The sequence below is a fragment of the Streptomyces sp. NWU339 genome, from assembly GCF_003143855.1.
Lineage (GTDB): Bacteria > Actinomycetota > Actinomycetes > Streptomycetales > Streptomycetaceae > Streptomyces.
On record NZ_QFRK01000035.1, the window covers coordinates 1 to 83,611 of the forward strand.

At 69.1% G+C, this 83,611-nt stretch carries 71 protein-coding genes and 5 pseudogenes; 58 read left to right on the forward strand and 18 right to left on the reverse strand.

Going from position 1 to position 83,611, the window contains the following annotated elements; all coding sequences use genetic code 11:
• The 3 genes from DIZ27_RS30925 to DIZ27_RS30935 all read right to left on the reverse strand — a co-directional run.
• On the reverse strand, positions 1 to 742 hold a 742-nt coding region (locus tag DIZ27_RS30925; RefSeq protein ID WP_109381792.1), incomplete at its 3' end, for an IS630 family transposase.
• 45 nt (positions 743 to 787) lie between these two features.
• Positions 788 to 1,294: a DUF3515 domain-containing protein gene (locus DIZ27_RS30930; RefSeq protein ID WP_109381731.1), complete on the reverse strand. Its 507-nt coding sequence runs from the start codon at positions 1,292 to 1,294 to the stop codon at positions 788 to 790.
• Positions 1,295 to 1,314: 20 nt separating this feature from the next.
• Positions 1,315 to 1,548: an Lrp/AsnC family transcriptional regulator gene (locus DIZ27_RS30935; RefSeq protein ID WP_109381732.1), complete on the reverse strand. Its 234-nt coding sequence runs from the start codon at positions 1,546 to 1,548 to the stop codon at positions 1,315 to 1,317.
• Positions 1,549 to 1,772: 224 nt separating this feature from the next.
• Here DIZ27_RS30935 and DIZ27_RS30940 point away from each other — a divergent pair, with 224 nt between their 5' ends.
• The gene (locus tag DIZ27_RS30940; RefSeq protein WP_109381733.1) at positions 1,773 to 2,738 is read left to right on the forward strand and encodes a thiamine-phosphate kinase; all 966 of its coding nucleotides are present in this window, start codon (positions 1,773 to 1,775) and stop codon (positions 2,736 to 2,738) included.
• Entirely contained in the window at positions 2,735 to 3,556 is an 822-nt protein-coding gene (gene thiD, locus DIZ27_RS30945) for a bifunctional hydroxymethylpyrimidine kinase/phosphomethylpyrimidine kinase (RefSeq protein ID WP_109381734.1), read from the forward strand. The genes DIZ27_RS30940 and thiD overlap by 4 nt, the downstream gene beginning before the upstream one ends.
• A 140-nt stretch (positions 3,557 to 3,696) precedes the next feature.
• Here the strand turns inward: thiD and rpmB are convergent, their stop codons facing one another.
• Positions 3,697 to 3,882, reverse strand: a complete 186-nt coding sequence (gene rpmB, locus DIZ27_RS30950) for a 50S ribosomal protein L28 (protein ID WP_004924906.1) — start codon at positions 3,880 to 3,882, stop codon at positions 3,697 to 3,699.
• Between the two features lie 268 nt (positions 3,883 to 4,150).
• Between rpmB and DIZ27_RS30955 the strand changes: the two genes are divergently transcribed.
• The 9 genes from DIZ27_RS30955 (at position 4,151) to mutM (ending at position 13,534) form a co-directional block, all read left to right on the forward strand.
• A complete protein-coding gene (locus DIZ27_RS30955; RefSeq protein ID WP_109381735.1) occupies positions 4,151 to 5,872 on the forward strand; it encodes a DAK2 domain-containing protein in 1,722 nt (573 codons plus the stop codon).
• 173 nt (positions 5,873 to 6,045) lie between these two features.
• Complete coding sequence (recG, locus tag DIZ27_RS30960) at positions 6,046 to 8,274, forward strand: ATP-dependent DNA helicase RecG (protein ID WP_109381736.1); 2,229 nt, start codon at positions 6,046 to 6,048, stop codon at positions 8,272 to 8,274.
• Between the two features lie 120 nt (positions 8,275 to 8,394).
• Positions 8,395 to 8,985, forward strand: coding sequence for a 16S rRNA (guanine(966)-N(2))-methyltransferase RsmD (gene rsmD, locus DIZ27_RS30965; protein WP_109381737.1), 591 nt, complete (start codon positions 8,395 to 8,397; stop codon positions 8,983 to 8,985).
• 26 nt (positions 8,986 to 9,011) lie between these two features.
• Positions 9,012 to 9,491, forward strand: a complete 480-nt coding sequence (gene coaD / locus DIZ27_RS30970; protein ID WP_109381738.1) for a pantetheine-phosphate adenylyltransferase — start codon at positions 9,012 to 9,014, stop codon at positions 9,489 to 9,491.
• A 132-nt stretch (positions 9,492 to 9,623) separates the two neighbouring features.
• A complete protein-coding gene (locus tag DIZ27_RS30975) occupies positions 9,624 to 10,736 on the forward strand; it encodes an ATP synthase F0 subunit B (protein WP_109381739.1) in 1,113 nt (370 codons plus the stop codon).
• Positions 10,737 to 10,887: 151 nt separating this feature from the next.
• A complete protein-coding gene (locus tag DIZ27_RS30980) occupies positions 10,888 to 11,541 on the forward strand; it encodes a DUF177 domain-containing protein (RefSeq protein WP_109381740.1) in 654 nt (217 codons plus the stop codon).
• Positions 11,542 to 11,543: 2 nt separating this feature from the next.
• Positions 11,544 to 11,717, forward strand: coding sequence for a 50S ribosomal protein L32 (gene rpmF / locus DIZ27_RS30985; protein ID WP_003951102.1), 174 nt, complete (start codon positions 11,544 to 11,546; stop codon positions 11,715 to 11,717).
• Positions 11,718 to 11,724: 7 nt separating this feature from the next.
• Positions 11,725 to 12,585, forward strand: coding sequence for a ribonuclease III (rnc, locus tag DIZ27_RS30990; protein ID WP_375232020.1), 861 nt, complete (start codon positions 11,725 to 11,727; stop codon positions 12,583 to 12,585).
• Positions 12,586 to 12,676: 91 nt separating this feature from the next.
• Positions 12,677 to 13,534 carry a bifunctional DNA-formamidopyrimidine glycosylase/DNA-(apurinic or apyrimidinic site) lyase gene (gene mutM, locus DIZ27_RS30995; protein WP_109381741.1) on the forward strand — a complete coding sequence of 286 codons (858 nt, stop codon included), beginning with the start codon at positions 12,677 to 12,679 and terminating at the stop codon, positions 13,532 to 13,534.
• On the opposite strand, the gene DIZ27_RS31000 is transcribed toward mutM, so the two are convergent.
• Together DIZ27_RS31000 and DIZ27_RS31005 are read right to left on the reverse strand one after the other, a co-directional pair.
• Positions 13,510 to 13,908, reverse strand: a complete 399-nt coding sequence (locus DIZ27_RS31000) for a helix-turn-helix domain-containing protein (RefSeq protein WP_109381742.1) — start codon at positions 13,906 to 13,908, stop codon at positions 13,510 to 13,512. The two genes, mutM and DIZ27_RS31000, sit on opposite strands and share 25 nt — an antisense overlap.
• Positions 13,909 to 14,050: 142 nt before the next feature.
• Positions 14,051 to 15,388, reverse strand: a complete 1,338-nt coding sequence (locus tag DIZ27_RS31005; RefSeq protein WP_109381743.1) for a CAP domain-containing protein — start codon at positions 15,386 to 15,388, stop codon at positions 14,051 to 14,053.
• A gap of 161 nt (positions 15,389 to 15,549) precedes the next feature.
• Between DIZ27_RS31005 and DIZ27_RS31010 the strand changes: the two genes are divergently transcribed.
• The 5 genes from DIZ27_RS31010 (at position 15,550) to ftsY (ending at position 23,409) form a co-directional block, all read left to right on the forward strand.
• Positions 15,550 to 15,831 carry an acylphosphatase gene (locus tag DIZ27_RS31010; RefSeq protein ID WP_109381744.1) on the forward strand — a complete coding sequence of 94 codons (282 nt, stop codon included), beginning with the start codon at positions 15,550 to 15,552 and terminating at the stop codon, positions 15,829 to 15,831.
• A gap of 379 nt (positions 15,832 to 16,210) precedes the next feature.
• A complete protein-coding gene (locus DIZ27_RS31020; RefSeq protein WP_109381746.1) occupies positions 16,211 to 16,414 on the forward strand; it encodes a hypothetical protein in 204 nt (67 codons plus the stop codon).
• 270 nt (positions 16,415 to 16,684) lie between these two features.
• The gene (smc, locus tag DIZ27_RS31030; protein ID WP_109381747.1) at positions 16,685 to 20,281 is read left to right on the forward strand and encodes a chromosome segregation protein SMC; all 3,597 of its coding nucleotides are present in this window, start codon (positions 16,685 to 16,687) and stop codon (positions 20,279 to 20,281) included.
• Between the two features lie 235 nt (positions 20,282 to 20,516).
• The gene (locus DIZ27_RS31035; protein WP_109381748.1) at positions 20,517 to 21,935 is read left to right on the forward strand and encodes a sugar porter family MFS transporter; all 1,419 of its coding nucleotides are present in this window, start codon (positions 20,517 to 20,519) and stop codon (positions 21,933 to 21,935) included.
• A 274-nt stretch (positions 21,936 to 22,209) separates the two neighbouring features.
• Complete coding sequence (gene ftsY / locus DIZ27_RS31040; protein ID WP_181383763.1) at positions 22,210 to 23,409, forward strand: signal recognition particle-docking protein FtsY; 1,200 nt, start codon at positions 22,210 to 22,212, stop codon at positions 23,407 to 23,409.
• Positions 23,410 to 23,546: 137 nt separating this feature from the next.
• On the opposite strand, the gene DIZ27_RS31045 is transcribed toward ftsY, so the two are convergent.
• Positions 23,547 to 24,212 (reverse strand): bifunctional DNA primase/polymerase, encoded by a 666-nt coding sequence (locus DIZ27_RS31045; protein ID WP_109381749.1) that lies wholly within the window; start codon positions 24,210 to 24,212, stop codon positions 23,547 to 23,549.
• A 443-nt stretch (positions 24,213 to 24,655) separates the two neighbouring features.
• On the opposite strand from DIZ27_RS31045, the gene DIZ27_RS31050 reads away from it, so the two are divergent.
• The 5 genes from DIZ27_RS31050 to ffh all read left to right on the forward strand — a co-directional run bounded on the left by DIZ27_RS31050 (position 24,656) and on the right by ffh (position 32,516).
• On the forward strand, positions 24,656 to 26,149 hold the full coding sequence (locus tag DIZ27_RS31050; protein WP_109381750.1) for a hypothetical protein: 1,494 nt from the start codon (positions 24,656 to 24,658) through the stop codon (positions 26,147 to 26,149).
• Between the two features lie 428 nt (positions 26,150 to 26,577).
• Complete coding sequence (locus DIZ27_RS31055; protein WP_109381751.1) at positions 26,578 to 27,918, forward strand: ammonium transporter; 1,341 nt, start codon at positions 26,578 to 26,580, stop codon at positions 27,916 to 27,918.
• A complete protein-coding gene (locus tag DIZ27_RS31060; RefSeq protein WP_109381752.1) occupies positions 27,915 to 28,253 on the forward strand; it encodes a P-II family nitrogen regulator in 339 nt (112 codons plus the stop codon). Before DIZ27_RS31055 ends, DIZ27_RS31060 begins: the two co-directional genes overlap by 4 nt.
• A gap of 28 nt (positions 28,254 to 28,281) precedes the next feature.
• Positions 28,282 to 30,744: a [protein-PII] uridylyltransferase gene (locus tag DIZ27_RS31065; protein WP_109381753.1), complete on the forward strand. Its 2,463-nt coding sequence runs from the start codon at positions 28,282 to 28,284 to the stop codon at positions 30,742 to 30,744.
• A 221-nt stretch (positions 30,745 to 30,965) separates the two neighbouring features.
• Entirely contained in the window at positions 30,966 to 32,516 is a 1,551-nt protein-coding gene (gene ffh, locus DIZ27_RS31070) for a signal recognition particle protein (RefSeq protein ID WP_109381754.1), read from the forward strand.
• Positions 32,517 to 32,608: 92 nt separating this feature from the next.
• Here the strand turns inward: ffh and DIZ27_RS31075 are convergent, their stop codons facing one another.
• On the reverse strand, positions 32,609 to 33,484 hold the full coding sequence (locus DIZ27_RS31075) for a methyltransferase domain-containing protein (protein WP_109381755.1): 876 nt from the start codon (positions 33,482 to 33,484) through the stop codon (positions 32,609 to 32,611).
• A 629-nt stretch (positions 33,485 to 34,113) separates the two neighbouring features.
• On the opposite strand from DIZ27_RS31075, the gene DIZ27_RS31080 reads away from it, so the two are divergent.
• The 19 genes and pseudogenes from DIZ27_RS31080 (at position 34,114) to DIZ27_RS45265 (ending at position 49,165) form a co-directional block, all read left to right on the forward strand.
• Positions 34,114 to 34,716: a hypothetical protein gene (locus DIZ27_RS31080; RefSeq protein ID WP_109381756.1), complete on the forward strand. Its 603-nt coding sequence runs from the start codon at positions 34,114 to 34,116 to the stop codon at positions 34,714 to 34,716.
• A 337-nt stretch (positions 34,717 to 35,053) separates the two neighbouring features.
• Positions 35,054 to 35,482 carry a 30S ribosomal protein S16 gene (rpsP, locus tag DIZ27_RS31085; RefSeq protein WP_109381757.1) on the forward strand — a complete coding sequence of 143 codons (429 nt, stop codon included), beginning with the start codon at positions 35,054 to 35,056 and terminating at the stop codon, positions 35,480 to 35,482.
• Between the two features lie 2 nt (positions 35,483 to 35,484).
• The gene (locus DIZ27_RS31090; RefSeq protein ID WP_109381758.1) at positions 35,485 to 35,724 is read left to right on the forward strand and encodes an RNA-binding protein; all 240 of its coding nucleotides are present in this window, start codon (positions 35,485 to 35,487) and stop codon (positions 35,722 to 35,724) included.
• 81 nt (positions 35,725 to 35,805) lie between these two features.
• On the forward strand, positions 35,806 to 36,372 hold the full coding sequence (rimM, locus tag DIZ27_RS31095) for a ribosome maturation factor RimM (protein WP_109381759.1): 567 nt from the start codon (positions 35,806 to 35,808) through the stop codon (positions 36,370 to 36,372).
• Complete coding sequence (trmD, locus tag DIZ27_RS31100) at positions 36,372 to 37,205, forward strand: tRNA (guanosine(37)-N1)-methyltransferase TrmD (RefSeq protein ID WP_109381760.1); 834 nt, start codon at positions 36,372 to 36,374, stop codon at positions 37,203 to 37,205. Before rimM ends, trmD begins: the two co-directional genes overlap by 1 nt.
• Before the next feature lie 133 nt (positions 37,206 to 37,338).
• Positions 37,339 to 37,689, forward strand: a complete 351-nt coding sequence (gene rplS / locus DIZ27_RS31105) for a 50S ribosomal protein L19 (RefSeq protein ID WP_109381761.1) — start codon at positions 37,339 to 37,341, stop codon at positions 37,687 to 37,689.
• A gap of 45 nt (positions 37,690 to 37,734) precedes the next feature.
• Positions 37,735 to 38,475 carry a signal peptidase I gene (lepB, locus tag DIZ27_RS31110; protein WP_109381762.1) on the forward strand — a complete coding sequence of 247 codons (741 nt, stop codon included), beginning with the start codon at positions 37,735 to 37,737 and terminating at the stop codon, positions 38,473 to 38,475.
• Positions 38,468 to 39,562: a signal peptidase I gene (gene lepB, locus DIZ27_RS31115; RefSeq protein WP_109381763.1), complete on the forward strand. Its 1,095-nt coding sequence runs from the start codon at positions 38,468 to 38,470 to the stop codon at positions 39,560 to 39,562. The genes lepB (DIZ27_RS31110) and lepB (DIZ27_RS31115) overlap by 8 nt, the downstream gene beginning before the upstream one ends.
• The gene (gene lepB, locus DIZ27_RS31120) at positions 39,450 to 40,430 is read left to right on the forward strand and encodes a signal peptidase I (protein WP_109381764.1); all 981 of its coding nucleotides are present in this window, start codon (positions 39,450 to 39,452) and stop codon (positions 40,428 to 40,430) included. The genes lepB (DIZ27_RS31115) and lepB (DIZ27_RS31120) overlap by 113 nt, the downstream gene beginning before the upstream one ends.
• Positions 40,431 to 40,484: 54 nt before the next feature.
• Positions 40,485 to 41,264, forward strand: a complete 780-nt coding sequence (gene lepB, locus DIZ27_RS31125; protein ID WP_109381795.1) for a signal peptidase I — start codon at positions 40,485 to 40,487, stop codon at positions 41,262 to 41,264.
• Positions 41,254 to 41,778, forward strand: a complete 525-nt coding sequence (locus tag DIZ27_RS31130; protein WP_109381765.1) for an NUDIX hydrolase — start codon at positions 41,254 to 41,256, stop codon at positions 41,776 to 41,778. Before lepB (DIZ27_RS31125) ends, DIZ27_RS31130 begins: the two co-directional genes overlap by 11 nt.
• Before the next feature lie 105 nt (positions 41,779 to 41,883).
• Positions 41,884 to 42,192, forward strand: coding sequence for a DUF2469 domain-containing protein (locus DIZ27_RS31135; protein ID WP_109381766.1), 309 nt, complete (start codon positions 41,884 to 41,886; stop codon positions 42,190 to 42,192).
• A 78-nt stretch (positions 42,193 to 42,270) separates the two neighbouring features.
• The gene (locus DIZ27_RS31140; RefSeq protein WP_109381767.1) at positions 42,271 to 42,672 is read left to right on the forward strand and encodes a YraN family protein; all 402 of its coding nucleotides are present in this window, start codon (positions 42,271 to 42,273) and stop codon (positions 42,670 to 42,672) included.
• Between the two features lies 1 nt (position 42,673).
• Positions 42,674 to 42,835 (forward strand): annotated as a pseudogene (locus DIZ27_RS31145) (magnesium chelatase domain-containing protein); the annotation flags it as partial.
• A gap of 456 nt (positions 42,836 to 43,291) precedes the next feature.
• Positions 43,292 to 44,362 (forward strand): ABC-three component system protein, encoded by a 1,071-nt coding sequence (locus DIZ27_RS31150; protein ID WP_109381768.1) that lies wholly within the window; start codon positions 43,292 to 43,294, stop codon positions 44,360 to 44,362.
• Complete coding sequence (locus DIZ27_RS31155; RefSeq protein WP_067004979.1) at positions 44,359 to 44,832, forward strand: ABC-three component system middle component 2; 474 nt, start codon at positions 44,359 to 44,361, stop codon at positions 44,830 to 44,832. The genes DIZ27_RS31150 and DIZ27_RS31155 overlap by 4 nt, the downstream gene beginning before the upstream one ends.
• Positions 44,825 to 46,684: a hypothetical protein gene (locus DIZ27_RS31160; RefSeq protein ID WP_181383764.1), complete on the forward strand. Its 1,860-nt coding sequence runs from the start codon at positions 44,825 to 44,827 to the stop codon at positions 46,682 to 46,684. Before DIZ27_RS31155 ends, DIZ27_RS31160 begins: the two co-directional genes overlap by 8 nt.
• A 736-nt stretch (positions 46,685 to 47,420) precedes the next feature.
• Positions 47,421 to 47,960 (forward strand): DUF4365 domain-containing protein, encoded by a 540-nt coding sequence (locus tag DIZ27_RS31165; protein WP_146229019.1) that lies wholly within the window; start codon positions 47,421 to 47,423, stop codon positions 47,958 to 47,960.
• Positions 47,957 to 49,165 (forward strand): hypothetical protein, encoded by a 1,209-nt coding sequence (locus DIZ27_RS45265; protein ID WP_146229020.1) that lies wholly within the window; start codon positions 47,957 to 47,959, stop codon positions 49,163 to 49,165. The genes DIZ27_RS31165 and DIZ27_RS45265 overlap by 4 nt, the downstream gene beginning before the upstream one ends.
• Before the next feature lie 329 nt (positions 49,166 to 49,494).
• Here the strand turns inward: DIZ27_RS45265 and DIZ27_RS31170 are convergent, their stop codons facing one another.
• From DIZ27_RS31170 to DIZ27_RS31215, 8 genes are all read right to left on the reverse strand, one after another.
• Positions 49,495 to 50,337, reverse strand: coding sequence for an ImmA/IrrE family metallo-endopeptidase (locus DIZ27_RS31170; RefSeq protein ID WP_109381770.1), 843 nt, complete (start codon positions 50,335 to 50,337; stop codon positions 49,495 to 49,497).
• A 391-nt stretch (positions 50,338 to 50,728) separates the two neighbouring features.
• Entirely contained in the window at positions 50,729 to 54,358 is a 3,630-nt protein-coding gene (locus DIZ27_RS31175) for an NACHT domain-containing NTPase (protein ID WP_109381771.1), read from the reverse strand.
• Positions 54,359 to 54,703: 345 nt separating this feature from the next.
• Complete coding sequence (locus DIZ27_RS31180) at positions 54,704 to 56,173, reverse strand: UvrD-helicase domain-containing protein (protein WP_109381772.1); 1,470 nt, start codon at positions 56,171 to 56,173, stop codon at positions 54,704 to 54,706.
• 230 nt (positions 56,174 to 56,403) lie between these two features.
• The gene (locus DIZ27_RS31185; RefSeq protein WP_109381773.1) at positions 56,404 to 56,667 is read right to left on the reverse strand and encodes a helix-turn-helix transcriptional regulator; all 264 of its coding nucleotides are present in this window, start codon (positions 56,665 to 56,667) and stop codon (positions 56,404 to 56,406) included.
• A gap of 1,264 nt (positions 56,668 to 57,931) precedes the next feature.
• Positions 57,932 to 58,348, reverse strand: coding sequence for a hypothetical protein (locus DIZ27_RS31200; protein ID WP_109381776.1), 417 nt, complete (start codon positions 58,346 to 58,348; stop codon positions 57,932 to 57,934).
• Positions 58,345 to 60,483, reverse strand: a complete 2,139-nt coding sequence (locus tag DIZ27_RS31205) for an integrase (protein WP_109381777.1) — start codon at positions 60,481 to 60,483, stop codon at positions 58,345 to 58,347. Before DIZ27_RS31205 ends, DIZ27_RS31200 begins: the two co-directional genes overlap by 4 nt.
• Positions 60,480 to 62,132, reverse strand: a complete 1,653-nt coding sequence (locus DIZ27_RS31210; protein ID WP_258308621.1) for a hypothetical protein — start codon at positions 62,130 to 62,132, stop codon at positions 60,480 to 60,482. Before DIZ27_RS31210 ends, DIZ27_RS31205 begins: the two co-directional genes overlap by 4 nt.
• Before the next feature lie 77 nt (positions 62,133 to 62,209).
• The gene (locus DIZ27_RS31215; protein ID WP_109381796.1) at positions 62,210 to 63,739 is read right to left on the reverse strand and encodes a site-specific integrase; all 1,530 of its coding nucleotides are present in this window, start codon (positions 63,737 to 63,739) and stop codon (positions 62,210 to 62,212) included.
• 46 nt (positions 63,740 to 63,785) lie between these two features.
• Here DIZ27_RS31215 and DIZ27_RS31220 point away from each other — a divergent pair.
• From DIZ27_RS31220 to DIZ27_RS31270, 11 genes and pseudogenes are all read left to right on the forward strand, one after another.
• A pseudogene (locus DIZ27_RS31220) lies at positions 63,786 to 65,264 on the forward strand (YifB family Mg chelatase-like AAA ATPase); the annotation flags it as partial.
• Positions 65,261 to 65,545: pseudogene (locus tag DIZ27_RS31225) on the forward strand (DNA-protecting protein DprA); the annotation flags it as partial. The pseudogenes DIZ27_RS31220 and DIZ27_RS31225, both read left to right, overlap by 4 nt.
• Positions 65,546 to 65,690: 145 nt before the next feature.
• Positions 65,691 to 67,046, forward strand: a complete 1,356-nt coding sequence (locus DIZ27_RS31230) for a site-specific integrase (RefSeq protein ID WP_181383765.1) — start codon at positions 65,691 to 65,693, stop codon at positions 67,044 to 67,046.
• Positions 67,043 to 68,854: a hypothetical protein gene (locus DIZ27_RS31235; RefSeq protein WP_146229021.1), complete on the forward strand. Its 1,812-nt coding sequence runs from the start codon at positions 67,043 to 67,045 to the stop codon at positions 68,852 to 68,854. Before DIZ27_RS31230 ends, DIZ27_RS31235 begins: the two co-directional genes overlap by 4 nt.
• Positions 68,851 to 71,058: a hypothetical protein gene (locus DIZ27_RS31240; protein WP_109381782.1), complete on the forward strand. Its 2,208-nt coding sequence runs from the start codon at positions 68,851 to 68,853 to the stop codon at positions 71,056 to 71,058. The genes DIZ27_RS31235 and DIZ27_RS31240 overlap by 4 nt, the downstream gene beginning before the upstream one ends.
• Positions 71,055 to 71,597: a hypothetical protein gene (locus DIZ27_RS31245; RefSeq protein ID WP_219933668.1), complete on the forward strand. Its 543-nt coding sequence runs from the start codon at positions 71,055 to 71,057 to the stop codon at positions 71,595 to 71,597. The genes DIZ27_RS31240 and DIZ27_RS31245 overlap by 4 nt, the downstream gene beginning before the upstream one ends.
• Before the next feature lie 257 nt (positions 71,598 to 71,854).
• Positions 71,855 to 72,994 (forward strand): NUDIX domain-containing protein, encoded by a 1,140-nt coding sequence (locus DIZ27_RS48520; RefSeq protein WP_309074930.1) that lies wholly within the window; start codon positions 71,855 to 71,857, stop codon positions 72,992 to 72,994.
• A 139-nt stretch (positions 72,995 to 73,133) separates the two neighbouring features.
• A complete protein-coding gene (locus DIZ27_RS31255; RefSeq protein WP_146229022.1) occupies positions 73,134 to 73,637 on the forward strand; it encodes a hypothetical protein in 504 nt (167 codons plus the stop codon).
• A gap of 210 nt (positions 73,638 to 73,847) precedes the next feature.
• A pseudogene (gene dprA, locus DIZ27_RS31260) lies at positions 73,848 to 74,738 on the forward strand (DNA-processing protein DprA); the annotation flags it as partial.
• Positions 74,739 to 75,058: 320 nt separating this feature from the next.
• Positions 75,059 to 75,901, forward strand: coding sequence for an RNA polymerase sigma factor WhiG (gene whiG, locus DIZ27_RS31265; RefSeq protein ID WP_109381784.1), 843 nt, complete (start codon positions 75,059 to 75,061; stop codon positions 75,899 to 75,901).
• Between the two features lie 119 nt (positions 75,902 to 76,020).
• A complete protein-coding gene (locus DIZ27_RS31270) occupies positions 76,021 to 76,578 on the forward strand; it encodes a TetR/AcrR family transcriptional regulator (protein ID WP_109381785.1) in 558 nt (185 codons plus the stop codon).
• A 53-nt stretch (positions 76,579 to 76,631) separates the two neighbouring features.
• Here DIZ27_RS31270 and DIZ27_RS31275 read toward each other — a convergent pair whose 3' ends face one another.
• Positions 76,632 to 77,270, reverse strand: a complete 639-nt coding sequence (locus DIZ27_RS31275; protein ID WP_109381786.1) for a murein hydrolase activator EnvC — start codon at positions 77,268 to 77,270, stop codon at positions 76,632 to 76,634.
• A gap of 329 nt (positions 77,271 to 77,599) precedes the next feature.
• Here DIZ27_RS31275 and rpsB point away from each other — a divergent pair, with 329 nt between their 5' ends.
• The 6 genes from rpsB (at position 77,600) to DIZ27_RS46000 (ending at position 82,639) form a co-directional block, all read left to right on the forward strand.
• A complete protein-coding gene (rpsB, locus tag DIZ27_RS31280) occupies positions 77,600 to 78,511 on the forward strand; it encodes a 30S ribosomal protein S2 (RefSeq protein ID WP_109381787.1) in 912 nt (303 codons plus the stop codon).
• A 158-nt stretch (positions 78,512 to 78,669) separates the two neighbouring features.
• Positions 78,670 to 79,506 (forward strand): translation elongation factor Ts, encoded by an 837-nt coding sequence (gene tsf, locus DIZ27_RS31285; RefSeq protein ID WP_109381788.1) that lies wholly within the window; start codon positions 78,670 to 78,672, stop codon positions 79,504 to 79,506.
• A gap of 189 nt (positions 79,507 to 79,695) precedes the next feature.
• The gene (gene pyrH / locus DIZ27_RS31290) at positions 79,696 to 80,454 is read left to right on the forward strand and encodes a UMP kinase (protein WP_109381789.1); all 759 of its coding nucleotides are present in this window, start codon (positions 79,696 to 79,698) and stop codon (positions 80,452 to 80,454) included.
• A gap of 180 nt (positions 80,455 to 80,634) precedes the next feature.
• Complete coding sequence (frr, locus tag DIZ27_RS31295) at positions 80,635 to 81,192, forward strand: ribosome recycling factor (protein WP_109381790.1); 558 nt, start codon at positions 80,635 to 80,637, stop codon at positions 81,190 to 81,192.
• The gene (locus tag DIZ27_RS31300) at positions 81,192 to 82,316 is read left to right on the forward strand and encodes a phosphatidate cytidylyltransferase (RefSeq protein ID WP_109381791.1); all 1,125 of its coding nucleotides are present in this window, start codon (positions 81,192 to 81,194) and stop codon (positions 82,314 to 82,316) included. Before frr ends, DIZ27_RS31300 begins: the two co-directional genes overlap by 1 nt.
• 146 nt (positions 82,317 to 82,462) lie before the next feature.
• The gene (locus tag DIZ27_RS46000) at positions 82,463 to 82,639 is read left to right on the forward strand and encodes a hypothetical protein (protein ID WP_181383766.1); all 177 of its coding nucleotides are present in this window, start codon (positions 82,463 to 82,465) and stop codon (positions 82,637 to 82,639) included.
• An 83-nt stretch (positions 82,640 to 82,722) separates the two neighbouring features.
• Here the strand turns inward: DIZ27_RS46000 and DIZ27_RS48860 are convergent.
• Positions 82,723 to 82,887: pseudogene (locus DIZ27_RS48860) on the reverse strand (transposase); the annotation flags it as partial.
• 76 nt (positions 82,888 to 82,963) lie between these two features.
• On the opposite strand from DIZ27_RS48860, the gene DIZ27_RS31305 reads away from it, so the two are divergent.
• Positions 82,964 to 83,611: transposase (locus DIZ27_RS31305; protein ID WP_146229023.1), on the forward strand; the 648-nt coding region annotated here is incomplete at its 3' end.

Here is an 83,611-nt window from a genome sequence, read left to right on the forward strand (position 1 = left end):
GGTTGTGGTACAGGCCGACCACGTCCACGACCTTGTCGACGAACTGCGGGTCGGTGGAGAGCTTGAAGGAGTCCTGCAGGTGCGGCTTGAGGTCGAACCTCTTCCAGATCCGCCCGATGGTGGACTTCGACAGCCCGGTGCGGGCGGCCATCGAGGCCCGCGACCAGTGCGTGTCCCGGCCCGGGGTGGATTCCAGGGTCGCGACAATGACGTCTTCGACCTGGTCGAGCAGGATCGAGGGCGGCCGGCCGGTTCGCGGTTCGTCCTGCAGGCCATCGAGGCGATCGGCTACGAAGCGGGCCCGCCAGCGGTCCACGGTCGACTGGTCGACCCCGAGATCGGCGGCAGCCTGCTTGTTCGTCCCGCCCTCGGCGCACCGCAGCACGATCTTCGCCCGCAGCGCGAGGTACTGGGCGGTCTTCGCCCGCCTCGCCCAGCGCACCAGCTGGGCCCGCTCGTCCTCGGTCAGGACCAGCTCGGACTTCGGCCGGCCGATGGGTGCCTCGTCCGCAAGCCCCGCCAGTCGCTCGGCGGCGAACTTCCCACGCCACTTGCGGACCGTCTTCACGCCGGCACCCACCGCCTGCGCGGCACCCGCATTCGACATGCCATCGGCGCAGGCCAGGATGATCCGGGCCCGCTCAGCCACACGCCGGTCCGGCAGCCCCGCCCGGCGCACCAGCTCGATGCGCTCGTCGTCGGAAAGAACGATCTCTACAGCAGCGGGGCCTCGATGCGTCATGAAAAGAAGGTAGCAACTAACCCTCAGAATTTCTGGCGCAGCACACTAGGAGGCGATCCCCTCGGGGATCGCCTTCTTGACGGCCGGGGCGAGATCGATCAGTACGCCCGTGCTGTCCCGCCCGTCGGTCACCCGCACCTCGACATAGGCTTCACGGTTGGCGGTCGTGAAGCGGTACGTCTCGTCGTCCTGCTGTTCCATCAGCCAGTCGACGCCGTTCACGCCCCCCGCCATCGCGTCCGGGTCGTTGCCGTTCGCCACCTTGGGATCGATCATCTTCGGCGGCTGCCCGACACCGCACCGCAGTATGATCGCCACGCCGCCCCAGCCCGCGGTCAGTTCGGACGCGGGTTCGGGATCGTCGCGATTCTCACCGTCCACCGTCGCCGGCAGGGCCTTGTCCAGGTTCCGGCACAGCTCGGTGACCTTCGCGTCCGGGCTGGGAACCGCCGCCGACGCGCTGTCGTCTGCCGAGGAACAGCCCGCGGTGGTGATCAGCACGACGGCGGCGAGTGCGGGCAGGACTGCGTGCCGGTGACGGAAGGAACTCACCGGCACAGGGTAGACGGGGGCTACAGATGGACGACCGGGCAGGTCAGGGTACGGGTGATGCCGTCCACCTGCTGGACTTTCGCGACCACCATGCGCCCCAGGTCGTCGACGGTGTCGGCTTGGGCGCGCACGATGACGTCATAGGGTCCGGTCACGTCCTCGGCCTGGATGACTCCAGGGATCTCGCCGATCAGATCGGCGACGGTCGACGCCTTGCCGACCTCCGTCTGGATCAGGATGTACGCCTGTACCACGAAACCTCCAGAGCGGACACGAGGATCATGTGGGGAAAAGGAACGCCACGGTATCGCGTCGCCGCTCTTCGCGGGGAGACCTGCGGGACCCAAACCCCGCGCGCCGGGGTCCGGACTGGACAGAAGGTGACGGTCACTTCGACCGTAGCGAGGACACAGACGACTCGCGACCGGGAACGGGAACGGGACCGGGAACGGACAGGGAAAGAAGGGGAGCTGGGGAAATGAAGGGCACTGTTGGTGAGCTCGGGGAGTTCGGGCTCATCAGGGAGCTCACCTCCCGTCTCACCACCACGCCGGCGGTCCGGGTCGGCCCCGGCGACGACGCCGCGGTGGTCGCCGCACCCGACCGCAGGGTCGTGGCCAGCACCGACATCCTGTTGGAGGGCCGTCACTTCCGCCGCGACTGGTCCACGGCCTACGACGTCGGCCGCAAGGCCGCCGCCCAGAACCTCGCCGACATCGCCGCCATGGGCGCCGTACCGACCGCGCTGCTGCTCGGCCTGGTCGTCCCCGCGGAACTGCCGGTGACCTGGCCCTCGGAGCTGATGGACGGCCTGCGCGACGAGTGCCAGGTCGCGGGCGCCGCGGTGGTCGGCGGAGACGTCGTCCGCGGCGACACGATCATGGTCTCGATCACCGCGCTCGGTGACCTGCGCAACCAGGAGGCGGTGACCCGGAGCGGCGCACAGCCCGGCGACCTCGTCGCGGTGACCGGCTGGCTCGGCTGGTCCGCGGCCGGGCACGCGGTGCTCTCGCGCGGCTTCCGCTCGCCGCGCGCCTTCGTCGAGGCGCACCGCCGCCCCGAACCGCCGTACCACGCGGGCCCCGCAGCCGCGGGGCTGGGCGCGACGGCGATGTGCGACGTGAGCGACGGACTGATCGCCGACCTCGGTCACATCGCCGAGGCCAGCAAGGTATGCATCGACATCCGTTCCGGAGCGATCGACATCCCCTCCCAGATGAACGACATCGGACAGGCCGTCGGTGTCGACCCCATGCAGTGGGTGCTGACCGGGGGAGAGGACCACGCGATCGTGGCCACCTTCCCGCCGGACGTGAAACTGCCCGCCCGCTGGAAGGTGATAGGCGAGGTGCTCAACCCCTCGGCGCTGCCCCAGGTGACGGTCGACGGAGCCCCCTGGACCGTTCAGGCCGGCTGGGACCACTTCGGGGACATCGAGTCATGAGCGCCGGGGTCGCTCCACCGAGGGTGCTGACCGTGGCCGGCTCGGACTCCGGCGGGGGCGCGGGAATCCAGGCCGACCTGAAGACGATGCTCGCGCTGGGCACGCACGGCATGAGCGTGGTCACCGCGGTGACCGCGCAGAACTCCCTGGGTGTGCAGGGCGCCTGGCCGCTGCCGGTGGAGGCGGTACGGGCCCAGTACCGCAGCGTCGTCGACGACATCGGCGTCCAGGCGGTCAAGACCGGCATGCTGGCCTCCGCCGAACTCGTCGAGGCGGTGGCCGATCTGATCTCCGGGACCCGGGCGCCGGTGGTCGTCGACCCGGTCGGAGTCTCCAAGCACGGGGACGCGCTGCTGGCGTCCTCCGCGCTGGACTCCGTACGGACGAAGCTGCTGCCGGTCGCGACCGTGGCCACGCCGAACCTGGACGAAGTGGCGCAACTCACCGGTGTGCGGGTGGAGTCGGAGAAGGACTTCCGCCGGGCCGCGGAGGCGCTGCTGGAGTTCGGGCCGCGGTGGGTCGTGATCAAGGGCGGTCACCTCGCCGGGGGTACGGGCGAGGCCGTCGACCTGCTGACGGACGGTTCACAGGAGCACTGGCTGCGCGCTCCGAGGTACGACAACCGGCACACCCACGGCACGGGCTGCACCCTCGCCTCGGCGATCGCCGCGCACCTGGCGAAGGGCCGGCCGGTGCCGGCGGCGGTGACGGCCGCCAAGGAGTACGTCACGGGGGCGATCGCGGCCGGATTCGCGCTGGGCGGCGGAATCGGGCCGGTGGATCACGGATGGGCGCTGAGGGGGGCCGACGCGGGCTGAGAGCGTCCGCCCGGCAGACGTACGTGTGGCAGATGTACGTACGGGAGCCGGTCCGTGCGGGCACGGCAAAAAGCCGGTCCACTTCGGGTGGACCGGCTCAGTGCGGTGGACCAGCTGTGGCCGCGCGCTCAGTGAGAGCGTCAGCGCGAGACCTTGCCGGCCTTGATGCACGAGGTGCAAGCGTTCACGCGCTTCGGCGTCCCGCCCACCACGGTACGCACGCGCTGGATGTTCGGGTTCCAGCGACGGGGCGTACGGCGGTGCGAGTGCGAGATGTTGTTGCCGAAGCCCGGCCCCTTGCCGCAGACGTCGCAGTTGGCAGCCACGGGTCACTCCAAAGACTTCAGATGCACTTACGGTTGATCCCGGCACGGCCGGGATCAGGATGCCGGAGCTCCAGGAGCCCTTGGGAATCTGAGTGGCTTTGCCAGGGAGAGGCCCGATTCGGATCGGGCAACCGGAGCAGCATACAACGGCTGCACCAGCAGAACGAAACTACCATGGCAGCTCAGGGGCCCGTCCCGGCCCGCTTCCGCCGCCCGGCACCCCAAGGTCTACGCTGCGAGCCACGGCCGGCAGCTCAGGGAGGCGCAGGTGGCGCAGGTGCCGCAGACATTCTTCGATGCTCTCGCGGTGCGTGCCTGGTGCGGACTTGCGCTCGACGCCCTCGGCCGGGCGCGTGAGGAGATCGACGCGATCAATGTCTACCCCGTGGCGGACGGCGACACCGGTACGAATCTCTACCTGACGGTCGAGTCCGCCGCCACTGCGGTCGAGGCGGTGTTCGCGGGGCACGAGGCCGAGCGGACCGACCGGGCTCACGACCCCGACGGGCCCGACGGAACCAAGGGGCCCACGCTGGCCGAGGCGGCGCGGGCGATGGCACACGGGGCGCTGATCGGTGCCCGCGGGAACTCCGGGACGATCCTGGCCCAGTTGCTGCGGGGGATGGCACAGGTGCTGGCCGGGTACGAGACGGAGACCCGCGCCGACGGGCAGGGGCTGCGGCAGGCCCTGCGCAACGCGGCCGACTCCGCGCGTCAGGCCGTGGCCCACCCCGTCGAGGGCACCGTGCTCACCGTCGCCTCGGCCGCCGCCGACGCGGCCGGCGGAGCGGAGGGCGACTGCGGGGCGGTCGCGCGGGCGGCCTACGAGGGGGCCGGCGCGGCCCTCGCCGCGACACCGGGCCAGCTGGCCGTGCTCCAGCGGGCGGGAGTGGTGGACGCGGGCGGCAGGGGACTGGTGGCGGTGCTCGGGGCGCTGGTGGAGACGTTCACGGGGGAGACGCCGAGGAGCCCGGCGCCCGATTCCGTGCGCCACGCGCGCGTGGCGCATGGCGCGTCCGCCGGGTCCGCGCAGTGCGCCGACGGTGAGGGTGCGACGGGGCTCACCGGGCCCGCCTTCGAGGTGATCTACCTCCTGGAGGCCTCGGACGCGGCCGTGGAGCGGCTGCGGCAGCGGCTCGACGGTCTCGGGGACTCGCTCGTCGTGGTCGGCGGCGACGGACTGTGGAACGTCCACGTCCACGTCGACGACGCCGGCGCCGCCGTGGAGGCGGGGGTCGAGGCCGGACGCCCGCACCGTATCCGGATCACGCACTTCGGCGCCGGTGACGCACACACCTCCGGTGCCGGGCGTCCGCTCCAGGAACGTGTCCAGCGGGCCGTGGTGGCCGTGGTGCCCGGAGAGGGGCTGGCCGGCCTGTACACCGAGGCCGGTGCGACCACGGTGCTCGCCCGGCCCGGTGAGCCGCCGGCGAGCGGTGAGCTCGTCGAGGCCGTGCGGCGGGCGCACGCGCGTGAGGTGGTGCTGCTGCCCAACGACGAGGAGCTGCGTCACACCGCCGCCGCGGCGGCCGAACAGGCCCGCGCCGAAGGGCTCCGGGTGGCGCTCATCCCGACCCGTTCCGCGGTCCAGGGCATCGCGGCGCTCGCGGTGCACGAGCCGGAGCGCCGCTTCGACGAGGACGTGGTGGCGATGACCTCGGCGGCCGGCGCGACCCGGTACGCCGAGGTCACCGTCGCCGAACGGCAGTCCTGGACCATGGCCGGCATCTGCCAGGCCGGCGACGTCCTCGGCCTCATCGACGGTGATGTGGCCGTGATCGGCGACGATGTCACGGCCACCGCCGCGGCCGTCCTGGACCGGATGCTCGCCGCGGGCGGAGAGATGGTCACCCTGGTCCTCGGTGACGAGACCCCGCACACCCTCGCCGCCCACCTGGAGGCCCGGGTCCGTGAGGGCTACCTGGCCGTCGACACGGTGCTCTACCACGGCGGCAGACAGGGCGCCCTGCTCCTCATCGGCGTGGAGTGAACACCGGGGCCCTCCCGTCGTCAGCGCGGTCGCTCCGGACCGGCCCGTAGGACCGGCGCGTGCCGGAGCGCGTCGTCCTGAAACCCCGTTGACTCGCCTGACCAGGGATTTCCCGAGACGTTCAGGGGCGTTCCGGCTCCCGCGTTCCCGCTTTGTCAGTGCCTTGGTGTGCAATGGATCTCGTGCCCGCACTGCGAGAACCACTGGAACAGCCACTGAAGTCGGTGCTCGGCCCTCCCACCGCGAAGGTGATGGCCGAGCACCTCGGCCTGCACACGGTCGGCGACCTCCTCCACCACTACCCCCGCAGGTACGAGGAGCGCGGTCAGCTCACGCACCTCGTCGACCTCCCCATGGACGAGCACGTCACCGTGGTCGCCCAGGTCGCCGACGCCCGCCTGCACACCTTCGCCTCCTCCAGGGCCCCGCGCGGCAAGGGCCAGCGCCTGGAGGTCACCATCACGGACGGCAGCGGCCGGCTCCAACTGGTCTTCTTCGGCAACGGCGTCCACAAACCGCACAAGGAACTCCTGCCGGGCACCCGCGCGATGTTCGCCGGCAAGGTCTCCGTCTTCAATCGCCGACTCCAACTCGCCCACCCCGCTTACGAGTTGTTGCACGGTGACTCGGAGGAGAGCGTGGAGACCTGGGCCGGCGCGCTGATCCCGATCTATCCCGCCACCGCCAAGCTGGAGTCCTGGAAGATCGGCAAGGCGCTCCAGACCGTCCTGCCCAGTGCCCGGGACGCCGTGGACCCTCTCCCCGGCGCACTGCGCGAGGGGCGCGGCATGGTCCCGCTGCCCGAGGCCCTGCTGAAGATCCACCGCCCGCAGACCAGGGCCGACATCGAGGATGCCCGCGCCCGCCTCAAATGGGACGAGGCCTTCGTCCTCCAGGTCGCCCTCGCCCGCCGCCGCCATGCCGACGCCCTGCTTCCCGCCGTCGCCCGCAGACCGAGGCCGGACGGCCTGCTCGCGGCCTTCGACGACCGCCTCCCCTTCACGCTCACCGAGGGCCAGCAGAAGGTCTCGAAGGAGATCTTCGACGACCTGGCGACGGAGCACCCGATGCACCGGCTGCTCCAGGGCGAGGTGGGCAGCGGAAAGACCCTGGTCGCCCTGCGCGCCATGCTCGCCGTCGTCGACGCAGGGGGACAGGCGGCCATGCTCGCGCCCACCGAGGTGCTCGCCCAGCAGCACCACCGGTCGGTCACCGAGATGATGGGCGAGCTGGCCGAGGGAGGAATGCTGGGCGGGGTGGAGAACGCCACCAAAGTGGTGCTGCTCACCGGCTCCATGGGCGCGGCGGCCCGCCGCCAGGCCCTGCTCGACCTGGCCACCGGCGAGGCCGGCGTCGTGATCGGCACCCACGCGCTGATCGAGGACAAGGTCCAGTTCCACGACCTGGGCCTGGTCGTCGTCGACGAGCAGCACCGGTTCGGCGTGGAACAGCGCGACGCCCTGCGCGGCAAGGGCAAGCAGCCCCCGCACCTGCTCGTCATGACCGCCACCCCCATTCCGCGCACGGTCGCGATGACCGTCTTCGGTGATCTGGAGACCTCCGTCCTCGACCAGCTCCCGGCCGGCCGCTCGCCCATCGCCAGCCATGTCGTCCCCGCCGCCGACAAGCCCCACTTCCTGGCCCGCGCCTGGGAACGGGTGCGCGAGGAGGTCGAGGGCGGCCATCAGGCGTACGTGGTCTGCCCGCGCATCGGCGACGAGGAGGACGAGCCGAAGGCAGGGAAGAGGAAACCCCCGGCGGCCGCGGGGGAGGCCGATGCCGAGAGGCGTCCGCCGCTCGCCGTCCTCGACGTCGCCGACCACCTGGCGAAGGGGCCGCTGCAGGGTCTCCGCGTGGAGGTCCTGCACGGCAGGATGCAGCCCGACGACAAGGACGCCGTCATGCGCCGCTTCGCCGCGGGCGAGACCGACGTCCTGGTCGCCACCACCGTCATCGAGGTCGGGGTCAACGTCCCCAACGCGACCGCGATGGTGATCATGGACGCGGACCGCTTCGGCGTCTCCCAGCTCCACCAGTTGCGCGGCCGGGTCGGACGGGGCTCGGCCCCTGGCCTGTGCCTGCTGGTCACCGAGATGCCCGAGGCGAGCCCGGCCCGGCAGCGGCTGGGCGCGGTCGCCGCCACCCTCGATGGCTTCGAGCTCTCCCGCATCGACCTCGAACAGCGCCGCGAGGGCGACGTCCTGGGCCAGGCCCAGTCCGGCACCCGCTCCAGCCTGCGCATGCTCGCCGTCATCGACGACGAGGAGATCATCGCCGAGGCCCGCGAGGAGGCGGCCGCGGTCGTCACCGCGGACCCCGACCTGGAGCGTCTGCCGGGGCTGCGCACGGCACTGGCCGCCCTGCTGGACGACGAGCGGGAGCAGTACCTGGAGAAGGGCTGACAGACTGGAGCCATCCTTCGGGTCCGCGGCACCCAGCCACGTACGCGAACGCATCCCGAACGCATCGACACACATCCCGAACACATTCCGAGCGCACCGACCAAGGACGAGGACCAGGACATGACCCGCGTGATCGCCGGCCGGGCCGGCGGGCGCCGCCTGGGCGTACCGCCGGGCAACGGCACCCGACCCACCTCCGACCGTGCGCGCGAAGGCCTGTTCTCCACCTGGCAGGCCCTCCTCGGCGGCCCGCTGGAGGGCGAGCGCGTCCTCGACCTGTACGCCGGCTCCGGCGCCGTGGGCCTGGAGGCCCTGTCCCGGGGAGCGGGGCACACCCTCCTCGTCGAGGCCGACGCCAGGGCCGTCCGCACGGTCCGGGACAACATCAGGGCGCTGGGACTGCCCGGCGCCGAAGTCAGACCGGGCAAAGCGGAACAGATCATCTGCACGCCCCCGCCGGCGGCCGGGCCGTACGACATCGTCTTCCTCGACCCCCCGTACAGCGTCTCCGACGACGATCTTCGCGAGATCCTGCTCACACTCCGCTCCGGGGGGTGGCTCGCAGAGGAAGCCGTCGTCACCGTGGAGCGCAGCACCAGAGGCGGAGAGTTCGGGTGGCCGCCCGGTTTCGACGCGATCCGGGCCCGTCGCTACGGCGAGGGAACGTTTTGGTACGGTCGCGCCGCCTCTACGTGCGAAGACGCACGATGACCGGACCGGAGAGCGAGGGATCACAAGTGCGCCGCGCCGTATGCCCCGGGTCGTTCGACCCGATCACCAACGGACATCTCGACATCATCGGCCGCGCCTCCAGCCTCTACGACGAGGTCTACGTCGCGGTGATGATCAACCAGTCCAAGAAGGGCCTGTTCGAGGTCGAGGAACGGATAGACCTGATCAGCCGGGTCACCGCCGAGTACGGAAACGTACGGGTCGAAGCCTTCCACGGTCTCCTCGTCGACTTCTGCAAGCAGCGCGACATCCCCGCGATCGTCAAGGGCCTGCGCGCGGTCAGCGACTTCGACTACGAGCTGCAGATGGCCCAGATGAACAACGGCCTCTCGGGTGTGGAGACCCTCTTCATCCCCACCAATCCCACCTACAGCTTCCTGTCGTCCTCCCTGGTCAAAGAGGTCGCCACCTGGGGCGGCGACGTCTCGCACCTGGTGCCCCCGGAAGTCCTCTCCGCTCTCTCCGAGCGGCTGCGCAGGGACTGAGCGCCGCCGGGGCGGCCGCCCCGGGGCGGTGGGGGCCCCGGCAATCCGACGGCCGGTGTTCCCCGCCCGGCCCGGGGCCGTACAGTCGTTGCGTCCGTCTCCAACACAGCTGTAGGGAGTGGCGAGCACACGGTGGACGTGCAGAAGAAGCTGGACGAGATCGTCGCCGCGGTCTCCGGTGCCCGGTCGATGCCCATGTCGGCCTCGTGCGTGGTCAACCGCGCAGAGCTGCTCTCGATGCTCGAAGAGGTGCGCGCGGCGCTGCCCGACTCCCTCGCCCAGGCCCAGGAACTCATCGGCGACCGCGAGCAGATGGTCGAGCAAGCCCGCCAGGAGGCCGAGCGGATCATCGAGGGCGCGCACGCCGAGCGTGGCTCCCTGATCTCCGGCACGGAGGTCGCCCGCCGCTCCCAGTCCGAGGCCGACCGGATCCTCGCCGAGGCCCGCAGGGAGGCCGAAGAGGTCCGCGCGGAGGCCGACGACTACGTCGACTCCAAGCTCGCCAACTTCGAGGTCGTCCTCACCAAGACACTCGGCTCCGTCGGCCGCGGCCGCGAGAAGCTGCTCGGCACCGGACCCGGACTCGACGAGCAGGGCTATGTGGACCCCGAGGAGGACGACGCCCCCGAGCGCAGTCACGACCCGGAGACCCTGCGCCGCAGCGCCGACGAGTACGTCGACGTCAAGCTCGGTGCCTTCGAGGCGGTCCTCGCCAAGACCCTGGAGGCGGTGGGCCGGGGCCGTCAGACCCTGCACGGCCGGATCGCCAGCGACGACCTCGGCGCCCTCGCCGAGGACCCCACCACGATCCAGCACTCCAGCGACGCCGACTACCTCGCCGACCTCGCGGCCATGCCGGACATCCCGGCCCAGCGGGCCCCGCAGCAGCCGCAGGAGGCGCCGCAGGTCCCCCAGCAGGACCCGCAGCAGCAGGACTACGCCCAGCAGCAGGCGGCGTACGGCTACCAGCAGCCCGACCCGTACGGCGGCTACCAGCAGCAGTACGGCGGCGGGCAGGATCCGTACGGCTACCAGCAGCAGGCCGCCCAGCAGGACCCGTACGCCGCCTACCAGGGCTACGAGACCCCGCAGCAGCCGGCGTACGACCCCGGCCAGGCTCAGCAGGGCTACGTCCCGCAGCAGCAACAGACCCCGGCCGTCCTCGACGAGACCAGTCTCTTCGACACCAGCATGATCAGTGCCGAACAGTTGCGGGCCTACGAACAGGGCCGCGGCAACGGCTGACCGGCCCGTCGCCGGTCGCCACGGGGCCGGATTGGGCGGAGAGCCGAAGGTCCAGTATCCTGGCTCCTCGGTCGTGTGCACATCCGCGATCCACGCTGCCCGGGAACTCCACGGGTCGGCGTTCCCTCAAGCTCGAAGATCGAAAGCAGGAATGGCTCTGAACGCCCGCCTCGACCACCGTAATCCCCTCGTGTTCGACACGCACGAGCTGGGACGGAGGCCGGGCGCGCTGCAGCGGCTGACCCGCTCGGTCGAGGCGCCCAGGGACTTCGGTATCCAGGGAGTCGTCGGAGTGCCGGAAGGCGCCCCGGTGGAGCTTGAACTCCGGCTCGAGTCGGTCATGGAAGGGGTGCTCGTCACGGGCACCGCCCGTGCGACGGCCGAGGGGGAGTGCGTAAGGTGTCTGGAGCCGCTCGAGCTGGAGCTCGTGGCGGATTTCCAGGAGATGTTCTCGTACCCTGACGCCGACGACCGGGGCCGTGCGATCGCGGAGCCGGGCGACGACGCCGAGGACGACGAGGACAGGCTCTTCCTCGAGGACGGCATGCTCGACCTCGAGACCGTGCTGCGTGACGCGGTGGTGCTCGCACTGCCGATGCAGCCGGTGTGCCAGGACGACTGCCCCGGCCTGTGCTCCGAATGCGGAGCCCGGCTCGCGGACGACCCGGACCACCACCACGACGCCGTCGACATCCGTTGGGCGGCACTGCAGGGACTCGCCGGTTCACTCGAAGATGGCGAGAAGGACGAGATGAGCGGCGACGGGCCAGGATCCGCGGACGCCGCCGAGAAGCAGGAGAAGTAGCCGTGGCTGTTCCGAAGCGGAAGATGTCGCGCAGCAACACGCGCCACCGCCGGTCGCAGTGGAAGGCTGCGGTCCCCACCCTGGTTGCGTGCGAGCGCTGCCACGAGCCCAAGCAGCAGCACATCGCGTGCCCGTCTTGCGGCACCTACAACAAGCGCCAGGTCCTCGAGGTCTGAGCGGCTGGTGAGAGGCACTGTGTCCACGCCCAAGAAGCAGTCGTCCCGCGTGAGCGGGAGCGGATCGGCGGACGACAACCAGGCCTCGTCCCACACGCTTCTGGAAGGGCGGCTCGGCTACCGGCTCGAGTCCGCCCTTCTGGTGCGTGCGCTGACCCACCGCTCCTACGCGTACGAGAACGGCGGCCTGCCGACGAACGAGCGGCTGGAGTTCCTCGGGGACTCCGTGCTCGGCCTCGTCGTCACGGACACGCTGTACCGCACCCACCCCGACCTGCCCGAGGGCCAGCTGGCCAAGTTGCGGGCCGCGGTGGTCAACTCGCGTGCGCTGGCGGAGGTGGGCCGCGGGCTCGATCTCGGTTCCTTCATCCGGCTCGGCCGCGGTGAAGAGGGCACAGGTGGCCGGGACAAGGCGTCCATCCTCGCCGACACCCTCGAAGCGGTGATCGGCGCGGTCTATCTCGACCAGGGCCTCGAGGCGGCCTCCGAACTGGTGCACCGCCTGTTCGACCCGCTGATCGAGAAGTCCTCGAACCTCGGTGCCGGCCTGGACTGGAAGACCAGCCTCCAGGAGCTCACCGCGACCGAAGGGCTCGGCGTGCCCGAGTACCTGGTCACGGAGACCGGCCCCGACCATGAGAAGACCTTCACTGCTGCCGCCCGCGTCGGAGGCGTCTCGTACGGCACCGGCACCGGCCGCAGCAAGAAGGAAGCGGAGCAGCAGGCCGCCGAGTCCGCCTGGCGGTCCATCCGGACCGCGGCCGACGAGCGTGCCGCGGCGGCGGCCAGGGCCGAGACGGACGAGCCGGCCGCCGACGTCGACGCGGGTGCCGAACCGGCCGCCGGCGCACCGTCGGCCTCCGCCTGACACCACACACGCCGAGCGCGACCCGAGCGCCCGCCCCCGACGGGGTGGGCGCTCGGGGCACGCTCGTGGACCGATCCTCGGAGGGGGAACGATGCCCGAGTTGCCCGAGGTCGAGGTCGTACGGCGGGGACTGGAGCGGTGGGTCGCCCACCGGACCGTCGCCGAGGCCGAGGTGCTGCACCCGCGTGCGGTACGCCGCCACGTCGCCGGCGCCGAGGACTTCACGCACCGTCTGAAGGGTCGTCGTGTCGGTGTCCCCAGCCGCCGCGGCAAGTACCTGTGGCTGCCCCTGGAGGGCACGGGCCAGTCCGTCCTGGCCCACCTCGGCATGAGCGGCCAGCTGCTGGTCCAGCCGCACACGGCGGTGGACGAGAAGCATCTGCGGGTCCGGGTCCGCTTCACGGACGCGCTGGACACCGAACTCCGCTTCGTCGACCAACGCACCTTCGGCGGGCTGTCGTTGCACGAGAACACTCCCGAGGGCCTGCCCGACGTCATCGCGCACATCGCCCGCGACCCGCTCGACCCGCTCTTCGACGACGACGCCTTCCACCGGGCACTGCGCCGCAAGCGCACCACCATCAAACGGGCCCTGCTGGACCAGTCGCTGATCAGCGGCGTCGGCAACATCTACGCGGACGAGGCGCTGTGGCGGGCCCGCATCCACTACGAGCGCCCGACGGAGACCTTCACCCGCCCGCGCTCCCAGCTCCTCCTGGACCATGTGCGGGACGTGATGAACGCCGCCCTCGCGGTGGGCGGCACCAGCTTCGACAGCCTCTACGTCGACGTCAACGGCGAGTCGGGCTACTTCGACCGGTCCCTCGACGCCTACGGGCGGGAGGACCTGCCCTGCCGTCGCTGCGGCACGCCGATACGCCGACGGCCCTGGATGAACCGGTCCAGCTACTTCTGCCCGAGGTGTCAGCGGGTTCCGCGCGCGTCGTAACTCTCCCGCGCCAGGAGCACGTCGTCCATGCTGTCCTCCAGGAAGTGGATGAGGGACAGCACGCGCCGCGCGGCCTCGTGGCCCAGCGGGGTGAGTTCGTAGTCCACCCGGGGCGGGTTGGTCGGCTGTGCCTCGCGGTGCACCAGACCGTCGCGTTCCAGCGCGTGCAGCGTCTGGGACAGCATCTTCTCGCTCACACCGTCGACGCGGCGGCGCAGCTCGTTGAAGCGCAGCGAGCCCTCGGACAGCGCCCCGAGCGTCAGCGCGCCCCAGCGCCCCGTCACATGTTCCAGCGTGCCGCGTGAGGGGCACTCCCTGGCGAACGCGTTGTAGGGGAGCCCCGGATCCCCCGGGTACCGCCGCGTGGTCGTCATCCGATCAGCGTACTTCAGCGCAGCGCTTACCAGCAGAATGCACTAACTGGAAGTCAGTGCCGAGGAACGCCGAGGAACGCTGACGGCGGCCCGGGAAGTCCCGAACCGCCGTCCACGCACCACGCGTACCGCTGATGTCCGGCTAGTAGCCGAAGTTCTGGGTCCACCACGGGCCGCCCGACCCGAAGTGCACGCCCACGCCCAGCGTCTTGAAGTCGCAGTTCAGTATGTTCGCCTTGTGGCCGGGGCTGTCCATCCAGGCTTCCATCACAGCCGCGGCGGTCGCCTGGCCGCGGGCTATGTTCTCCCCGCCGAGGTCGGCTATCCCGGACGCCTTCGCCCTGTCCCACGGGGTGTCGCCGTCGGGGTCGGTGTGGTCGAAGAAGCCGCGCTCGGCCATGTCCTGGCTGAACGCCGTGGCCAGGCCCGTCAGCGCGCTGTTCGCGGCGACCGGGCTGCAGCCCACCTTGGCCCGCTCCTGGTTGACCAACTGGAGCACCTGGGCTCCGGCGGCGGCCTCCTCGGAGACGGTCACCGGACTGCTCGGCGCCTGCTTCTCCGGCTCCGGGGTGGCCTTGCGAGGCGGCGTCGTCTCGGGCTTCTCGCTCGGCGTCACCGCCGGCTTCTGCTGCTCCGGCGCCTTCTCCGGTGCCTTCGTCTCCGGCGTCTTCGACTGCTCGGCCGAGGGGGCCGACGGCGAGGGCTTCGGCGAGGTGGAGCGCTCGGAGTCGCGGCTGGCGGGGGCGCCGGCCTCCCGGCTCGGGCTCTCGAGACTGCCCGAGGTGCCGCCCTGCTCGCCGGGTGTGTTGGTCGGGGTGCCCGCGGCTTCCACCGTCTCGCCGGGGGAGCTGTCGCCGCCGAGCTTGTAGTTCTCGAGGCCCGGCACCGCGCCCGTGGCCACCGCGACCGTGCCGAGGGCCACCGCGGCGGAGACCCCGAGCAGTCCGGTGCGCACCGGCGTCGCGGCCTTCTTCTTCCGGCGCCGCCCGCCCGAGCCGCCCGAGTGCCGGTCGCCGTCGCCGGGCGTGAAGCCGTCGTCGGGGAAACCGCCCCGCGGGGCGTCCCTGGGCGGGAGGCCGTCGCTCGCGAAGACAGCCGTCTCGGCGGCGGCCGCGGAGCGGTCGGGCCTGGCGGGGAAGCCGCCCGGGTGGTCGTTCCCGTGGTCTGCCTGGAAGGAGGTTCCGGAGCGGTCGCCGTACGCGAAGCCGTCCTGGGTGAAGCCGTTCTGCGCGAAGTCGCCGGCGGCGTGACCGTCGCCGGGGCCGTCCTCCGTCGCGAAGAGGTAGGCCTCGCTCCTCGCGGACGTCTCGGCGTACGCCTCCGGATTGAGGTAGGGGGCGATGCCCATCGTCGGGGCGTCCGCCGCGTGTGCGCTCAGCGGGTCGTGGCTCCCGTCGTACCGGCCGTCGTGCTGAGTGACCTCCGTGGCGGCGCGGCCCGTGGCGGCGCGGCCGGCGGCGGAGCGTCGGTGGCGTCCCATGTCCTGGCCTTCCTGGTCCCTGCGGTCGACCCGTCCTCGCGATCAACATGAAACTCACACGATCGTGTGAGTTTCATATGAGATTCGTTCGATCGGGACGGTACCGCATGGCGCAAGGGGAGGGAGTGCCCCGAGTGACATTGTCCGGTTAGGTTGCAGTCATGAGCGAGGATGTGCGGCTGGTCGCCTGGGTGCGAGGACGGGTCCAAGGTGTGGGTTTCCGCTGGTTCACGCGGGCCAAGGCGCTGGAGATCGGCGGTCTGAGTGGCTTTGCTCTCAATTTGGGTGACGGACGGGTCCAAGTGGTCGCGGAGGGCTCCCGGGAACGCTGCGAGGACCTGCTCGACTGGCTCCAGGACGGCGACACGCCCGGACATGTGGACGGGGTCACCGAGATATGGGACACACCCCGCGGCGGCTACGAGGGCTTCGCCATCCGCTGATCCCCCCGCCCTCCCGGAGTCCCCGGGGGCCGGAGAGGGGGTCCCGGTCGGCCCGAAAGCACGGAAAGTTCCTGGTGATTGCCAAGCACGCCCCCGTCGTGGGAAGCTCGCCCGCACATCCGACCCACCGCGCCCCGGGGGCCGGCACGAGCGGCGCCGCCACCGCCCGACAGCCGTGCACGCTCGGCCATCCGCCGATACGGGGCGTGATCGTGTTGACCGTCAAACTTTTTGGTGAGACGCTGAAAGCCCCGCGCACCTTAGCTGTTTGGCATGGCTGAACGGCAGCACAACTCCAGGTCTGCCAAGCACCGCGGGTGCTCATCCCTCACGACCCACACCGCACAGGTCGGTCACGCATTGTGGAGGACCATCCATCATGGCAAAGGCGCTTCTCGGTTACGTCGGCGGCTCCGACCCTCGACTCCTCGCCGAGATGCGACGGCTCCAGCGGCGCGTCCAGGACCTGGAATCCGAACTCGTACGGATCCAGGCGGAGAACGACGAGCTTGCGGCTGCCGCTTCTCACGACAGGATCATGGAGAGCGTTGACGCACACCAGGCGGAGCCTGCGCTGACCTGATCGCTGCACCGCTCCACCCCGGCAAGGCAGCGGTCGGTTCACCCGTCACCACCGCCACGTTGTCAGAAGTGCAAGGGACGCCCCGGCGTCCCTTCTTTCCTGCCTCCGTACCCCCCAGGCACCCCCTGCGCCGCCCGGTTTCCCCAGTTCCCCGGTTCCTTGACCCGCGCATCCTTTCACCGTCTTTAACGTTTGGTGTGCCCTGCGCGTTCACCCGTGAAACCGCCGGTTCATGGAGTGGGACATCCCGGACAGGTAAAGTCCGGCCACGTGCATCTCAAGGCCCTGACCCTCCGAGGCTTCAAGTCGTTCGCCTCGGCGACCACGCTCCGGTTCGAACCGGGCATCACGTGCGTCGTCGGTCCGAACGGCTCGGGGAAGTCCAATGTCGTGGACGCGCTCAGCTGGGTCATGGGCGAGCAGGGCGCCAAGTCGCTGCGCGGCGGCAAGATGGAGGACGTCATCTTCGCCGGCACCACCGGCCGCCCGCCGCTCGGGCGAGCCGAGGTGTCGCTGACCATCGACAACGCCGACGGGGCCCTGCCCATCGAGTACGCCGAGGTCACCATCACGCGGATCATGTTCCGTAACGGCGGCAGCGAGTACCAGATCAACGGCGACACCTGCCGCCTCCTCGACATCCAGGAACTGCTCTCCGACTCCGGCATCGGCCGTGAGATGCACGTCATCGTCGGCCAGGGCCAACTGGACTCCGTGCTGCACGCCGACCCGATGGGCCGCCGCGCCTTCATCGAGGAGGCAGCCGGTGTCCTCAAACACCGCAAGCGCAAGGAGAAGGCGCTGCGCAAGCTGGACGCGATGCAGGCCAATCTCGCGCGCGTACAGGACCTCACCGACGAACTGCGCCGCCAGCTCAAGCCCCTCGGCCGCCAGGCCGCGGTCGCCAGAAGGGCCGCCGTCATCCAGGCAGACCTGCGCGACGTCCGCCTGCGTCTCCTCGCCGACGACCTCGTGCGGCTGCGCGACGCGGTCGCGGCGGAGATCGCCGACGAGGCCGCCCTCAAGGAGCGCAAGGACGCCGCCGAACAGGAACTGCGCAAGGCGCTCCAGCGGGAGGCGGTCCTCGAGGATGAGGTGCGCCGGCTCACTCCGCGCCTGCACAGCGCCCAGCAGACCTGGTACGAGCTCTCCCAGCTCGCCGAGCGGGTGCGCGGGACCATCTCGCTGGCCGAAGCGCGCGTGAAGAGCGCCACCTCCGCACCGCCCGAGGAGCGCCGCGGACGCGACCCGGAGGACATGGAGCGCGAGGCCGCCCGCATCCGCGAGCAGGAGGCCGAGCTGGAGGCCGCCCTCGAGGCCGCCGAACACGCCCTGGAGAACACGGTCGCCCACCGCACGGAGCTGGAACGCGACCTCGCCCTGGAGGAAAGGCGGCTGAAGGACGCCGCGCGCGCCCTCGCCGACCGGCGCGAGGGGCTCGTCCGGCTCACGGGCCAGGTGGGCGCGGCCCGTTCGCGTGCCGCGGCGGCCCAGGCCGAGATCGAGCGCCTGGCCGCGGCCCGCGACGAGGCTCAGCAACGGGCCGTCGCCGCCCAGGAGGAGTACGAGGCCCTGCAGGCCGAGGTCGACGGTCTCGACGCCGACGACGCGGAACTCGCCGGACGTCACACGGAGGCCAAACAGCGGCTCGCCGAGGCCGAGGCCGCCCTCACCGCCGCCCGTGAGGCGGTCACTGCCGTCGAACGTGAGCGCGCCGCGACCCGGGCCCGCCACGAGGCCCTCGCTCTCGGCCTGCGCCGCAAGGACGGCACCGGCGCGCTGCTCGCGGCGCAGGACCGGCTGGCCGGGCTGCTCGGCCCCGCCGCCGAACTGCTCACCGTGGCCCCGGGCCACGAGGTCGCCCTCGCCGCCGCCTTCGGGGCCGCCGCCGACGCCCTCGCCGTCACCGGCCCCGCCACCGCCGCCGACGCGATCCGCCTGCTGCGCAAACAGGAAGCGGGCCGCGCCACCCTGCTGCTCACCGGCGCCGTTGACGGCGGACCGCGGGAAGTACCCGCCGACGCACCGCACGAGCCGCGCGCGAATGCTCCCGACAGTCCCCCGTACGCCGCCGACCTGGTGCGCGGTCCTGCCGAACTCCTGCCCGCTGTAAGCCGGTTGCTGCACGGCATCGTCGTCGTCGGCACCCTGGAGGACGCCGAGGAGCTGGTGTACGCGCGGCCCGAGCTGACCGCCGTGACCGCCGAGGGCGACCTGCTGGGCGCGCACTTCGCGCACGGCGGCTCGGCGGGAGCCCCGAGCCTGCTCGAGGTGCGGGCGTCCGTGGACGAGGCCGCCGCCGAGCTGGAAGAGCTCGGTGTGCGGTGCGAGGAACTGACCCTGGCACAGCACACGGCGGCCGAGGAACGCGGCCGGTGCGCGGCCCTCGTCGAGGAACTGGGGGAGCGGCGCCGGGCCGCCGACCGGGAGAAGTCCTCCGTCGCCCAGCAGTTGGGCCGGCTCGCCGGGCAGGCACGTGGTGCGGCCGGGGAGGCCGAGCGCTCCGCTGCCGCGGCTGCCAGGGCGCAGGAAGCCCTCGACAACGCGCTCACCGATGTGGAGGAACTCGCCGAACGGCTCGCCGTCGCCGAGGAGAGTGCCCCTTTCGGGGAGGGAGAGGAGCCCGACTCCTCCGTGCGCGACCGGCTCGCCGCCGACGGGGCCAACGCCCGCCAGACCGAGATGGAGGCCCGGCTCCAGGTGCGTACGCACGAGGAGCGGGTCAAGGGACTCGCCGGGCGGGCCGACTCCCTCGACCGGGCCGCCCGAGCGGAACGCGAGGCACGCGCGCGTGCCGAGCAGCGGCGGGCCCGGCTGCGGCACGAGGCAGCCGTCGCCGAGGCCGTCGCGGGCGGTGCCCGTCAGTTGCTCGCGCACGTCGAGGTGTCCCTCGCGCGTGCCGAGGAGGAGCGCACCGCCGCCGAGGCCGCGAAGGCCCGCAGCGAACAGGAGCTCGCCCGGGCACGCACCGAGGGACGCGATCTCAAGGCGGAACTCGACAAGTTGACGGATTCAGTTCACCGGGGCGAGGTACTCGGCGCCGAGAAGCGGCTGCGAATGGAGCAGTTGGAGACCAAGGCGCTGGAGGAACTGGGTGTCGAACCGGCCGGACTGGTGGCGGAGTACGGACCGCACCAACTGGTGCCGCCCTCGCCCCCCGCCGACGGGGAGGGCCTCCCGGACGACCCCGAGCACCCGCGCAACACGCCTCGCCCCTTCGTGCGGGCGGAGCAGGAGAAGCGGATGAAGGCCGCCGAGCGGGCCTACCAGCAACTCGGCAAGGTGAACCCGCTCGCGCTGGAGGAGTTCGCGGCTCTGGAGGAACGCCATCAGTTCCTCGGCGAGCAACTGGAGGACCTGAAGAAGACCCGCGCGGATCTGCTCCAGGTCGTCAAGGAGGTCGACGAGCGCGTCGAGCAGGTCTTCAGCGAGGCCTACCGGGACACGGCCCGGGAGTTCGAGGGCGTCTTCTCCCGGCTGTTCCCGGGCGGTGAGGGGCGGCTGGTGCTGACCGACCCCGACGACATGCTCACCACGGGCGTGGACGTCGAGGCGCGTCCGCCGGGCAAGAAGGTCAAGCGGCTGTCGCTGCTCTCGGGCGGTGAGCGGTCACTGACCGCCGTGGCGCTGCTGGTGTCGATCTTCAAGGCGCGGCCGAGTCCGTTCTACGTCATGGACGAGGTCGAGGCCGCCCTCGACGACACCAACCTCCAGCGGCTGATCCGCATCATGCAGGAGCTGCAGGAGGCCTCGCAGCTGATCGTGATCACCCACCAGAAGCGCACGATGGAGGTCGCCGACGCGCTCTACGGCGTCTCCATGCAGGGCGACGGTGTCTCCAAGGTCATCAGCCAGCGCCTCCGCTAGGCAAGTGCAACCTGCATGCATTCATGATCACCCATCCTGCGTCCCGCACGCTTGACTTCAATTCTTGAACCCAACCTCGCGGGATCTTCGGGTATCCGTTCTATAACCCTCTATTGACTTCAAAACTTGAATGCATAGTCTTCGCCATGTTGCTTTCACCTTCAGGTACCTTCAGGTGGACCTCGAAGGGCTGACCCCCACCCGGCGATGTTGCCGGTGGCCCGAGGAGTTACACGTGACCAGCTCAGCGCAGGCACAGAAGTCAGGAGCCGGGACGGCTCAACCCGAGCATCTCGGGCACGTCATCTTCATCACGGCGGCAGCTGCCATGGGCGGCTTCCTCTTCGGCTACGACAGCTCCGTGATCAATGGCGCCGTCGAGGCCATCCGGGACCGCTACGACATCGGCTCGGCCGCGCTCGCCCAGGTCATCGCCGTCGCGCTGATCGGCTGCGCTGTCGGCGCCGCGACCGCCGGCCGCATAGCCGACCGCATCGGCCGCATCCGGGTCATGCAGATCGCCGCGCTCCTGTTCACCGTCAGCGCCATCGGTTCCGCCGTCCCCTTCTCCCTCTACGACCTCGCCTTCTGGCGGATCGTCGGCGGCGTCGCCATCGGTATGGCCTCGGTGATCGGCCCGGCCTACATCGCCGAGGTCGCCCCGCCCGCCTACCGCGGCCGGCTCGGCTCCTTCCAGCAGGCCGCGATCGTCGTCGGCATCGCCGTGTCGCAGCTGGTCAACTGGGGCATCCTGAACGCCGCCGGCGGCGAGCAGCGTGGCACGCTGCTGGGTCTGGAGGCATGGCAGTTGATGCTCGGCGTCATGGTCGTCCCGGCCGTGCTGTACGGACTGCTCTCCTTCGCCATCCCCGAGTCCCCCCGCTACCTGATCTCCGTCGGCAAGCACGAGCGCGCCCGGAAGATCCTCGAAGAGGTCGAGGGCAAGAACGTCGACCTGGACGCCCGCGTCAGCGAGATCGAGACGGCGATGCACAGCGAGGAGAAGTCCCGCTTCAAGGACCTGCTCGGCGGCAGCTTCTTCTTCAAGCCGATCGTCTGGATCGGTATCGGTCTGTCGGTCTTCCAGCAGTTCGTCGGCATCAACGTCGCGTTCTACTACTCGGCGACGCTGTGGCAGTCGGTCGGCGTCGACCCGGCGGACTCGTTCTTCTACTCCTTCACCACGTCGATCATCAACATCGTCGGCACCGTCATCGCGATGATCTTCGTCGACCGCATCGGCCGCAGGCCGCTCGCGATCATCGGCTCCGTCGGCATGGTGATCGGCCTCGCACTGGAGGCCTGGGCGTTCTCCTTCGACCTCGTCGACGGCAAGCTGCCCGCCACCCAGGGCTGGGTCGCGCTGGTCGCCGCCCACATGTTCGTCCTCTTCTTCGCCCTGTCGTGGGGTGTGGTCGTCTGGGTCATGCTCGGCGAGATGTTCCCGAACCGGATCCGCGCCGCCGCGCTGGGCGTGGCCGCCGCCGCGCAGTGGATCGCCAACTGGGCCATCACCGCGAGCTTCCCGTCGCTGGCCGAGTGGAACCTGTCGACCACCTACGTGATCTACACGTTCTTCGCGGCGCTCTCCATCCCGTTCGTCCTGAAGTTCGTCAAGGAGACGAAGGGCAAGGCCCTGGAGGAAATGGGCTGACCGAGCCCGCGGGACCGACGGCCCACGGACCCGTCCCGCACAAGCCCGAGGAGAGGGGTTCAAGTCCCCGCTGCCCCTCTCCTCGTACCCTGCCGCCCCGCTCCGGACACCGTCCGGGCCGGGGCGGCGGCGTGTCCGTGCCGTGTGCCGCAGGTCCTGACCCGTGCGTCGTCGGCCGCCGGCCACCAGGTCGCCGGCCCGGGACGGCACGGGCCGTTCCACGGGGGCCGACCTCGGCTCGACCGGGCTGCCCATGGCTGATACTGGACCCGTTATGGACATCGTCATCCTTGCTGTAGTCATCGCCGTGGTCGTGTTCGGTGTGCTCGGCGGGCTCATCGTCGGCAGCCGACGCAAGAAGCAGCCGTCCCCGCCGCCGCCCACCGCGCCCGACATCACCGCCCCTCCAGCCGAGCCGCACGTCGGCGACGAGGCCGAGACGCCGCGGGAGGAACCGCGGCGCACCATCGAGGAGGTTGATCTTCCGGACGGCTCCGCCCCGGTCGTCGTCGAGGAACCGCCTGCCGAGGTTCCCGCGATCGAGATCCCGGAGCCCACCGCCGGCCGGCTCGTCCGGCTGCGAACCCGTCTCTCCCGTTCACAGAACGCCCTGGGCAAGGGCCTGCTCATCCTGCTCTCCCGCGAGCACCTCGACGAGGACACCTGGGAGGAGGTCGAGGACACCCTGCTCACCGCCGATGTCGGTGTGCAGCCCACCCAGGAACTGGTCGAGCGGCTGCGCGAGCGCGTGAAGGTGCTCGGCACCCGCACCCCCGCCGAACTGCGCGGGCTGCTCCGCGAGGAGCTGATCACCCTGGTCGATCCCACGATGGACCGCACCGTGCGCACCGAGACCGGGACCGGTGGTCCGGGCGTCGTGATGGTCGTGGGGGTCAACGGCACCGGCAAGACCACCACCACCGGCAAGCTCGCCCGGGTCCTGGTCGCCGACGGCAACACCGTCGTCCTCGGCGCCGCCGACACGTTCCGCGCCGCCGCCGCCGACCAGCTCCAGACCTGGGGCGAGCGCGTCGGTGCCCACACCGTGCGCGGTCCGGAGGGCGGCGACCCGGCCTCCGTCGCGTTCGACGCGGTCAAGGAGGGCAAGGAGATGAGCGCGGGCGTCGTGCTCATCGACACCGCCGGCCGACTGCACACCAAGACGGGCCTGATGGACGAGCTCGGCAAGGTCAAGCGGGTCGTGGAGAAGCAGGCCCCGCTGGACGAGGTGCTGCTCGTGCTCGACGCCACCACCGGTCAGAACGGTCTGGTCCAGGCCCGGGTCTTCGCCGAGGTCGTCGACATCACCGGCATCGTGCTCACCAAGCTGGACGGCACGGCCAAGGGCGGCATCGTGATCGCCGTCCAGCGCGAACTGGGCGTCCCGGTCAAGCTGATCGGTCTCGGCGAGGGCGCGGACGACCTGGCACCGTTCGAGCCCGACGCGTTCGTGGACGCGCTCATCGGGGAGTGACCCCGGGGCGGCCCGCCGGACGGCACCCGCACCGACGCGAAGAAGCGCCCGCTTCCGGAAACCCGGAAACGGGCGCTTCGCCGTGCTGCCCCGTGTACGGCTTCGGGGCCGACACCTGCGGCCTTCGGGGTCTGTGCCTACGCCTGCGACCGGTGCACGACGTACGCCAGCGTGCCCAGGACCAGACGGGCCTCGGGCGGGCGGGGGACCGAATCGAGGGCGGGAGAGCGCAGCCAGCGCACCGGGCCGAGGCCGCCCCGGTCCGACGCCGGTGCCGTGATGTGCGTACCGGGACCGAGGCCGCGCAGGTCGAGGGCGGCCGGGTCGTCCCAGCCCATGCGGTAGAGCAGCTCGGGGAGCGCGGCGGCGGCGCCGGGGGCGACGAAGAACTGGGCCCGGCCGTCCGGGGTGGCGGTGACCGGGCCGACGGGCAGGCCCATGCGCTCCAACCGGGCCAGGGCGCGGCACCCGGCGGCTTCGGCCACCTCGATCACGTCGAACGCCCGCCCGACCGGCAGCATCATCGCGGCGCCCGGGTACCCGGCCCAGATCTCCGTCACGTCGTCCAGCGGAGCCCCGGCGGGGATCTCCGGGGCGAGGTCCAGCGGATGCGCCCCCGGCGCCCGGCATCCCGCCCGGCCGCAGGAGCAGGCGCCGGCCGCGGCGCGGGCACCCGGCACCACGTCCCAGCCCCACAGCCCGGTGTACTCCGCCACTCCGGTGCCGTCCGGCGCGCGGCCCCGACGGCGTGAGCCGGACCGGATGTCGCGGATGCCCCGGCTTATGCCGATCGTGAAGCCCATGCCCCCTCCAACGGGTCCGACGCACCGGCGGTTACGCAGCGGGCGCGACGCGTGACTCTCTGTTTTCGACTTCCCTGTACCGATCGGCTCAGTCGGCGCCCGGAAGCGCCCGGGGTGGCGCGCGGGGCGGCTTGCGCCCTCGAGCGCCTCGCCGCATCCACTGTGGCTGCTCTGTGTCAAGTGAATCGTGAGTCGGCCACCGTGAGTTCATTCGATGGGGTGGCGAATGGTGGCGATTACCGGTTCGCCATGGCTGGACGGGTGATCGTAGCGCTACGTTGTGTGCACGGCTTCTTGGGGCACATGCACGCACGGGTATGCCGGAGGCAACTCGGCTTTCCGTTCGGTGGGTGGCGTCCGCCGGACGGCGGCCCCGGCAACCGGCATTCTGGTAGGGCTTGGCGCACTCAGCGGCGAGTGGTTTCAGGGATGGGGGCGTTCCAGTGAGCGGCAACGGCGGTGGCGGGACGAGCGCTGCGGGTACGGAGAAGCGTCCGAACGAGCTGCTCGCCTCGTGGTTCATCCGCAGCGGCTGGTCCAAGGGCGAGCTCGCCCGCCAGGTCAACCGCAGAGCCCGCCAACTGGGCGCCAACCACATCTCCACCGACACCTCGCGCGTGCGCCGCTGGCTGGACGGCGAGAACCCGCGCGAGCCCATCCCGCGCATCCTGTCCGAGCTGTTCTCCGAGCGCTTCGGCGTCGTCGTGTCCGTCGAGGACCTGGGCCTGCGCACCACCCGGCCCTCGCCCTCCGCGACCGGCGTCGACCTGCCCTGGACGGGCCCGCAGACCGTGGCCCTGCTCAGCGAGTTCTCGCGCAGCGACCTCATGCTCGCGCGGCGCGGCTTCCTCGGGAGCTCGCTGGCCCTCTCCGCGGGCCCGTCCCTCATCGAGCCCATGCAGCGCTGGCTCGTCCCCACACCGTCCGCCGCCCAGTCCCGCCCGGAGTCCGAACCCGCCGTCCTGGGGCACACCCGCGGCCGGCTGTCCCAGCCGGAGCTGGACCTGCTGGAGGCCACCACCGTGATGTTCCGGCAGTGGGACGCCCAGTGCGGAGGCGGCCTGCGCCGCAAGGCCGTCGTCGGCCAGCTGCACGAGGTGACGGACCTGCTCCAGGAACCCCAGCCCGACCCGATCCGGCGGCGGCTGTTCAAGGTCGCCGCCGAGCTCGCCGAACTGGCCGGCTGGATGTCGTACGACGTGGGGCTCCAGCCCACCGCGCAGAAGTACCTCGTGCTCGCCCTGCACGCGGCCAAGGAGGCGGGGGACCGGCCACTGGGTTCGTACATCCTGTCGAACCTGAGCCGTCAGATGATCCACCTCGGCCGGCCCGAGGACGCCCTGGAACTCATCCATCTCGCGCAGTACGGCAGCCGTGACTGCGCGAGCCCGCGCACCCAGTCGATGCTGTACGCGATGGAGGCCCGCGCCTACGCCAACATGGGCCAGCCCGGCCGGTGCAAGCGCGCGGTCAGGATGGCCGAGGACACCTTCGCCGAGGTCGGCGAGTGGGAGGAACCGGACCCCGACTGGATCCGCTTCTTCTCCGAGGCCGAGCTGTACGGCGAGAACTCCCACTCCTTCCGCGACCTCGCCTACGTCGCAGGCCGCAGTCCCACGTACGCCTCCCTCGCCGAGCCGCTGATGGAGCGGGCCGTGGAGCTGTTCGCCCAGGAGCGCGCCGACTACCAGCGGTCGTACGCGCTCAACCTGATCGGCATGGCCACCGTGCATCTCCTCCAGCGTGAGCCCGAGCGGGGCGCGGTCCTCGCCACCGAGGCCATCAGGACGGCCAAGAAGGTCCGCTCCGAGCGGGTCAACACACGCATCCGAAAGACGGTCGACACGGCCGTCCGTGACTTCGGCGACCTCGCCGAGGTCGTCGACCTCACCGAGCGGCTCGCCACCGAGTTGCCGGAGACCGCCGAAGCGGTCTGACTCCCGAAGCGGTCCGATCCCCGAAACCCGACAGGAACCCCCGAAGGACTGCAGGGACCTCCGGGAAAACCCCAGGCACCGGCCGCGGCCGGCCCTCCCGAACTGCCCGACTCGGCTCCCCCATGCCAGGTCATCGGAAGGCCCGCCGCGGCCGGTTTTCTGCGTCCGAGCCGACGCCGCTTTCGCGGACCTGGTGCTCGCCGTCGTGGTTGCTCCATCGATGGCCGCGGTGCCACGGGCAGATACCGCGCGGATCCGGCAGTTCATCGACGCGTAACACACCAGGTGCCTTCGTCACGGCGGCGAAACAGCGAGGGGCTCCCACCGAAACGGCGCTGCGCGAATCTCTTGGCGCAGAACCGGCCCACCCCTCACGACCCGCTCGGGTTCCGCCCGCACGGGGCCGTACCGACGACGAGGAGATGCCGATGGCAGCGGCCATCACCCTTGCCGCGGAGACGCCCACGCTCTCTGCCGCCAACACAGGATTCATACTCATCTGTTCCGCCCTGGTGATGCTCATGACCCCGGGCCTGGCCTTCTTCTACGGAGGCATGGTCCGCGTCAAGAGCACCCTGAACATGCTGATGATGAGCTTCATCAGCCTGGGAATCGTCACCGTCCTGTGGGTGCTGTACGGCTTCTCCATGGCGTTCGGCACCGACTCCGGCGGCCTGGTCGGATGGAACTCCCACTGGGTCGGCCTCGGCGACATCGGCCTGACCGAGCTGTGGGACGGCCACACCATCCCCGTCTTCACCTTCCTGGTCTTCCAGCTGATGTTCGCCGTCCTCACCCCCGCCCTGATCAGCGGCGCGCTCGCGGACCGCGTGAAGTTCACCGCGTGGGCGCTGTTCATCACCCTGTGGGCCACCGTCGTCTACTTCCCGGTCGCCCACTGGGTCTGGGGCGCCGGTGGCTGGGCCTTCGAGCTGGGCGTCATCGACTTCGCCGGCGGGACAGCCGTCCACATCAACGCCGGTGCCGCCGCGCTCGGTGTGATCCTGGTGATCGGCAAGCGGGTCGGCTTCAAGAAGGACCCGATGCGCCCGCACAGCCTGCCGCTGGTCATGCTCGGCGCCGCGCTGCTGTGGTTCGGCTGGTTCGGCTTCAACGCCGGCTCCTGGCTCGGCAACGACGACGGCGTCGGCGCGCTGATGTTCGTCAACACCCAGGTCGCCACCGCCGCCGCCGTACTCGGCTGGCTCGCCTACGAGAAGATCCGCCACGGCGCGTTCACCACGCTGGGCGCCGCCTCCGGCGCCGTCTCGGGCCTGGTCGCCATCACACCGGCCGGCGGCGCGGTCTCCCCGCTCGGCGCGATCGCCGTCGGCGCCGTCGCCGGTGTGCTGTGTGCCATGGCCGTCGGCCTGAAGTACCAATTCGGCTACGACGACTCCCTGGACGTCGTCGGCGTCCACCTGGTCGGCGGCATCATCGGCTCCCTGCTCGTCGGCTTCTTCGCCAGCGGCAAGGGCCAGTCGAACGTCCGGGGACTCTTCTACGGCGGCGGCCTCGACCAGTTCTGGAAGCAGTGCGCCGGAGTCTTCGGCGTCCTCGCCTACTCCCTGGTCGTCTCCGCGGTCCTCGCCTTCCTCCTGGACCGGACGATCGGCATGCGCGTCTCCGAGGACGACGAGGTGGCCGGCATCGACCGGGCCGAGCACGCCGAGACCGCGTACGACTTCAGCGGCGCCGGCGGCGGTGCCGCCCGCAACGCCGCCCAGGCGCCCCTCGTCCCGGCCGAGAGCAAGAAGGTGGACGCATGAAGCTCATCACCGCCGTCGTCAAGCCGCACCGGCTCGACGAGGTCAAGGAGGCCCTGCAGACCTTCGGAGTACACGGCCTGACCGTCACCGAGGCCAGCGGTTACGGCCGCCAGCGCGGCCACACCGAGGTCTACCGCGGCGCCGAGTACACCGTCGACCTGATGCCCAAGATCCGCATCGAGGTGCTGGTGGAGGACGAGGACGCCGAACAGCTCATCGACGTGATCGTCAAGGCGGCCCGCACCGGCAAGATCGGCGACGGCAAGGTCTGGTCGATCCCGGTCGGGACCGCCGTACGGGTCCGCACCGGTGAGCGCGGCCCGGACGCGCTCTGAGCCGGACGAACGGAACAGGAGCCACCGGATGACGGGGACGGGCAGGAACGACGAGACGAAGGGCTCGGGGCCCGGCGGCTACGCGGCGGCCCGGCTGCGCCTCCTCACCGAGGAGGCGCAGCCCGGGACCGAGGAGGCGCAGCCCGGGCCGCCGCGCCGCGCCGCCCTCGCGAACCTCACGGACGGCTGGCTCGCCGGGCTCTTCGCGGCGGGTGCCGAGGGGGTGCGCGGGGTGTCCCTGGTCGCCGTGGGCGGCTACGGGCGCGCGGAGCTGTCCCCGCGCAGCGACCTCGACCTGCTCCTGCTGCACGAGGGCGGCGACCCCAAGGCGGTCGCCGCCCTCGCCGACCGCCTCTGGTACCCCGTCTGGGACCTGGGCCTCGCCCTCGACCACTCCGTCCGCACCCCGGCCGAGGCGCGCAGCACCGCGGGCGAGGACCTGAAGGTCCAGCTCGGCCTGCTGGACGCCCGGCACATCGCCGGAGACCTCGGCCTCACCGCCGCACTGCGCACGGCGGTGCTCGCCGACTGGCGCGACCAGGCACCGAAGCGGCTCCCCGAACTCCAGGAGCTGTGCGCCGAACGGGCCGAACGCCAGGGCGAGCTCCAGTACCTCCTCGAACCCGATCTCAAGGAGGCCCACGGCGGGCTCCGCGACGCCACCGCCCTGCGCGCCGTCGCCGCCTCCTGGCTCGCCGACGCCCCGCGCGAAGGCCTGGCCGACGCCCGCCGCCGACTCCTCGACGTACGGGACGCACTGCACCTGGCCACCGGGCGCGCCACCGACCGGCTCGCGCTCCAGGAGCAGGACCGGGTCGCGGCCGAGCTGGGCATGCTCGACGCGGACGTGCTGCTGCGGCAGGTCTACGAGGCGGCCCGCGTCATTGCCTACGCCGGTGACGTCACCTGGCGCGAAGTGGGACGAGTCCTGCGCTCCCGCGCGGTGCGGCCCAGACTGCGCGCCCTGCTGAGCGGCGGGAAACCGACCCCCGGGCGCTCCCCGCTGGCCGAAGGGGTCGTGGAACAGGACGGCGAAGTGGTGCTCGCCCGCGCCGCGCGCCCCGAACGCGACCCCGTGCTCCCGCTGCGCGCTGCGGCCGCCGCCGCCCAGGCCGGGCTCCCGCTTTCCCTGCACACCGTACGGCGCATGGCGGCCACCGCGCGCCCCCTGCCCACGCCGTGGCCCGCCGAGGCGCGGGAACAGCTGGTGACCCTGCTGGGCTCCGGCCGGCCCACGGTCCAGGTCTGGGCGGCGCTGGAGGCGGAGGGCCTGGTCAACAGCCTGCTTCCGGACTGGGAGCGGGTCCGCTGCCGCCCCCAGCGCAACGCCGTGCACCTGTGGACCGTGGACCGGCATCTCATCGAGACCGCCGTTCGCGCCTCCGAGTTCACCCGGCGCGTGCACCGGCCCGACCTGCTGCTGGTCGCTGCGCTGCTGCACGACATCGGCAAGGGCCGGCCCGGTGACCACTCGGTGGCCGGCGAGATCATCGCCAGGGGTGTGGCCGCCCGCATCGGCTTCGACCGGCCCGACGTCACGGTGATCGCCGCCCTCGTACGCCACCACCTTCTGCTCGTCGAGACCGCCACCCGGCGCGACCTGGACGACCCGGCCACCGTGCGCGCGGTCGCCGACGCCGTCGGCGACCGGGGCACCCTCGAACTGCTGCACGCCCTCACCGAGGCGGACGCCCTCGCCACCGGACCGGCAGCCTGGTCGTCGTGGCGCGCCTCGCTCGTCACCGACCTGGTCGAACGGGTCTCCGCCGTGCTGTCCGGGGACCTCCCGGCGGGCCCCGAGGAGACCGCGCCCACCGCGGAACAGGAACGCCTCGCCATCGAGGCGGTCGCCACGGGCGCGCCGGTGCTGTCCCTGCGGACCCGGACCGAACCGCCCACCGAGCCCTCCGGCGATCCCGAGCCGCTGGGCGTGGAACTGCGCATCGCCGTACCCGGCCAGGAGGGCGTGCTGCCAGCGGTGGCCGGGGTGCTCGCCCTGCACCGGCTGACCGTACGGACCGCGGAGCTGCGGGCGCTGGCCCTCCCGGCCGGCGTCGGCGGCTCCGTGCTGCTGCTGGACTGGCGGGTCGCCGCCGAGTACGGCTCCCTGCCCCGGACCGCCCGGCTCCGCGCCGACCTCGTACGCGCCTTGGAGGGCGGCCTCGACATCGCGGGCCGGCTCGCCGAACGGGACGCCGCGTACCCGAGGCGGCGGGGCGTGGTCGCGCCCTCACCGTGCGTGACGGTGGCCCCGGCCGCGTCCCGGCACGCCACGGTGATCGAGGTCCGGGCGCAGGACGCGCCGGGGCTGCTGTTCCGCATCGGGCGGGCGCTGGAGGACGCGGGGGTGCGGGTGCGCAGCGCGCATGTCAGCACGCTGGGTGCGAACGCTGTGGACGCCTTTTACGTGACGCAGGAGCAGGGTGTGCCTCTACCGGGTGATGAGGCGGTGGCTGTGGCCCGGAAACTGGAGGAGACGTTGCGGGCGTGACCTTCCGGGGAGGTCCTGCGTCTGCCGGATATGCTCCCCGCTGCTGCGGGGATGACCCGGAACGCGCCCTTGGCATTGGTGTGCAATGCGTGTCCCCCGCCACTGCGGGGTTCCTTCCGTCCCTGTCCGCTCTCTGCAGCGGGCAGGGACGATTTGCTTGCGCGGCCGGATACCCTGGAGTGCGACCCGAACTGCTCCCGACTCCAAGGACCGACGCCGCCGTGTTCGATACTCTCTCCGACCGCTTGTCAGCCACTTTCAAGTCTCTCCGGGGCAAGGGCAGGCTGTCCGAGGCGGACATCGACGCCACGGCGCGCGAAATCCGTATCGCGCTCCTCGAGGCCGACGTGGCCCTCCCCGTCGTCCGGGCATTCATCAAGAATGTCAAGGACAGGGCTTTGGGCGCCGAGGTCTCCAAGGCGCTCAACCCGGCGCAGCAGATCATCAAGATCGTCAATGACGAACTGATTACCATCCTCGGCGGCGAGACCCGCCGGATGCGCTTCGCCAAGCAGCCGCCGACCGTGATCATGCTGGCCGGTCTGCAGGGTGCCGGTAAGACCACGCTCGCGGGCAAGCTCGGCAAGTGGCTCAAGGACCAGGGGCACTCCCCGGTGCTGGTCGCCGCCGACCTCCAGCGCCCGAACGCGGTCAACCAGCTCAGCGTCGTCGCCGAGCGCGCGGGCGTCGCCGTCTACGCGCCCGAGCCGGGCAACGGCGTGGGTGACCCGGTGAAGGTCGCCCAGGACTCCATCGAGTTCGCGCGGACCAAGGTCCACGACATCGTGATCGTGGACACCGCCGGCCGCCTGGGCATCGACCAGGAGATGATGCAGCAGGCCGCGGACATCCGCGACGCCGTCCGGCCCGACGAGATCCTTTTCGTCGTCGACGCCATGATCGGTCAGGACGCGGTCAACACCGCCGAGGCCTTCCGCGACGGCGTCGGCTTCGACGGAGTGGTGCTCTCCAAGCTCGACGGTGACGCCCGCGGTGGTGCGGCGCTGTCGATCCGTCAGGTCACCGGCAAGCCGATCATGTTCGCCTCGAACGGTGAGAAGCTCGACGACTTCGACGCCTTCCACCCGGACCGGATGGCCTCCCGCATCCTCGACATGGGTGACCTGCTCACCCTGATCGAGCAGGCGGAGAAGACCTTCAGCCAGGAAGAGGCCGCCCAGATGGCCTCCAAGCTGGCGTCCAAGAAGGGCCAGGACTTCACCCTGGACGACTTCCTGGCCCAGATGGAGCAGGTCAGGAAAATGGGCAGCATCTCCAAGCTGCTCGGCATGCTGCCCGGCATGGGGCAGATCAAGGACCAGATCAACAACCTCGACGAGCGGGACGTGGACCGCACCGCCGCGATCATCAAGTCGATGACCCCGGCCGAGCGGCAGGACGCGACCATCATCAACGGCTCCCGCCGCGCCCGTATCGCCAAGGGTGCCGGTGTCGAGGTCAGCGCCGTGAAGTCCCTGGTGGAGCGCTTCTTCGAGGCCCGCAAGATGATGTCCCGCATGGCCCAGGGCGGCGGCATGCCGGGGATGCCCGGGATGCCGGGCATGGGTGGCGGCCCCGGCCGGCAGAAGAAGAAGCAGAAGCAGGCCAAGGGCAAGCAGCGCTCCGGCAACCCGATGAAGCGCAAGCAGCAGGAGCAGGAGGAGGCCGCGCGCCGCGCGGCGGCCGCGGAGGGCGGCAGCGCCTTCGGGCTGCCGCAGCAGGGCGGCCAGGACTTCGAGCTGCCCGACGAGTTCAAGAAGTTCATGGGCTGAGAAGTCCGGGACTGACGGCCCCGTCCGTACGGCACGGGGCCAACCACTTTTCCAAGGGGCCCAAGGGGGCCAAGGGGTGCCCCGTGACGGCGTCAGGGCGTCCGCGCGATCAGGTACCGGAACACGTTCGGCATCCACACGGTGCCGTCCTGCCGCTGGTACGGGTGCAGCGCCTCGGCCAGTTCCTTGTCCACCTGGACCTGGTCCGTCGCGACGATCGCCGGGTCGAACAGTCCCGTCGAGAGCAGTCCCCGTACGGCGCTGTCCACGTCGGCATACCCGAAGGGGCAGGCCACCCTTCCCGAGCCGTCCGGCCGGAGGCCCGTGCGCCGGGCGACCTCCTCCAGATCGTCGCGGTGCGCGGGGCGCCAGTTGCCCGTGCCGCGCACCGGTTCCGCCAGCCTGGTGGCCACCCGGAGCACGGACGCCGTGGCGCAGCGTTCCGGCGGGCCCCAGCCGGTGAGCACCACGGCCGCTCCGCGTCCGGCGAGCGGCGTCGCCTCGGCGAGCAGTCCTCCCAGTTCTTCCGCGTCGCCCGCAAGGCATCCGATCGGTTCGAAGGCGGTCACCACGGTGTACCCGGAGGTGTCCGTTCGGGCCGCCCCGGGGGAGCCGTCCACGATCCGGGTATCCGCGCGCCCCCGCGCGCGTGGGCCCCGCCCGGCGGGCAGCAACCGCTCGCGTGCGTGGGCCAGTCGGGCGGACGAGGTGTCGACACCGGTGACCGCGGCGCCCCGGGAGGCCGCCATCAGCAAGGCGAGCCCCGAACCGCAGCCGAGGCCGAGCAGCCGTGTCGCGGGCCCCACGTCCAGTCGCTCGTAGACGGCCTCGTAGAGCGGTACGAGCATCCTCTCCTGTATCTCGGACCAGTCACGCGCGCGTGCCCGCCGGTCCACGCGAGGACCGTGCCCCGTCGTAGGACCGTGCTCCGTACGAGGAAGGTGCTGCCCCACGAGCGTAGGTGTCATAGGTAAGCGCCCCAATCAGCCGAGAGTTGCCGCCGTGCCCGATCACTTGACCCCCGTGCAGTGCGCTCGCACTCCCCCCGTATGCCAGGAAACTCCGCCCTCGACCCGGCGTCCAGTGGAACGGGGCGGCGGGTTGGGAGTCGCTCGTGCCAGTGGCAAGAATTCACATTCCGGCGATCGCGGGGCGATGAGCCGGTTCCGGCCAAGGTCCGCAAACCCCTGATCGAGGTCGTGTCCGGTCGTGTCCGGCCGCGTCCCCTCATAAGGTCCGGGCCGGTGCCGGGTGCCGTCGGCGGACCCGGTAACGTCGCGGTCGTGGCACTCGTCCACCGGGCGTCGTGGCACTCGCCCACAGGGCCGGGGCGCTCCGCCGCGAGAGAGCGGCCGAAACGCCTCTTGCGTACCCGTGGATCGCAGACGCACCGGCGCACGGGCCCCGCGTACGCGCCGGGCCGGGGGACGGTGTACGTCAGCCTACGCACCACCTTGAGGTGAGCTGCGAGGCTTCTCCGCAGATCAGCGCACCCGCCCGTCGTCGGAACGCATGAGCGGGTACTGACGGGTAAGGGCAAATTATTTGGGATGCCCCGGAATCGGAACACAGAGGCACCCCGGCTCGTTGTCATTACGTGAGCACGACACAGACACCACCTGTACTCGCCGCAGAACTGGCGCAGGCGTGGGCCGACATTCAGCGGTACCACCCCGAGCTGCCCGATCTTGCCGCGCCCGAGTCTCTGATCGGGGAGTCGTCGTCCGCGTGCGGTCACGAACTCTCCTTCGAGCGACTGCTGCACGAGGCAGTCCACGGCGTCGCCGCCGCGCGCGGCGTACGCGACACCTCCCGCGCCGGCCGCTACCACAACCGCCGATTCCTCGCGATCGCCGAGGAACTGGGTCTGGACCATCCCGACGAGCCGCATCCCAGCAGCGGCTTCTCGCTGGTCGCACTCACCCCGGAGGCGAAGCGCCGCTACCGCCCGACGACGGAGCGCCTCCAGCGCGCCCTGAAGGCGCATTCCGCCGCGACCGCGGGTGACACCGCCCGCAGCTTCCGAGGCCCGGCGGCACGACATGGTTCGTCCGGCGGTGGTGTGCGCGTCAAGGCCGTCTGCGACTGCGGTCGCAATGTGCGCGTCGTCCCGTCGGTGCTGGCCCAGGCCCCCATCGTCTGCGGTGGCTGCGGCAAGCCGTTCAGGATCCCTGAGACGGTGGCCTCGGCGGCGAGCTGACCGCGACCCGGCATCTCGTGGGTGCCGGACGCGTCGGGACCGGCCCCGGAGGCGTGCGGGCGCCGTCCCGCATGCCGCTCCGGGGCCGGTCGTGCCGCAGGGCGGACCCGCCCGGCGTGATGGCGCCACCGCGCCGGGCGGGTCCGAGTCCTGCCCGCGTGCGGGCCCGCGGTCCCGGGTGCCCCGCGGTGTGTGGCACAATGACTAGCTGTACTCGACAGCCGCACAGGAACCCTCTCGCCTCCGGCTGACGCGTCCATCGGGCAATCGGGTACCGCAACCCCACGCGGCCTTCCCGCCGTGCCCAACCACGTCAAATCCAGGAGAACTCACTCCCGTGGCAGTCAAGATCAAGCTGAAGCGTCTGGGCAAGATCCGTTCGCCTCACTACCGCATCATCGTCGCCGACTCCCGTACCCGCCGTGACGGCCGGGCCATCGAGGAGATCGGCAAGTACCACCCGACGTACAACCCGTCGGTGATCGAGGTCGACGGTGAGCGCGTGGCGTACTGGCTCGGTGTCGGCGCCCAGCCGACCGAGCCCGTGCTCGCCATCCTCAAGAAGACCGGCGACTGGCAGAAGTTCAAGGGCGAGCCCGCCCCGGCCCCGCTGCTGCAGCAGGCCGAGAAGGCCGCGCGCCCGTCGTTCGACGCGCTCGGCGGCGAGGACGAGGGCAAGGGTGAGGCGATCACCCAGAAGAAGAAGACCGAGAAGAAGGACGAGGCCGCCGCTGAGTCCTCCTCGTCTGCGTCGACCGAGGCCTGAGCATGCTCGAGGAGGCTCTCGAGCACCTCGTGAAGGGCATCGTCGACAACCCTGACGATGTGCGGGTCGCCTCGCGCGACCTGCGCCGCGGGCGGGTGCTCGAGGTCCGGGTCCACCCGGACGACCTCGGCAAGGTGATCGGCCGCAACGGCCGCACCGCACGCGCTCTGCGGACCGTCGTGGGCGCCATCGGCGGCCGCGGTGTCCGTGTCGACCTCGTCGACGTGGACCACGTCCGCTGACGCTCAGCGCAACCGGCTCGGGCCGGGGAGGGCCTCAGGGCCGTCCCCGGCCCGTCGTCGTACGACAGGAGATCAAGCACAGTGCAGCTGGTAGTCGCTCGCATCGGCCGTGCCCACGGCATCAAGGGCGAGGTCACCGTGGAGGTCCGCACCGATGAGCCGGAGCTGAGGCTCGGGCCCGGCGCAGTCCTGGCCACCGATCCCGCCACCGCCGGTCCGCTCACCATCGAGACCGGCCGGGTGCACAGCGGTCGCCTCCTGCTGCGTTTCGAGGGCGTCCGCGACCGCACCGGCGCCGAGGCGCTGCGCAACACCCTGCTCATCGCCGAGGTCGACCCGAACGAGCGGCCTGAGGACGAGGACGAGTACTACGACCACCAGCTGATCGACCTGGACGTCGTCACCGAGGACGGGCAGCACGTCGGCCGGATCACCGAGATCTCCCACCTGCCGACGCAGGACCTGTTCGTGGTGGAACGCCCCGACGGCAGCGAGGTGTTCGTGCCGTTCGTGGAGCAGATCGTCACCGGGATCGATCTCGAGGAGCAGCGCGCGGTCATCGACCCGCCGCCGGGCCTGGTCGACGACCGGGGTGCCGACGACGAAGTCGCTGACGGACGCGGTGCTTCCTCGCGGGACGAGGCATGATGCGGCTCGACGTCGTCACCATCTTCCCCGAGTACCTCGAACCGCTGAACGTCTCCCTCGTGGGCAAGGCACGCGCGCGTGGACAACTGAACGTCCAGGTGCACGACCTCCGTTCGTGGACCCACGACCGGCACAACACCGTCGACGACACCCCGTACGGCGGCGGCCCCGGCATGGTCATGAAGACCGAACCGTGGGGTGAGGCACTCGACGAGGTCCTGGCGGACGGCTACGAGACCGGCTCGCACGCGCCCGTCCTGGTCGTCCCCACCCCCAGCGGCCGCCCCTTCACCCAGGAGCTCGCCGTCCAGCTCTCCGAGTGTCCCTGGCTGATCTTCACCCCGGCCCGTTACGAGGGCATCGACCGGCGCGTCGTCGACGAGTACGCGACCCGTATGCCCGTCCACGAGGTGTCCATCGGCGACTACGTGCTGGCCGGCGGCGAGGCAGCCGTCCTCGTGGTCACCGAGGCCGTGGCCCGGCTGCTGCCCGGAGTCCTGGGCAACGCCGAGTCCCACCGGGACGACTCCTTCGCCCCGGGCGCGATGGCGAGTCTCCTGGAAGGGCCCGTCCACACCAAGCCGCCCGTCTGGCGGGACCGGGGGATTCCCGAGGTGCTGCTCAGCGGGCACCACGGGAAGATCGCCCGCTGGCGGCGCGACGAGGCGCTCAAGCGCACCACCGCGAACCGGCCCGACCTCATCGAACGCTGTGAGCCGGGGGCCTTCGACAAGAAGGACCGCGAGATGCTCTCCATCCTGGGCTGGGAACCGGACCCGGAGGGGGAGCCCCACGGTCGATTTTGGCGCAGGACCGGCGGCGTGGAAGAATAGGCCGCTGTTGTGCGCCGTCCGGCGTGCGCCCCTGCCGCAGGGGGACACGACGCCCGCCCCGAAGCGCACACCCTGGATCCGAACCTCTAGTTGCCGTTGATGACCTGCGGCATCAGCGAAGAAAGCAGACGAAATGTCTCACCTGCTCGACTCCGTCGACTCCGCGTCGCTGCGCAGCGACGTCCCGGCCTTCCGTCCCGGTGACACCGTCAACGTCCACGTGCGCGTCATCGAGGGCAACCGCACTCGTGTGCAGCAGTTCAAGGGCGTGGTGATCCGCCGCCAGGGTGCCGGCGTGCGCGAGACCTTCACGGTCCGCAAGGTCTCCTTCTCCGTCGGCGTCGAGCGCACCTTCCCGGTGCACACCCCGATCGTGGAGAAGATCGAGCTCGTCACCAAGGGTGACGTCCGTCGCGCCAAGCTGTACTACCTGCGTGACCTGCGCGGCAAGGCGGCGAAGATCAAGGAGAAGCGCGAGAACTGAGCGCTTTTCCGAGGTGAGCCCGGGGCCGGATAACATCTGGCCTCGATGGACACCGAAGCACAGCCGACGGAGCGCGACCGCTCCTCCCACCCGGCCCGACCCGAGGAGACCTCGGAGGCCCCGGGTCCGGAGGAACGGTCGCGTTCCTCGTTGGTGCCGCGTCTCGTGGACGGGCTCCCCGGAGGGTGGATCACCGCGACCCTGCTGTCGGTGCTGCTGCTCCTGTTCGCGCTCAGCACGTTCGTGGCACGGCCGTTCCAGATACCCAGCGGATCGATGGAGCCCTCGTTGAGGGCCGGGGACCGCGTTCTCGTACTGAAGTCGGCATACCGTTTCGGAGCCGGGCCGCAACGTGGCGACGTGGTTGTGTTCGACGGCACCGGGTATTTCGGGGACACCGACTACATCAAGCGCGTTGTCGGTGTGGGTGGGGACCACGTGGTCTGCTGCGACAGGGAGGGGAGGATCCGGGTGAACGGCCGGTCGGTCGACGAGTCGGGCTTCCTGTTCCCCGGCGAGAGCGCCTCCACCGTCCCCTTCGACGTGGTCGTGCCCGCGGGACGCCTGTTCGTCCTCGGTGATCACCGCGGCGACTCCAGCGACTCCCGCGACCATCTCGGATCGCCCGGCGGCGGCATGATCCCGGTGAGCGCGGTGATCGGCCGCGCCGACTGGATCGTCTCGCCCTTCGACCGCGCCACCCGGCTGCACCGCCCCGACGCCTACGCGCGCGTGCCGGCACCGGGGACGAACGCGGCGCACCCCGGGGAGGGGGCCCATGGGTAACCGCGGCAAACCCCGCGGCGTCCCGGTGAGCGCCGCGGAGAACCTGCTGCCCACCGGCGCTCGCCGCGCGGTCAGCGCGGCCGACGGGCGGAGCCGGGCCGACCGGCGCAAGCTCCAGCGGAAGGTCAAACGGCGGCGCAGGCGCGGCGCGGTCAAGGAGATACCGCTCCTGATCGGGGTCGCCGTCGTGATAGCGCTGGTGCTGAAGACGTTCCTCGTCCAGGCCTTCGTCATCCCGTCCGGCTCCATGGAGCAGACGATCCAGGTCGGCGACCGCGTCCTGGTCGACAAACTCACCCCGTGGTTCGGCTCCAAGCCGCAGCGTGGGGACGTCGTCGTGTTCAAGGACCCCGGCGGCTGGCTGCAGGACGAGCAGACCACTCCCACGAGGGACGACCCGGTCGGCGTCAAGCAGGTCAAGGACGGGCTCACCTTCATCGGGCTGCTGCCGTCGGAGAACGAGAAGGACCTCATCAAGCGGGTCGTCGGAGTCGGCGGCGACCAGGTCAAGTGCTGTGACACACAGGGCCGGGTCACCGTCAACGGCGTACCCCTGGAGGAGGGCGACTACCTCTACCCGGGCAACGCCCCCTCCACGACGCCGTTCGAGGTCACCGTGCCCGAGGGGCGCCTGTGGGTGATGGGCGACCACCGGTCCAACTCCGCCGATTCCCGTTCCCACCAGGACACCGACTACGGCGGTACCGTCTCCGAGGAGGAGGTGGTGGGCCGCGCCATGGTCATCGCCTGGCCGTTCGCTCACTGGAGCACTCTGGACGAACCAGAAACCTATGCGTCCGTGGCGGACCCGACACGCGGGTCGACCGTTGCCGCCCCGCTGTCGCATAGGGTTGCCCAGAACCATTCGAACGGAATGCTTCAGCTCCCGAGCCCTGCGGAACTCCCGCTCGTTATGGGAGTGGTGGGCCTGCGCCGCGCATGGGGCAGGCGGCGGCACAGAGTGAGGAGCTGGCGTGGGGGATGTGGCGGTTGGCGCACGATCCGGAGCCGACGGCGAGGAGCACCGCGATCGGCCCGCGGAGCCGGAGGTCCCGGCCGGGGACAGCGCCGCGACCTCCGGGAATGACTCCCCGGCGGTCGAGGAGGGCAGCGTGAGGGACGACCGGACGAGGACCGGGGACCAGGGGTCGGGCGATTCGCCCCGTCAGGAGAAGAAGCCGCGCTCCTTCTGGAAGGAACTGCCCATCCTGGTCGGTATCGCGCTGGTGCTGGCGCTGCTGATCAAGACATTCCTGCTGCAGGCGTTCTCGATCCCGTCGGACTCGATGCAGAACACCCTCCAGCAGGGTGACCGCGTCCTGGTCGACAAGCTCACCCCCTGGTTCGGTTCCGAGCCCGAGCGCGGCGAGGTCGTGGTCTTCCACGACCCCGACAACTGGCTGGCGGGCGAGCCGACGCCGGAGGCCAACGCGCTGCAGAAGGTCCTCAGCTGGATCGGCCTGATGCCGTCCGTGGAGGAGAAGGACCTGATCAAGCGGGTCGTCGGGGTCGGCGGAGACGTCGTCGAGTGCAAGGGCACCGGGCCGCTGACGGTCAACGGCGTCGCCCTGAACGAGGTGTCGTACGTCTATCCCGGCAACACACCGTGCAGCCAGGACGACCAGGGCGGCCAGTTCAGGGTCGAGGTGCCCGCGGGTCACATCTGGGTCATGGGCGACCACCGGCAGAACTCCCGGGACTCCCGGTACAACCAGGCCGACAAGAACCACGGCATGGTCCCGGTGCAGGAAGTCGTCGGCCGCGCCGTCGTCATCGGCTGGCCGGTCAACCGCTGGGACTACCTCGAGGTCCCGGACACCTTCGACCAGCCCGCGCTGAACAACGAGGCGTCGGCCGGGGCGGCCCTGTCGGTGGCGCCCCAGGGGCTCGCGCTGATGGGCGCCGTGCCGCTGGTGCTGTGGCGGCGCAGGGCCGGTGGTGGCGGCGAGCGCTGAGCGCTGCCGAGGAAGGGCTGACCCGGCTCGGTACCGCCGGGTAGGGTGCCGTCCATGACTGGTCGGAGCACGACGCGTACGGCTTCGCGGGGTGGCGGCGCGGGCCGGGGCCCGGCGGCTGGCCGGGCCGGGCAGCGACTGTCCTCACTGGCCGTGGCGCTGGGCATGGTGCTCTTCCTCGGCGGGTTCGCCTGGGGAGCGCTCGTGTACCGGCCGTACACCGTGCCCACCACCTCGATGGCGCCGACGATCAGCGCCGGTGACCGGGTGCTGGCCCAGCGCATCGACAGCGGTGACGTCCGCCGCGGTGACGTCGTGGTCTTCGAGGACACGAACTGGGCGAACGTACCGGTCCTCAAGCGGGTGGTCGCCGTCGGCGGCGACACCGTCTCCTGCTGCGAGGACGGTCGGCTGAAGGTCAACGGTACGAAGATCGACGAACCGTATCTCTCCGAGGACGAGGTGACCGGGTTCAGCGGCTTCCCGGAAGTGACCGTGCCGAAGGGCCGGCTGTTCCTGCTCGGTGACGAGCGCGCCGGTTCCGTGGACTCCGCCTCCCATCTCACCGACGCCGCGAACGGCACCGTCTCCCGCAAAGCCGTCCAGGCCCGGGTCGACGCCGTGGTCTGGCCGATGGAGGGCATGCTGAGGGCCCCCACCGGCTTCGAGGAGCTCGGCGCCCTCTCTTCGCCGGGGCCGCTGCGGACGGTCGTCGCCCTGGTGATCGCCGGCGCGGTACTCATCTTCGGCGGCGCCGCGTACGGTCCCCTCGCCGAGCGGGCCGGGGCCTCCCGGGCGCGGAAGGCGGACGTGGGGGCGTCCGGTGGCCGCTGAGCCGGCCCGCCTGGCCGAGGACTCCTACGACGGCGGGCTGCGCAGGGTCGCCCGCGTGGTGCTGCTCGACCCGCGGGACCGCATCCTGCTGCTGCACGGTCATGAACCGGACGACCCGGCCGACGACTGGTGGTTCACACCCGGCGGCGGAGTGGAGGGCGACGAGACCCGGGAGCAGGCCGCGCTGCGGGAGCTCGCGGAGGAGACGGGTATCACCGAGGTGGAGCTGGGACCCGTGCTGTGGCGGAGGCAGTGCTCCTTCCCGTTCGCGGGCCGCCGCTGGGACCAGGACGAGTGGTACTACCTCGCCCGCACCACCCGGACGGCCACCAAAGCCACGGCGCTGACCGAACTGGAGCAGCGCAGTGTCGCCGGAGCGCGCTGGTGGACGTGCCCGGAACTGGCGCGGGCGCATGAGACGGTGTACCCGACCAGACTCGCCGAACTGCTGCGCACGCTGCTCGAGGAGGGCCCTCCGGCCGGACCCGTGACCCTCGACACCGAGATCGTCTAGCGAAAGGTCCCGGAGCTGTCCGGCAGGGCAGACCGGCTTCAGGGAACGGAGGCCCCTGGGACTGGCGCACAATGGTGGGATCGCACGGGTGAAGGGGAACATGCCATGAGCGCCGAGGACCTCGAGAAGTACGAGACCGAGATGGAGCTCAAGCTCTACCGGGAGTACCGCGACGTCGTCGGTCTGTTCAAATACGTGATCGAGACCGAGCGCCGCTTCTATCTGACCAATGACTACGAGATGCAGGTGCACTCGGTCCAGGGCGAGGTGTTCTTCGAGGTTTCCATGGCGGATGCCTGGGTCTGGGACATGTACCGGCCAGCCAGGTTCGTGAAAAAGGTGCGCGTCCTCACGTTCAAGGACGTGAACATCGAGGAGCTCAACAAGAGCGATCTGGAGCTCCCCGGCGGGTGACAGGAGCCCCCGGCGGGTGACGGAGTTGTCCACAACCGTCGGGTTGTCCACCAAGATCCACTTCGGGCAGCCGACTGCGTGACGGTTGGTGCCGGAGGTGGTGCCGACATGAACACCCAGCAGGCACGCAGCGCACTCGGCAGGTACGGCGAGGCGCTGGCCGCGCGGCGGCTGGCGCAGGCCGGAATGACGGTCCTGGAGCGCAACTGGCGCTGCGGCAGAACCGGCGAGATCGACATCGTGGCCAGGGACGGGGACGTCCTCGTCGTCTGCGAGGTGAAGACCCGCAGGACCGCGTCCTTCCAGCACCCCATGGCGGCCGTCGACCCGGCCAAGGCGAGCCGCCTGCGGGACCTGGCGCAGCGCTGGCTCCAGGCGCACGGGGGAGCGCCGCCCGGCGGCGTCCGCATCGACCTGATCGGCGTCCTGCTGCCGACCCGGGGCGCGCCCCGGGTCGAGCACGTCCGGGGGGTGGCCTGAGATGGGGTTCGCCCGTACCTGCTCGGTGGCGCTGGTGGGCGTCGAGGGCGTGGTCGTGGAGGTCCAGGCCGACCTGGAACCGGGAGTGGCGGCGTTCACCCTGGTGGGGCTGCCGGACAAGAGCCTGACGGAGAGCCGGGACCGGGTCAGGGCCGCCGTGGTCTTCCCTGTCAAGTCGAAGTGTTCAGAAGCCCCGCACCCCGGCTGTGGGAAGCCAGAGGTCGTGGGGTGAGTGGCTTGCTGGTGGTGGTTTGGGTCGCGCATCTTGGCTAGCCATCCCGACGCACTGAAGAGTAGACGCGAAGCGGCCTGTGCCCGCCTGGCGGCCCGTGGGGGCTCATGTGCCCCGTGTTGTGGCCTGATGAGCTTATGAGGGTGTGAGGAGGCGCGCTCGGGCGCCGTCGCGGCCGCCCTGGTGACCCGACCAACCGGCTCGCGTTATCGGTACGCCGCTGACGGCCGAATCGGAGCCGTTGCCGAGCCCCGGTGGAGGCGCCCTGTCCAACGACGATCTCCGATGGTAGAAGTGGGGAGCGGCGTGTACTTGGGGGAAACGGCGTACCGGGGGGTAGGAGTGGACGCATTACCGCAGGGCGGTGGCCAGAGGAGCGCGGACGGTGTGTCCGTGTCGCAGTATGTGCCGCCGCCGTCGGTCGTGCCGCACAACCAGTTCGACACCCGGACACCCCTGCAGCAGGTCTTCTACTGGACGCCGGAACAGTGGGAGCAGTTCACCTGCGAGTGGGTCCGCATGCGCAGGGGCGAGTTCGGCTACCTCGGCGTGGAAGTCCTGGGCGGGACTAACGACCGCGGCGCCGACGTCGTCGCTTTCATGAGCGAGCAGCGGCTGAACGGTGTCTGGCACTGCTACCAGTGCAAGCACTACACCGACGACCTCACGCTCGACGACGCGCTGCCCGAGATGATCAAACCGTTCGTGGCGACGCTGGAGACGAGCCGGACGCTCCCCGCCCGGTACATCTTCGTGGCACCTAGGATCCATCCCCGGCTCAAGGACATGGTGCTGACCCCGGCCGCGCTGAAGGACCGGTTTCTCACGTACCTGGACGGGCGGACCAAGCCGGTCGCAGCGTTGTCCCCACAGACCCGGGCGGCCGCACGGGCGTTGGCGGAGAGCACGGACTTCTCGATGTTCTGGACCGTGAACCTGGACGAGGTCCTGGAGGTCTACAGCAAGTCGCCGCTGTTCGCCTCCCGCTTCAACCTGCCGCCCACCGGCAAGCCCCGCAAACTCCTTCCCCCTCCCGAGCCCCAGGTCAACGAAGCGCGCTACCTCCAGCAACTCCTGGACGTTTACCAGGAGAGGTTCGGCGAGGACCTTGCCACCGTGCAGCACGCCTTCGAGCACCCCGATTCGGGAGAGCATCTTGGGCGGCAGCGAGTGGCGTTCTTCGACGCGGAGGCCCTACGCATGTATGCACGAGAGAGCATCGCGGGGGACACCTACGAGGAGCTACAGGACGACGTGCTGACCAACCTGATCGAGGTGGCCGCCATCGACTACCCCTCGGGGTGGGATCGCCTCCAGCAGGTCCTCAAAGCTTCCGGGCAGATGACCCTCACCGGGTCGCCCCTGCTGCACCTGTTCCGCAACAGCCAGCGTCAGGGTATGTGCCACCAGCTGGCGAACGTCGACAAGCTGCACTGGTGCAAAGGAGGTTGCCGATGAACCCGCTCAACAGTCCGGTCGAAGTGGGGATGCGTACATTGGTCCTGCTGGCCCGCAGCCATCCTCATCCACTGGACCTCTCCTGGTTGGTAGTCCTGGACCACGCCATGCTGCACAGCAGCCAGTTCGACGGTCCGCCCAGCCTCCATCCCCGCCTGCCCGCCCAGCCGGGCGAGCTCGGCATGAAGCGGCAGATGATGCAGGAAGGGCTGGAGGTGCTGCTGCGCGCCGGCCTGGCCACGGTCGAGGCGACCGAGGGCGGGATCGTCTACCAGGTGACCCCACGCGGCTCGGGGTTCGTCGGCATCCTGGAGGCCCCGTACGTCGGCGAACTGCGTCAGCGCGCGCAGTGGGCCGTGGAGCAGTTCGCCTCGACCACGGACGCGGTGGCGGCCACACGCGACATCACGACCCGCTGGCACAACGAATTCACCACCGACATGCAGCACCTGGGGGTCGGCCGTGGCTGACTTCACCCTGACCCATCTGACGTACGCCGGTGCGGGCCTGCCGACGGCCAGCGTGGAGTTCGACCCCAAGTTCACGGTGATCTACGGCTCCTCCAACACGGGCAAGACCTTCCTGGTCGACTCCATCGATTACATGCTCGGCGGTCATGTCCGTCCCTCGATCCCGCGCGCCGAAGGATACGGACAGATCCTGCTCGGCCTGCTGCTTCCCGACGGCAGGCCTCTCACCCTGGTCCGCAAGCCCGGCGGCAAGAGCATTCACGTACACCAGGACGACCTGAGGGAGCTGTCCCACGCCACCCCCGACGCGATCGTTTCGGCCCGCAGGATCCGCAGCCGCCGTGACATCTCGCACTACCTGCTCAGCAAACTGGGACTGGACGACACCTACGTTCGCACCAACGAGGGCGGCAACACCGAACTGCTCAAACTTGCCGACCTGACCCACCTCAGCGTGGTCACCGACACCCGCATGATCGATCCGAATCCGCCCTCGCAGCGCACCCGCGGCACCGCGGCCAGGACCACCGCACGCTCGGTCATGAAACTGATGCTGACCGGAGAGGACGAGCCCCCGGCGACCAAACTCCCCAATGCTGCTCAACGGCGCGTTCAGCGGGGCAAGATCAATCTGATCGATTCGCTGGCACTGGACCTGCACGCCAAACTCTCCCGCGACCAGACCCCCGACGAGCTGCGAGATCAGCTAGCCCGGTTAGAGGACAGCCTCAACGACATGGCCCGCTCGCTGGCTGGCGAGTCCGAGCAGCAGGCCCGCGCCGTCGCCGCCCGTGCACACCTGGCCGAGACGGACGCCGAGCTGGAGGCACGCCTGGGTGAGGTACTCGACCTGCTGGGGCGATTCGACACCCTGCGTCAGCAGTACGAAACAGACCTCGCTCGTCTGGAGATGGTCAGCGAGGCGGGCAATCTGCTGGGCTACTTCCAGGTCGGCCGCTGCGTCTTCTGCGGGGCGGACCCCGAACACCAGCAGGCGGCCCAGCACGGCCATCAGGAGACCACCCAGCTGCACGAGGCCGTGCTCGTCGAGTCCGCCAAGACGCACTCTCTTCTCGCCGACCTCCGGCTGACCATTGAGGGGCTGGAGGGCCAGCGCGACGAGCTGACCGAACGCCGCACCGCCCTGAGCGCGCAGGCGGCCGAGGCCGACCGGGCCCTGGCGCAGATCGAAGTCCGACTGGCCCCTCTCCGCGAGGGGCTGGAGGACACTGTCAACGAGCGACTGCGTGTCGAACGCGACCTGGAACTGCGGGCCCGGCTCGATGAACTGGAAGAGCACCGCTCCCAGCTGGTGGCCCAAGGCGCCCTGCCGTCCAAGCGGCGGGAATCCCTGATTGCGGGCAGAGTCCTGTCGTCGTTCGACGGTATCTTCCAACGCACCCTGGATTCCTGGCGGATCCCCGACGTGGAAGGCGCCAGCTACGATCCCTACAGCGGGGACGTCAGTGCCGGCGGAACAGCGCGCGCCGGCCACGGCCGGGGCATGCGCGCTCTGCTGCACGCCGCATTCTCCATTGCCCTGGCCCGCTACTGCCTGGACCGCAGACTCCCGCATCTCGGCTTCCTCGTCCTGGACTCGCCCCTGGTGACGTACAAAGAGCCGGACTTTGACGCCGACCGCATCCCCCCGAACGTGATCGACCATTTCTACCGCTCGTTCCTGGCCTTCCCCGGCCAGGCCATCGTCGTTGAGAACGCGACGCCGCCCCCAGACGTCCTCGAGCATGCACGGATCGTTACTTTCAGCGGCAGCGGAGCCCGCCCCGGCTTCTTCCCTGCGCGTCCCAGCACGCCAACCGGACCTGAGACGCACCGAACCCGCAGGGAGTGAAGCGCCGGATGGCCCGGCATGCCGATATCGTGGTAACCGGCTGGCCCCGAGGTGGAACGGCGGCATACCAGGTGCCCTCAGCGCCGCGAAGCCGTTACGGGCTTTCTGCCGACCACCACGCACGGAGAACAACGGGCAACCACCGAGCGGCACGCTCACGGTAGAGGCCCTGGGGCCGGGGCCTCTCAGGCATCGGACCTCAGGCCGTCGCCCCGCGGTTCGAACGTCCACGCCTCCGTTGCTGCGGGGATGGGCGACCTCACCAACGGCCGACGCGCCCCCTCGGCGATGCTGCATGTTCCCTCTCGCTTGCGGGGGATCCTGAGGGCATGCGGCAGGCAACAAGCAGGTGGTCTATGAAGGACAAGTAGCGACCCAGGCCTGCGGCCCCCTGTATTGGTAGAGGCGGATATCAGAAGTTGCGCAATGCCCCGCTACTGAGGCGGCAGGGCCCCAGGCAGGAGAGAGGGGTGACCCCGCAGGCCGAGGCAGTCTCTGACGGCGCCTTGGGGCCAAGTTGGGCGTGGGCCCCCTTGGCCCCAGCGACAGAGCGCACGGAATCGCGGAGCGCAGATGTCGCTATGGGCACGCCTGGCAAGCGGCGCTGCACAGGGGGCTCGAGGTTCAGTTGTTTCGCCTCTCAACGTTGGCATGCTCCGCTAGGCTACCTTCCGTTAGGTGAGCGGACCGCAGCGACGTGGGCACGCTGGGGCGATGCGGGGGCGGGTATCCGAGGGTGAGCGAAGAAGCCTTCCGCCGCGCGGGCATGACTGCTGACGCTCACAAGGAGCGAGCCAGCTATCACGCGCTCGCACTGCTCGCTAACGGCGCCGGCTGCTACCTGAGCGATCCGCAAGTCGACTACGACTGCCTTGACGTGACTGTCGTGGCATCAGGACCGCGACAAGTGCGGCGATGTAGATTCGACGTACAGCTCAAGGCCAGCAGTAGCCGTTACACCGTGCGAGAACTCCGTAACGGTGACTTCGCGATCAGTCTTCCCGCCGATCAGTACAACGAACTGCGCACCCCGGGACCCGTTCCCATGAGGCTCGTGGTGTTGATCCTCCCTCCCGATGCGCAGGTGCCCCAGTTCGAAACTGAATCGAACAGCATGCGGCTCGATGGCATCATGCTCTGGTCAGACCCCGACACGTGGCCTCCATTGGCGCCGAATCAGCGTAGCGGGACAGTGCTCCTTCCTCTGGAAGATGCGTTCACCACCGCATACATCAGCAGCCTAATGAAGACCCTGAGCGATGGAGGTGGGCGATGAAGGATATCGACACCAGCGCATTTTACGCGCTAATCCCATCGCTCGAACCGCTGAGGATTTCCGACTACCTCGCCTCTGAGGGGTGGACTCTCGTGGAGCGGCGAGAGGGGCTTCTGGAATACTGGGAGGAACCTCGCTCCCACAGCGACCCCCAGGGTGAACGGTATACATACCTTCTACCGTTGAGCTATGAAATCCGCAACTTCGAGCGACGCCTCGTTGAATTTCTAGTTGAACTTGCGGATTTCTATGGGTGCAATGCTGCCGGTATTAGAGAGCGCTTGATTAACCGCGACTGGGATGCTGTGTTGGTGCGCGTTCTGAGTCAGGAAAGAAGTGACTCCATTGGCCTATTTGAAGCTAAGGGAGTCCTCGAAGCTGGACTCAAGCTGGTCGAACTCTCTGCTCTGTACACGGCAAACCCAAAGCGATCCTTCTCCGGCCCCAAGGGGAAGGTTGTTAACTCCTTCATGCGTGATTACGTCCTCCTCGGCCATACGAAGCCGGGTAGCTTCGTATTCCCCATTTTCTCTGTAGCGAACCCCACGGATGGGGAAATCGGTTCGTTTAGTAGAGAGGTGATGGAGAATCTTGCAAGCGGCCTCCGTGGAGCACGCTCGATACTGAACGGCGAGGCGATGGATGCGGGGCAAGAGAATCGGAAGTTCGAATTGGCGCTTCTGAATACGGTAGAGAAGCTATCGAAACTTCCAGGATCCACGTCATTCGATATCTCCTTTCTCTGGGCTTCGGCGCGCCCAGCTCCGCCCGAAGTCCCACGCCGTCCAATTGGGTTCGATGCCGATATGCTCGAATCACCTCCAAGAGGCAGACATATCCGCGAAACCGCAACCGCTATGTCAGTAGAATCCGCTGCGGAGCGAAGGGAATCCGAATCTTCGAATACCATCACGGCCCGAGGGCCTATCGTCGCTCTTGGTATTGACGATAGATGGAGTGAGGGCCGTGAAAGCTCACACTTCATTGTGATTAGGGTGAGTGAGGGCGAAAGCCTTCGCGATATCCGCGTTCCGGTGAATGAGGGGCAATTCGATCGTGCTCTGGAAGCTCGTAAATCGCGAATTCCCGTTGTCGTTGAGGGGACGCTCTCTCGCAATGGTGAGGAACACTACACTCGCATCGTTTTCCCCTCAGACTCCCTGCGACTTCAGTTGCCTAGCGAGTTTGACGAAAAAAGTAACTAGGAGCTAGTGGCTACAGGCTTGTCGAGCCTCGGGATGCCTTGCAATCGAGGATGCGGACGATCCGCAGAAGTCGTCCCAGCCGGCTGCGCGGGGATCCGGCAGCGTAGTCACATGCAGGGGGACCGGTAAGCTCAGCGCGAGCCAGTCCCGGTTGCCCTCCTGCCCCCTGTCTGATCAGGGACCTACACCGTTCATCGCAAGTGACAAGCACCGACAGGACTCACCCTTCACTTGCCTCTAAAACCCAACAGCGGACTTGGCCGGAACGAGGTCGCGGAACTCCTCGCAAGTGCACGATTCGAACTTGCGGCGGCCGTTAACTGCGCCATTCAATCTCGGACGGGCGAGAATTTAGGCCGCAGGGATGCCGAGTGCTCGCCGCCGCCATCAAGTCCGAGGGGCACGAGACCGTTGACGCATTCGCTAAGCATCGTTGGGTGAACATTCAACTCGGTAGCCAAGTCCGCGGGCGACATTTCGAGGCCGTTGCGCAATTCTTTGAAAATGTAAGTGAGGAGGAGACTGCTCTCCCGCGCGAGTAGGGAGTCTGGTTCCGTTCTACGATAGCCGCGACGCGTCAATTCATTTACGGCCTGGTTGTAGCGTCTCCCCGGGAGGAGATCAAGCCTGCGGAGGCGACGGGTCAAATCTATAGCAGAAACTCCCCATCTTCGTTTCGCGCTCAAGATTCGATCGATTGGTGCATTTTTTAGACGCTGTGCCAATAGCCCAGAGTGCGGCATCAAGAAGGCAGAGGCGAAATCGTCGGCCTCGATCTCCGGATCGCGGCTGCGAGGGACGCTGTCATGTAAAATGAGGTGGCCGAGTTCGTGAGCCGCGTCGAATCTGAGGCGCTCGCCTGATTCGCGGGAAGCTAGGAAGATGAAAGGCGTTTCCCCGGCTATCGTCGAAAACGCCCCAACTTCGAGACAATCCGATGGCAGGGAAAACACTCTTACGCCGTAGGACTCTATGAGGTGAATAACGTTTGGGATCGGATCCTGTCCCAACGCCCATGCGGCACGCACCTGCTGCGCTGCTGCTTCCGCTTCAAGGTGAGAACATGACGGTAGGCATGGGTGGGGTAACTCGAACAAGGTCTCGAGCCATGAGTTCAACTCGATGGCTATTGTTGCCGCACTCAAGGCGCGCTCTCGCACGAGGGCAGTCATCTTCAAGGATCCTTAAGGACTCACTAATTCTGACTGTAGCCTGGTCAGTTGCAGTAATCATACCGGGCGACCATGCAGGCGCTGGTGGACGTTGACCCGGGGCGTCGCGTGGCCCAAAGGCGTGGCGGGGCTACCCGGTCCCGGGTTGTCCCGCAATTGATGACCAGGTGCTACGGGGTAGTCCGTGGGCTCGTATGCAAGTCGGGGCTCACCTGCTGCCCGACTTGATCCGTGGCCATCTGACGGTACAGAACACGTTGGGCGCGATGGGTGCGGCGTCCCTGGATGAGGTCGCGGGCGGCCCGTGCCAGGGCGCGCAGCGAGTCACCGCCGCCGACAACAACGGCGCCGCAGCTTCTCAGGTGCGGCGCCGTTGCCCAGACATGGGTCGTCAGACTGGAAACCAGCTTGCCTGAGTAGCCACATCAGCGAGATACATCGTGGCAGCACGTTCGCCGGACATGGCTGCTGCGTGTACGGCCGACATTGGGTAATCGAATGGAGAGCCGAGGATGACGGCAGCGGCCTCTGGAGGAAAGCGGACCGTGACAGCGGGAATTTGGCTCTTCGGGCCAAGCGCTTTGAGCGTCTTGAGCAGAGTGAAGTCGAAGGCGTGACGCGCATGGCGCATGCGTTCCATGAGCACCATGTGTACTGGCCAGGCTGCGGCGGAGAACGGAGCCATAGCTGTCAGAGTCTCAGTGGAGAGGCCAGGAATATCCCGCCCCGCGGATAGCACCCGATCGCGCTGGCACGCGTAGTGGGCTACGGCGAGTGCCATAGCCGGGGAGAGGGAGGCCGCTGCCAGCAACGTGTCATGGCTCAAGGGCCGGGCGATTGTGAGACCTATCCGACTAGAACTCATGAGTAGAGCTTGTCGCATGTTCTCGGGCAGAGCGTTGAGGGTCGCGTTCATGAGGGGCAGGTGCTGGTTGACCACGTGTTCCTCTGCGACCGCGAGCAGGCCGAGCAGCCATGTGGCACGCGAGAGCGGGTCGGGGTGGGCGTTGTGTTGTTCGCTCCACCAGGAGACGTCGGTGCGGTTGCGTCGGAGTTCGGCCAGAAGACGGCCGTGGTCGAGGGCTGGCCCCAGTGGTTGCGAGCCGGGGGTGAGATCCCCGCCCGTGATGTAGTTGGTTGCCGCTGCGCCGATCACCGTGATTTCTGCCGCCAGCCATGAGGGGCCGAGGAGAGAGGTGAGGACGCGTGCGGTATTGCTCCAGGGAGAGGTGGTGTGACTCTGGCCTTTATGGAATTTCGATGCAGTCTGCAGGTCAGCGAAGCGCGGATCGCGGTCCTTGACACGCCTGAATCCCCTTTGGCGCTGCTGGGCGTCAATGTCAGGGGCCAGATGGCCAACGATCGCAAGCATTTGGTCAACAGTACTGTCCGCCATTCTGAGGAAGTTCTGCGGCCGAAGCACCCGCATCAAGCTTGCGGCGAAGGTGGGAGCAGAACACGGCAGATCGCTTGCATGCCCGTTAAGCACGGCCTGGACCATGCGATGTTCGGGCTGGGATCCTGGAGCGGGTGTCAGGCCGGCGTTCAGGGCCGCGGCAGCCGCGTTGTCATCGGTAAGAGCAAGAGTGGTGGTCTCTTGTGGTGTGAGTCGGCTGGCGCTGTGAAAGGCAGTGCCGATTCGCAGCCATCCGGTCTCGCAGTCGCTGCCTATGGCGCGCTGCATGTGGGGATGCCACCAGTCGTAGAAGGCATCTGCGTCGTCAAGGAGATAGGTGGCGAGGTCCAACCGCTCCGAGGTGGCTTGCGAGGCGGGGACCTCGCTGACGAGGTCGAGGAGCTTGTCAGCAAGGTATTTCGCGCCGCGGTCGAGCGTGGGCACGGGGAGATCGTCGTGTTCTGCTAGGACCTCGTGGATGAAGCGGACGCTGAGGTCGTCCAGGAACATGTCCGCGGCTCGGTTCTGGGTCTTGGATCGGCCGCTGAAGACCCCGTCGGCCAGGAGTACCCAGGCAGACAGCCGTAGCTGTCTCGGTCGGGTACCTTCGTCGCGCTCTTCTTCCAGTGCTTCCACCAGACCGGCGAGCTCGTTGGGCCGGGCGAAGCCGGCGAAGAAGCGGCTGGTGTTCAGCCAGTAGCTGCGGCGAACGAGGTGGCGCAGGATCTCTGAGCGGTCGAAGGTGCGGTCATCAGCACCAGCGAACTCGTACATGTAGCGCGCCGCGAAGTACTCACGCAGAGGCTGGACGTCGAACTCGAAGGTTCCTTGCGTCTTGCTCGCCAGTGCCCACACGCGGTCGGTGATGTTGGTGAAGAGGTCGTCGACGAGGCCGACGTTCTTGTCCACGCTGTAGAGGTAGTTCAGAATCAGGCGCTGCAGCTCCCGGATGGGCAGCTGACCATTGCTGCTTTCCTTCTCCGCATCGGCCTGCAGCCGCCACCCGAGGAAAGCGGTCACTTCCTCAAGATCGGTGCGGTGCTCGTTCACCGCCGGGGTCTTTGCGGCTTCCCGGTCGAGGAACGTCTCCATGTAGGAGGTGTACAGGTCGGTTCGGTTGGCGGGGACCGAGTTGTCACGCTTGTACATCAGGGAGAGCAGGATCGTCAGCTGCATGGGGTTGTTGGCGAGCTGAGCGATGTGCGGTTCGGCCGAGCGCTGGTGGAAGATGCGTTCCAGGTTGCGGTGTTCCTTCTCCGGGACGGACCTTGCCTTCACCCATTTGTGCAGGTAGGTGGTGCGCAAGCTGTCGCTGAGCCGATCCAGGGCGATCGCTTCGAAACGGTCTGGAGTGGGCTCGGCCAGGCTCCCGACATTGGGACGGGTGGTAACGATCACCTGCGCGTCGAAGGCGGTACGGAGCCGGGCGGTGAACCGGTCGATCTCCTCAACGACACGCTCACGGGTCTGTGCCCGTGCGACTTCGTCCAGACCGTCCAGGACGATCAGTACGGGCAGACGCTCAAGGATGCCGGCGACCTCAACCGCCGTCGCCGACAGGCCACCGCTGTGAACCGTGAGCACGTGTGCGAGGAACTCCTCCAGGGACCCCTGCCGGCGCAGCGTTGCACGAGGCTTCTGGACGGCAGCGTCGAAGGGATCGACCCCCGCAAGCCAGGCTGCGTAGTCGTGCAGATCCACCCGCAGAGGCAGACGCGGGTCCCTGACTGGCTCATCGGCTGCCGGGGCATCGGCCGGGATCGGTTCTCCAAGGTAGGCGGCACGGTGAAGCTGGCACACGTACTGCCCGAGAGTGGACTTGCCCTGCCCGGGCTCACCTCTGATCAGCGTGAAAGGCCGATGGGCGCTCATCAGGTAGCTCGCGGCCCCGCCCAAGCGGACGCTCTCGGACTGCACGGACGTACGGTCCACGATGTTGTTGGGCACCGCCATACGGACGGCTTCGACATCGATGAAGAGGTCTTCCAGGCGGTGTGAGGTGAGTTCTACCTGCTTGAACTTCACCTTCGCGTCGTCATCCCACTGCGTGGCGATCACGTTCATGGCGAGCTTGCGAAGCGCATGGTCGTGCGCCTGCGCTTCCGCGCCATGGATGAGATAGCGGACCAGGTCATGGCCGGCCAGCATGTCGGAGTAAGCCCACTTGAGCGCATCAGGCGCCGCATCCACGCGCGCGTCGATGTCCGCGCGCCACCAGATGTGGATGGGAATACCGAAATCTTTTTCATGCTTGGCGAGGTGATGGTCCAGCTTGTCCATCGATCCGCGCTTCGGCACGGCCGTCCCGGTGACCGAGGTCAGTAGGTAGTAGGCCTTAGCACCTTCCCTGACGAGCCGACGAATGTTCTCGGCCTCGCCTGCAATCGCTTCGTTCAGCCAGGTCGCCGGCTTCTGCTGCGCCTTGCTGGTCCACTTCACCTGGTAGACGACCAACTGCCCGTCCACCTCACGTGTGGCATCACGCCCCCCGTCGGAGTGCCCGACCGGGTAACAGCGCGTCTCGGAGAAGCTGTGAGCCAGCAGCGCGTTGCACAACCGCTGAAACGTCTTCTCATTGAGCCGCTCGTACAGGTAGCGTCCGTCAGCCTGCACTACCCCACTCATACGCCCACCCTCGTTCCACGGCCCCGATCAGCACATCCACCCTAGGTGACGACACTGACACAGTCAGGGCCTCAGCTCTTGCGCACGGACGGCCCGCTGTCAGTCCCCCTTCGTAGGCTGGTGTGAGACACCTGACAACTTTCAGAGGGCCCACAGTGCTGGAAGTAGAAGACTCGGTATCGGTCCCGTTGGTCCTGTCAGGCCCTCGCTACGTCCCTGTGACGGTGCGGCTTGTCTTCGGCATCAGTCGTTGACCAGCACATTTCCGCAATGGGACGACTGAGCGACGCTCGGTCCTTTGGACGTTGCGCCAGGGCTCGCTGCGGCGGGCCGGGGCGTTCGGGGTCAGGCCGGGTTGTCTGGATGCTGGTTGATCCAGGCCAGGCCGATGGGGTCCAGGTGGTGGCGGGCCCGGGTGACGGCGACGTACGCCAGGCGGGCTTCTGCCTCATCGACGGGCTGGGGAACGGGGCGGCCCTGGGTGTCGACCTCGTCGGTGTCGGCGGGCGGCGTGAAGTCGGGTGCGATGCGCACCCGGGCCCATTCCCGGCCCTTGGCCTTGTGAGCGGTGGAGACGGTGACCTCGGCCGCGTCTTCGGGAACGAGTCGGTCGACGGCCTGCAGGATGGCCTCGGGCCCGTGCTCGTCGACGAGGTTGGCGAAGGGCTGCAGATCGCTGCCGGCGGGGTCGTGCTCGGCGTAGTCGCGCAGCGCCGTCCAGGTGGTGAACAGCACGAGTTCGGGGTGCTGGGCGCGGCGTCCCTGGATGAGATCGCGGGCGGCCCATGCCAGGGCGCGCAGCGAGTCACCGCCGCCTACCAGCGCCGTTGCGATGCCAGCGGCGATGAGCGCAAGGACCTCGGTCATCGCGCCGATGTTGGTACGGCACAGGACCGCATCCGAGTGCCCGGCACGGGATCCGATCGTGGTGCGAATGTCGGGTGTCCCGGTCAGCCGGATGGAGGCGTTGCTGAGTGTGAGCCAGCGGTTGGCCTCCGTGGCGAGCGCGGGACCGAAGCGGAAGGAGCGGGTAAGCGTGAGGTGATGGCCGGTGAACCGTGCCATCACATCCCGGGCGCCGCGCCAGCCGTAGATGGCCTGTGCCGAGTCACCGACCATGACGATCTGAGTGCGCTCCTGCTGGGCCAAGACGATCTGCTCGAGAACCGGGTTGGTGTCCTGGGCCTCGTCCAGCAGGAGGCAGTCGCCGTGCAGGACCGGCTCGGTCAGGGCCCACATCTTCAGGTAATGGTCGTGCTCGAAACGGACTGCGCCGCTGTAGGGGTCCTGCAGATCAGCCCACGCCTTCGTCGCGTACGGCAAGATCAGGTCGGCCAGTTCCGCATACTCCTCATCGTCCAAGCCTCGCAGGCGCGGGACGTGATGGTGGCCCAGTTGCATGTCGGCCGACTGGCAAAAGCGAGTCACCGTCCGCAGCGTGGCGTTGGACAGCGTGGCCGGCATCAGCCCCGCCCGGCCGATGTCGGCCGGGGCGTTAAGGCCGAGGTCCTGCCCGATCTGCCAGCCAGGCCGCCTAGGAGCATTCAGGCGGCCGCGGAAGCGGTGGCCGAGCGCGGCGTAGGCCAGCGAGTGGGCCGTCTTGCACTGGACCGCCGAAGGAAAGCGAGCGGCGGCGTCCAGGGCGATGGCCCGGTTGAAGGCGAGGTATTGCCCACGCCGCAGCGGCATCTGTTCCGTGAGGAAAACGAGCGTGGACGTCTTGCCTGTGCCCGCGCCTGCCTGGATGGCGAGATGGTCACCGCTGCGGAACGCCTCCAGGGCGGCGGCCTGTTCGTCGGTCGGGGAAAAGGGCATGGAACAGATCTCTCCGGAAGCTCGAAGCCTGCGCCACAGACACGTGGGCGCAGGGAAAGGGCCGCACCCTGGGCAGGTGCCGGAGTAAAAAGTGCCAACGCATCCGCCCGTGTCTTACGTACGCGCCGCCCGGTCCGCCCGATGTGGTGACAAGAAGGCGACAAGAGTGCAAATCCAAGACGCACGTACGAGAGTGCCACCACGTTTGGGTGGCCGACGGGCGGCTGTGCTCAAGCGTCGGACTTCGGAGGTTCGTGCCCCGCGCATAGTGGATCCAGGAGCTCGCCCAGCGGGATGGAGAAGGCGTGGGCGAGAGCGTGCCAAGTGGCCAGCGTGCCGATCGTGCGGCCCTGCTCGATCTCGATCAGAGTTCGGCGGGACAGACCACTGCGCGCGGCGAGTTCGTCATAGCTCCACCCGCGCTGCGCACGCAGGCGAGCGAGGGAGAGCCTGAGTGCCGTCGGGTCGGGCTCCGGCGGCGGGATGATCGTCACGCATCCATCCGACGGTGCAGACCTCTACCCTGGCAGTGCAGACCTCTGCCCTGTTTGTGTCGGTACGGACTGGCTCTGATAGGGCAGGGGTCTGCACTACGGTGTTCCGCACCCGGAGCCGCCCGGACACAGGGTCGGCGGCTGACTGCTCACGGCTTGGAGGGACCGATGTCCATGGCTCTGTCCGCATGCGCCTGGACCGTCACGATCAGCGGTTCGGCGGGGCGGCCCGTGCTGACGTGCAGTGCCTGCCCGCAGTCGTTCGTGGCCGTGGGCGCTGATGGGGTCGTGCAGGTCCGCCGGCATCTTGCGGGCCACTTCGTCGAGTCCCGGCTGCCTGCGTACCTGCGTACCTGTCAGTGTCGGGAAAGGGGCTGTGCGTGGCACGGACGCCAGGGGCCCTGTTCCGGTCCGCTGCGACTCCTGCTGATCCGGGCGGACCGCGGCCTCACCTGGCACCTTGCGGATGCCTGCACCGCGTGCGCCGCCGCGATCCCTTGCGCCGCTACCGTCCCCGAACCCCCGCAGGACGCGGCCGGCCGCCATGTGCGGGGGCCCGCGGGTGAGGCGGTTGCGGACCTTACGTGTGAGCCCGCCGAGTGGGTGGAGGCGCTGTGAGACGGAGGCGGTGTTCGCCCAGTGGATCTGCAGACACCCCGCCGCGGTGCTGGATCTGGCCCGGGCGGGGCTGGTGGCTGGGCTGTGGGGGACAGGCACACGTTCGTCGGCCCGCTGGAGTGTGATGAGGTGAGAATCGGCAGATATTTCCAGCCGCTGCCGCGCTCCCCCTAGCCATGAGGGCTGATCATCGCCGTCGCGGCCATGCCGCTGCGGCGCGCCGACCTGGATGGGACAGACGGGGGACGCGGCGCATCGCGGGGGTTTCACTACCAGTACGTGCGCACATTGGAGCGGCTGGTTACGGTGATCGACGAGCCGGAGGTGGTGTGCGTTCGGGTGGAGGGCCCGCCGCCCGGCGACACGGTGGTGGACAAGGTCGATTTCGACGTGGTGGACGCGGACGGAGCCGTACGCGAGGCGGTGCAGGTCAAGAGCCGGGTCGCTGGTGGTTACATGAGCGGCACGATGGCGCTGGCGTCCTGTTGGACATGCTCAGCGGCAGTCAGAGGGCGGGCCGTTACTGCACAACCTGCTTGGTACCGAAGCGCAGGAGGCCCCCCGGCGGGCGCGACGTAGTCGTGCACCGCGGGGGAGGGAGGGGCTGAACTGGGTCGGCGTGCCGATCCCGATCCCCCGGACCGCGTCAGGAGTCGAGCGGGCGGAACGGGATGACGTTGTCCGCAGCCAGGAGGTCCGGCGAGGGCGCTGGTGTGTGCTGCTGATGGGTGAGGACGGCGTTGGCCAGCGTCAGATTGGTCACCAGCTGACGCAGTTCTTTGAGTTCCTTCTCCTTGTTGTCGAGGGTCTTCTTGAGCTTGGCGACCGTCTCCCGCAGCCGCTGCTCCGGCTCCGGCACCTGCTGGGTCTCGGCGCGGACACGCTGGTAGAACTCATTCTTCAGGTCGACGTGGCGCTTGAGCAGGGCCATGCGGTGGACGCCGGCCTCTACCGCGAGCGCGGTGGCGGTGAGGCCGCCGTTGGAAACGGTGGCCCGTCCGGCAAGGAGCCGGTTCATTGCTTCGCGAATGCGGGTGCGTTCGTCGTGGTGCTGTGGGTTCATGCGAGGTCCTCGGCGCTCTGGGCGGTGGCGTCGTGCGCGTCGGCGGCGACGCGGAGGTTGTCGGCGTTGCGCCGAAGACGCCTGGCGATCTTCTCGGGTGCAGCGGAGGCCAACTGGTCGATCTCATCGGCCCGTTCTCGCATGCCACGGGCGTGGCCATCGGTGCGGACGGTGTTTCCGCAGCCTGTCTGACAGGCGTACTGCCTCGGTGCAGTGGCGTCCGGTTCGGGCTCGCAGAGCGCGTTGTCATGCTTGAATGCACAGATCAGGAACGCGTCCGGGTTGTCGTAGAGCACGACACCGTCACGGGCCAGGAACTTGGCCGCTTTCTTCGCGAACGTGCGAGGGACGATCCGCCCTTCGAACCGGGGGGTCGACGCAGCAGCGGTGATGGCCCGGCGGGCGGCAGGGCCGGAGATCTTCTCTCCGTCGGCGAGACGGTCGCGCAGGTGAGCGGCGGTGTCCGCGGCAGCCAGCGCAGTTTCGACGTCGAGGACGCTGTGGACGCCGCCCCGGCTACGGGAACCGTAGGCACTGGACGTGCGGGCGTCCAGCACGGTGCGCATGTGCCCGTACTGAATCGCCAGCGCGATCAACCCGCCCGGGCGGCGGGCGATGTGCCAGGCCAGAGTCCTTCTGAACCGCGCCATCCCGATGGCTCCGTGCGGATCTTCGGGGATGACCTGGTCGGGCAGGTGATGGACGTGCGCCTCGTGGTTCGCCCATGCCACGAAGTCTTCAATCCGGTCCCTCAAAGACGAACCTTTCAGCACTCCGTGAAGGCTGCGCCGGTAGATGTAGTCGTGGTGGGAGGAGCTCAGCAGCATTTCCCCCGGGGGCACCATGCGTTCGAGGACACGGATGGAGTGCACGACGGGCGTGATGGCAACCCATGGAACTTCCCGTTCCTCGCCTGCTGAGATGTGGTTGCCGTCATCGTCGGTGACGTTCTTGTAATGATGGCTGCGGATCAGGTGACGACCGGGCGTGCCGTCGGCGGCCGGCTCCGGGTCAGGGCAGCAGCCAGACCGCAGACCCTGCACTTCCTGCGGACGCATACCTGTCAGGTAGAGGCAGATGATCACTGCTGCGGTGCCGAGGTGCCGCATGAGCTCGCCGGCCTCGTCGAAGTCCATGTGCTCGCGCCAGGGATTCCCGTTGATCTGCCCGGTGACCGACACCGGCAAAGGACAGGGACCCGGCCGTGCGTTGGCCAACTCCGAGAGGCGATGCCGCTCGTTGAACCGGTCGACCTGGCTCAGGCTCGCACCGGTAAGGGCGGCCACGTATGTGCGCGCCAGACTGCGCCGGCCGTGCATCTGCACGGAGGGAAGCGGCTCGCCTGACCGGGCCGCAGGAAGCAGAAGCTGGGCGAGGGCTGCCAAGCCCTCTGGGCCGGCCCCGTTGTACGCGGCCGTGGCGAGCAGGCGCTCACGCGCCTGCCAGGACGCGAGGATGTCGTCGGCGAAGTCGTCAACAAACCGGATCGCCCAGACCAACAGGGGACCGAGGACCTTCGAGTCGAGCGGTTCCATGCTGTTCTCTACGCGCGAGCCATCAGCCGAAGGGAGGTAGTCGTCAACCCCCTCCTCCTCCCAGGGAGGCCGGGTGATGCCCGCAGGGCTGGCACTGAGCTGATCGAATGCCCAGAGATCCGTCAAGCGCGCGCAGATCCTTTCCGCGCTGCCACGGATCACGCCGTCGGCCAAGCGCTCGGATATATAGGCGCGCCACACATCCTCGGTGCAGGCGTCGAGGCTCGTGATGCGGCGTACGTGCAGCCAGCGCGCCAGCCTCAGCCACTCGTAGCAGGTGTCCCGCATATCCGCGGCGGATGTTCTGCCTCGGGCACGGGCCCCTCGGTCCTGGAGGTAGGTCGGCCTGAGCCGGCCGTTGATCATCGTCCAGGCGGCAAGTTTGACCTGATCGAGGAAGGGGGCCGGGCAGCCCCTCCAGTAAATCGTGAACAGCCTGGTGCCGGGATTGTCGATGAGCGGGGCCAGGGGCCAGATGGCTGCGCCGTAGCGGGCATTGGCGTGCACATTGCCGGGCTTGATCCACTGCGGCAGGATCGCTGGACTGTCCGGTCCGGGCAGGGACAGGACGTAGGGGTCGGCTTCGGCAAGGCTGGTCATGGCGCGAGGTCTTCCTTCAGCAGAAGCCGGACAATCGTGCGGTCGTTGTCGCTGACCCGGCCGGGGTCCGCCGTCCAGGCGGTCAGACCGATTTTGTCGCGCAGGTTCTCAAGCCGCAGCACGTGATCGCCCCAGCGCTCACGGAACCTGCGATCGTCCGTAACGGACCGCAGACTCAGGATCTGCTGGTACAGGTACGCGAGCCGCGGGTGATGGCCAGGGTGGACATGGGCGTTGGAACAGGCCAGACAGAGCAGAAAGTCTGCCCCGCAACCGCCCTCGGGAGCTGGCCAAGGGCTGGAGTCCTCGTCCTCGCAGTCCGCTGTTGCCGTCTCTTGATGGCTCGGGTCCGGCGAGTCCGCGATCTTCCCGCCGAAGACGGTGGAGCGGGCTTGATCCAGAGCCTCCAGAGCACCAGCTTCGAAGACACCACGAGAGGCCTTTTGAACCTGCGGGTCGGGCAGAACGTAGATGCTCTCGTGGGTGCCCTGCGTGTGCTGCAAAGGGCGGCCCACATGGGTCACCGTGGTCCGGCGAGCCCGCTGGAACGGCGACCCGCCCAGCCCCTGGCCGCGCGCCCACCACGACGCCAGATCGTCCGGGATCCCGAAATCCAAGGGGCCCAGCGAGGCGGGCCGGTCCAAGTTCCTATGCTTCTTCTCGGGTCGGTGGCTTCGAGCGACCATCAGCAGGTCAGTTCCCGGCACCAGCGTGTTGGCGAGGGCGCGGCCGTGAGCCGTGGCCGTCAGAGCTTGGGTAACCAGCCTCCCGGGGGAGTCGGCCCCTGAATCGGTCACGTTCTCGGTGGAGAACCACCGTCCCTTACCGGCGCGGTGCTTTTCGACCTGAATCTGGTAGGTCACCGAGGTCGTCTCACCGGCCGACGGCGCCGCAGTCGGCACTGGCATGCAGTCGTACTGGGACAGATTCCATCCGAACTGGTCGGTCAGCAGCACTGCTAGCGCCGTGAGCTCCGAGCGGTCGAGGAACAACCGGCCCCAAGTCTTCTCCGAACGGTTGCCCCCCAGCAGCTTGCGATGCGTCACGTGGACCTGCCCGCTCGGATAGGTCGTGCGCGGCACGTCCCCCGTGCGGGCGGTGTGATCGAGAATCTTCCCGATCTTCCACTCGCGGCTGCCTGCAACAAGATGGCCCGCCCGCCACTCCTCCAGCAGTCGAGTGTTCTCACTGATCCGGAGAAGGGCCGCGCGGAACTGGCGCCGAGCGGTCAGCACCACCCGCTCCCGCTCGGCCTGCTCATAGGACTGCTTACTGGGTGCCGGCGATGGAATCCGGCGGGCCAGTTCTTCCGCCGCCGGCCCGGCAGTCAGCCGCGGATCCTGCCGCAGCAGGGTGCGCACTACGCTGAGCAGGCCTCTGCCGCTGTTTGTGTCAATGTGCTTATCCCGCCAGCTCTGCAGCGCGGCGACCGTCAGACCGTCAAGGTCATCGGGCGGGCACTCCAACGAGCCGACGAACTGAGCGAACAGCCCGATCTTGCTCCAGCAGGTGTTTGCCGTCCGGTGACTGGTCCAGTTGCGCGACTGGGCGGCAAACGCTGCGGCCAGCGACCGCTGCATCGGTCCAGCCACCTCAAGGCCGCCGAAGTCGTACTCCGCCCTGTGACCGGCCTTGTTGGTGACCGTCACGACGACAGACCCCGGGACCAGCGCCGGCTCGACACGATGGTCGGGAGGCGGTGGCTGGGCCCTGTGTCCCCGCCTGCTCACGACACTGCCCCGAGGAGCAGGTCGATGTCCTGGATGCCCGCCGTCTCCCGGGCCAGCCGGGCGAACACGCCATCCAGATCCTCGACATCCTCGCCCTCATCAGTGGTCTCTGCAGCAGCGAGGATCGACTCGAGTTGCAGATGCGCGACCGGCGCGAGGTAGTGCCGCTTCGTCGTCTCCACGTCCGCATGTCCCAGCAATGTCTTGACCAGCCACCACGGGTCGCCGAACAGCAGGGCGAAGTCCCGCCGGTCCTTCTTGGTGAGCCCGTAGCGCTTCTCGAACAGCTCGTTCAACAAGATCAGCATGTAGAGCGCCATCGAGTGCCGGCAGGAATGCGGCGTCATGTACGGGGTCTTGCCCTGCACCTCCGCCAGCCTGAACTGCCGCCGGATCTTCCGCTCTTCCTCCGTCAGAAGGGTCTCCTCGCAGCGCAGATTGGCCATCCGGAACACACCGTTCCATCGGTCCGGGGTCATCGGCAGACCCTGTTCCGTCAGCCACAACCACGCCGGCTCCGGCCCTTCCGGTCCATCAACGAACAACCACTGCCGCTCACGCCAGCCCAGACGACTGAGCTCCTGGCCACCGACAACGCCGTCCGAATCCACCCACTCCACCTTCGGTTTCAGGCCATGCGTCACCCCTGTGACCAGCCGCATCGTCGGCAGACGCTTGTAGCGGCCTGACTCTTGGGCGCGTTGCACCACCCAGGCCCGCTCCGATTCGACGTATGCCTCGACCTGGCCGACGGAATCAACTGACGCGTAGTACGTCCGACTGTTCTTCGACCTGGTCACCGCGCCAGCGATGCGGCCATGCATGTAACGGCCATGGCGCAGGCGCTGAGTCGGCAGCTCGAAGACGAGCAGCGAACCGCCTTCTTGCCGCCGTAGGCCCGAGCTCAACAGCAGCTGCACGAAGCTCGTGTTCCGCAGCTCAGTCCGTGATTCCCACATCGGCGCCGCGACACCGGCGCGGGTGTGACCGCGCAACCCGATGTCAGACCACAAGCCCCAAGTCCGCGGGGTCCCCCACGACACTCGCGAACTGACCGAGTCCGCCGCCCGGTCCTCACTTCGCGAGACATCCACCGGCAAGGGATAGACCTTGCCCCACTTGAACAGTTTCGTGAACGCCGCAGCCTCGCGGTTCCACTTTGTACCGCTGATCCGGACGGGATTCTCTGGGGCATTGCACCGCCAGTCTCGGTAGTCCTCCAAAACCTGCGGCGTGGCTTCCCTCCATGACAGCCCACGCGAGGACAGATAATTCAGCAGCAGCCGGTAGTCCGTCGCATAATTCCTCTTCGTTTCCCGTTCCAGGTTTCGGAAAACCGTGGACCGTACGAGATCCATGAAATCCTGGTCCACCATGCCGTCGGGCCTGATGTACACCGGATCGCCCGGCCTCAGACCGATGCGGGCCACTGCCCCCGGCAGGTCATGCACCCCGAAGCTACCGTCCGCGGGCTGCGTCCCCCATTGTCCCGGATCTGGAACCCACACCACGTGCCACTCGCTCAACCCGAGCTCCTCCCTGTGCACTTGAACAGATCACATCATCAGGGAAGTTGAGAACTCCGGTGCGGAGTGGCCGCAGAAGAAGCTCACCGTGGGACTCAGCCCGGCATCGGTGCCGAAGGCCGGCAGTGGCTTCGACCTGGCCGTCGCCAGTGCCGTCCTGGGCGCCGCCGAGCGGATCGATCCGCGGGTGCTCGCCGACCTCGTGATGATCGGTGAGCTGGGACTGGACGGCAGAGTGCGACCGGTCCGGGGCACGCTGCCCGCGGTCATCGCGGCGGCCGACGCGGGGTACGAGCAGGTGGTGGTGCCCGAGTGCGCCGCCGCCGAGGCCTCGCTGGTGCCGGGTGTGTCGGTGCTGGGCATCCGCAGCCTGCGCCAGCTGATCGCCGTACTCACCGACGAACCCGTACCCGAGGAGGACCCCGGTGGCCAGGGGCGGCCCGATCCGCTCCTGGCCGGGCTGCGGTTCCCCGGCACCGGCGCGGCCACCGGCATGCACAGCGCCGGCGCGGCCCACTACGACCCCGGCTGCGACCTTGCCGATCTCGCCGACGTCGTCGGCCAGCTTCCGGCGCGGACCGGGGTGGAGGTGGCGGCGGCCGGCGGGCACCACCTGTTCCTCGAAGGACCGCCGGGCGCGGGCAAGACCATGCTCGCGGAGCGGCTGCCCTCGCTCCTGCCCCCGCTCGACCGGCAGGAGTCGCTGGAGGTCACGGCGGTGCACTCGGTGGCCGGCCTGCTGCCCCCGGGCAAGCCCTTGATCGACACCGCTCCCTACTGCGCCCCGCACCACTCGGCCACGATGCAGGCGCTCGTCGGCGGCGGCCCCGGAATCGCCCGGCCCGGAGCGGTGTCCCTCGCGCACCGGGGTGTGCTCTTTCTGGACGAGACGCCGGAGTTCGGCGGCCGTGCCCTGGACGCCCTGCGCCAGCCGCTGGAGGCAGGGCACGTCGTCATCGCGCGCAGTTCCGGCGTGGTGCGCTTCCCGGCGAGGTTCCTGATGGTGCTCGCCGCCAACCCCTGTCCCTGCGGCCGCTTCTCGCCGAAGGAGGCCCTGTGCGAGTGCCCGCCCTCGTTGATCCGCCGTTACCAGGCCCGGCTGTCCGGCCCGCTGCTCGACCGGGTCGACCTGCGGGTCGAGGCCGAGCGCGTCACGCGTGCCGAACTGACCGCCGACGGGGCCCGCGGTGAATCCACCGCCACGGTCGCCGACCGGGTGCGCGCGGCCCGCGAACGCGCCGCCGCGCGGCTCACCGGCACCCCGTGGCGCACCAACGGCGACATCCCCGGACGGGAGCTGCGCCGCCGCTGGCACGCGGCGCCCGGCGCGCTGGAGGACGCCGAGCGGAGCCTGGAGCGCGGTGTGCTCAGCGCCCGCGGACTCGACCGGGTGCTGCGGGTCGCCTGGACCGTCGCCGACCTGGTCGGCCACGACCGGCCCGACGCCACGGACGTCGCCCTCGCGCTGCAACTGCGCACCGGTGTCCCCCGCGGCGTGCCCATGGCCATCGGAGCGCTGACATGAGCCGCGCCGACGGCCGCGGTGACGAGTTCCTCGCCCGGATCTTCCTCACCCGTGTCCTCGAACCCGGCGACGAGACCGGTGGGCGGTGGGTGCGGGAACTGGGCGCGCGGGAAGTGGTGTCACGGCTGCGGGAGGGAGCCGAGCCGCTGCCGGGGGTGAGCGGCCGGCGGTGGGCCGGACTGCTGGCGCGGAGCGCGCGGGCCGAACCGGACCGGGATCTCGCCGTCGCGCGGGACGCCGGGGCACGGTTCGTGTGCCCCGGGACGTTCAACTTCTGTGGACATACTCTGTGTTGCCTCAGGACGGGTTGCAGCGGAGAGGTCTTGTGTTGTGGGCGAGTGGTGGCTCTTCTGGACGGGTGATGGGGGTACGCCGGGAGAGGGCGAGGTAGCTGGATGGGGTGATTTGCCGGAGCGGGAGAACGCATTGAAGTTCCGCGATCGGCAGCCGATTCTGGTTTCGCCCGAGGGGAGGGTCGATCCTCGACTGAGCAAGATCTTTCGACGGTCGGCGTTCTCCGTCAAGGCTGAGGGGACCCAGGAGACGTACGCGCCGATCTACCGGGTGTTCTTCACGTTTTTGTGGCAGCGCGGTCTGAACTGGGATGAGGCCACTCCCGAGGACTTGGAGGATTGGGAGGAATGGCGTCGCCGGGCGGCGGCGAACCCCGAGAAAGTCGGTGGCGCCACTTGGGCAAAGGAGCTGGCCGCCCTCACGCTCTTCTACAAGGTGGCCTGCGGGCACAAATTCGTGGAGTTCAGCCCGGTGCTGATGCGCTCGATCCGTACCCCGGACGGAGGCACGGCCGAGATCGCCGAACTGTCGCCGAACGACGTGGTCCATTCCGACGTGAAGTGGCTGACGCCGCGGGCCTTCCGGCTGTGGCGGAACGTGGGTCTGGGTGGCATGCTGCCCAGCGGCCTGGAGGATGAGACGTGGCGAGGCCGGCTTGGCGGGCGTGACTGCGCATTCGCTGACTTCACGTACTCGAGCGGGATGCGCCGTCGCGAGGCCGGGACGATTCTGACCTGCGAGATCCCTGCACTCGGCCGTCAGAACTACTACTCCGGGAAGGTGGGCCACCAGGTCGCCAAGCGGGCCGGGCACACGTTCTACGCCGGTCACGCGGCTCTGCAGAGGGTGGCGGGCTATCGCCTGAGTACGCGGGCCGAGGCGGTACGGGTCGCGCAGGCTCGGGGTGCGTACGACGATCTGCCGGGCCAGCGGATCGTCCGTATGATCACGCGGCAGAGAAAAGTTCTGTGGACCGAGCGGGACGGCCGTCGGGGCGAGGGCTCCCTGGACACGCTCACCGCGGCGGACCGGCTCAGGCTGTACATCCGGACTGAGGACGGTCTCGAGCCGGCGATGTTGTGGCTGACGGAGAACGGCATGCCGTTCTCCTACAAGAATTGGACCAAGGTCTTCGAGCGGGCGAGCGACCGCTGCGAGGCTCTGGGGCTCGACGTGTTCGCCACCCCGCACATGCTGCGGCATTCGATGGCCCTGCGGGTGCTCGTTTCACTGCACAATGCGCTCGACCGCCGCCTGGGGCTGACGCCGGCAGAACGCCGCCACTACGAGGATGTCTACGGACAGGTCTGGTCGATGGTCAAGGACATGCTCGGACACAAGAACGAGCAGGTCACCAGAGACATTTACCTTGAGCCCGTACGCGGGCTGCAGCTGGATTCCCTCCTCAACGACGAGGACAACCCGGTCAACGCGGAGAAGATCGCCGAGCTGTCGGCCCGCACCGGCCTGATCCTGGATGCGGCATGAAGGGGCCAGGGCCCGGCCGACGGGCAGCCCTGCCTCCAACAGGATGGGAACGGGAGCCGGTTCTCGACCCGACGGGCCTGATCGTTCGAGCGGTCGGTGAGAAGGGCGAAGACCTGGGCACCTGGGACTTCAGCGACGCACCCGGGCCTGAGGGCCTGCGCCTTGAGCTCGTGGAACTGCTGGCCCGGCACGGCAGGGCTCGGTGGACCAGCGAAGCCACCTACGGGACCGCGTCGAAAACCCTGCGCAAGTTCCTGCGGGACGCTGCAGCGGCCGAACCGCCCATCACCACGGTCGACCAGATCAACGTGTTCTGGTGGAAGTCCTGGAGCCAGGACATCGCGGTTCGCCGATCCTTCGGATCGGTGCTCCAGACGAGCCCCCGGCTGCCGACCGAGACCCGCTCCTACATGGCGGCCCCGCGCCGCAAACCGACCGCCGAGAAGAAGACGGCACCCAAGCACGCTCACTCGAAGGCAGATCTGAAGGCGGTCCGTGACGCGGCCGCCGCGACGGTGCGGTCGGCTCGCTTGCGCATCGCGAAGAACGTCACGCTCATGGAGCAATGGCGCAACGGTGCATTGACCGAAGGGAGCCCCGACTGGGCCTGGGGCCAGATGCTCGACTACATCAGCCGCACCGGGGACGTTCCCCGCTACGCGGGCAAGAACCGAGTCCTGGCCAAGGAGACGCGCCGCCTGATGGGCGATGAAGGCGTCGCGAGCATCCTTGCCAGGCTCTTCCCGACCGTCCAGGAGATCGCTGCGGCCTCAGTGCTGCTGATCGTCCATGAGGGCTGGAATCTGTCCGTGCTGCGGAAGATGCAGGTGCCGTCCTTCCCCAACGCGGACGGAGACTCCGACTCGCCGGCGGTCCACCGGCTGGCCACGGACAAGGCCCGCCGCGGCAAGAGACGCCGCCATGCCAGCAACAACCTCGTCGATGCCGGGGAGGGCAGCAGCGGCTGGGCGATGAAGCAGACACTGGACCTGACCCGGCAGGCCAGGCTGACCTTGGAGAGGCTGGGACGGCCCAGCCCGATGCTCCTGCTCGCCCGGCGAGGGGCCGGCGGACCGGAGAACCTGAGCTCTCTGCGAGACGGCAGCGCTCTCGGGCAGGCGATCACGGACTGGGCCCGCGACCAGCGGGAGTCGGGAGTCCGCCTCCCGCCCAGGACCAGTGCTCAACCGCTGCGGCACAGTGCTCAGATCCACCACGGCCGGGCCCGGAACAACACCCAGGCCACCCAGGACAGTGACTACCTGCTCAAGGACGAGACGGTCCGCGAGGACTCGCGCGACGTTGTGGAAGCGGGCCTGGCCAAGGCCGTTGAGCATGCCCGGGAACGGGTGGAGATGCGGCTGATCGCTCACGCCACCGGCGACACGGAGTACGACGCCGAACAGGTCGCCAAGGCCGCAGGTATCGACCGTGAAACCGCGATGAACATCGTGAAGGGCCGGCTGAAGACACCTGTCGCCTCATGCACCGACTACGAGAACTCCGACTTCGGCCCGGTCGGCAAGCCCTGCGGAGTCTCCTTCCTGCTGTGTTTCGCCTGCCGCAACGCGGTGGCGACCACACGCGACCTGCCGCGGATCGTCTATCTGCACCAGGTCATCGAGGGGCTTCGCTCGACGCTGACGGCAGCCGCCTGGGCAGCCGACTGGCAAGGCCATCACGCCCGCGTCTCCGACTTCCTGAGCACCCACACCAGCCAGGACGGCAGAGCGGAACTGGTCTCCACCCTGACCGAGACGGACCGCGACCTCATCGACCGCATGCTCGACAGGAGACTCGATCCGTGACAACGACCGCCTTGGCCAACGGCGCCCGCCTCGCCGATCCGGCCCCCCACGACCTGGTCCTGCCCGCCCACCGGGTCCGTTCCAGCATCCCCGACGATCAGCTGCCCCGTTTCCGGGACCTGATCTGGCGCCTGTCCTGCATGACCCACAAGGACACGGTGAAGCCCGAGATCGTCAACTGGGCCCGCTGCCCCGAGCCGTTGCGGGCCTCGCTGATGCGGGTGGGCTGGGCAATCATGAACATCCCCACCCCCGAGGTGCTGCTGCGTGAGACGGCTTCTCGCAAAGTGATGTCGCCCAGGGCCCTGCGGCTCACGTTCAGCTTCTGGATCGATTTCGCCCGCTGGCTCGTCAAGCGGGGCATCACCGAACTCGCTGAGGTGACCGGAGAGGACCTGGGCGAGTACGCGGAACACATCCGGACCTACGGAAGATCGTGGGACCACGACCAGCGGGCAGCAAAGACCCTCACCCGGATCTGGGGATACGCGCCGTTCCTGCTGCCGCAGGACCGCCTCGTCATGCCGCCCTGGGAGGACCCAGCGGCCGTCATGAGCGACTTCCTCGGCACGAAGGACACCCCAGCCGATGGGGAGAACAACATCCCGATCGTCCACCCGGCAGTGATGTCACCCCTGCTGGTCTGGTCCCTGCGGATGGTCCTCGACCTTGGGCCGGACATTCTGGCAGCCTGGCGCGAACGCCAGCGCTTGCTCGAACGCACCCGGGAGGCCTCGCCCCAGGGGGACAGCCAGGTGGTCGTCGACTACCTGAAAAGGCTGATCACCGAGGGCAAGCCGCTGCCCGGATTCTCCGGCTTCCAGGAAGACTCGATCAAGGCCAGCGCCCGATCCCGAGGCGGCAACGGGACGCTGCCCTCCCTCAACCGCCAGTACATCGCCGGAACCCTCGGGGTCGGCACCCACCAGGTCACCGTGGCCCAGAGGCGCCTTCGGCACGAGTTGGCACCCCACCATTTCGGCCCTGACGCCCCACTCAATGTCCCGATCACCGGCCGGATCGCAGACCGGCCCTGGACCGACTCGCTGGACTTCGACGAGATCACCTTCCTGGTCCTGCACTTGTCCACGGCATCGCTGATCACGACCGCGTACTTGTCCGGAATGCGTCCCGAGGAGGTCCTGCACCTGGCCAGAGGCTGCTGCACGCGCGAAGAGCGCGAGGACGGCACCTCCCGCTACAAGATCACGGGACGCCACTTCAAAGGCGTCACCGACGACGAGGGCAACGCGATTCCGGAGGGCGAGATCCGCCCCGATCCCTGGGTGGTCCTCGAATTCGTGGCCCGGTCCATCGCCGTGGTCGAGGAACTGGAGAGCGGTGACCTGCTCTTCTCCCGCAGCTTCTCCAGGGGCTACCGGCCCTCATCGGAGGGCGGCGACGCAGTGCCCAGCGACATGGCCACCAAGCGCATCGCCAGCTTCATCGCCTGGGCCAACCAGCAGGCCATCCGCCTCGACCGCCCGCACGAGCTGATCCCGGAGGACCCCGAGGGCCCGGTCGTCATGCGCCGGTTTCGGAGGACCATCGCCTGGTTCATCCACCGTCAGCCAGGCGGACGCATTGCTCTGGGAGTGCAGTTCGGCCATGCCGCGACCTTGATCGGAGAGTCGTATGCGGGACGCTCGAAGGCGGACATGCTCGAACTCCTCGACTTCGAGAAGGGCCTCGCCTTGGCCGACGCCCTCTCCGAAGCCCGCGAACGCATCGCTGACGGCGAGAGCGTCAGCGGCCCCGCAGCCGGCCGCTACATCTCCGCCGCGACGGAGTTCGAGAACCGATATGCCGGCACCTATCTGGGCAAACGAGAACTCCGAGCACTGGTGAAGAACCCGAAACTGCAGGTCTATGAAGACCCGAAATCGTTCCTGACCTGCAACTTCGACGCCTTCAAAGCCCTCTGCGACCCCGAACTCGAACTCGGTCAGAGCAGCACCAGCAGACGACGGACCCCCGATCGATCCCGCTGCAAGCTGGCCTGCGCGAACATCAGCCGCACCGACTCCCAGATCGCGGGCATCCAGGCAGAGATCGACAAGATCGACTCAGCCGCCGAGGCCGGGCTCGACCCCTATCCCATCGCACGCCGAGAGCAACAACGGCGAACCGTCTTCGTCGAAATCATCGAACGGCACCAGAGCACCGCGATCCCAAGCGGCCCGACCAGTGAGAAGACCCGATGAACCCGGTCCAGAACCCGGAAACGACGCCGGAACCCGCCATCAACGAGGAACGAGGAGGCCAGGCTGCCGCCATCGCTGAAACCGTTGGAGCGGTCCTCGCCCACGCCGCCGACGCCCTCCAGCAGGGAACCAACACAGACGCCGCAGAGATCCGGATGATCACCGACGCCATGGTCCGGCTCCTGGTCGGTGCACCACTTCGCTCCGACGGACAGCTCACGATCAAGTCGTTGGCCGAGGAAGCCGGCTTGCGGCGGAACAAACTCACCCACAAGCACACTGGCCTCAAGGATCTCTTCTATGCCCTGGTCAAGGCCCAACAGGCCCCACCGCGGCCCTTCACCGACAAAGAGCGAGAGGCGAGCGACAAACAAAAGAAGGACCTGATCCGGATCCGAGCCGAACGGGACAGCCTCCGCACCAAGACCCAGCAAATGGCCCGAGTCATCCACGTCCTCGAGGTTGAGAACCACAACCTCAGAGAGTCTGCTGGAACCGACGGTGTCGTCCGCGTCATGCGCCGTCACCGACCGGCGTAGCAGCTGAAGCCGGGTGTGCCCCCATCGGTTTCACCCGTGGCCAAGCTCTCTCTGATATGAGCCATGCGGGTGGTGTCGTCAACTGACCTTGAGGACCCCTGCCCTAGTGTCGGGCCGGGTCAGCAACTGGCCCTGATTCTTTTCATTCTGACACGTTGTCGGGAAACCCGCTCTCACCTCGGACAACACCCGGGTTCTTGTCAGGGAGGCGCTATCGGGAGTTCGGATCGGCGGCGTTCGACTGGCACAGTCCCGTTATGCGTATCTCCACCAAGGGCTCCGTCGCTCTCATCGGGAGCTTCCGGCAGCACTACCCCGAAGTCCTGGCGGCCGCTCGGACCTTCGCGGCCGCCGGACTGACCGTGAAGAGCCCGCCGATCTGCCGGATCGTCGACCGCCGACGTGAGTTCGTGCGCTTCGAGTCTGACCCTCCGGAGTCCTCGGACCACGACCTCCAGGCGGCGACCCTGGAGAAGATCTTCACCTCGGACATGGTGTACGTCGTGAATCCCGACGGATACATCGGCCGCACCACTGCGTACGAACTGGGGCGCGTCCACGAACGCGGCATGGCCGTCTACTACGCGGAGCCGCCGAAGGACCTGCCCATCGCCGTCCCGGAGGGAGCCGTCGTCGATGCGCGCCGCTTGGTGGAGATCATCGCCGGGAGCGATCGGGGACCCGTTCCGGTCAGGCGGCCACGGGTCGCGGCGCAGCCGACGGCCGACATCGTGATCTTCACGATCCGCTCGGAACAGCTGCGGGTCCTGCTCGTGCGGCGCGGCAAGAAGCCGTATCGCGGGATGCTCGCCCTGCCCGGTGGGTTCGTCCGGCCGGGAGAGTCCCTGGAGGACACGGCGAAGCGGGAACTCCGGGAGGAGACCGGGCTGAACGGCTCCGGGATCCGGCTGGAACAACTGCACACGTACTCGCGCCCGGAGCGTGACCCCCGGGGCCGGATCATCTCGACCGCCTTTCTGGCGGTCATGTCGGATCCGCCGGAGGTGACCGGCGCGAGTGACGCCCGCGAGGCCGACTGGGTCGAGGTCGAGGAATCGCTGTGGGGCCCCAACAGCAGCCTCGCCTTCGACCACGGCGAGATCCTCCGGCACGGGCTCGAACACACCCGGACCCGGCTGGAACACACCACCGTCGCGACCGCCTTCTGCGCCGACCTCTTCACCATCACCGACCTGCGCAAGGTTTATGAGGCCGTGTGGGGCTACGAGCTCAACCCGGGGAACTTCCACCGCAAGGTCGTGGAGGAGACCACGGGTTTCGTGGTCAGGACCGACAAAGTACGCAGGTCAGGGCCCGGGAAACCGCCTGCCCTGTTCCGCCGGGGCACGGCGGACCTGCTGTACCCGCCGATGATGCGCGGCCGCCGCACCCCCTAGAACACCGCGGCCCCGGACTGTGCGAGAGCCCGAGGCCGCGACCGGAGCACACCGTGCACCGGTGTGGAGAACACCGACGCTCACCAACCCTGTGGAAGAGGCGATCTGGTGAGCATCCATCCTCAGGAAGGACAACACCATGCTGCCCCTTTCTTCTTCCAGCTCTTATTCCGGCGCCGGCGATTTCTCCTCCTCCTGGACCTGGGGGACGGTGATCGCCCTCGTCGCCCTGGTCGTCAGCACCTGGCTCATCGTCAACCACCGCCGCCGCGACCAGACCGTCCAGTGGCACCAGCCCGACTACGACACGGTGAGCAATGCGCTCCTCGTGCTGAACCGGCTGTCGCTCACGACGGCCGTCGAGGGCGTCACGGCCGAGCTGCGCGAGCTGGTCGACGTGGTTAGCAGGCTCAGGATCTCCGAACAGCGCTCCCCGGACCTGCCGTTCGGCGTGGTCGTCGCGGAGCTGGAGGGCTACCGGGCGAACGTGCTGCCGCAGAATCACGCCGACAAGCTCGCCGCGGACGAGAGCCTGCTGGACGACTACCTCGCTCTCGCCCGCGCGCAGGGCATCAGGCTCGAAGCCGCGCGCGCCGCGATCGTCCATGTACAGCGGAAGATCGAGAAGCGGACACGTAATTAGGGTCGTTCTAGTGGACCTCCGTGGGAGAAGGAGCGGTGTTCGGTGCGGCGAGAAGGCGTGCTGGGCATCGCGGCGCCGCGGAGATCCATTAGAAGGGCTCTACCTAGCTCCCGGCGGTCGCAGCGCCGACCAAACCGAACCGTATGGCAGACGACCGCTGCTAGGCTCCATGAATCAGGCTGCGGCAACACGCCAGTACTGTCCCCAGAAGCCGAGTGGCCCCGGCAGCTCGACGACCTGGGGGACCGCCGGCCCCTCGGGCTGTGGGTGCGCGGCCCGGCCGACCTGCGGATGTGGGCGCTGCGCTCGGTCGCCGTCGTCGGTGCCCGCGCCTGCACCGAGTACGGCGCCCACATGGCCGCCACCCTCTCCGCCGAACTCGCCGAACGCGGCTGGGTCGTGGTCTCCGGCGGCGCCTACGGGGTCGACGGCGCCGCCCACCGCGGTGCGCTCGGCTCGGGCGGCGCCACCGTCGCCGTACTCGCTTGTGGAGTCGACCGGCCCTACCCGCGCGGACACACCGGACTGATCACCAGGATCGCGGAACAGGGGCTGGTGATCGGCGAGCTGCCGCCCGGTGATCACCCGACACCGAGCAGATTCATCCTCCGCAACCGGGTCATCGCCGCGCTCACCCGGGGCACCGTGGTCGTCGAGGCCGCCCACCGCAGCGGCTCCCTGGTGACCGCCAGGGCGGCCCGGCGCCTGGGACGCCACACGATGGGGGTACCCGGGCCGGCCACCAGTGGGCGCTCCGCCGGGGTGCACGAACTGCTGCGGCAGGAGGCGGTGCTGGTCACCGATGCCGCGGAGGTCATCGAACTGGTCGGAGACATGGGCGAACTGGCCCCGGACCGGCGCGGCCCGGTACTGCCCCGCGACCTGCTGGATCCGGCCGCCCGCCAGGTCCTCGACGCGCTGCCGGCGCAGGTGACGGCCGGGGTGGACGGGATCGCGCGCGGTGCGCGCACCACCCGCGACGACGCGATCGCGAGACTGTACGAACTGCGAGCACTTGGATACGTCGAACGACATGGCGATGACTGGAAGTTGACACGCCAGGCGGTGATCCCGGTCGGGGACGGTTCCGATGATCACTGACGGAGTGTGTTCGGCCGTCCGGGGGAACGTCCACGCCCCTTGGAAAATACGTCAGTTGGGACACCCGGGTGAACACGCAGAGCGACGAGTGCGACCCGGTGGGGCCGGGGTCGGGACACCTCCACGCGCGCCCCGACCTCACTTCTTCGCGCACCGCGACTCCGCAGTCACGCTACGCTCACAAGCGTCCCGATACGGAAAGACAGCACGGAAGGGCACCACGGCAGGCGATCCGGGCAGGCACAGACGGGCGGCTCGGCATCGGACAGACAGCTCACGCAGACGGCGACGGTCCGCTGCAGAACGGCACAAGGCGACGAATGCCCCAGCACACCTCCGGGTCCGACCGGGCGGCGATCCCCCCAGCCGCCCGTGACGGTGGCAGCGTGCGGCCGCCCGCTCCCTCGACGCTCGACGAGCTGTGGCGGTCGTACAAGGCGACGGGGGACGAGCGACTGCGGGAGCAGCTGATCCTGCACTACTCGCCGTTGGTGAAGTACGTCGCGGGCCGGGTCAGCGTGGGACTGCCGCCCAATGTGGATCAGGCGGACTTCGTCTCCTCCGGGGTGTTCGGACTGATCGACGCGATCGAGAAGTTCGACGTCGACCGGGAGATCAAGTTCGAGACCTACGCGATCACCCGGATCAGGGGCGCGATGATCGACGAGCTGCGGGCCCTGGATTGGATTCCGCGCTCGGTGCGGCAGAAGGCGCGCAACGTCGAGCGGGCGTACGCGACGCTGGAGGCCCGGCTCAGGCGCACGCCGACGGAGAGCGAGGTCGCCGGCGAGATGGGTATCGCCGTGGAGGAGCTGCACGCGGTTTTCAGCCAGCTGTCCCTCGCGAACGTCGTCGCCCTGGAGGAGCTGCTGCATGCAGGAGGCGACAGCGGCGACCGGCTCAGCCTGATGGACACCCTGGAGGACACCGCCGCCGACAACCCGGTGGAGGTGGCCGAGGGCCGGGAGCTGCGACGGTTCCTCGCGCGGGCGATCAACACGCTCCCGGAGCGCGAGAAGACCGTGGTCACGCTGTACTACTACGAGGGGCTCACCCTGGCCGAGATCGGCCATGTGCTGGGGGTCACGGAGAGCAGGGTCAGCCAGATCCACACCAAGTCCGTACTCCAGCTGAGGGCGAAACTGGCGAGCTTCGGCGGCTGAACCGGCGGCTCGGCGGGCTGCGGGGGCACCCGTCCCACCTGCGGTTTCGGTCTGGGGACTCCCCCCTCGTGCGGGGCGTCCGTAAAGTGGTGGGCGTGCCAAGGATTCGAGCGGCCTCCGTGGCCGAGCACCGGTCGATGCAGCGAGCCGCCCTGCTGGACGCGGCACGCTCCCTGCTGTCCGAGGGCGGTACGGAGGCGCTGACCTTCCCTGCCCTCGCCGAGCGCACCGGCCTGGCGCGCTCCTCCGTGTACGAGTACTTCCGCTCCCGCGCGGCCGTCGTCGAAGAGCTGTGCGAGGTCGACTTCCCGGTCTGGGCGGCCGAGGTCGAGTTCGCGATGGCCGCGGTCGAGGGCGCCGAGGCCAAGGTCGAGGCGTACGTCCGCAAGCAGCTGGAACTGGTCGGGGACCGGCGTCACCGTGCCGTGGTGGCCATCTCCGCGAGCGAACTCGACGCGGGTGCCCGGGAGAAGATCCGAGCGGCGCACGGCGGACTCGTCGCGATGATCGTCGAGGCGCTGGGTGAACTGGGCCACGAGCAGCCCCGGCTCGCGGCGATGCTGCTCCAGGGCGTGGTCGACGCCGCTGTGCGCCGGATCGAACTGGGCGCCGCGGAGAACCCGGAGACGATCACAGAGGCGGCGGTCGCCATGACCCTCCGGGGCGTCCGGCCCTGACCCGCCCGGCTCTGGTCCGTCCGGCCCCGGCCCCCGCTTCTCCGGTGCCCCGGTCACTCCGGCAGCGGTACGCCGAGGACCGGGAGGAGTCTTGAGGGGCCGCCGAGCAGGTGGGGCGGGAGCAGGGCGAGCGGGTTGAGGTAGACGTCCGCTCTCAGCAGGCCCCAGTGCAGGCAGGGGGCCGTGCAGTGGGAGCCCGTGGCCGCCACCGTGCCGATCACCTCGCCCGGTGCCACCTCGGTCCCTTTCTCCACCGACGGCAGGACCGGCTCGTAGGTCGTACGCAGAGGTGGGGCCCCCGTGCCGGACAGCTCCACCGAGACGACGCCCCGGCCGGCCACCCGGCCGGCGTAGGAGACCCGGCCCGCCGCCACCGCCCGTACCGGGGTCCCCGGCGCCGCCGCCAGGTCCACACCGCGGTGCCCGCGCCCGTACCTGGTCTCCGGCGGTTCCCAGCCGCGCAGCACCCGCGGTCGCACCCCCACGGGCCAGGCCCGCCCGACGGCCGGCACCCCGGATCCGGGGTCCGCCGCCCCGGCATCGGAACCGGTATCGGCGGTACCAGCAGCATCAGCGGTGTCAGTGTCGGCATCCGGCGGAGCCGTGCCACCCGTCCGAGCCACGAGCAACGGCAGCGAAGGCGGCGGTGGTGACAGCAGCACCGTCGGAGTCAGGACCAGCAGGACGGTCATGCGCGCACACGTCCTCAGAAATCGGCTCACTCGCATGCGGGGAGCCTCCCCGAGATCCGTGATCACCGCCGGGACCTGTGGACCACCGGCCGGTTGTGGACAACGACGTCACCCGGCGCCCCGTGGGTCCCGTACACTTCTGGGTGGCGATCCGGGTCACCGGGTCGACTTCGCACGCCCCGACATCAGGTCCGGTCACGACCACACGGTCGCGACCGCTCCCGGTGTCAGCGCCCCTCGGTCCTCTGCGGCAACGGCGCGTCGTGGGCGTCAGGCGCGGGAACCGCCGGCTCCCGCGGCACAACCGAGAAATCCAAGGAGATACGGCCATGGCCGTCGTCACGATGCGGGAGCTGCTGGAAAGCGGCGTCCACTTCGGTCACCAGACCCGCCGTTGGAACCCGAAGATGAAGCGCTTCATCTTCACCGAGCGCAACGGCATCTACATCATCGACCTGCTCCAGTCGCTGTCGTACATCGACCGCGCCTACGAGTTCGTCAAGGAGACCGTCGCCCACGGCGGCACGGTCATGTTCGTCGGTACGAAGAAGCAGGCGCAGGAGGCCATCGCCGAGCAGGCCACCCGCGTCGGCATGCCCTACGTCAACCAGCGCTGGCTGGGCGGCATGCTCACCAACTTCTCGACCGTCTACAAGCGTCTGCAGCGCCTCAAGGAGCTCGAGCAGATCGACTTCGAGGACGTGGCCGCCTCCGGCCTCACCAAGAAGGAGCTGCTGGTCCTCTCCCGCGAGAAGGCCAAGCTGGAGAAGACCCTCGGCGGTATCCGCGAGATGCAGAAGGTGCCCAGCGCCGTCTGGATCGTGGACACCAAGAAGGAGCACATCGCGGTCGGTGAGGCCCGGAAGCTCAACATCCCGGTCGTCGCCATCCTCGACACCAACTGCGACCCCGACGAGGTCGACTACAAGATCCCGGGCAACGACGACGCGATCCGCTCGGTCACCCTGCTCACCCGCGTGATCGCCGACGCGGTCGCCGAGGGCCTCATCGCCCGCTCCGGTGTCGCCACCGAGGGCAAGGGCGAGAAGGCCGCCGGCGAGCCCCTCGCCGAGTGGGAGCGCGACCTGCTCGAGGGCGAGAAGAAGGCCGACGAGACCCCGGCCGCCGCCGAGGCCGAGAAGCCGGCCGAGGCTGCCGAGGCCCCCGCGGCCGACGCCGCCCCGACTGCCGAGGCCCCCGCGGCCGACGCCGCCCCGGCCGCCGAGGCCGAGCAGGCCTGATCGGCCCGTCCGTGCGGATACGGCGGGAGCGGGCCACACGAAGTCTGCTCCCGCCGTTCACCCGTAGGTCAGTGGTGAGTCCGCGATCTGCGTCTACACGTAGATCGCGGACCCGCAGATCTCCGAACCTCCAGACTTCGAGAAAGACTCACAGACTCATGGCGAACTACACCGCCGCCGACGTCAAGAAGCTCCGGGAGCTCACCGGCGCCGGCATGATGGACTGCAAGAAGGCGCTGGACGAGGCCGAGGGCAACGTCGAGAAGGCCGTCGAGGCGCTCCGTATCAAGGGCCAGAAGGGCGTCGCCAAGCGCGAGGGCCGCTCCGCCGAGAACGGAGCCGTGGTCTCGATCATCGCCGACGACAACGCCTCCGGCGTCCTCGTGGAGCTGAAGTGCGAGACGGACTTCGTCGCCAAGGGCGAGAAGTTCCAGGGCGTGGCCACCGCCATCGCCGAGCACGTCGCCAAGACCTCCCCGGCCGACATCGAGGCCCTGCTCGCCTCCGAGATCGAGGCCGGCAAGACCGTCCAGGCGTTCGTCGACGAGGCCAACGCCAACCTGGGTGAGAAGATCGTCCTGGACCGCTTCGCCCAGTTCGCCGACGGCTACGTGGCGGCGTACATGCACCGCACGATGCCCGACCTGCCGCCGCAGATCGGTGTCCTCGTCGAATTCGACAAGCCGAATGCCGAGGTCGCCAAGGGCGTCGCCCAGCACATCGCCGCGTTCGCGCCGAACTACCTCTCCAAGGAGGACGTGCCGGCCGAGGTCATCGAGACCGAGCGCCGCGTCGCCGAGGAGACCACCCGCGCCGAGGGCAAGCCCGAGGCCGCCCTGCCGAAGATCGTCGAGGGTCGCCTCAACGGCTTCTTCAAGGACGCCACGCTGCTCGGCCAGCCCTACGCGCTGGACAACAAGAAGTCCGTCCAGCAGGTCCTGGACGAGGCCGGTGTCACCCTGAAGCGCTTCACGCGCATCAAGGTCGGCATCTGAGTCCGTACCGCGACGGGCGCGCGACCCCGATAGGGTCGTCAGCAGTCGTTCGGACACGCCGTCACGCACGCTCGCGTGCCGGGTGACAGCAGATCTGACGAGGAGGCCATTGCCGCATGGGATGCGAAGCACACCCCGCCGGCAGTGGCCTCCTTCGTATGTGCAACACGTGAAAGAGGCGGGATCCCCATGACCACCAAGGCCGAGAAGAGCGACGACGGCAAAGTAAGCGGCCGGTTTCTGCTGAAGCTGTCCGGAGAGGCATTCTCCGGTGGCGGCGGCCTGGGCGTCGATCCCGACGTGGTGCACGCCGTGGCACGCGAGATCGCGGCGGTCGTCCGTGACGGCGCGCAGATCGCCGCCGTCATCGGCGGCGGCAACTTCTTCCGCGGCGCGGAACTGCAGCAGCGCGGCATGGACCGGGCCCGCTCCGACTACATGGGCATGCTGGGCACCGTGATGAACTGCCTGGCGCTCCAGGACTTCCTGGAGAAGGAAGGCGTGGACTGCAGGGTGCAGACCGCCATCACCATGGGCCAGGTCGCGGAGCCCTACATCCCCCTGCGAGCCGTACGGCACCTGGAGAAGGGCCGCGTGGTCATCTTCGGCGCCGGTATGGGCATGCCGTACTTCTCCACCGACACCACCGCCGCCCAGCGTGCCCTGGAGATCGACGCCGAGGCGCTGCTGATGGGCAAGAACGGTGTGGACGGGGTCTACGACTCCGACCCGAAGACCAACCCCGACGCGGTGAAGTTCGACCACCTCGGGTACGGGGAGGTCATCACGCGTGACCTGAAGGTCGCCGACGCCACGGCCATCACCCTGTGCCGCGACAACAAGCTCCCGATCGTCGTCTTCGAGCTGCTGACGGAGGGCAATATTGCGCGCGCCGTCAAGGGTGAGAAGATCGGCACACTTGTGGGTGACCAGACGGACCGGAACTGACCGGACCAGAACCACCCGCCCGAGTCAGGACACTCCTGGGGACGGACGGGACGGACCGGGCCGGGGGATGGACAACGTCCCGCCGGTCGGGAACCGTGCAGGAAGAAGACGCGACGCAGCCGGCCGCCGCCCCGCCAGGGAACCGCGGCCGGGCCTACTCAAGACACGCAGGAGCAAGTGGTGATCGAAGAGACCCTCCTCGAGGCCGAGGAGAAAATGGAGAAGGCCGTCGTGGTCGCCAAGGAGGACTTCGCCGCGATCCGCACCGGTCGTGCGCACCCGGCGATGTTCAACAAGATCGTGGCCGACTACTACGGCGCACTGACGCCGATCAACCAGCTGGCCTCGTTCTCCGTGCCCGAGCCGCGCATGGCCGTGGTGACGCCGTTCGACAAGAGCGCCCTGCGCAACATCGAACAGGCCATCCGCGACTCCGACCTGGGCGTCAACCCGAGCAACGACGGCAATATCATCCGCGTGGTGTTCCCCGAGCTCACCGAGGAGCGCCGCCGCGAGTTCATCAAGGTCGCCAAGGCCAAGGGAGAGGATGCCAAGGTCTCCATCCGTGCCGTGCGCCGCAAGGCCAAGGACGGCATCGACAAGATGATCAAGGACGGCGAGGTCGGCGAGGACGAGGGCCGCCGTGCGGAGAAGGAGCTCGACGACACCACCGCGAAGTACGTCGCGCAGGTGGACGAGCTCCTGAAGCACAAGGAAGCGGAACTGCTCGAGGTCTGATGAACGACTCTTCCTGGGGAGCGCCGCCGCAGGCCGGGTACTGGGGGCCGCCCGAGCAGGGGCCCGCCCAGGGAGCTGTCCCGGCGGCTCCCACGTACGATGCGCACTACGCGCAGCAGACTCGCCCCATGCCCATCGTGCCCGACCTGCCCGAACACGGTGCCGATCAGGACATGGGCCGGGGGACCGCTCGGCTGAGCGGCCCTCTGTTCCCAGACGAGACGACGCGGGCGCGCCCCCATCCGGGGGAGATGCCGCAGAATCCGGAGCCCATGCCCGACGCCCCGCAGCCGGCGCCCCCGCCGCAGAAGAAGAGCGCGGGACGCGACCTGGGCGCCGCCATAGGGGTCGGTGTCGGGCTCGGCGCGATGATCGTTGTGTCGCTGTTCGTCGTCAAGGCGGTCTTCGTCGGCGTCGTCGCGGCCGCCGTCGTGGTGGGCCTGTGGGAGCTGACCAAACGGCTGGAGGAGCGCAAGGGGATCCGGGCGCCGCTCGTGCCGCTCGCGCTCGGCGGCGCCGCCATGGTGGTCGCCGGGTACGTCCGGGGCGCCGAGGGCGCGTGGGTCGCCATGGCGTTCACCGCGCTGGCGGTGCTGGTCTGGCGGATGACCCAACCGCCCGAGAACTACCTCAGGGACGTCACGGCGGGGATCTTCGCCGCGTTCTACGTGCCGTTCCTGGCGACCTTCGTCACGATGATGCTGGCCGCGGACGACGGGCACTGGCGGGTCCTGGTGTTCCTGCTGCTCACTGTCATAAGTGACACCGGAGCGTACGCCGTCGGCTGGCGCTTCGGCACGCACAAGCTCGCCCCGCGCATCAGCCCCGGCAAGACCCGCGAGGGCCTGCTGGGCGCGGTCGGGTTCGCGATGGCGGCGGGCGCGCTGTGCATGCAGTTCCTGATCGACGACGGCACCTGGTGGCAGGGGCTGCTGCTCGGCCTCGCGGTCGCCGTCAGCGCCACCCTCGGCGACCTGGGCGAGTCCATGATCAAGCGGGACCTGGGCATCAAGGACATGGGCACCCTGCTCCCCGGCCACGGCGGCATCATGGACCGCCTGGACTCCCTGCTGCCCACGGCCCCGGTGGTGTGGCTGCTGCTGGTGATCTTCGTCGGCAGCTGACCCCGTCGGCCCCGGACCTCTTCGAGCCCCCGCGTCCCGCCGGACGCGGGGGCTCGACCCGTAGAAGGAAGGGTCCGGCCGCCCGAGCACGTCCGCCGCCGTTCCCCGCCCTGTCCGGCGCGTGCACCCATGGGTAGGGTTCCGCCATGGCGCAGGCACGGCTGGGGGACGACGGCAGGTACCGGGGTGAGCTGCCGTGCCGATGGTGCGACACCTTGATCGACCAGGGCGGGCGGCGCAAACCGCGTCTGTACTGCCGGATGTCCCACCGCTGGAAGAGCTACGGCTCCTGGGCCGTGGCTCTGGTCGGTGGGTTGTTCTGAGTGCTCCAGGGTGCCCTCGGACGGCTCGCGCGGTCACCCGATTGGATCTGCCACACTGGTACCGCCATGCCTGAGCTTGGCGTTTAACATCGCTGGGCTTGGTGTTCCTTGATCGATTCGGCGCGTTTGACGGTCTTGCCGACGTCGTGGTGCCTGGCCCGGTGTCTGTTCTTCGAGCCTGCAGGCCGTCCCGGCCCCGGCCGGGACGGTTTCGGTGCGGCCGCCGGACGGGCCGGAGGCTGTCGCACAACTCCTGCCCGGTGAAGGTCAAGAGCGATTTGCTGTTCGGTTCCGGCCGCCGGGCAGGCATCGGAATCTTGGTCTGTGGGGCGGAACTTCCTGTTGTGCGACCGTGAACGTGATCTTGAGATGCCGCGGAATGTACGGGAGTGGCTGCCGCCCGAGCACCTGTGCTGGAAGGTGCTCGACGCCGTCGGAGAGCTGGATCTCTCGGCGTTCGAGGACAGCTACCGTGCCGATGGGCAGGGAGGGGCCGCTTACCCTCCCACGAACCAGGTCGCGCTGATCCTGTATTGCTACAGCAAGGGAATACGGTCTTCCCGCCGCATCGAGCAGGCCTGTTGGGATGACGTGGGCTGCCGGGTCATCACCGCGAATCGCAGGATGGACCACTCCACCGTGGCGCGGTTCATCCGGCGCCACCGCGATGCCCTGAACTCGCTGTTCGTGCAGGTGCTGGCGCTGTGCGGCCGGCGGGGGCTGGTGGACCTCTCGGCGGTGGCCGTGGATGGCTCCCCGATGGACGCGAACGCATCCCGCGACGCCAACCAGCGCCTGCACCGTCTTGAGGCGATCATCTCCCAGTGCGACGACGAGATCAACGCGCTGATGGACGACGCACTCGTCCATGCGCGGAGCGTGGAGGCCGACGACTCCGCAGCAGCCGACAGCGACACCGCCTCCAACGACTGGCCTCGTTTGTCCCGGCTGTGCGACCGGCTCACGCGAGCC

Coding starts and splice junctions, on each gene's coding strand:
- DIZ27_RS31205 (WP_109381777.1), bottom strand. CDS start 60,483: ATGACCAGCCTTGCCGAAGCCGACCCCTACGTCCTGTCCCTGCCCGGA.
- rplS (WP_109381761.1), top strand. CDS start 37,339: ATGTCTCACCTGCTCGACTCCGTCGACTCCGCGTCGCTGCGCAGCGAC.
- DIZ27_RS31055 (WP_109381751.1), top strand. CDS start 26,578: ATGGCAGCGGCCATCACCCTTGCCGCGGAGACGCCCACGCTCTCTGCC.
- thiD (WP_109381734.1), top strand. CDS start 2,735: ATGAGCGCCGGGGTCGCTCCACCGAGGGTGCTGACCGTGGCCGGCTCG.
- DIZ27_RS31135 (WP_109381766.1), top strand. CDS start 41,884: ATGAGCGCCGAGGACCTCGAGAAGTACGAGACCGAGATGGAGCTCAAG.
- DIZ27_RS31075 (WP_109381755.1), bottom strand. CDS start 33,484: ATGACACCTACGCTCGTGGGGCAGCACCTTCCTCGTACGGAGCACGGT.
- mutM (WP_109381741.1), top strand. CDS start 12,677: ATGCCCGAGTTGCCCGAGGTCGAGGTCGTACGGCGGGGACTGGAGCGG.
- DIZ27_RS31020 (WP_109381746.1), top strand. CDS start 16,211: ATGGCAAAGGCGCTTCTCGGTTACGTCGGCGGCTCCGACCCTCGACTC.
- tsf (WP_109381788.1), top strand. CDS start 78,670: ATGGCGAACTACACCGCCGCCGACGTCAAGAAGCTCCGGGAGCTCACC.
- DIZ27_RS31175 (WP_109381771.1), bottom strand. CDS start 54,358: ATGAGTGGGGTAGTGCAGGCTGACGGACGCTACCTGTACGAGCGGCTC.
- DIZ27_RS31245 (WP_219933668.1), top strand. CDS start 71,055: ATGAACCCGGTCCAGAACCCGGAAACGACGCCGGAACCCGCCATCAAC.
- lepB (WP_109381762.1), top strand. CDS start 37,735: ATGGACACCGAAGCACAGCCGACGGAGCGCGACCGCTCCTCCCACCCG.
- pyrH (WP_109381789.1), top strand. CDS start 79,696: ATGACCACCAAGGCCGAGAAGAGCGACGACGGCAAAGTAAGCGGCCGG.
- DIZ27_RS31000 (WP_109381742.1), bottom strand. CDS start 13,908: ATGACGACCACGCGGCGGTACCCGGGGGATCCGGGGCTCCCCTACAAC.
- DIZ27_RS46000 (WP_181383766.1), top strand. CDS start 82,463: ATGGCGCAGGCACGGCTGGGGGACGACGGCAGGTACCGGGGTGAGCTG.
- DIZ27_RS30940 (WP_109381733.1), top strand. CDS start 1,773: ATGAAGGGCACTGTTGGTGAGCTCGGGGAGTTCGGGCTCATCAGGGAG.
- DIZ27_RS31275 (WP_109381786.1), bottom strand. CDS start 77,270: ATGACCGTCCTGCTGGTCCTGACTCCGACGGTGCTGCTGTCACCACCG.
- DIZ27_RS31090 (WP_109381758.1), top strand. CDS start 35,485: ATGCTCGAGGAGGCTCTCGAGCACCTCGTGAAGGGCATCGTCGACAAC.
- lepB (WP_109381763.1), top strand. CDS start 38,468: ATGGGTAACCGCGGCAAACCCCGCGGCGTCCCGGTGAGCGCCGCGGAG.
- DIZ27_RS31005 (WP_109381743.1), bottom strand. CDS start 15,388: ATGGGACGCCACCGACGCTCCGCCGCCGGCCGCGCCGCCACGGGCCGC.
- DIZ27_RS31065 (WP_109381753.1), top strand. CDS start 28,282: ATGACGGGGACGGGCAGGAACGACGAGACGAAGGGCTCGGGGCCCGGC.
- DIZ27_RS31255 (WP_146229022.1), top strand. CDS start 73,134: ATGCTGCCCCTTTCTTCTTCCAGCTCTTATTCCGGCGCCGGCGATTTC.
- rsmD (WP_109381737.1), top strand. CDS start 8,395: ATGACCCGCGTGATCGCCGGCCGGGCCGGCGGGCGCCGCCTGGGCGTA.
- whiG (WP_109381784.1), top strand. CDS start 75,059: ATGCCCCAGCACACCTCCGGGTCCGACCGGGCGGCGATCCCCCCAGCC.
- recG (WP_109381736.1), top strand. CDS start 6,046: ATGGATCTCGTGCCCGCACTGCGAGAACCACTGGAACAGCCACTGAAG.
- DIZ27_RS31155 (WP_067004979.1), top strand. CDS start 44,359: ATGAACCCGCTCAACAGTCCGGTCGAAGTGGGGATGCGTACATTGGTC.
- trmD (WP_109381760.1), top strand. CDS start 36,372: ATGCGGCTCGACGTCGTCACCATCTTCCCCGAGTACCTCGAACCGCTG.
- DIZ27_RS31200 (WP_109381776.1), bottom strand. CDS start 58,348: ATGAACCCACAGCACCACGACGAACGCACCCGCATTCGCGAAGCAATG.
- rpsB (WP_109381787.1), top strand. CDS start 77,600: ATGGCCGTCGTCACGATGCGGGAGCTGCTGGAAAGCGGCGTCCACTTC.
- DIZ27_RS45265 (WP_146229020.1), top strand. CDS start 47,957: ATGAAGGATATCGACACCAGCGCATTTTACGCGCTAATCCCATCGCTC.
- lepB (WP_109381795.1), top strand. CDS start 40,485: ATGACTGGTCGGAGCACGACGCGTACGGCTTCGCGGGGTGGCGGCGCG.
- ftsY (WP_181383763.1), top strand. CDS start 22,210: ATGGACATCGTCATCCTTGCTGTAGTCATCGCCGTGGTCGTGTTCGGT.
- DIZ27_RS31170 (WP_109381770.1), bottom strand. CDS start 50,337: ATGACTGCCCTCGTGCGAGAGCGCGCCTTGAGTGCGGCAACAATAGCC.
- DIZ27_RS31010 (WP_109381744.1), top strand. CDS start 15,550: ATGAGCGAGGATGTGCGGCTGGTCGCCTGGGTGCGAGGACGGGTCCAA.
- DIZ27_RS31060 (WP_109381752.1), top strand. CDS start 27,915: ATGAAGCTCATCACCGCCGTCGTCAAGCCGCACCGGCTCGACGAGGTC.
- DIZ27_RS30980 (WP_109381740.1), top strand. CDS start 10,888: ATGGCTCTGAACGCCCGCCTCGACCACCGTAATCCCCTCGTGTTCGAC.
- DIZ27_RS31300 (WP_109381791.1), top strand. CDS start 81,192: ATGAACGACTCTTCCTGGGGAGCGCCGCCGCAGGCCGGGTACTGGGGG.
- DIZ27_RS31180 (WP_109381772.1), bottom strand. CDS start 56,173: ATGCCCTTTTCCCCGACCGACGAACAGGCCGCCGCCCTGGAGGCGTTC.
- DIZ27_RS48520 (WP_309074930.1), top strand. CDS start 71,855: ATGCGTATCTCCACCAAGGGCTCCGTCGCTCTCATCGGGAGCTTCCGG.
- DIZ27_RS31045 (WP_109381749.1), bottom strand. CDS start 24,212: ATGGGCTTCACGATCGGCATAAGCCGGGGCATCCGCGACATCCGGTCC.
- DIZ27_RS31235 (WP_146229021.1), top strand. CDS start 67,043: ATGAAGGGGCCAGGGCCCGGCCGACGGGCAGCCCTGCCTCCAACAGGA.